Below are 110,915 nucleotides of genomic sequence, written 5' to 3'. Positions count from 1 at the left end.
TGGTCCCGCGGCGTGAAAGCCCGCAGCGCGTGCTGCACGCGATTGCCGAGCTGGCCCAGCACCTTGTCGGGCACGTCGAGCGGGTTCTGGGTGACGAAATAGACGCCGACGCCCTTGGAGCGGATCAGCCGCACCACCTGTTCGACCTTCTCCAGCAGCGCCGGCGGCGCCTCGCTGAATAGCAGGTGGGCCTCGTCGAAGAAGAACACCAGCTTGGGCTTCTCCAGGTCGCCGGCCTCGGGCAGCTGCTCGAACAGCTCGGCCAGCAGCCACAGCAGGAAGGTCGAGTAGAGCTTGGGCGAATTCATCAGCTTCTCGGCGGCGAGGACGTTGATGACGCCCTTGTCCTGGTCCGCCTGCATCAGGTCGGCGATGTCGAGCATGGGCTCGCCGAAGAAAGCCCCGCCGCCCTGGCTGTCGAGCGTCAGCAATCCCCGCTGAATCGCGCCGATCGAGGCGGCCGAGACGTTGCCGTACTCGGTGGTGAATTCCTTCGCGTTCTCGCCGACGTTCTGCACCATGGCGCGCAGGTCCTTGAGGTCGAGCAGCAGCAGGCCGCGGTCGTCGGCGATCTTGAACACCAGTTGCAGCACGCCTTCCTGCGTGTCGTTGAACCCGAGCAGGCGCGAGAGCAGCAGCGGCCCCATGTCGGAGACGGTGGCGCGCACCGGGTGCCCGCTTTCGCCGAAGACGTCCCAGAACACCACGGGGTTCGCCGCCGGCGCCCAATCCTTGACGCCGAGCTTGTCGAGACGCGCGGCCAGCTTGTCCGACTTGACGCCGGCCGCGCCGAGGCCGGACAGGTCGCCCTTGACGTCGGCGAGGAACACCGGCACGCCGATGGCGGAGAACTGCTCGGCCAAGCGCTGCAACGTCACCGTCTTGCCAGTGCCGGTGGCGCCGGTGATCAAGCCGTGGCGGTTGGCCAGCGCCGGCAACAGGGACAATTCGGTTTCGCCGGTCTTGGCGATGGGTAGCGGTCGGCTCATGGCGGTCGGGGCAGGTAGGTGGTGGGTGCTAAAATTGCGCGCTTTCATTCTAGCAACGCAAGGATTCCATTATGGCCGGTCATTCCAAGTGGGCCAACATCCAGCATCGCAAGGGCCGCCAGGACGAGAAGCGCGGCGCCGCCTTCTCCAAGATCGCCAAGGAAATCACCGTCGCCGCCAAGATGGGCGGCGGCGACCCGGGCTTCAATCCGCGCCTGCGGATGGCCGTGGACAAGGGCAAGGCGGTCAACATGCCCAAGGACAAGATCGACAACGCGATCAAGAAGGGCACCGGCGAGCTCGAAGGCGTCGATTACGTCGAGATCCGTTATGAAGGCTACGGCATCAGCGGCGCGGCCGTGATGGTCGATTGCCTCACCGACAACAAGGTGCGCACCGTGGCCGAGGTGCGCCATGCGTTCAACAAGTACGGCGGCAACATGGGTACCGACGGCTCGGTGGCCTTCATGTTCAAGCATTGCGGGCAGATCCTGTTCGCTCCCGGCACCTCCGAGGACGCGGTGATGGAGGCGGCCATCGAGGCCGGCGCCGAGGACGTGACGAGCGACGACGACGGTTCGATCGAGGTGATCACCGCGCCCAACGACTTCCTCGCCGTCAAGGATGCGCTTGAGAAGGCGGGTCTCAAGCCCGAGTTCGCCGAGGTGACGATGAAGCCGCAGAGCGAGACCGAGTTCGCCGGCGAGGACGCCGCGAAGATGCAGAAGCTGCTCGACGTGCTCGAAAGCCTCGACGACGTGCAGGACGTCTACACCACGGCGGTGATGGACGAGTAGCGCCGTCCCGCCAGCGCCGGGTTTTTGATGCTGGCCCGCTTCGCCCCCTGGCTGTTCGTGCTGCTCTGGAGCACGGGCTTCATCGGCGCCCGGCTCGGCCTGCCGCACGCCGAGCCGCTTTCCTTCCTGTCGGTCCGCTACGCGCTGGTGCTGTCGCTGCTGCTGCCGCTGGCACTGGCCATGCGTGCACCGTGGCCGCGCGACGCGCGGCAATGGCTGCACATCGGCACCGCCGGCCTGCTGCTGCATGGCATCTATCTCGGCGGCGTCTTCGTCGCCATCCGCCACGGCCTGCCGGCGGGCATCACCGCACTGGTGGTCGGCATGCAGCCGCTGCTGACGGCTTTCAGCGCCGCTCTCCTGCTTGGCGAAGCCGTGACGCGGCGCCAGTGGCTGGGACTCGTGCTGGGGCTGGCCGGCATCGCGCTGGTGGTGTCGGGCAAGGTCGGCGGCGGCTCGCCGCTGCAGGCACTGTGGCCGGCCGTGGTCGCCCTGCTCGGCATCACCGCCGGCACGCTCTACCAGAAACGCTTCTGTCCCCGCTTCGACCTGCGCAGCGGCGCCGTGGTGCAATTCCTGCCCACGGCGGTGGCCACCGCCCTCGTCGCTTCCGCCGTCGAGGACTTTCACATCGAGTGGACCGGCGAGTTCGTCTTCGCCCTGGCCTGGCTGGTTCTGGCCCTGTCGGTCGGCGCCATCGCCCTGCTCAACTTCCTGATTCGCGCCGGCTCGGCCGTCAACGTGGCGAGCCTGTTCTACCTGACGCCGCCGACCACCGCCCTGCTGGCCTGGCTCATCTTCGGCGAGACCCTGACGGCGCCGATGGTCGCCGGCATGGCGCTGGCCGTCGGCGGCGTGTATCTTTCACGGCGATGAGCGATCGCGTTCGCATACTGGGAATTGATCCCGGCCTCAGGATCACCGGTTTTGGGGTCATCGACAAGGTCGGGCAAAAGCTGGTCTACGTCGCCAGCGGCTGCGTCAAGAGCAGCGACAAGGACAGCCTGCCGGAACGCATCAAGACGCTGCTCGAGGGCGTCGCCGAGGTCATCGCCACGCACCAGCCCGACGAGGCCGCGGTCGAGAAAGTCTTCGTCAACGTCAATCCGCAATCGACGCTGCTGCTCGGCCAGGCGCGCGGCGCGGCGATCGCCGCGCTGGTCGGCGCCGGTCTGCCGGTCGCCGAGTACACCGCACTGCAAGTCAAGCAGGCCGTGGTCGGTCACGGCAAGGCGGCCAAGGAGCAGGTCAGCCACATGGTCTGCCGGCTGCTGCAACTACCGGGCGAGCCGTCGGCCGACGCCGCCGACGCACTGGCCTGCGCCATCGCCCACGCCCACGGCGGACAGGGCCTGGGTGCGATCTCCACCCGCGGGCTGCGCGTCAAGAACGGACGGCTGGTGTGAGCCTGTCGGTCTTTTACGGCTGGGAATTCGGCGAAAACCTCGGCCACATCGGCTGCTTCCTGCCACTCGCCCGCGTTCTGCGCGAAACGGGTCACACGGTCCACTGGACCGTCGCCTCGAGCACTTCGGCGGCGCGCCTGCTCGACAGGGAAGGCTTCGCCTGGCTGCCGGCGCCCCAATGTCCCGAAAAACCGCGGCAAGGGCCGCCGCTGACCTATGCCGATATCCTGTTGCGCTTCGGCTACGCCGATGCCTCGGACCTGCTCGGCTTGACCGTCGCCTGGCGCGAGCTGATGAAGCTCACGGGAGCACAAGTCGTTCTGGCCGACCACGCACCGACCGCCCAGCTGGCCGCGCGCACGCTGGATGTGCCCACGGTGATTTTCGGCAGCGGCTTCTACGTGCCGCCGCGGCAGATCCCCACGCCCAACATGCGGCCGTGGATTCCGCTGCCGCCGGAACAGCTCGCGGCCATCGAGCGCCCTGCATTGGCGAGCGTCAATGCGGTGATGGAACGATTCGGCAAGCCCCCGCTCGACGGCATCGCCCAACTCTTCGACGTCGCCGAGGACACGCTGCTCGGCTTTCCCGAACTCGATCATTATGCCGAGCGCGGCCCGGCACGTTACTGGGGCAATCTGCCGGACGCCGGTGTCGGCGAGCCGGCGCCGTGGCCGGCCGTACCGGGCAAGCGCCTGTTTGCCTATCTGCGCGCCGGGTGCCGTCATCACGAAGCCGCACTGGCCGCCCTGCACGCGCTGGGGCAGCCGACGGTCGTATTCTTTCCCGGCGCGCCGGAAGCACTGCTCGCGCGCTTCGCCGCGCCGCACATGGCTTTCGTGCGCAATCCGCTCGATCTCGCCCGCACCGGCAAGGAGGCCGATGCCGCGATCACCTATGGCAGCCTGTCGACGACCAGCCGCTTCCTCCTCGCCGGCAAGCCTTTGCTGCTGCTGCCCGGCCACCTCGAGCAATTCCTCATGGCCCGCCGGGTCGAGCAGATGGGCGCAGGTCTGCTCGTGGATCCCGAAATGCCCGCGAGCGACCTGCCGCAGAAACTGCAACAGGTGGTTTTCGACCCCTTCTTCGCCGGCAACGCCCAGGCCTTTGCGCGAAAATACGCGGCATTCCCGCAAGAGGTCGTGATCGGCAACCTCGTGCGCCGCATCGAGGAGATCTGTTCATGATTGGCCGCATCACCGGCACCCTGCTCGAAAAGAATCCGCCGCAGATCACCGTCGATGCCGGCGGCATCGGCTACGAGATCGACGTGCCGATGAGCACCTTCTACAACCTGCCGGCGGCCGGCGAGCGCGTGAGCCTGCATACCCATCTCGTCGTGCGCGAGGACGCCCACCTGCTGTTCGGCTTCCTCACCGAGGACGAGCGCGCGATGTTCCGCCAGTTGCTGAAAATCTCCGGCGTCGGCGCACGCACCGCGCTGGCGATCCTCTCCGGCCTCTCGGTCGGAGAGATCAGTCAGGCGGTGGTGATGCAGGACGCGGGCAGGCTGGTGAAGATTCCCGGCATCGGCAAGAAGACCGCCGAGCGCCTGCTGCTCGAACTCAAGGACAGGCTGCCCAAGGTCCAGCTCTCGGGTGCCGCAAAAGTCGGCGCTGGCGTCACGGCGCCCGACGCGACCAGCGACATCCTCAACGCCCTGCTCGCGCTGGGCTACAACGAACGCGAAGCCCTGGGCGCGATGAAGCAGCTGCCGCCGGACGCCGGCGTCTCGGACGGCATCCGCCAGGCGTTGAAGCTGCTGTCCAAGGCATGAAGTATTGCCCGCCCCTCCCAGCCTCCCCTCGCGGGGAGGAGCCCGCTTGCGCGCTACGCACGATTGTCATGGGCAACGCCAAGCACACGTCGGCGCGGATGCTGCCTCCGGCAGCGTGCCGTCTTGCCCCGGGGCGGCCCGGCGGCAAGACTGCGGTGTCGGCATGAAGTAGACTGCCGCGATGGCCATCGAAACCGACAAGTTCGTCGAACGCATCATTACCGCGGAAAGCGAGTCGCCGCGCGAAGACGCACTCGAACGTGCGCTGCGGCCCCGCAAGCTGGCGGAATATGTCGGCCAGCAAAAAATCCGCGGCCAGCTCGAAATCTTCATCGAGGCGGCCAAGCGGCGCAAGGAAGCACTCGACCATGTGCTGCTGTTCGGGCCGCCCGGGCTGGGCAAGACCACGCTGGCCCACATCGTCGCCCACGAGATGGGCGTCAACCTGCGCTCGACGTCGGGGCCGGTGCTGGAACGCGCCGGCGATCTCGCCGCCATCCTCACCAATCTCGAACCGCACGACGTGCTGTTCATCGACGAAATCCATCGCCTGAGCCCCGTGGTCGAGGAGATCCTCTACCCGGCGCTGGAAGACTTCCAGATCGACATCATGATCGGCGAGGGGCCGGCGGCCCGCTCGGTCAAGCTCGACCTGCCACCCTTCACGCTGGTCGGCGCCACCACCCGCGCCGGCATGCTCACCAACCCGCTGCGCGACCGCTTCGGCATCGTCGCCCGCCTCGAGTTCTACACACCGGACGAACTCGCCCACATCATCCGCCGCTCGGCGCAGTTGCTCAATTGCGAGATCGCCGACGAGGGCGCCACGGAAATCGCCAGGCGCTCGCGTGGCACGCCGCGCATCGCCAACCGCCTGTTGCGCCGCGTGCGCGACTTCGCCGAGGTCAAGCACGATGGCGCCGTCACCCGCGAAATCGCCGACGCCGCGCTGATCATGCTCGACGTCGACCACCTCGGCCTCGACGTCATGGACCGCAAGCTGCTTTCCGCCATGCTCGAGAAGTTCGGCGGCGGCCCGGTCGGCGTCGACAACCTCGCCGCCGCGATCGGCGAGGCGCGCGACACCATCGAGGACGTGCTCGAGCCCTACCTGATCCAGCAGGGCTATCTGCAGCGCACGCCGCGCGGCCGCGTGGCGACGCCGAGCATCTGGCGCCACTTCGGACTGGCATCGCCCGCCGACCCGAATCGCGAGCTGTGGCAAGAGCCGTGACCGGGCCCCGCCGCTTCGCCGTCCGCGTCTATTACGAGGACACCGATTCCGGCGGGGTGGTTTACTATGCGAACTACCTGCGCTTCCTCGAACGTGCGCGCACCGAGCTGCTGCGCAGCCTCGGTGTCGAGCAGGCGCAGCTGGCACGCGATGCGGGCATCGCGTTCGCCGTCCGCTCGCTGCAGGTCGAATACGTCAAGCCGGCGCGCCTCGACGATCTGATCGAAGTCGCGACCACCATCGGGGAACTCGGACGCGCGCAGGTGGTCTTCCTGCAACGCATCGAGCGGGAAGGGGAGTTGCTGGTCGATGCCACGGTGCGCGTGGCCTGCCTCGACCTGGCCAAGGGCCGGGCCGCGGCGATGCCGAAGAACATTCACGAAAAACTCAAAGAACTCACATGAACGTCACTCAGGATCTCTCGATCATCCAGCTGGTGCTCGAGGCCAGCCTCGTCGTCAAGCTCGTGATGGGACTGCTCACCGTCGTCTCGCTGATGTCGTGGTACTGGATCTTCCGCAAATGGTTCGCGATCCGCGAAGCGCGCGCCCGCACCGAGCGTTTCGAGCGCGACTTCTGGAGCGGCGGCGATCTCAACACGCTCTATCAATCGGCGGTAAACGACCGCCACCACACCGGCGCGCTGGAACGCATCTTCGAAGCCGGCTACCGCGAATTCACCAAGCTGCGCGGACAGAAGACGCTCGATCCCGGCACGGTGATCGACGGCGTGCGCCGCGCCATGCGCGCGACCTACCAGCGCGAGACCGACGACCTCGAGGCCCACCTCGCCTTCCTCGCCTCGGTCGGCTCGGTCTCGCCCTACGTCGGCCTCTTCGGCACGGTGTGGGGCATCATGCATTCCTTCCGCGGACTGGCCAGCATGAGCACGGCCACGCTCGCCGCCGTCGCCCCCGGCATCGCCGAGGCGCTGGTGGCGACCGCCATCGGCCTCTTCGCCGCGATCCCGGCGGTAGTCGCCTACAACCGCTTCGCCCACGACGTCGACCGCGTCGCCGTGCGCTTCGAGAGCTTCATGGAGGAGTTCTCGAACATCCTGCAAAGGCAGCTCCGGTGAGACTCCGGCATCACGTTTCGCCGCGCAGCGGCGCTGGACAGTCACCCCCGCCCGGGCGGGGGGCGGGGGGTGGGGGCGTTCAATTGGCGAGAGCCTGCGTTGTCTCATGGAGGTACCCATGAGACAACGCAGGCTCATGAATGAAATTAACGTCGTGCCCTACATCGACGTGATGCTGGTATTGCTCGTCATCTTCATGGTCACGGCGCCGATGATCCAGACCGGCAGCGTCGACCTGCCCAGCGTCGGCAAGAGCCAGCAGCCGCCGGCCGCGCCGCTGGAGATCATGATCAAGGCCGACCAGAGCCTGGTGCTGCGCGACCGCGCCAAGGGCGCGCAGGAAGTTGCGGTGACCCGTGCCGAGCTGCCGGCGCGCCTGAAGGAGGCGCAGGCGAAGAATCCGCAGCAGCCGGTGCTGATCGCCGGCGACAAGAGTGTCAAGTACGAGGCCGTGCTCTCGGTGATGGACGAGCTGCAGCGCGCCCAGGTGACGAAGATCGGCCTGCTGGTGCAGCCCGGCAAGTAGGCGATGGCGGCGGCGCACATCCTCAATCCCCCGCCCGAACCGCCCGGCAAGACCGCCTCGGTGCTGCTCGCGATCGCGATGCACGTGCTGCTCGCGGTCTTCCTGATCTACGGCATCCGCTGGCAGACGCAGCACCCCGAGGCGGTCTCGGTCGAGCTGGTCAGCGCGCCGCCTGCCCCGGCGCCCGTGGCCGAAGCCCAGCCCGCACCGGAGCCGGTGCAGAAGGTCGAGCCGAAGCCCGAACCCAAGCCCGAACCCAAGCCCGTACCCAAGCCCGCCCCGCCGCCGCCCAAGCCGGACATCGCGGTCAAGGAGAAGGAAAAACCCAAACCCGTAGCCAAGGAAGCGCCTCCGCCCAGGGCCGACCCCTTAGCCGAGCAGCTAAAGCGCGACGCCGAGCAGCTAAAGCGCGATGCCGAGCAGGTGCAGAAGAAGCGTGCCAGCGATGAGCTCGACAAGCTCAAGGCCGATCAGGCCAGCGCCGCCAGAAGCCGCGACATCGCCGACTACCTCGGGCGTATCCGCGGCAAGATCCGCGGCAACATCGTGCTGCCGTCGGACGTCAGGGGCAACCCCGAGGCGGTGTTCGACGTGACGCAGCTGCCCTCGGGCGAAATTCTCGGGGTCAAGCTGAAGAAATCCTCCGGCCACGCGGCCCTCGATGCCAACATCGAGCGCGCCATCCTGAAGTCGAGCCCCCTGCCGAAGCCTGAAAAACCCGAGCTTTTCAACCGTTCGCTCGAGCTCAAGTTCCGGCCCCTCGAAGACTGAGCCGTTATAATCGCCGCTCATGAAAGTCAGACACTCCTTCGCCGCCCTGCTCGCCTGCGCCGCCCTGCCGGCCTTCGGCCAGCTCTCGATCGAAATCACCGGCGCCGGAGCCAATCGCATCCCCATCTCGATCGCCGACTTCGCCGGCGAGCGCATCGTATCGCAGGCGCTGACCTCGGTGGTGCGCGGCGACCTCGAGCGCAGCGGCTGGTTCCGCCTGGTCGAGCCGGGAGGGCTGGCCACCATGGAGCCGAACGCCGGCAACATCGCCGACCTCAAGTCGCGCGGCGCCGATGCCTACGTCGCCGGTGCCGTGTCCCCGGTTGGCCAGGGCGGTGACGGCGGGCGCTTCGAGTCCCGCTTCCGCCTCTTCGACGTGCCCAAGCAGGCCTCGCTCGGCGGCCAGACCTACGCCCACGGTTCGAACCAGCTGCGCACCACCGCGCACCGCATCTCGGACTTCGTCTACGAGAAACTGACCGGCGAGCCCGGCGTGTTTTCGACGCGCATCGCCTACGTGGTCAAGAGCACCGGCCGCTTCGAGCTGCAGGTCGCCGACGCCGACGGCATGAACGCGCAGGCGGCGCTGGCCTCGCGCGAGCCGATCATCTCGCCGAGCTGGTCGCCCGACGGCACCAAGCTCGCCTATGTCTCCTTCGAGGCGAAGAAGCCGGTGGTCTACGTCCATGACCTCGCCTCGGGCCGCCGCCACGTCGCCGCCAATTTCAAGGGCTCCAACTCGGCCCCAGCCTGGTCGCCGGACGGCAAGCGCCTGGCCGTGGTGCTGACCAAGGACGGCAGCTCCCAGCTCTACACCCTCAACGTCGATGGCAGCGGCGTCACCCGCCTGGCCAGTTCCAGCGGCATCGACACCGAGCCGCAATTCTCGCCCGACGGGCAGTGGATCTACTTCACCTCCGACCGCGGCGGCAGCCCGCAGATCTACCGCGTCAGCGCCGCTGGCGGCAATGCCGAACGCGTCACCTTCGAAGGCAGCTACAACGTCACGCCGCGACTATCGCCCGACGGCAGGAACATGGCCTACGTCTCGCGCTACAACGGCCGCTTCCAGCTCACGCTGATGGACATCGCCACCAAGCAGTCGCAGATCCTCACCGACACGGCCAAGGACGAGTCGCCGAGCTTCGCCCCCAACGGCCGCACCATCCTCTACGCCTCGGAGGTCAACGGCCGCGGCGTGCTCGGCACGGTATCGATCGATGGCCGCATCAAGCAGAAACTTTCGGTGCAGGCCGCCGATGTACGGGAACCCGCGTGGGGCCCGCAACTCAAATGAATTTTCGCCAGGAGCCACTCGCCATGCGCACGCTGATCGCCACCCTCGCCCTCGCCGTTCCCCTGCTGCTCGCCGGTTGCAGCTCACAGCCGCCCGCGCCCGAGCAGCCCGGTGCCGGCGTCGAGGACCGCAAGCCGACCACCGTCACCACGCCCGCGGTGACCCCCGCCGTCACCACCGGCGCCATCGATCCCTACAGCATCGCCGCACTGAAGGACCCAAAGAGCATCCTGTCAAAGCGCAGCGTCTATTTCGACTTCGACCAGTTCGTCGTCAAGGACGAGTTCAAGTCGCTGCTCGAGGCCCACGCCAAGTTCCTGGTCAACAACCCGAAGATGAAAATGCTCATCCAGGGCAACGCCGACGAGCGCGGCAGCCGCGAATACAACCTCGCGCTCGGCCAGAAGCGCGCCGAAGCCATCAAGAAGGGACTGCTGCTGCTCGGCGCGAAGGAAGAACAGGTCGAGTCCGTCAGCCTCGGCGAGGAGAAGCCGGCCTGCACCGAGGCGACCGAGGACTGCTGGGCGAAGAACCGCCGCGGCGACATGCTCTACTCCGGCGAGTTTTAAGTGATGCGGTACGCCCGACTGCTGGTCGCGGCGTGTGCCGCGGCCTTTTCCGTTCAGGTGCAGGCGGGTCTGTTCGATGACGAGGAGGCGCGTGCCCGCGTCGAGAAGCTGCGTGCCGAGATCACCGAGCTGACAAAGCGCGTCGACACGGCCAGCAAGAACCAGTTCGACTTCGCCAACCAGTTCGAAACCCTCAAGGGTGACATCTCGCGCCTGCGCGGCCAGATCGAGGTCCTGACCTACGAGCTCGATGCGGCGCAGAAGCGCCAGAAGGATTTCTACGTCGATCTCGACAACCGCCTGCGCAAGCTGGAGCCGGGCACCGAAGCCAAGCCGGCGCCCGACGCAAAAACCACCACCGCTGCCGCCGACCCGGCCGCAGAGACGCGCGACTACGAGGCGGCGCTGGGCGCCTTCCGCAGCGCCAAGTACAAGGACGCCCTGGCGCTGCTGTCCGCCTTCATCAAGAACTACCCGAAGAGCGCCTTCCAGCCCTCGGCGCATTACTGGGCCGCTTCGAGCCATTACCAGCTCAAGGACTACGCCCGCGCCGCCGAGCTGTTCGGCACCGTCGCCAGCACCTGGCCGGACGACACCAAGGCGCCGGATGCGCTGCTCAACCAGGCCAACGCCTTCGCCGCCGCCGGCGATGCCAAGAGCTCACGCAAGTCGCTCGAGTTGCTGGTCGAGAAGTATCCCTCGAGCCAGCCGGCACAGGGCGCCAAGCTGCGTCTAAAGAAAAAGTAGTGGGCGCCGCCGACGCGAAGCTGCGCGTCTCCGAGATATTCCATTCGATCCAGGGCGAGAGCACGCGCGTCGGCCTGCCTACCGTCTTCGTCCGCCTCACCGGCTGCCCGCTGCGCTGCAGCTGGTGCGACACCGAATACGCCTTCGCCGGCGGCGAGGCGATGACCATTCCCCAGGCGCTCGAACGCGTCGCCAGCCACGGCTGCCCGACGGTCTGCGTCACCGGCGGCGAGCCGCTGGCGCAGAAGGCCTGCCCCGAACTGCTCGCCGCGCTATGCGACGCCGGCTACTCGGTCTCGCTCGAAACCAGCGGTGCCCTCGACGTCTGCGGCCTCGATGCGCGCGTCTCGCGCATCGTCGATCTCAAGGCACCGGATTCGGGCGAGTGCGAGAAGAACCGCTGGGAGAACCTCGCCTGCCTCAATCGGCACGATGAACTGAAGCTGGTCCTCGCCTCGACGGCAGACTACGAATGGGCAAAGTCTCTGCTTACGGCACGGCGGCTCGACGCCATCTGTCCCGTGCTGTTCTCGCCGGTGGCCGACCGCCTCGACCCGACGCAGCTGGCCGAATGGATCGTGCGCGACCGGCTGCCGGTGCGCTTCCAGCTGCAGCTGCACAAGCTGCTCTGGTGCGATACGCGCGGACGGTAGTCTAGATTCCCAGGTAGCGGTGCCAGACCGAATGGTCGGCATCGAGCTCGGCCGACGTCCCGTTCCACACCACGCGCCCCTTCTCGATGATGGTGTGACGGTCGCACAGCGCGATCAATCGCTCGACGTACTTGTCGATCACCAGCGTGGTCTGCCCGGCGGCGCGCAGGGCGGCGAGGCATTGCCAGATCTCCTCGCGTACCAGCGGCGCCAGGCCTTCTGTCGCCTCGTCGAGAATCAGCAGGCGCGGGTTGGTCATCAGCGCCCGGCCGATGGCCAACATCTGCTGCTCGCCGCCGGAGAGCCGGCCGCCGAAGTTGCCGGCGCGCTCGGCCAAGCGCGGGAAGAAGGCATAGACCCTGTCGAGCGTCCACGGCTCGCGCGCCTCGCAGCGGTTGGCGGCGAAGGCGACGAGATTCTCCTTCACGCTCAGGTTGGGGAAGATCTGCCGGCCCTCAGGCACGAGTGCCAGCCCCATGCGCGCGACGCGATCGGGCGGCAGGCCATCGATGCGCTCGCCGAGGAAGCGCACCGTGCCGGCGAATGGCGGGCTCAGGCCCATGATGGCGCGTACCGTCGTGGTCTTGCCCATGCCATTCCGGCCGAGCAGGCTCGCCGTCTCGCCGGCGCCGACTTTCAGGTCGAGGTCGAACAGCACCTGGCTCTGGCCATAACCGGCCTCGAGGCCGGCAACTTCGAGCAGCGCATTCACGTCAGGTGTCCCCGAGGTAAGCACGGCGCACTTCGGCATCGGCGCGCACGTCGTCGGGCAGGCCGCTGGCGATGACTTTCCCCGCCACCAGCACGGATACCCGGTCGGCGAGGCGGAACACCGCGTCCATGTCGTGCTCGACCAGCAGCAGCGTCATGTCGCGGCCGAGGTGGTCGAGCAGCTCGATCATGCGCTCGGACTCCTCCGGCCCCATGCCGGCCAGCGGCTCGTCGAGCAGCAGCAGGCGCGGGGCGGTCGCCAGCGCCAGCCCGACCTCGAGCTGGCGCTGCTCGCCATGCGACAGCGCCCCCGCGGCGACACCGGTGGCGCCAGCAAGGCCGATGCGCTCGATCACCGCCTGCGTCTCGTCGCCGCCGCCATGGCGTGCCTCCACCGCCAGCGCGATGTTGTCGAACACGGTCAGGCGCGCGAAGACATTGGTGATCTGGTAGGAGCGCGCCAGGCCGTGCGCGACGCGCGTGTGCATGGCCATGCGGGTGATGTCGGCGCCGTCGAAGCGGACGCTGCCGGCATCGGGATGCATGGCGCCGGAGATATGGTGGATCAGCGTGGTCTTGCCGGCACCGTTGGGACCGATCAGGGCGTGGATTTCGCCGCGCTCGACGGACAGGTCGACGCCGTTCAGCGCGTAGACGCCGCCGAAATGGCGTACCAGCCCGGCAAGCTGCAACAGGGGTGCCTGAGCGTGCTCAGCCATGGCGCTTGCGTGCCACAACGGTGGCCAGTCCGGCCAGGCCGTGGGGCGCGAGGAAAACCACGGTCAGCAGCACCGCGCCGACGCCGAGCTGCCAGTGGATGGTGTAGCCCGAGAGCACTTCCTCGAGGATCAGCAGTGCCGCGGCGCCGAGCGCGCCGCCGTAGAGGCTGCCGACGCCGCCGAGCACCACCATCACCAGCAGCATGCCGGACTGCGTCCAGAACATCTGGTTGGGCGAGGCGAGGCCGGTCTGGTTGACCAGCAGCGCGCCGGCCAGTCCGGCCAGCGCACCGCCGATGGTGAAGCAGGCGAGCTTGTAGCCGAACACCGGGTAGCCGATCGCCTCCATGCGCGCCTCGTTCTCGCGGATGCCCTGGATGACGCGGCCGAAGCGCGAGCGGATCAAGCGGCCGACCAGCAGCAGCGTCGCGACGAGGCAGGCGAGGACGGCGTAGTAGAAATTCGCGTCATCTTTCAGGTCGATGCCCGCGCCCAGGATATTCCGGGCCGCCAGCGGCAGGCCATCGTCGCCGCCCCAGGTCTTGAGCGAGACGATCAGGTAGTAGAGCATCTGGGCGAACGCCAGGGTGATCATGATGAAATAGACGCCGCGGGTGCGCAGGCTCACCGCCCCGACGAACAGCGCCGCGAGCGCGCTGACCGCCACCGCCGCCGGCCAGGCGACCCAGGCCGAAACGGCACCCGCGCTCGTCAGCAAGGCGACCGTGTAGGCACCCAAGCCGACGAAGGCGGCATGGCCGAAGGACACCATGCCGCCGAAGCCGAGCACGAGATTGAGGCTGGTCGCGGCCAGCGCGTAGATCAGCACGCGGCTCATCAGGCTGACATAGAAGCCCTGGTCCAGCGCCTGCGCCAGCAGCGGGAAAGCGGCCAGCCCGGCCAGCACGACCGACGCGGCGTAGCGCCGGCGCCGACTTTCGACGTAGAAACTCATGCCCGCGCCGGGAAAAGGCCCTCGGGCCGCCAGAAGAGGATGGTCGCCATCAGCAGGTAGATGAGGATGGATGCCAGCGCCGGGCCGAGGCTGGCGGCGATCTCGAGCGGCACGATCTCGCGCAGCAGCGTCGGCAGCAGCGCACGGCCGAGGGTGTCGCTGACACCGACGATGAGGCTGCCGACCAGGGCGCCGCGGACCGAGCCGATGCCGCCGATGACGATGACGACGAAGGCGAGGATGAGGATGCTCTCGCCCATGCCGACCTGCACCGCCAGCAGCGGCCCCAGCAGTGCGCCGGCCAGCGCGCACAGCGCCGCGCCGATGGCGAAGACGATGGTGAACAGGCGCCGCACGTCGACGCCCATGGCCTGCGCCATCTCGCGGTTGGAGGCGCCGGCGCGCACCCACATGCCGAGCCGCGTCTTCGCCACCAGCAGATAGAGCGACGCGGCGGCGACCACCCCGACGACGACGATAAGCAGGCGATAGGCCGGGTACATGAAGCCGCCGATCTCGACCGGGCCGGACAGCGCCTCGGGCATGGCCAGCATCACCGGCTGGTCGCCCCAGATCATGCGCACCGCCTCGTTGCTGACGAGTATCAGAGCGAAGGTGGCGAGCACCTGCGAAAGGTGGTCGCGGCGGTAGAGCCGGCGCAGCACGGCCAGCTCGAGCAGCGCGCCGATGATGGCCGTGGCGCCGACGGCGACGATCACGGCCAGCACGAAGGAGCCGCTCTGCTCGGCCACGCTGGCGGCGATGTAGGCACCGACCATGTAGAGCGAGCCATGGGCGAGATTGATCATGTCCATGATGCCGAACACGAGCGTCAGTCCCGCCGCCAGCAGGAACAGCATCAGCCCGAACTGCAGGCCGTTGAGGGCCTGCTCGAGAACCAGCTGGGTCATTTCACGAACCGGAGCCGCCGCAGGCGGCGAACCTCCGTCACCCCCTTCCCACGAAAGGGGGTCGGGGGGAAGGGGCTCATTTCATCTTGCAGGCGGAAGCATAAGCATCCGCATGATTGGTGAACACCGTGCCCACGGTCTTGTTGGTGATGCGCCCCTGGGCATCCTTGCCGATCACGCGCAGATAGTAGTTCTGGATCGGGTAATGGTTGTGGTTGAACTTGAAGGCGCCGCGCACCGACTGGAACTTGGCGGCCTCGAGCGCCTTCTTCACCGCGTCCTTGTCGTCGAGCTTGCCCTTGCTGTCGCGCACGGCGGCGTCCATCAGCAGCGCGGCGTCGTAGCCCTGCGAGGCATAGAGCGAGGGCAGGCGGCCGTAGTCCTTCTGGAAGTCGGCGACGAATTTCCTGTTCTGCGGGTTGTCGATGTCGTGGGCCCACTGCGAGGAATTGAACAGGCCCATCATCGGCGCGCCGACGGCCTTGATGATGTCCTCGTCGGCCGAGAAGCCCGGCGCGAACAGCTGGATGTCGCGCGAGAGGCCGGCCGCGACGAACTGCTTGATGAAGTTGATGCCCATGCCGCCCGGCAGGAAGATGTAGAGGGCGTCGGGCTTGGAGGCGCGCAGCTGCGCCAGTTCCGCCGCATAGTCCAGCTGGCCGAGCTTGGTCAGGATCTCCTCAGCGACCTTGCCCTTGTACTGCCGCTTGAAACCGGCGAAGGCGTCGGTGCCACCCGGGTAGTTGGGCGCCAGCAACGCGACCTTCCTGAAGCCGCGCTCGGCCACGTACTTGCCGACGGCCTCGTGCAGGTTGTCGTTCTGCCAGGCGACGTTGAAGAAATAGGGGTTGCACTGCTCGCCGGCGAGCTGCGAGGGGCCGGCGTTGGCCGAGACGAAGAAGGTCTTGTTCTCGAACACCGAGGGGCCGACGGCCAGCATGATGTTGGAGAAGACGATGCCGGTCATGAAGTCGACCTTGTCCTTCTTCAGCAGCTTCTCGCTCGCCTGCTTGGCGACGTCCGGGTTCTGCTGGTCGTCGGCGACGATCACCTCGGCCGGCAGGCCGCCGAGCTTGCCGTTCAGATGCTTGAGGCCGAGATTGAAGCCGTCGCGGATATCGACGCCGAGGCCGGCACCGGGGCCGGACAGCGTGGACAGCATGCCGACCTTGACCCGTTCGTTCTGCGGGGCCGCCTGGGCCATCGCGGCCATTCCCATCATGGCGAGCAGCGCCGCCAGTTTCAGCTTGTGCATGGAGTTCCTCCCGTTCGGTGATCCGTGGATTTTAGCCGATGGGCCATCTGCTAACATCGCCCCATGCCTGCCCGCCCTGCCGTCGTCCTGCTTTCCGGCGGTCTCGATTCCGCCACCACCCTCGCCATCGCCCGCAGGGATGGCTACGCCTGTCATTGCCTCTCGGTCGACTATGGCCAGCGCCATCGCGCCGAGCTCGCAGCGGCCGATCGCGTCGCCGCCGCGCTGGGTGCCGCCGCGCATCGCACGATTCACCTCGACATGGCTCAGTTCGGCGGCTCGGCGCTGACCGACGACGCCATCGCCGTACCGACCGGCGGCGTGCAGCCCGGCATCCCGGTCACCTACGTGCCGGCACGCAACACTGTCATGCTCGCCCTGGCGCTGGCCTGGGCCGAGGTACTCGGCGCGCAGGACATCTTCGTCGGCGTAAATGCCGTGGACTACTCAGGCTATCCCGATTGCCGGCCCGAATACATCGCGGCCTTCGAGCGCATGGCCAACCTCGCGACCAAGGCCGGGGTCGAAGGCCGCGCCCTGCATGTCCACGCCCCGCTGATCGACCTGTCCAAGGCCGAGATCATTCGCCGCGGCCTGGCGCTCGGCATCGATTACGGCCTCACCGTCTCCTGCTACCAGGCCGATGCGACGGGGCAGGCCTGCGGTTCCTGCGATTCCTGCCGGCTGCGGCGCGAGGGCTTCGCCGCCGCCGGAGTGGCCGATCCGACCCGCTACGCCGCCTAGGGAATAGATTGCCCCGCCGCTGCGTCTAAACCTGTTCTACCATTCAGGCTTTTGCGGCCCGGCAGAGGCCACTTACCGAAATTTTCGCGGAGACATCAATGGAATTCACCATCCACCACCAGGTTCTGCTCACCGTGTTCGGCCTCGCCGTGATCATGGGCGGCACCGCCAACAAGACCAACTTCTGCACCATGGGCGCGGTGTCCGACTGGGTCAACATGGGCGACACCGGCCGCATGCGTTCCTGGATGCTGGCCATGGCCGTGGCGCTGCTGGGGGTGGTGATCCTCGAGGCGACCGGCAAGGCGTCGATCGGCACCGCCACCTTCCCGCCCTACCGCACGGCCAACCTCGCCTGGCTGCGCTACATCCTCGGCGGGCTGATGTTCGGCGTCGGCATGACGCTGGCCTCGGGCTGCGGCAACAAGACCCTGGTGCGCATCGGCGGCGGCAACCTCAAGTCGCTGGTGGTGCTGCTGATCGCTGCTGCCTGTGCCTACGCCATGCTGTGGACGGACTTCTACGACAGCGTCTTCGGCGGCATCGTTTCGGCCACCACCATCAACCTCGGTGCCCGCGGCATCAACAGCCAGTCCATCGGCGATCTCACCGGCATCGGCAACACCATCGCCGGCGCCGTGGTGGCGCTGGCCCTGATCGGCTACGCCTTCGCCTCGAGCGATTTCCGTTCGAACCGCGACAACCTCCTCGCGGCCATCGTCATCGGCCTCGTCATCGTCGCCGGCTGGTACGTCACCGGCGGCGAGATGGGCGCCAAGTGGAAGGAGTTCGCCGAATTCGCCGACACCAAGCCGCTGCGGGTCGAAACCCAGTCCTACACTTTCATCAGCGCCATGGGCGACACCGCCCGCTACGCGATGCACCCCATGGACTTTTCGCTGGTGAACTTCGGCATCGTCGCACTGGCCGGCGTCGTCGTCGGCTCGCTGCTGTGGGCGCTGATCAGCGGCAACTTCCGCTTCGAATGGTTCGCTTCCGGCGGCGATTTCGCCAACCACGCCATCGGCGCGGTGCTGATGGGCATCGGCGGCGTACTGTCGATGGGCTGCACCATCGGCCAGGCGATCACCGGCGTCTCGACGCTGGCGCTGGGCTCGATCCTCACCTTCGTCGCCATCGTCGCAGGCGCCGCAGCGACCATGAAGTTCCAGTACTGGCAGATGATGAAGGACGCCTGAGAAATTCGCCGGTCCGTTTGACAGGGTTGCGCCGCACCGCTAAAATGCGCGCCTTCCCGTGGGTCGTTAGCTCAGTTGGTAGAGCAGCGGACTTTTAATCCGTTGGTCGCAGGTTCGAATCCCGCACGGCCTACCACGAAAACCGAAGGGCCAGGACGCAAGTCCTGGCCCTTCCTCATTTACGGGGGGGCGGCAGACCATGGCGATTGCGCGACGGCGTCTCTGGCTGGGGCTGCGAGTGGTACTGTACGCGCTGCTCTTCTTCGGAGCGCTCGCCCTGTTCCAGGATCGCCTGCTCTACTTCCCCGACACGCCACCACTGGCGACCGTGCTCGCCGAGGCCAGGCGCGACGGCCTCGCGCCGTGGCCTGCCACTGGCGATTACCGCGGCCTGTTGCGCGAACCGGCCGGCCCGGCACGCGCCACCCTCGTGCTGTTCCATGGCAACGCCGGCCATGCCGGCCACCGCGCCTGGTACGCAGAAACGCTGGCACGCCTCGGCCTGCGCGTGATCCTCGCCGAATATCCCGGCTATGGTCCGCGCCCTGGCCGGCTCGGCGAGACCGCTCTGGTCGCCGACGCTGCCCAGACCGTTGCCCTGGCGCGACAGCATTATCCCGGCCCGCTGCTGGTCGGCGGCGAGTCGCTCGGCGCCGGCGTCGCGGCGGCGGCAGTGGCGCAGATCCCCACCGGCACCGCCGGCCTGTTGCTGGTCACGCCCTGGGATCGCCTCGAGAACGTCGCGCGCTTCCACTACCCTTGGGCGCCCGTGGGCTGGCTGTTGCGCGACCGCTACGACAGCATCGCGAACCTCGCGCGCTACGACGGCCGCGTGCTGGTGGCGGTGGCGGAACGCGACAGCATCGTGCCGGCGCGCTTCGGCACGGCGCTCCATGCGGCGCTGAAGGAACCGAAACGGCTGGTCGCGATCCCCGGCGCCGACCACAACGACTGGCCCGACCGCGTCGATGCCGCGTGGTGGCGCGACGCCATCGACTTCCTGCTGTCCCCGCCGCAGACCGGGGCGACCGCAGCCCCTCAGTAGAGCAGTTCGTGCCAGCGCCGGTCGGACACCAGCGCCTGGCGCACCTCGGCCCAGCGCGCGGCGGAACCGGCCAGCGTCGTCATCGCCTTGTCGATGCCGGCGAGCATGTCGTGAGTGCCGGCGATGAAGACGTGGGTTACCGGACTTTGCACCATGTCCCAGACCTCGGCCGCGTTCTCCACCAGCGCACGATCCAGCGCCACCGGCGCGCCAAGGGCCGGACGCGGGCTCACCGCCTGGAAGGCCTTGAAGGTCGGCTGGTCGTAGTAGTTGGCGAGGTCGTCGTTCTCGTCATTCATGTAGAGCATTTCGAGGCCGCTGCGCGCGCCGAAGTAGAGCCGCACCTTGCCCTTCCAGCCGCCGATCTTTTCGTAGATCAGCCGGATCAGGCCGCGGAACGGCGCGATGCCGGTGCCCATGCCGATCATCAGCAGGTTGGCGTTCTTGTCTTCCGGAATCGCGAAGGGATAAGGCACCGGTCCGGAGAACTCGATGGACGCGCCCGGCCGCAGGTCGCACAGGTGGTTGGAGGCGACACCCGGATATTCCTCGCCGCTGAAATCGTCGACGTAGGAACAGCGCCGCACGCAGATCGAAAACTCGGCGCCGGCGCCACGCCCCGGACTGACGTCGATGATGGAGTAGAGGCGGCCGTGGTACTTGTTGCCGAACTGCCCCGGCGCCAGCACGCGGATGCAGTTGCCGGCGCGGGAATCGAGGGCCAGCTCGTTGCTGCGAAACACCATGTGGCGAACCTCCTCGCGCGAGGCCGGCGGAGTGATGCGCTGCGAGCTGATCAGTTCGGCTGAATAGATCTTGGCGTCGGTGGCTGGGGTTTGCATGGTGTTGGCTCCGTGAGTTTGAATCAGCGCGGCGGGGCATCGCAGCTGCCGCCGTGGCAGGAACAGCTGCCGCAGCCCTGCTTGCGGAATGGGCCGAGCTTGGGATGCTTCATGGCGAAAAGACGGTAAAGGCGATCGACGACGATGCCGGCGAGCATGACGGTGAAGATGATGGCGATGGTGGTCAGGTAAATTCCCATCACCCGCCCAATCCGGCGAAGCCCATGAAGGAGAGCGAAAGGATGCCGGCGAGCATCAGCGACAGCGCGGTGCCCTGCGCCACCTCCGGCACGTTGGAGAGCTGCAGCCGCTCGCGCACCGAGGCCATCAGCACCAGCGCCAGCGTGAAGCCGGCGCCGCCGCCCAGGCTGAACACCATGGACTGCAGGAAGTTGTACTCGCGCGCCGTCTGGAACAGCGCGACGCCGAGTACGGCGCAGTTGGTGGTGATCAGCGGCAGGTAGATGCCGAGCGCGCGGAACAGCGCCGGACTGTACTTCTTCAGCACCATCTCGACCAGTTGCACCGCCGAGGCGATGATCACGATGTAGGAGATCAGCCGCAGGAACTCGAGGTGGAAGGCCGACAGCAGGAGATTGAGGCCGTAGGCGCAGAGCGAGGCCACCAGCATGACGAAGGTGGTGGCGACGCCCATGGGGAAGGCCGTGTCGAGCTTGCCCGAGACGCCGAGGAAGGGGCACAGCCCGAGGAACATCGCCAGCACGAAGTTGTTGGCGAGCAGGGCGTTGACGAAGATCTGGAAGGCGGTCTCAGACATTTTCGGCGGTCTCCGCCAATTTGCGCTGCTTGCGACGCTCGAGCCAGGCGAAGAACAGCAGCCACGAGCCGAGCACGAAGAACCCGCCGGGCGGCAGCACCATGATGACCCAGGGCTGGAAGCTCGCACCGAACAGAGAAACGCCGAACAGGGTGCCGGCGCCGAGGATCTCGCGCACCACGCCGAGCGACAGCAGGCCGATGGTGAAGCCGGCGCCCATGCCGGCGGCGTTGACCATGGCAGGGATGGGCGGGTTCTTCGCGGCATGCGCCTCGGCACGACCGAGGATGATGCAGTTCACCACGATGAGCTGTATGAAGGCACCGAGCGCATCGTAGAGCGCGAGGCTGATCGCCTGGATCGCGTAATCGACGGCCGTGACGAAGGTGGCGATGATCACGATATAGACGGCGATGCGCACCTCCTTGGGCGTCACGTTGCGCATCATCGAGACCAGGCCGCAGGAGGCGATCAGGACCAGCGCAGTCGATATGCCCATCGACAGCGCATTGACCGCCGAGACCGTCACCGCCAGCGTCGGGCACATGCCGAGGATCATGACGAAGGTCGGGTTCTGTTTCCAGATCCCTTCCATGAATTCGTCCCAGCCGCGGGTGGTCGTCACATTCATGATTTTGCCTTCAGTTGTTCGAGCGCCGGCACTATCTTGGGCAGCAGCACCTGGGCGGAGTCATTGATGGCCTTGCCCACGGCGCGCGAGGTGATGGTGGCGCCGGAAATGGCATCGATCTGCCACGGGTTGGTCTTGCTGCCGTGCTTGACGGTCTTGACCTCGTTGGCGAGCGCCTTGAGCTCGGCGTTGAGCTTGGCGTCAAGTTCGGTGAAGTTGGCGAGGAAGTCCTTGTCGGTGAGGATCTTGTCGCCGATGCCCGGCGTCTCGCGCATCGAAACCACGCCGATGCCGACCACGCACTGGCACTCGGGCTGGTAGCCGAACATGATGCGCACGGTATCGGCATAGCCCTTGGCGCCGCCCTCGGCCGCGATGCCGGCCAGCTTGCCGTCGCCGTCGTAGGCAGCGAAGAACTTGACGGCGCCCGCCGGTGTCTCGCCGGTACCGATCTTTTCCATGCCGCCCGCCGGCAGCGCGACGAACTCGGCGATCGACTTGGCGGCCGGCAGCACCTTGAACACCGCTCGCTCGGTCGCGATGCGCTTGTTGTCCGCCACCGCATCGAAGGTCAGCTGGTAGGCGCCGACGATGATCAGGCCGCAGATGGCCGAGACCAGGCCGAGGGTCTTGATCATCGCCGCCGTCGGCGTGCTCTGCGCGGCAAGTTGATGAAGGTCGGCGTTCATGGTTTCTTCACCGGCTTGTCGGCCGCCTTGTGCGGTTTGTTGGGCAGGAAGCGCTTCTTCGGCGTGACCGCACTGGCGTCCTCGCGCGATATGTAGCCCGGGTTGAGCGGATAGGTGGCGCCCTTGCGCCGCCTGCCCATGCCTGCCATGGCGCTCTTGCCGAAGGGTGTGGGCTGGGTGATCCGCTCGATCAGCGGCGAGGCGGCATTTGCGATGAGGATGGCGTACATCACGCCCTCGGGCAGGCCGCTGTAATAGCGGATCACCACGGTGAGCAGGCCGATCAGCGCGCCATAGACCCACATGCCCTTGGGCGTGACCGGCGAGGTCGCCATGTCGGTGGCCATGTACACCGCGCCGAGGATCAGGCCGCCCGAGAACAGCATGAAGAAGGGGTTCGGGTAGCGCACCGGGTCGAGGCCGAAGAGGATCCACGCCGTCAGGCCGGCACTGCCGAGGATGGCCGCCGGGATGCGCCAGTCCATGTAGCGGCGGGCCGCCAGGTAGATGCCGCAGAGCAGGATCAGCAGCGGCGATGGCCCGACCGCCATGTTGCCGGAGAGCGAGGTCAGCAGTTCGCCGGCGCCGGCCATGACGCCGTCGAACTTCCACTTCGCCAGCGGCGTCGCGCCGGCCAGCGCGTCGAGGTGCTTGGACTGCAGCCAGGTCGCGGTGTCGGGCGGCAGCATGAAGGGCCAGGCCAGCGAGCTCGGAATGAACTCGCTGAAACGGCCGGCGACGAACGAGGGCGTATAGGTGGCGATGGCGGTCGGGAAAGCGGCCTGGACGAAAGCGCGCCCCACCAGCGCGGGGTTGAAGACGTTGAAGCCGATGCCGCCGAACAGGGCCTTGCCCAGCGCAATGGCGACGAAACCGGCGACGGCCCCCATCCACAGCGGAAAGCCCGGCGGCAGCGTCAGCGCCAGCAGCAGGCCGGTGATGACCGCCGAGTAATCGTTCAGGCTGCCCGCCTGCGTGCCGGTGCGGACGAAGACGCGCTCGGTCAGCAGGCAGGCGCCGGTGATGACGGCGATCGAGGCCAGCGCCGAGATGCCGTACTGGGCGACGAAGAAGGCGCAGATCGGCAGCAGCGACCACACGACGTGGCGCATGATCTTCTCGACCGTGCGCGGGCTGGCGACGTGCGGTGCGGAGCGAATCTCTATGGAGGCTGACATGCTCTAGGCGGCCTTCTCGCGCAGGATCTGCTTGGCCACGCGGAACTGCTGGACCAGCGGAATGTTGGAGGGGCAGACGTAAGTGCAGCAGCCGCACTCGAAGCAGTCGCCGAGGTGGAAGTCGCTGCCCATCAGGTCGTACTCGCGCTTGGCGGCGAGCATGCCCAGCGTCGACGGGTTGAGTCCCATCGGGCAGGACTCGACGCACTCGCCGCACTTGATGCAGGGGTAGGTGTGGCGCCCTTCGCGCTCGGCCATGTCCTCGTGGCGGAACACCAGCACGCCGGAGACGCCCTTGGTGATCGGCACGTCGAGCGAGGCGATGGCCTGGCCCATCATCGGCCCGCCGAGGATCACCTGGCGCGCCGTCATCGAGTCGACCGCCGGCGCGCCGGCGTAGTCGAGCACGAACTTGAGCGGCGTGCCCAGCGCGACGCGATAGTCGCCGGGCCGCGCCACGCCGGGCCCGGTGACAGTGACGACGCGCTCGGTCAGCCCCTGTCCGGCCGGCAGCAGGCGGCCCAGCGCGGCCAGGGTGCCGACGTTGTTCACCACCATGCCCATCGACAGCGGCAGCGCGCCCGACGGCACCTCGGCGCCGAACAACGCCATGATCAGCATCTTCTCCGAGCCCTGCGGATACTTGGTCGGCACCAGCTCGGCGTGGATGTCCCCTTCGGGGATCGGGCCGGCGCGGGAGATCGCGGCCTCCAGCGCGGTACGCGCGTCGGGCTTGTTGTCCTCGATGCCGATGATGGTGCGCACGGCACCGGTGACGCGCATCGCATAACGAATGCCGCGCACCAGATAGTCGGATTCCTCGACCATGACGCGATGGTCGCAGGTCAGGTAGGGCTCGCACTCGCAGCCATTCACCACCAGGGTGTGCACCTTGGCCTGCTTCGGCACCGAGAGCTTGGCGTGGGTCGGGAAGGCCGCGCCGCCGAGACCGACCATGCCGGCGTCCCACACCGCCTGCAGGATGTCGTCGCCGCTGGCGGCCGCCATGTCGCGCGGCTGGCCCCACAGGTCTTCCTGCGAAGCGCCCGAGTGGGCGCGGATCACGATCGATTGCGTCCATGGCCCGCGCGCCGACGGCCGCAGCTCGATGGCCTCGACCACGCCCGTCACGGGCGCATGGTGGGGTACCGACAGCCAGTCCTGGGTGCGCGCGATCGGCTGGCCACGCACGACCTCCTGCCCCACCTGCACGACGGCGCGCGGCGGCTTGCCGATGTGCTGCGACAGCGGCACCGTCACCCTCGGCGGAAACGGCAGGCGGCGGATCGCGTTGCCGGCGGTCAGCTTGCACGACGGCGGATGCACGCCGCGCTGGAAGGCTTCGCCGCGGAAGTAGCTGAGGAGCTTCATGTCAGTGGCTCCAGTGCGACTCGCCATGGGCGATGGCCAGTTGCCGCCGCTCATGTCCCCCGGACCGGGCTGCACCCGGTCCTCCTCCTTTACTTCGCCACGACAACTGGCCATCGCCCATGGTGGTACCTGGTAGCCGCTCGGCGTGCCACCACCGCGCTCGGTAGCGAGCCGGTGGGGTGCTCTGCATAGCGAAGTAAAGGAGGAGGAGGCGGTCGAAGACCGCCGACGGGGGACATGAGCGGCGCAGAGCACCCCACCGGCCCGCGCGCTCAACCGTCATGGCAGTGGCAAGTTTCATCAGTTGTATTTCGCCGCCCGGGCGATGAGCTTCTCGATGCCCGGCTCGCCCAGGTTCCACGGCGTGCCCGGGTGGAGGCAGCCGGCCGTGCATTTCTCGGCGGCCTTGACGAGGTCGGCGTACTTCGTGCCCTTTGGGTTGGTCACCGTGGCCTGCTTCTGCTCGTTGTAGGCGAAGGTCTTGGGCGCGATGGTGGTGCATTCGTCGCAGGCCGTGCATTCGGGCGACTCGACCCACACCGGCTCGTAGCCTTCGGCTGCGCCGTTGCCGCCATGGCCCGCACTCGCCGTGTCGCCAGCGCCGACTTTTTGCACGGCGTCGCTCGACACCATGCCGAGGCTGGCCGTGATCTTCGCCATCAGCTCGGCGCGCACGCGCTCAGCCACCGCCGTGGAATCCTCCGCGCCCCTGCCGGTCGCGGCGATGTCGCGCAGTTGCCGCCAGAAGTTCAGGCGCTCTTCGGCAGCACGCGCCAGGTCCTCGGTCACCAGCAGCCGCATCAGCCGGTTCTTGCCGTCGACGGCCCAGATGTAGGGGAACTTGCCTTCGCGCTCGTCCTTGTCGAGCTGGAGGAAATCGGCCAGCAGCATCATGTCGTCGTTCCAGGTCTCGGGCGGCGCCTTGCGGAACTGCTTGGAGAAGCGCGCCTCGGTGGCGGCGAAGTCGGCGAATGTCATCGGCAGCGTCATCGTCGCGGGCGCGCCCAGGTCATCGATGTAGTTGAGGATGTAGGTCGGCCAGTCCTCGTCCGGCGCCGGATTGCCTTCGAGGCTGACGCACTCGCTGAAGGTAATGCCGGCATCGGGATCGAAGCGGAACAGCGGATAGGCGCGGCCCTCGACGGCGAGCTTGCTCTGATCGACGCTGCGATCGTCGCCGACGCCGTGCTCGGGCGGGCAGACGGCGTAGATGTTGAACAGCGCCGGGCGGCGGCTGTTGAGGCCGTCGATGTAGCTCTCGAGCAGGTGCGTCGGGTGGGCGATGGTGCCCGACATGACGTAGGAAGTGCGGTGCGCCATGCCGATCAGCGAGATTTCCTTGCGCGTCTCCTGCTTGCCGCGCTGGGCGACGCCGAAGGGCGCCATGTCGGAAACCTGGCTGATGAAGCCCGAGGTGCAGGCCTGGCCGCCGGTGTTGGAATACACCTGCGTATCCACCACCAGCACCTTGATCGGCATGCCCGACATCAGGGCGCGCGAGAGATTCTGGAAGCCGATGTCGTACATCGCGCCGTCGCCGCCTATGGACACCACAGGCGGGCACAGCTCCCACTCGTCGGCCGAGAACTTGTGCCAGTCGAAGCGGCGGAAGAAGTCGTCGTCGCGATCCGGCAGGTAATCGCCGGCCAGTTCCTTCTCGGCCCGGCGCACGGCCTTGAAGCCGTCGGCCATCTTGGCCATGTGGCCCTCGAAGATGCCCATCGCCACCGAGGGCGAATCCTGGAACAGGTGCGAGGTCCAGGGGAAGGGATAGGGATGGAAGGGATAGGTCGAGCCCCACACCGAGGTGCAGCCGGTCGAGTTGACCACGCCCATGTCGGCGCGGCCGCGCTTGCTCGGGCCCTCGACGTAGCGCCACTTCAGATCCTTCAGCTTCTCCAGCAGTTGCGCTGTGTTCTTGACCCAGACGGGGTCGAGCGGCTGCGACGGCTTGTCCTCGCCGAGCTTGGCGGCGAGGTTGGACAGGGTCAGGTCATGGTAGCCGGTGGCTTCCACCGCCTTGACCACGGCGCCGGCATCCGACAGGTCGACGGCGGCCGCCAGCTTGATGCGCATGTGCTGCTCGAGGCGCACGATCAGGTCGTCGATCCTCTCGACGAAGGCCCTGACGCGCGGCTGCATCAGCGCCGACACGGTCGAGGTGAACAGGTGGATCGCCGTCTTCTCGCCGCAGCCGAGACAGGCGCCGTCGCCGCAGTTCATCGAGTTGTAGTTCTGCTTGTCGAGCAGCAGCGTCTCGAGCGCGCCGATCTTCTCGTCGAGGTTGTCGATGCGGCTGTATTCCTTGCCGGTGGTCGGCAGGTCGAGCCAGAAGTTCCAGTCCTGGCGCAGCCTGTCCACCGATGCGTCGGTCTGCGTCACCATCTTCAGCGCATCGTCCTCGCACACCGTCACGCACAGCGCGCAGGCCTTGCAGGTGTAGGGATTGACGGTGATGGAGAAGAGGCCGCCGCTGCCCTTGGCCTTCTTCTCCTTCTGCGTCCAGTAGGGCTTGGTGGTGCCGAACTGGAAGTCGCCGAGCGTCGCGGTGAACAGCTTGAACTCGTCGGCCATCCTGGCGCGGTCGTCCTCGGCCGCCTCGGCCACGGTGGCCGCGATGGCCTCGTCGATCAACGGCCGCACGGCCACGCCGTCACCGGTGATCAGGCCGCGCAGCTTCTTCTCGACGGTGCGCGCGGCGCGGCGCAGGTAGCGCGTCGGCGTGCCGCCGGTCTCGATGCGGTTGATGGCGCTGTTGAAGACGTCGGAGACAGTATTGACCAGGCCGGGAATGGCCGAGTCCGGGCATTCCGTGTAGCAGTTGCCGCAGGCGGTGCAGTTGGCGGCGTTCCACACCGGGTGCTCGAAGCGGATGCCGGTCATGTCGCGGAACACGCCGGTGGCGGCAGGCACCAGCGAAGCGCCGATGAAGGGATCGACGAGGTTGTCGTTGCCCTTGCCGGTGGCGTAGAAGTGGCCGGTCTGTTCCCAGAAGCGGTGGATGTCGGCGACCTTGCCGTCGGTCTCGGGCAGCTGGCGCAGCATGATGGGCAGGCCGGCGTCCTTGCGGGCCAGCTGCCGCTGCGTCGCGCCGACTTCCTTGGCGGTGATCTCGGTGAGTTCGGTGAAGCCGCGGCGCACCACGCGCAGGTTGCTGTCGACCACGCGCTTGCCCTTGCCGCCGAACTTGGCCTGGAGCTGGTTCTCGATGGCCGTGAACAACGCGTCCTCGGTGAGGTTGGCGTTCTGCATCACCGGGCTGGCGGCGAAGAAGGCGCCCTGGAAGACATTGCCCTGCATGCGCAACTGCAGTTCGGGCGAACCGGCCTCCTCGCGGGCGATCTGGAAGGCGTCGAGGTAGAAGACATGGATGTCGTTGTCGACGATGAACTTCTGCGCCCACAACGGGAAGCTGGCCCAGGTGGCCTCGCCGAGGTTGGACTGGATGATGAAGGTGCCGCCCTTTTTCAGGCCGGACAGCGGATTGGAGTGGCCGAAGACGTTGGGGTCGGGCGAAAGCACGACATCGACATAGACGTATTCGCAGTTGATGCGGATCGGCTCGGGCGCGGCCGAGAGGTAATAGGTGGTCGGCTGGCCCTTCTTCTCCGAGCCGTATTTGGGGTTGGCCTTGATGTCGTAGCCGAGCAGTTCGAACAGCGTCACCGCCAGGTTCTTGCCGGTGGTAATGGCGCCCCAGCCGCCGACCGAGTGCATGCGCACGGTGATGGCGCCCTTGGGCAGCAGGTTCGGGTTCTCCGAGCCGCGCACCGCCAGTTCGCCGATGTGCGGATACTTCTCGGCGAGGTCCTGCTGGTGGATCTCGTCCTTCGGGTTGAGCGGATCGCGGACGAAGTCGATCGAGAGGTAGAAGAACTTGCGCTTCGCGCCCTCGGGCAGCATGTTCTCGATGGCACCGATCAGCGCCTCGGGCTGCATGTCGCGCGAACCGAGGCCGTAACAGCCGGAGTAGAGGCGCGGCATTTCGTTCGGCGCGTATGAAGCATAGTCGGGGTAGGGCTTTTCGGCCTCGCTTCCCATGCCGTTTTCGAGACACTTGGTGACGGTGGCGCGCACTTCGCGCATCAGCGGCAGGTCCTCGGCCAGCGGCTGGTCGGTGCGCTCGAGCACCACCACGCCCTTCTTGCCGCGCAGCGCATGGCCGAGCAGGTCGCCGGGGAAGGGGCGGAACATGGTGAGGTTCACCACGCCGACCTTGAGCTTGCGCGTCTCGCGCAGGTAGTCGGCGACGCCCTCGGCCTGGACGATCATGCTGCCCTGGCCGACGATGAGCCAGTCGGCATCCTCGATCTTGAAAGTGGCGACGCGACCGTAGCGGCGACCGGTGAGGCTGGCGTACTCTTCCATGCAGGCGTCGGTGATCTGCTCGATGTGGTCGAAGAAGTAGGGGCGCTGGCCCGCGGTGGCCTGCATGTAGGCGTCCTGGTTCTGCACCGAGCCGGACAGCAGCGGGTTGTCGACATCCCAGATGGCCGGCACGCGGCGGCGCTTCGGGCCGTAGAGCATGGTCTGGGCGGGCGTCGGGGTGTCGATGATGTCGTCCGGCTTGCCGCAGAATTCGGCCACCAGTTCGCGCTCGGGCAGCAGTGCCGATTCGATCAGGTGGGTGGTGAGGAAGCCGTCCTGGCCGATGATGGCCGGGGTTAGCGAAAGCTCGGCGACCTTGCGGCCGATCAGGTTCAGGTCGGCGGCCTCGGTGGCGTTCTTGGCCATCACCTGGATGAAGCCGGTGTCGTCGATGCAGTGGTAGTCGTCGTGGCCGGCATGGACGTTGAGCGAGGCCTTGGTGATGGCGCGGCAGCCCATGTTGAGCACATAGGGCAGGCGCTTGCCGACGGCGGCGTAGAGCGATTCGTGCATGAAGGCCACGCCCTGGCCGGACGAGAAATTGACGGCGCGCAGGCCGGTCATCGACATGCCGGCGGTGACGCCGGCGGCGGCGTGCTCGGATTCGGGCTCGATGAAGACCAGCGGCTTGTCGGAGATGTTGAGGTGGCCGGCCGCGACTTCCTCGGCCCAGTACTCGCCCATCTGCGTCGACGGCGTGATCGGGTAGGCACCGGCGGCATCCGAAGCCTCGCGCTCGACGTGGATGACGGCGGTATTGCCGTCGACGGCGTCGCGCACGCCGGGATATTTCACCGTTGTGGCTTCCGGGCTGCCGGAATCGGCGAGGGAAAGGAATTTCTTGAGCATGGACATGGCGGGCTTCCTCAAACTGAATTCAGTGCAGCACGGGCAACGGCTCGTTGCGCAAGATCTTCTTGGCGGCGGCGCCCTTGACGGGCGTGTCGGGCTTGTCGAACCAGACGATGGCGCCGGTCGGGCAGCGCTCGATGGGCTCGCGGCTGGCCTGGTCGTTCCAGTCGTAGTTGATGGTGGCGAGGTTGCCGACGAGTTGCATCAGCTTCGGGTGCGCGTCGGCCACGCACTTGCCGCAGGCGGTGCAGGCCACCTCGCAGGCGGCCTCGGCGGTGTCGCCGTCGGCCTGGCTCTTGCATGCCACCCACAGCTTGCGCGAGAGCGGTTCGAGGCTGAACAGACCCTTGGGGCAGACCTCGACGCAGTCGTTGCAGGCCGTGCATTTTTCCGGGTCCACCAGCGGCAGGCCGTGGCGGTCCATGACGATCGCGTCGAAGGTGCAGACCGTGGCGCAGTCGGCCAGGCCGAGGCAACCCCAGGCGCATTCCTTGCCGCCGCCCGACACGACCGCCGCCGCACGGCAGGTCTTGAGGCCTTCGTAGCGCGCGCGCAGGAAGGCCACGTGGCGGCCTCCGCCGCAGGCCAGCCGCGCCACCTTCTTCTCCACGGCGCCGGCCGCGACGCCGAGCAGGTCGGCGATGCCCTGGCGCTGCTGCGGCGAACTCACCGTGCATTGGGCGGGGATGATGTCGCCGCAGACCACCTTCTCGGCGAAGTCGCGGCAGCCGGCCTGGCCGCAGGCGCCGCAGTTGGATTTCGGCAGCAGTTCCTCGACCTCGCCGATGCGCGGGTCTTCCCAGACGTAGAGCTTCTTGTTGGCGAAGGCGAGCAGCATCGCCAGGGCGACGCCGAGCGCGGCCATGAATGCCCCTGCGACCATCAGATTCGACAACGACTCCATCCGCCCCAGTCCTTTCCGCTGCCAGGCAACCATGAGGTGTTGCTGCAACCGCACAATGCGCCAAGCCACGGGCGAGCGCTTTGACCTGAAACAAAGGATCACCGCAGTGCAACAACGCCACTTCGAACACGGCCGCCCGCAACCTCGGGGGCGCGAACGGCCGGTTCCATCACGGCGTAGCCGGGAGTTGCTCCCGGCCTACTGGCAGGTTGGGCGCCTTAACGCCCCACCCTTGGACGCGCTGGACTGGGTGGCGTCCCTCGCGTTTGTGACGGGTCCACTATAAGACACTTGTCGCAGCGCACAAATGGAATATTTTATGGACGGCAGTAGGGTTATTTATTGCCGAAGGCGGAAAGTCGGCGCCGATAAAGCCCCTGCGCTACGAGGCGGTCGCGCGGAAAACGCGCTCCTCGCCGTAGCGGATGGCGGGACGGCGGTGGAATGAGTCGCGTATGCTCTTGACCGCCAACCGAACATCGCAGCGATGGTGGCCATAATGTCCAAGGAAAGGATTGCCCCGTGAGCCCTGCCAAAATCAACGAACTCTTCGATACCCTTCGCGCGGCGTGCGCCCGCCAATTCGGATTCAATCCGCGGCGAGTCACGGCGGGAATGCGCTATGTCGGCAAGGAGGGGCATGGCAACGACCAGGTTCACGTCTTCAAGGATGCAAGCACCCATTCGCAGATCGCCCTGAAGAACACCTTCGCCACCTTGCGCGAAACCCATGGCGAAAAGCCGCATTGGACCGACGCCGAAAAGGCCCATTACAAAAATACCAATGCCGAAATCGACGCGGAAATCGCGGCAAAGCAGGCCGAACTCGACTACACTCGAAACTGCCCGCTCTATCGGGACCACCGCGAGCAACTGCTGGCGCACTACAAGGGTTGGCCTGGCTACCAGGCCGGAGGGCAAAGCCCGCGTGAAGCGGCTAGAGCACTGATCGGCACCCTCGCCGATGCGAACGATCCGCGACTGACTGCATTCGCAGAGCACATGCGTTCGAATGATCCTGAATATCTGACTCATCAACTGTTGGCGCCTTGTCACCTTGAGGTCGATGAAGAGATCAAGGTCATTTGACCTCCCGAGCGGCTGCGATGCCTCACCACGACGCATTCACCTCGCCCCTTACTGCCGGACGAACTCGACGAAGAAGTTCTCGCGCAGCAGCGCATGCGACTTGTGCCGGCGGAAGCCCGCAGCCTCGATCTCGGCGATCACCGTCTCCCGTCCCGCCCGGACGTGGCCCATGACCCAGGTGCCGGACCGACCGGGGATCTTCTCGTAGTCGATCACCGCCAGCCGCCCGCCGGGTTTGAGCGCGGCATGGAGCGACGCCAGCATGGCCTGCGGATACTCGAAGTGGTGGTAGGTGTCGCAGACGAAAACCAGATCGACGCTGGCGGGCGGCAGCCGGGCGTCCTTCTCGCCGCCGAGCACGGTTCGGACATTGGGCAGCTTTTCGCGGCTGGCGCGGGACGCGATGCCGCGGACGAACTCGTCCGCGACGTCCTGGGCCAGGACCACGCCGGCGTCGCCAACTATCCGGGCGAACAGGACGCTGAACACGCCCGTACCGGCGCCGACGTCGGCCACGGTCATGCCGGGCCGGATGTCGAGCGCAGCGACGATCTGCTGCCGCTTGTCGAAGACCTCGCGCCCCTCGGACTCGAACATCGCCTGCCAGCGGTAGAAATCGGGGCTTTGGTAATAGCGGTTTCCGCCGGGGCTGTCGCTGCTCCCCTGCGCCGCGAGAGGCGCCGCCAGTACGCAAAGCGCCGCGACCAGGACAATTCCCGCTCGAACCATAAGGTCTTCTCCGCAAAAGCGGAATTCTAGGCATTTGATCGCGAACAAGCCTAGCCGGGGCCCAAGTCTGGCAAAATTCGCGCCTCATGCTGACTGCGACCGGCCTATCCTGCATCCGCGGCGAGCGCCGCCTGTTTTCCGGGATCGGCCTGGCGGTCGCGCCCGGGGAATGGCTGCACCTGCAGGGCGAGAACGGGGCCGGCAAGACCAGCCTCCTTCGCATACTGGTCGGTCTGACGCCGGCGGCCGAAGGCGAGGTCCGCTGGAAAGGCGAAAGCATCGGCGCGCTGGGCGAGGAATTCCGCCGCGAGATGGTCTATCTCGGCCACCATGCGGCGGTGAAGGAAGACCTGACGGCGCTGGAGAACCTGCAGATCTCCGCCGCGCTCGATGGCAGCGATCTTGCCGAGCGTGGTGCGCTGGCCGCCCTGTTTCGCATGGGATTGAAGGGCCGCGAGGAACTTCCGGTGCGCGTGCTGTCTCAGGGGCAGAAGCGTCGCGTGCTGCTGGCGCGGCTTTTGGCGCGGAAGGCGGCCTTGTGGGTGCTGGACGAGCCGTTCACGGCGCTGGACGTGAAGGCGGTGCAGATGTTGTCGGGCCTGATCGGCGAGCACGTGGCGGCGGGCGGGATGGCGGTGTTGACCAGCCATCAGTCGATGCCGATCGCCGGCGGCAGGGTGTTGCAGCTGTGAACGGCATGCTGGCGATCATCCGCCGCGATCTGCTGATCGCGGCGCGCAGGAAGAGCGAGGTGCTCACCGCCCTGTTCTTCTTCGTGATCGTGACGAGCCTGTTCCCGCTCGGCATCGGGCCGGAGCCGACGCTGTTGAAGAAGATCGCGCCGGGGGTGTTGTGGGTGGCGGCGCTGCTGGCGACGATGCTGGGGCTGACGCGGATGTTCGCGCCCGACCACGCCGACGGCACGCTGGAACAGATGGCGCTGGCGCCTACGCCCTTCGGCCTGCTGGTGGCGGGCAAGGTGGTGGCGCACTGGCTGGTGTCGGGACTGCCGCTGGTGCTGCTGGCGCCGGTACTGGGGATACAGTTCGACCTCGACGCTGGCGCGCTGGGGATTCTGGTGGTCGCCCTGTTGCTGGGGACGCCGCTGCTGTCGTTGGTCGGCGCCATCGGCGCGGCGCTGACGCTCGGCGTGCGCGGTGGCGGCGTGCTGTTGAGTCTGCTGGTGCTGCCGCTTTACGTGCCGGCGCTGATCTTCGGTGCCGGAGCGGTCGAGGCCCACATCTCGGGCCTGGGCGCCGGCGGGCACCTGTCGCTGCTGGCGGCGCTTTTGGCGCTGGCCGTGTTTTTCGCGCCATGGGCGACCACGGCAGCTTTGAGGATTGCGTTGGAATAGATGAACAACAAGATTATCAACTGGTTCAAGTTCGCCAGCCCGCAGAGCTTCTACCCGCTCGCGGGCAGGATGATCCCGTGGTTCTGGGCGCTGACGGCGATTTTCACCGTCGCCGGCCTGTGGATCAGCTTCTTCGTCGCGCCCACCGACGCCCAGCAGGGCGAGGGCTACCGCATCATCTTCATCCATGTGCCGGCCTCGTGGATGTCGATGTTCATCTACCTCGTCTTGGCCTTCTGGGCCGGTCTCGGCCTCGCGCTCAACACGCGGCTCTCCGGCATGATGGCGCAGGCGCTGGCACCGACCGGTGCGCTGATGGCCTTTCTCTCGCTGTGGACCGGCGCCTTCTGGGGCAAGCCGATGTGGGGCACCTGGTGGGTGTGGGACGCGCGCCTGACCTCGGAGCTGATCCTGTTCTTCCTCTACATCGGCTTCATCGCCTTGCAGGCGGCCATCGACGACCCGCGCCGCGCCGACAAGGCCGGGGCGATCCTGGCGCTGGTCGGCGCGGTGAACATCCCCATCATCTACTTCTCCGTCAAGTGGTGGAACACGCTGCACCAGGGCTCGAGCGTCAACCTCGCCAAGTCCTCGATGGCCCAGACCATGCTCTGGGGCATGCTGCTCATGGCGCTGGCCTTCTGGATGTACGCGATCGCCGTGGCGCTGACGCGGGCGCGCGCCATCATCCTCGAGCGTGAGCGACATACGGAATGGATCAAGGAGGTCGTGCGGTGATGCAGTGGAACAGCGTCGGCGAGTTTTTCGCCATGGGTGGCTACGGCCTCTACGTCTGGGGCAGCTTCGGCGTCTGCGCCGCGGCCATGGTGATCGAGCCCCTCCTTGTCAGCAAGCGCAACCGCGACATCCTCAGCTCGCTCCGCCGCGAACGCCTCGCCGATGAAATAGAGAGCCAGCAATCATGAAACCACGTCACAAACGCATCGCCATCATCGCCGGCGGCCTCGCCGCCATCGGCATCGCCGCGGCCCTGGTGCTCAACGCCCTCGACTCCAACATCGCCCTCTATGTCACGCCGAGCGAAGTCGCCGCCGGCAAGGCACCGAAGGACAAGGCCTTCCGCATCGGCGGCATGGTCAGGGAGGGCAGCATCAAGCGCGACGGCGTCACGGTGAACTTCGTCGTCACCGACACCGTGAAGGAAATTCCCGTGTCCTACACCGGCATCCTCCCCGACCTATTCAAGGAAGGCAAGGGGGCCGTAGTGCAGGGCAAGCTGGGCACCGACGGCAGATTCACCGCCAGCGAGGTGCTGGCCAAGCACGACGAGAACTACATGCCGCCAGCGGCCAAGGACGCAGTTGACCAGGCGCAGAAAGCGCAGAAGACCCTCAAATGATCCCCGAACTCGGCCACTTCGCTCTCATCGTCGCCCTGCCGGTCGCACTGATCCTCGGCATTCTTCCCCTCATCGGCGCACAACGCGGCAACGCCGCCTGGATCGCGCTGGCGCGCCCTGCGGCGCAGGTGCAGTTCCTGCTCGTCGCCTTCAGCTTCGGCTGCCTGACCTGGGCCTTCTACGCCAACGACTTCTCGGTGGTCTACGTCGCCCAGCATTCGAATTCACTGCTGCCGACGATGTATCGCATCGCCGGCGTCTGGGGCGGCCACGAGGGCTCATTGCTGCTATGGGTGATGATGCTGGTCGGCTGGACCGTCGCCGTCGCGCAAGCGTCGCGCTCGCTGCCCGACACCATGGTGGCGCGCGTGCTCGCCGTGCTCGGTCTCATCGCTGTCGGCTTCCTCGCTTTCATCCTCTTCACCTCGAATCCCTTCGAGCGCCTGCTGCCGGGGGCCGAGGACGGTCGCGACCTCAACCCGCTGCTGCAGGACCCGGGGCTGGTCTTCCACCCGCCGATGCTCTACATGGGTTATGTCGGCTTCTCGGTCGCCTTCGCCTTCGCGCTCGCCGCGCTGATCTCGGGACGCCTCGACGCCGCCTGGGCGCGCTGGTCGCGGCCATGGACCACGGCGGCATGGATCTTCCTGACGCTGGGCATCGCGCTCGGCTCGTGGTGGGCCTACTACGAACTGGGCTGGGGCGGCTGGTGGTTCTGGGACCCGGTCGAGAACGCCTCCTTCATGCCCTGGCTGGTCGGCACCGCGCTGATCCACTCGCTGGCGGTGACCGAGAAGCGCGGCAGCTTCAAGAACTGGACCGTGCTGCTGGCGATCGCCGCTTTCTCGCTGTCGCTGCTCGGCACCTTCCTCGTGCGCTCCGGCGTGCTGACCTCGGTCCATGCCTTTGCCACCGACCCCAAGCGCGGCGTGTTCATCCTGGTCTTCCTTGCCGCGGTGGTCGGCAGTTCGCTGACGCTGTTCGCCTGGCGCGCACCCAAGGTAAGCCTCGGCGGCGCCTTCGCCCTGATATCGCGCGAAACGCTGCTGCTGCTCAACAACGTGCTGCTGGTGGTCGCCTGCGGCAGCGTGCTGCTCGGCACGCTCTACCCGCTGCTGCTCGATGCCCTCAACATGGGCAAGATCTCGGTCGGTCCGCCCTACTTCAACGCGGTGTTCGTGCCCATCATGGTGCCGCTGCTGTTCCTGATGGCGGTGGGGCCGATCGCACGCTGGAAACATGCGGACGTCAAGGACATGGCCAAGCAGCTCGCGCTGGCCTTCGTCGTTGCCGCAGTCGGCGGCGCGCTGCTGCCGCTCGCCATGGGCCCCTGGTCGCCACTGGTTGCGATGGGCCTGATGCTGGCATTGTGGATCGTCGTCGGTGCCGTCGTGCAGATCCGCGAGCGCCTGCGGACGGGAACACCGCCGCGCGCCTACTGGGGCATGCAGCTCGCCCATCTTGGCATCGCCGTGTTCGTCGTCGGCGTCACCCTCGTCGGCGGCTACCAGGTCGAGAAGGACGTGCGCATGGAGCCGGGCGACACCGTGAGCGTCGACCGCTACACCTTCCGCTTCCTCGGCGTGAAGGAGGTGCCCGGGCCGAACTACAAGGCCATGCGCGGCGACGTCGAGCTGATCGTCGGCGGCAAGGTAGACAAGGTGCTCCACCCCGAGAAGCGCAACTACTTCACCTCGCAGATGCCGATGACCGAGGCCGCGATCGACGCCGGGCTCACCCGCGACGTCTATGTCTCGCTCGGCGAGCCGCTCGAAGGCCAGGCCTGGGCGGTGCGCGTCTATTACAAACCCTTCGTCGACTGGATCTGGGGTGGCTGCCTGCTGATGGCGCTGGGCGGCCTGATCGCCGCCTCCGACCGCCGTTACCGCCTCAGGGTCAGGGTCAGGGCCGAAAAACTCGCCGCCGGGAGTGTTCCAGCATGATGAAGTTCCTGCTTCCCCTTGCCGCCTTCCTCGTGCTGGTGGCGTTTCTGGCCGTCGGCCTCAACCGCGACCCGCGCGAGGTGCCGAGCCCGCTGGTCGGCAAGCCGGCGCCGGCCTTCGACGTGCCGCAGCTCGCGGCACCGGACAAGCGCTTCGCCGCGAAGGACATGCAGGGCAAGGTCTGGCTGCTCAACGTCTGGGCCTCGTGGTGCGTCTCCTGCCGCCAGGAGCACCCGTTGCTGGTCGAGCTCGGCAAGACGGGCATCGTTCCCATCGTCGGCCTCGACTACAAGGACCAGCGCGCCGACGGGCTCGGCTGGCTGAGGCAGCACGGCGATCCCTACGTGCTCTCCGCCTTCGACGGCGACGGCCGCGTCGGCATCGACTACGGCGTCTATGGCGTGCCCGAGACCTATGTCATCGACAAGGCCGGCACCATCCGCTACAAGCAGATCGGTCCGGTGACGCCCGAGGCGCTGGAGCAGAAGATCCTGCCGCTGGTGAAGGAACTGAACAAATGATGCGCACTTTCCTGATCGCCCTGGCCCTGCTTTTCGGCAGCGCCGCATTCGCCAAGGATGCCGCTCCGCTGGCCGAGGACGAGGCCGTCGAACAGCGCCTCAACGTCATCGCCGAGGAATTGCGCTGCCTCGTCTGCCAGAACGAATCCCTGGCCGGCTCGCGCGCCGACCTGGCCCAGGACCTGCGCCGGGAAGTGCGCAAGCTGATCAAGGAAGGCAAGACCGACGCCGAGGTGAAAGACTTCATGGTCAGCCGCTACGGCGACTTCGTGCTGTATCGCCCGCCGATGAAGCCGACGACCTGGCTTTTGTGGGTCGGGCCCTTCGTGCTGCTGATCATCGGCGTCATCGCGCTGATCGTCTATCTGCGTCGCCGCGGCAGGGTCGTGGCTCAAACCGGCACCGACCACCTTTCCGCCGAACAACAGCAGCGCGCCGCCGCGCTGCTGTCCGAAGAAGACAAAAAATGACTATTGCATTCCTCGCCGCAGCCGCCACGCTGCTGCTGCTGACGCTGGCGCTGCTGCTGCGCCCCTACCTCCTGCGCCGCAAGCGTGACGCGACTGCCTCACAACGCCGCATCAACATCGCCATCTACCGGGACCAGCTCGACGAACTCGAGCGCGACCGTGCCGGCGACGCACTGGCCGAAGCCGATTACGCGGTCGCCCGCGAGGAGATCCAGCGCCGTCTGCTCGAGGACGGGGCCGCTGACGATGTCGCCCCGGTCGCAAGCGGCGGCCGCACCACGCTCATCGCCATCGCGCTGGCCGTGCCCCTGCTCGCCGGCGGCCTCTACGGCGTGCTCGGCAACCCGGCGGGGCTGAACCCGCCCCAGCCGCAGCACAAGATCTCGGCCGCCGAGGTCGACGCCATGGTGACCAAGCTCGCCGCGCGGCTGGAGAAGGAGGACAACCCGCAGGGCTGGGTGATGCTGGCGCGCTCCTACAAGATGCTCGGCCGCTTTGATGAGGCGGGCAAGGCCTACGCCCGCGCCGGCGCCTTCATCGACAACGAACCCGCGCTGCTCGCCGACTACGCCGACATCCTCGTCGCCGGCGCCGGCACCTTCGCCGGCAAGCCCCGCGAGTTGATTGCCAAGGCGCTGAAGCTCGATCCCGACAACGCCCATGCGCTGTGGCTCTCCGGCACGGCCGCATTCGAGGCCGGGCAGTACAAGCAGGCCGTGGCCGACTGGGAGCGCCTGCTCAAGCAGCTGGAGCCGGGCTCCGAGGATGCGCAGTCGGTCGCGGGCAGCCTGGCCGAGGCGCGCGCCAAGGGTGGCGTCGCCAAGCCCGCGGCCAAAGCGGAAGACAAGAAAGTCGGTGCCGGCGGCACGGTCAGTGGCCGCGTCGAACTGGCTCCCGCACTGAAGGACAAGGCCGCACCCGGCGACACGGTGATGGTCATCGCCCGTCCCGCCGACGGCTCGCGCATGCCGCTGGCCGTCCTGCGCGTCAAGGCGAGCGAGCTGCCGCTGCAATTCACCCTCGACGACAAGCTGGCGATGAACCCCGACAACGCGATCTCCAGTCACAAGGAGGTCAGCATCGAGGCCCGCATCTCGAAAACCGGCATGGCCAATCCGCAGCCCGGCGACCTGCTGTCGGCGCCGCAGACGGTCAAGGTGGGCGCGCGCGGGATCAAGCTCCTGGTCGAGCAGATACGCCCATAGATTGAAGGGTAATTAAGCCAGATCAAGGCGCCACGGTCGGGCGTTGCGCTATGGTTCGCGTCATCTAAGAGATTTTGGGGGGAAAGTCATGGGTCTGTGGAACACGCTCAAGCGGCCGAGCGCGAAATATTCGCTGCTCGGTCTGCTCGTCGTCGGCTTCTTCGGCGGCATCATCTTCTGGGGCGGCTTCAACACCGCGATGGAAGCGACCAATACGCTCGACTTCTGCATCTCCTGCCACGAGATGCGCGACACGGTCTATCAGGAGTACAAGAAGACCATCCACTACTCCAACCGCACCGGCGTACGCGCCGTCTGCTCCGACTGCCACGTACCCAAGGACTGGGTGCACAAGATGGCCCGCAAGATCCAGGCCTCGGGAGAGGTCTACGGCAAGATCATGGGCACCATCGACACCCCCGAGAAGTTCGAGGCCAAGCGCCTCACCCTTGCCCGCAGTGAGTGGGCGCGGATGAAGGGTTCCGACTCGCGCGAATGCCGCAACTGCCACAGCTTCGACGGCATGAACGCCGAGGTGCAGAAGCAGCGTGCGCGCAAGCAGCACGAGCTGGCGCAGAAGGACAAGAGCACCTGCATCGACTGCCACAAGGGCATCGCCCACCAGAAGCCCAAGGGCATGACCGAGGCCGACGGCGGCGACTAAGCCCGGGTCGCGTGCGCTAAGCTTGGGGCGGACCGCGGTCCGCCCTTTTCATTTGCCTCTTTCGCCATGACGTCACGCCGACAGTTCCTGCGCGGACGCTTCTCCCCGCGCCATCGACCGCTGCGACCGCCCTGGGCGCTGGCCGAGGAAGCATTCCTCGCCGCCTGCACCCGCTGCGGCGACTGCGTACGCGCCTGTCCGCAGGGCATCCTCGTCGACGACGGCGGCTATCCGCGCGTGGAGTTCGGCAAGGGCGAATGCACCTTCTGCGGCGACTGCGTGACCACCTGCAAGACCGGGGCGCTGCAGCGGATCGGGAACCAGGTGCCGTGGCAACTGTTGCCGGTCATCGGCGAGGGATGCATCGCCAGGCACGGCGTGGTCTGCCGCACTTGCGGCGACGTTTGCGCGGCGACGGCGATCCGCTTCCGTCCCCAACTCGGCGGCAGCGCCCTGCCCGAGGTGGAGCCATCGCGCTGCACCGGCTGCGGCGGCTGCGTAGCCCCCTGCCCGGCGCGGGCGATTGCGATGAGTCGAATCTAGCAAATGGCAAGGGCTCCGCCGCCGCTGATGCGACGATGGAGCCCGAGGGGAGCCGACCCGGCCAGTCGGCGCTGGTACCGTATTACCAGCGCCGACCTTTCCAACCTTAAGGCTTGGCGGTGATATTGCCCTTGAAGGTGTTATCCACCAGCGGCTTGGCATCAACCTGCGGCACGTGGCAGCTGTTGCACTGCCAGCGTGTCATGTTCACGACCTTGTTCATGCCGCCGCCGGGAACGTCGACCATGCTCATGTGGCTGTCACCGAGTTTGGGCGCGTTCTTCTCTTTGTATTTCTCCGGGCCGTGGCAACTCATGCACTGGTTTTCCTCGAGGGTGATCTCGTCGAAGTTGTTCAGGGTGTGCGGGATCAGCGGCGGTTGCTCCTTGAAGGTGCGATCGATGGGCTTCTGCCGACCCGGCTTCTGGCCCTGGTACTGCAGATCCTGCGGCGCCTTGTCGACAGTGTCGGGCTGGACGCCGCGCAGCGAATGGACCTGCGCCGCGGCGATGTCGGAAATCGAGGCGAACAGGGCGGCGGCCAGCACGGCCACGGTGGTCTTGACGGTACGGTTCATGATGCGCTCCCCACTTGAGTTGATCATTTCGGTGCCGCCTGCGCGACACCGGCCATGCTTGCTGCGTTGTTGTAGCGGCTGCCGAAACTGAAAACGTCCTTGGAACACACGTCGATGCAGCGTCCGCAATTGCTGCACTCGGACGCCAGAATGACCGGGCCGACGCCTTTCGCGGCATCCTTGAGCGGCGCCCTGATCACCAGCGGCTCGGGGCAGACGGCGAAGCAGTCCATACAGTCGTTGCAGGCTTCGCGCTTCACCGCCGTCACGCGCAGCGGGCTGACCTTCCCGATCAGTCCATAAGCGGCGCCGACCGGGCAGAGATGGCCGCACCAGCCGCGGTTCATGACGAAGAGGTCGAAGACGAACACCGCCAGCACCAGCATCCAGGCAGTACCGAGGCCGAAGATCAGGCCGCGATGCAGCATCGATACCGGATTGACCAGTTCCCATGCCAGCGTGCCGGTGATGCCGGCGAGCAACAGCGTCAGGGCGAGGATCCAGTAGCGGGCGTGGCGCGAGACGTGCGCGCCGCCCTTGATGCCGAGGCGCTCGCGCAGCCAGCCGGCGGCGTCGGTCACCAGGTTGACGGGGCAGACCCACGCGCAATAGACGCGGCCGCCGACCAGCAGGTAGAAGCCGACGACGATGGCTACGCCGATCAGCGCCAGTTTCTCCGGCACGTGGCCGGTCACCAGCGACTGCAGCAGGATGAAGGGATCGGCCAGCGGCAGCGTATTGAGCGTGAGGCTGTAGTTGAGGTTGCCCTTGACGATCCAGAGGCCGAACCACGGCCCGGCGAGGAAGGCGGCGAGGATGCCGAGTTGCGAGGCGCGGCGCAGCACCAGCCACTTGTGTGCCAGCCACCAGCCCTTGGCCTCGACGGCTTCCTGCCCGATGCGCATGTTTTCGTTCATGGCATCACCTCGGCGCGTCGTCCGTCATGCGGCTGCTCAAACCGCCGCCCGGAATGTTCTGCGGCATGTTGCCGGCCGGCGCGGCGTTCCTGCCCGGGTTGGGCACGACGCCCTGCAGGCTGTCCACGCCCGCGCCCGGCGTCGGCGCGGGCCCTGACGACAAGCCCTTGCCGGACTCGTAGTGCATACCCTCGGGCAGGTTGTACTTGTGCTCGGCATCCGGCGCCACCAGGCTGCCGCCGGCCTTCTGCTTCTCCTCCCAGCCGATGCGGTAATGCTGGCCCAGCTCGCCCTTGGCCAGCTTGACCGGGTAGACCTTGATTGCCGCCACCTCGAGCACGCAGGCCTTCTCGCACTTGCCGCAGCCCGTGCATTGGTCCGAATGCACCACCGGCTCGAATACCGTGTGCCTGCCGGTACGCTCGTTGTGGCGCAGGTCCAGCGTGATGGCCTTGTCGATCAGCGGGCAGACGCGGTAGCAGACGTCGCAGCGCAGACCGAGGAAGTTGAGGCAGGTTTCCTTGTCGATCAGCACCGCCAGGCCCATTTTCGACTTGGCGATGTCCTTGAGCTTGTGGTCGAGCGCACCCGTCGGACAGGCCTTGACGCAGGGGATGTCCTCGCACATTTCGCAGGGGCCGCTGCGGGCGACGAAATAGGGCGTACCCGTGGCGATGGGCTGCTCGGGCTTGGCGAGGAAAAGGATGTTGTAGGGACAGTCGCGCACGCACATGCCGCAGCGGATGCAGGCGCCGAGAAAGTCCTGCTCGGTTCCCGCGCCTGGCGGACGAATGGCGGCCGGCGGCAACGCCTTGGCCTGCTTGGCGTAGAGGCCGACGCCGAGGCCGAGCATGCCGACACCCCCCGCCATGCGGGCGGCATCGAGGAGGAACTGGCGACGTGCCGCCAGAACCGACTTTTTCGCACTCTCCATGATTCATTCCGATACCCGGGGCGGATGGCCTCCCACCATCCGCCGCGTTATCCCCTGATCTCTATGGTTGCGAACTCAGACCTTGGTCACTTTGCACGCGCACTTCTTGAAGTCGGTCTCTTTCGAGATCGGACAGGTCGCGTCGAGCGTGAGCTTGTTGACCAGGCGGTGCTCGTCGAAGAAGGGCACGAACACCAGGCCCAGCGGCGGCTTGTTGCGGCCGCGCGTCTCGACCTTGGTGGTGATCTCGCCACGTCTCGAGGCCACTTTCACCGTGTCGCCGCGCTGCAGGCCGCGCTTCTTCGCGTCTTCCGGATGCATGTAGATCCAGGCGTCCGGCATGGCACGGTAGAGCTCGGGCACGCGCCGCGTCATGGTGCCGGTGTGCCAGTGCTCGAGCACGCGGCCGGTGCACAGCCACAGGTCGAACTCGTTGTCCGGTTGCTCGGCCGCCGGCTGGTAGGGCAGGGCGAAGACGATGGCCTTGCCGTCGGGATAACCGTAGAAGCGCACGCCCTCGCCCTTCTTGACGTAGGGATCGTAACCTTCGCGGAAGCGCCACAGCGTTTCCTTGCCGTCGACCACCGGCCAGCGCAGGCCGCGCGCCTTGTGGTAGGTGTCGAAGTCGGCGAGGTCGTGGGCATGGCCGCGGCCGAACTGCGCGTACTCCTCGAACAGTCCCTTCTGCAGGTAGAAGCCGAGCTGCTTGGATTCCTCGTTCTCGAAGCCCGCGTACATTTCCTTGGCCGGATACTTGTTCACCACGCCGTTGCCGTAGAGCACGTCGTAGAGCGTCTTGCCCTTGAGCTCGGGCTTCTTGGCGATCAGCTCCGCCGGCCATACATCCTCGACCTTGAATCGCTTCGAGAACTCGATGTATTGCCACAGATCGGACTTGGCCTCGCCCGAGGCCTTGACCTGCTGCCGCCAGAACTGGGTGCGGCGCTCGGCGTTGCCGAAGGCGCCTTCCTTCTCCATCCACATCGCCGAGGGCAGGATCAGGTCCGCGGCCAGCGCGGTAACCGTCGGGTAGGCGTCGGAGACGACGATGAAGTTCTTCGGGTTGCGGAAGCCCGGCCAGGTCTCGCCGTTGATGTTCGGCCCGGCCTGCATGTTGTTGGTGGTGGTGGTCCAGTAGAAGTTGAGGATGCCGTCCTTCAACTGGCGGCTCTGCGCCACGGCGTGGGCGCCGATCCAGTCGGGAATCGTGCCCTCGGGCAGTTGCCAGATCTTCTCGGCGGCCTCGCGGTGCTTGGGATTCATCACCACCATGTCGGCCGGCAGGCGGTGGGCGAAGGTGCCGACCTCGCGCGCCGTGCCGCAGGCCGAGGGCTGGCCGGTCAGCGAGAACGGCCCGTTGCCCGGCTCGGAGATCTTGCCCACCAGCAGGTGCACGTTGTAGATCATGTTGTTGACCCAGGTGCCGCGCGTGTGCTGGTTGAAGCCCATGGTCCAGTACGAGGTGACCTTGGTCTTCGGATCGGCGTAGGCCTTGGCCAGCGCCTCGAGCTTGTCCTTGGGCACGCCGGAGATCTCGTGGGTCTTGTCGAGGGTGTATTCGGCGACGAAGGCCTTGAACTCGTCGAAGGTAATCGGCGAGGAGTTGTTCGGATTGCCCTTGGGCTTGCCGTCGGCGCCGGGGTAGCCGTTGTTGTTGGCGACCTGCTCCAGCGGATGATTCGGGCGCAGGCCGTAGCCGATGTCGGTGACGCCCTTGGCGAACTTGACGTGCTTGGCGACGAAGTCCTGGTTCACCGCGTTGTTCTGGATGATGTAGTTGCAGATGTAGTTGAGGATCGCCAGGTCGGACTGCGGCTTGAAGATCAGCTCGTTGTCGGCCAGTTCGCAGGAACGGTGAGTGAAGGTCGACAGCACGTGCAGCTTGACGTGCTTGGCCGTGAGGCGACGGTCGGTGATGCGCGACCACAGGATCGGGTGCATCTCGGCCATGTTCGAGCCCCACAGCACGAAGGCGTCGGCGTGCTCGGCGTCGTCGTAGCAGCCCATCGGCTCGTCGATGCCGAACGTGCGCATGAAACCGGCGACGGCCGAGGCCATGCAATGGCGCGCATTGGGGTCGAGGTTGTTGGAGCGGAAGCCCGCCTTCATGAGCTTGGCGCCGGCATAGCCCTCGAAAATGGTCCACTGGCCCGAGCCGAACATGCCGATGTGGCGCGGCCCCTGGGCGACGCCCTTCTCCTTGTAGATGGCCTTGACCTTCTCTTCCATGATGTCGAAGGCCTGCTTCCACGTGATGGGCTTGAACTCGCCTTCCTTGTCGTACTTGCCGCCCTTCATGCGCAGCAGCGGCGTGGTCAGGCGGTCCTTGCCGTACATGATCTTGGAGAGGAAGTAGCCCTTGATGCAGTTGAGGCCCTTGTTCACGGGCGCGTCGGGGTCACCCTGGGTCGCCACCACGCGACCGTCCCGGGTGCCGACCAGCACGCCGCAGCCGGTGCCGCAGTACCGGCAGACACCCTTGTCCCAGCGGATTCCGTCGGCCGTGCTCTGCGCCAGCGCCTGGGCCCCGGGAACGGACATGCCGGCGACGCCCGCTGCCGCCGCAACCGCATTGGACTTGATGAATTCACGACGCGTCAGTTTCATTTGGAATCTCCTAATGTAGTTGCGGCATGCACGCTGTTGGTGAGGCAAGCCTCAGGCCAGCTGGATTTCGGCTTCGGGTTCGGCTTCGGTCTGGTGATAGACCATGGAGGTCGACATGACGTGGTCCATCTGGCTGATGGCCTCGAAGATGTCGGCGGTTTCCCGGTCGCCCGGGCTTTCGATGGTGATGATCAGCTTGCCCTCGGCGGAGACCGCATGGATCTCGACGCCGGCGATGGCGGCTAGCGCACTCTGCACCTCCGCGGCATGGCCGGGACGGGCATGGACAATCGCGCTGGAAATGTTCACGGCAGGATGCTCCTTCTCCCTGTTGCAGTCAGGGATTCGGCCATCCTAGTGAATCAGGCGGCGTAACTTATTGACACGAGTCAACTAATTGAAATGTCGAGCAGTCTGCTCAACTAAAGGCATGGCCCGGTTCCCCGGGGCGGGGAAGCCACCGGGGGATTCAGTCAATTCGCGTCGTAATAGTAGGGCTTCTGCGGCACCTGCGCCTCGGCGGCGCGGCGCTGCGCGTCGGGCGACTGCGCCGGCTTGTCCCACCAGAGGGCGCGGCCCGCCTTCTGCTCCACCAACTCCTGCGGGTGCTGCGCCAGCCACTCGCGCATCCATTTCGTGTGGTCGGATTCGTAGCTTCGATCGAGTGCCATGCATTTCTCTCCTTTTCAATCCTTGGGCTTTTCCTTGCAGCGCATGATACGCACGACTTCGGGCACGCGCCGCAGATTGCGCAGGATGCGCGCCAGATGCTGGCGGTCGCTCACCTGCAGGGTGAAAGTCAGCGTCGTCGTGTCGCCGCTTTCCTGATCCATGGAGACATTGACGATGTTGGACTGCTCCTCGGCGATCGCCGCGGCCAGCTTGGCCAGCACGCCGCGCTGGTTGGCGACGAAAACGCGGATCACCACCTCGAAGGGGCGGGAGATGCCCGGCTCCCAGTCGACATCCACCCAGTCGCCGCGCTGCTTAATGATCACCGGGCAGTCGTGGGTATGCACGACGAGGCCCTGCCCCTTGCGGATGACCCCGACGATGGGGTCGCCCGGGATCGGCCGGCAACAGGCGGCGAGCTGGACGGCGACGCCCTCGGTGCCGCGGATGAGAATGGCGCCGCGCCTGCTCTCTTCGCTGGCGCCGGCGCCAGCCGCGCTCCCCTCGAGCAGGTGGCGCGCGATGATCGCGGGCAGCCGCTTGCCCAGGCCGATGTCGGTGAGCACTTCGGATTTGGATTTGCCGCCGCAGCTGCGCAGGAAGCGTTCCCAGTCGAGCGCGGCGATCATCGCCGGATCGACGCCGAGTCCGCGCAGCGCCTGCCCCAGAAGACGCTCGCCCAGGGTCGCCGACTCCTCGTTGTGCTGGGTCTTGAGGAAGCGGCGGATCTCGGCGCGCGCCCGGCCGGTGCGGACATAGCCGAGCCAGGCCGGATTCGGCCGCGCGTGCGGCGCGGTGACGATCTCGACGCGATCGCCGTTCCTGAGCTCGGTACGCAAGGGCATCGATTCGAAATTGATCTGGCAGGCGACGCAGCGGTTGCCGACGTCACTGTGCACCGCGTAGGCGAAGTCGACCGGCGTGGCTCCCCGCGGCAGCGCGAGGATCTTGCCGCGCGGGGTGAAGACATAGACGTCGCTGGGAAACAGGTCGAACTTCACGTGCTCGAGGAATTCGGCGGTGTCGTTCGACGCCGACTGCAGGTCGAGCAGCGACTGCAGCCACTTGTGCGTCTTGCGCTGCAACTCGGGCAGCGACTGCGTGTCCTTGTAGAGCCAGTGCGAGGCGACGCCGGCCTGGGCGACGTGGTGCATCTCCGTGGTACGAATCTGCACCTCAACCGGCGTGCCGTAGGGGCCGATCAGGGCCGTGTGCAGGGACTGGTAGTCGTTGGCCTTGGGAATGGCGATGTAGTCCTTGAACTTGCCGGGTATCGGCTGGTAGAGGCCGTGCAGCGCGCCCAGCGCCAGGTAGCAGCTCGGCACGTCCTTGACGATGATGCGGAAGCCGTAGATGTCGAGCACCTGCGAGAACGAGAGATGCTTGTCGCGCATCTTGCGGTAGATGCTGTAGAGGTGCTTCTCGCGGCCCTGCACCTGCGCTTCGACGCCACACTCCGGCAGGCGCCTCTCGATGGCGTGGAGAATCTTGCTCACCACCTCGCGGCGGTTGCCGCGCGCGGCCTTGACCGCCTTGGCCAGCACCTGGTAGCGCAGCGGATGCATGTGGCGGAAGGACAGCTCCTGCAGCTCGCGGCAGAGCGGGTTGAGGCCGAGACGGTTGGCGATCGGCGCATATATTTCCAGCGTTTCGCGCGCGATGCGGCGGCGCTTGTCCGGTCGCACCGCGTCGAGGGTGTGCATGTTGTGCAGGCGGTCGGCCAGCTTGATGAGGATGACGCGCACGTCGCGCGCCATCGCCAGCAGCATCTTGCGGTAGTTCTCGGCCTGCGCTTCCTCGTAGGACTGGTGCTCGAGCCGGTCGAGCTTGGAGACGCCGTCGACGAGTTCCGCCGTGGTCTTGCCGAAGCGCTCGGCGATCTCCGCCTTGCTGATCGCGGTGTCCTCGACCACGTCGTGCAGCAGCGCGGCGCAGAGCGCCTGGGTGTCGAGGTGCCAGCCGGCCAGGGTCTCGGCCACGGCCAGCGGATGCGAGACATAGGGGTGGCCGCTGCTGCGGAACTGGCCGCGGTGGGCGTCGGCCGAAAACTGGTAAGCCGCGCAAACGCGCTCGAGATCGTCTTCCTTGAGGTAGGTGGCGAGCTGGTCGCGGAAGCGCGCGAGATCCTCGGTCAGGTCGACCGGAGGATGCATGTCGTCGGGGATGATCGGCGGCTCGTCGACAGGCAGAGCGGAGGATGGGAGCGTGGCCGCCATGGTCCCATCCCTAGTTCATGGCTTAGGCCTGGCCGCGGTTCAGGATCTCGAGGCCGACCTTGCCGGCGGCGAGTTCGCGCAGGGCAACGACCGTCGGCTTGTCGCGGCCGGCATCGACCATCGGCGTGCTGCCCATGGCGATCTGGCGGGCGCGACGTGCCGCGACCAGCGTCAGGTCGAAGCGGTTGGGAATACGTTTCAGACAGTCATCAACGGTTATGCGGGCCATGGTTCATCCAGTCAGGAAATCAATCGAGAAAACGGAACATCTCGGGGTGGCGGGCCTTCTGCCGGGCGAAACGCAGGCGCGAAGCCAGCACGGCTGCGCGCAATTCGCTGTGGGCAATCTGCAAGTCGTTGTTGATTATAACAAAATCGAACTCGCCGACGTGGCGCAATTCGCCCAGGGCGGCGGCAACCCGGCGCTGGATCACTTCCTCGCTGTCGAGCCCGCGTTTTTTCAGCCGGTTTTCCAGCTCGGCCATGGACGGCGGCATCACGAAAATGCCGATGGCGTCGTGGAAGCGCTCGCGCACCTGCTGCGCCCCCTGCCAGTCGATCTCGAGCAGCATGTCGTGGCCCGAGCGCATCTGCTCTTCCAGCCAGACGCGCGAGGTGCCGTAGAAATTGCCATGCACCTCGGCCCACTCGAGGAACTCGCCGCGGTCGCGCATGGCGACGAAGGTCCGGACGTCGATGAAATGGTAGGCGACGCCGTCGATCTCGCCGGAGCGCGGCGCCCGCGTCGTATAGGACACGGACTGGCGCACATTGCTGTCGTGGTCGAGCAGCAGTTTGACCAGGGTGGTCTTGCCCGCGCCGGACGGCGCGGTGACGATGAAAAGGCTTCCGGGTGTCATTGTGGCTTCTCTGCAACATCAATAAGTTGGCACACGGAGTTCATGTTGACGTATGCACTCCCGCGTCCTAGACTCGTCGCATAGTATCAATAACTCTCACGGGAGAATCACCATGAAAACCAAAATCGCCGCGGCCGTCGCGCTGGCCTGCCTCAGCTCCGTCGCCCTCGCCCAGTCCAAGCAGGGTACGGATGCGGGCTGGTATGTCGGTGCGCATCTCGGTCAGTCCAGGACCAACTTCAATTCGAGCGACTATAGCCTTACGTTCGCCGGTGTCAGCACCACCAAGGACGATAACGATACGGCCTGGAAGCTTCTGCTCGGCTACAACTTTGACCAAAACTGGGCACTCGAGGGCTTCTACACCGATTTGGGCTCGCCGAAAATGAAATACGCCAGCGCTGGATTGAACGGCGAAGCCACGGTTAAGAACGATTCCTGGGGGCTGGCACTCAAGGGCACGATCCCGGTTCACGCGCAGTGGGACATCTACGGTCGCCTCGGCTGGACCTACAATCGCTCCTCCATGAACACATCCTTTGACCGCGCTCTTCCGTTCTTCGGAGGCACGGATACGCGTAGTGGTTGGAGTGCCGACGAGAGCCGTTCGGACGTGCTTCTCGGCGCAGGCGTCGAATGGAAGCCGCAGAAGAACTGGGGCATCCGCCTCGAGTACGAGAACTATGGCCAGTTCGGCAACACGCTCGACAGCTACAGCAAGACGGGGCGCACGGATGTCGACATGTGGTCGCTCGGCGTGGTCGTCCGCTTCTGATCGGCGGCACACAGAAGCAAAAAGGCGGGCTGCGGCCCGCCTTTTTATTTTCTATTCGAGGTTCTGCACCTGCTCGCGCATCTGCTCGATCAACAGCTTGAGTTCGAGCGCGATCGCAGTGACCTCGGTCGACACCGATTTCGACGCCAGGGTGTTGGCCTCGCGGTTGAGTTCCTGCATCAGGAAATCGAGGCGCTTGCCCACCGCACCGCCCTTCCTGATGACGCGCTCGACCTCGGTCAGGTGAGTCGACAGCCGCGCCAGTTCCTCGGCGACGTCGATGCGCGCCGCGAACAGGCCCATCTCCTGGCGAATCCTTTCCTCTTCCTGCCCGGCCAGCACCTCGCGCAGCTTCGCCGCCAGCCGCGCCTCGTAGTCGGCAATTGCGCGCGGCAGGACGGGACCGACCTCGGCGACATGCGCGCGCATGCGATTCATCCGCTCGAGCAGGACTTCGGCCAGCTTGCCGCCCTCGCGCGCACGACTGGCGAGGAAATCCGCGATCACCACGTCGGCCAGCGCCAGACACTCACCCTGCAGACGCTCCTGGTCGACAGCCTCGTCGGCCAGCACGCCGGGCCAGCGCAGCACCTCGGCCACGGAGAGCGACGCCGCGCCCGGCAGCGCTTCGCGCACCAGGCGCTCCATCGCGGCCAATTGCCCGATCGCAACCCGGTTCGGCGTGCGCTCGCGCGGCGCCGTGGCCTGCGCCAGCAGATTGACGCGGCACTCGAGCTTGCCGCGCGAGACCGCGGCGGCGATCTTCTCGCGCAGCGGCATCTCGAGGAAGCGCACTTCCTCGCCGCAGCGGAAGCCGATATCGAGGAAGCGCGAATTGACGCTCTTCAGTTCGAGGTGGAGCACTGCGTCGCCGAGGTCGCGATGCGCCGCGGCATATCCGGTCATGCTGTAGATCATGTCGTTGGAATTCCGTTTGATGCCATTTGAACGCGCCGCCTTTACAGGCCGGTGCCGAATCAGGACAATCGCGGCAGTATAGTCATCCCCCCGCCATGTCGCCACCGCAGGCCAACCAGCCGCTGCCCCCCGGTCACCAACTGGAAAACTACCGCATCGAGCGCCAGCTCTCGATGGGGGGGTTTTCCATCGTCTATCTCGCCTACGACGAGGAAGACACGCCGGTGGCGATCAAGGAATACCTGCCGAACTCGCTGGCGCTGCGCAGCGCCGGCGACGTGCTGCCGACGATTTCCGAGGAGCACCGCGCCACCTTCCGCCACGGCATGAAGTGCTTCTTCGAGGAGGGCCGCGCTCTGGCCCATCTCAGCCATCCCAACGTCGTGCGCGTGCTCAACTTCTTCCGCGCCAACGAGACCGTCTACATGGTGATGCAGTACGAGCGCGGCCGCACGCTGCAGGAGCACATCCAGAAGCACCGGGGCGAGATCAAGGAGACCTTCATCCGCAACGTCTTCGTGCGGCTGCTCAACGGCCTGCGCGAGGTGCATACCCACAAGCTGCTGCACCTCGACATCAAGCCAGCCAACATCTACCTGCGCATCGACGGCAACCCGGTGCTGCTCGATTTCGGCGCGGCGCGCCAGGCGCTCGGTGGCGAAGGACCCAATCTCAAGCCGATGTACACGCCGGGCTACGCCGCCCCCGAGCAATACAAGGCGCCGGATCAGCTCGGGCCGTGGACCGATATCTACGCCGTCGGCGCCAGCATGTACGCCTGCCTCGGCGGGACCGTGCCGCAACCTGCCATCGACCGTCTGGAGAAGGATCGCTTCGAACCCGCCGCGAAGAAGTGGGTGGGCAAGTACTCGCCACAACTGCTCGAAACCATCGACTGGTGCCTCGACCTCGACCACCACGAACGCCCCCTCTCGGTCTTTGCGCTGCAGAAGGCGCTTACCGAAAGACAGCCGGCCGTGAATGAATCAACCTGGATCGACACCCTCGGCCAACGCCTGCGGGGACTAATCAAAAAATGAAATTCACCATCTACCAGGAAAGCCGCGTCGGCAAGCGCCGCAACAACCAGGACCGTCTGGCCCATTGCTATTCGCGCGATGCGCTGCTGATGGTCGTCGCCGACGGCATGGGCGGCCACCTGCACGGCGAGGTGGCGGCGCAGATCGCCGTGCAGTACCTGACCGAGGCGTTCCAGCGCGAGGCCAAGCCGCGCCTGACCGATCCCTTCATGTTCCTCGCCGGCAGCCTGCAGAACGCCCACCGCGCGGTGCAGGATTACGCGCTGGCCAAGCGCCTGCCCGAGGCGGAATCGCCGCGCACCACCTGCGTCGCCTGCATCGTTCAGGACAGCGTCGCCTACTGGGCGCACGCCGGCGACTCGCGGCTCTATACGCTGCGCGAGGGCCGCGTACTGGCGAAGACCCGCGATCACTCGACCGTGCAGTCGATGATCGACGAAGGACACATGACAGCGGCCGAAGCGGTGAATCATCCGCTGCGCAACCGCATCTATTCCTGCCTCGGCGGCGTGCAGAACCCGCAACTCGACTTCTCGCGCAAGACCACGCTGCAGGCCGGCGATGTCATCGCCCTGATGAGCGACGGCGTATGGGGCCCGCTGGCGGACCAGCAGATCGTTGCGGCGTTGCACGGCCGCGACGTCAGGCAGGCCGTGCCCAGGCTGCTCGACGAAGCCGAACGCATGGGCGGCACCAACTGCGACAACCTCTCGCTGGTGGCGATGGCCTGGGGCGAGAACTACGGCGAAGAGGTGACGACGTCGGTCGAGACGCAATCGCTGCCCTTCGACGGCCACAGCACGCAAATGCCCGAGTTCGACCACCGCTCGACGCCGCTGCCGGAGCTCAGCGACGACGACATCGAGCGCGCCATCGACGAGATCCGCAACGCCATCAAGAAGCATTCCAAATAGCCAGGAGAACCCATGAGTCGTCCCAGCGGGCGCAAGTCCGAAGAAGCCAGAACGGTCAGCATCACGCGCGACTACACCATGCACGCCGAAGGCAGCGTGCTGATCGAGATCGGCAACACCAAGGTGCTATGCACCGCCAGCGTCGAAGACACCGTGCCGGGCTTCCTCAGGGGCAAGGGGCAGGGTTGGATCACGGCGGAGTACGGCATGCTGCCGCGCTCGACCCACACCCGCACCGCGCGCGAGGCGGCCAAGGGCAAGCAGTCGGGGCGCACGCAGGAGATCCAGCGCCTGATCGGCCGTTCCCTGCGCGCGATCACCGACCTCAAGGCGCTGGGCGAGCGTCAGGTCACCCTCGATTGCGACGTGCTGCAGGCCGACGGCGGCACCCGTTGCGCCTCGATCACCGGCGCCTGCGTCGCGCTGCACGACGCCATGAACAAGCTCGTCGCCGCCGGCAAGCTGCCCGCCAGCCCGCTCAAGGACTTCGTCGCCGCCGTCTCGGTCGGCATCGTCGAAGGCGTGCCGGTGCTCGACCTCGACTACGCCGAGGACTCGAGCTGCGACACCGACATGAACGTGGTGATGACCGGCAGCGGCGGCATCGTCGAGGTGCAGGGCACAGCCGAGGGCGAGCCCTTCTCTCGCGGCGAACTCGATGCGCTGCTGGCGCTGGCCCAGGCCGGCATCGCCGACCTCGTCACCAAACAGAAGGCGGCGCTCAAATGAAGAAGATCGTCCTCGCCTCCGGCAACCCCGGCAAGCTGCGTGAATTCGCCGAAATGCTCGCCACCGTGGACTTCGAGGTCATCCCGCAGTCCCAGTTCAACGTGCCCGAAGCCGACGAGCCGCACTTCACCTTCGTCGAGAACGCGCTGGCCAAGGCGCGCCACGCCGCGCGGCTCACCGGCATGCCCGCACTGGCCGACGATTCGGGCATCTGCGTCGAGGCGCTCGGCGGCGAACCCGGCGTGCATTCGGCGCGCTACGCCGGCGAACCGAAGTCGGACGAGCGCAACAACCAGAAGGTGATCGCCGACCTGCAGGGCAAGACGGATCGCCGCGCCCACTACGTCGCCGTGCTGGTGTTCGTGCGCCATGCCGACGACCCGCAACCGCTGATCGTCGAGGGCGAATGGCACGGCGAGATCGTCGACGTCCCGCGCGGCGCCAACGGCTTCGGCTACGACCCCTACTTCCTCGTGCCCGACCTCGGCCGCACCGCGGCGGAAATCACTTCCGAGGAAAAGCACGCGCGCTCGCACCGCGGCAAGGCGCTGCGCGAGCTGGTGGAGAAACTGAAGTCACGGCGCTGATGGCCTTGCCGCGGTCGCTGTATGTGCACTTCCCGTGGTGCGTCAGGAAGTGTCCCTACTGCGACTTCAATTCTCATGAAGCCCGCGGCGGCATCCCCGAGGACGACTATCTCGCCGCGCTGATCGCCGATCTCGACGCGACGCTGCCACTGCTCGACGAGCGCAGCTTCGTCAGCGTGTTCTTCGGCGGCGGCACGCCGAGCCTGATGGCGCCGGAGACCGTCGCGACACTGCTGGCGGCGTGCGGTCAGCGCGGACTCCTGCCGGACGATGCCGAGATCACGCTCGAGGCCAATCCCGGCACGGTGGAGGCGGCGAAATTCGCCGGCTTTCGCGCCGCCGGCGTCAATCGCTTGTCATTGGGCATCCAGAGCTTCGACGACACCAGGCTCAAAGCGCTCGGCCGCATCCATTCCGCCGCCGAGGCGCGCCGGGCCGCCGAATTGGCGCTTTCGCATTTCGCCAACGTCAATCTCGACCTGATGTACGCGCTGCCGCAGCAGACGCTCGAGGATGCAAAGCGCGACATCGAGGCTGCGATCGCGCTCGGCCCCTCGCACATCAGCGCCTACCACCTCACGCTCGAGCCCAACACGCCCTTCCACCACGCGCCGCCGCCGCTGCCCGACGACGACCTCGCCGCCGACATGCAGGAGTTGGTGGAAGAGCGCCTCGCCGCCGCCGGCTACGAACATTACGAGACTTCGGCATTCGCCCGCCCCGGCATGCGCTGCCGCCACAACCTCAACTACTGGGAATTCGGCGACTACCTCGGCATCGGCGCTGGCGCGCATTCGAAGCTCAGTGGCGCGGGCGCCATCCGGCGCGATGCGCGGCCGCGCGGGCCGAAGGACTATCTCGCCGATCCGCTTTCCCGCCGCTGGCAGGAGGTGTCCGCCGCCGACCTGCCGGGCGAATTCATGATGAACGCCCTGCGCCTCGCCAACGGCTTCGCACCGGCGCTGTTCGGGCAGCGTACCGGCCTGCCGTTCGCCGCCATCGAAAACTCGGTGCTGGCGGCACGGCGCGACGGTCTGCTCGAGGTGACCGAAGGCCGCATCCGGCCCACCGCGCGGGGCCGGCGTTACCTCAACCGCCTGCTGGGGACTTTTCTGGCCGACGCCTGAAGACGACGTCCCAGACCCCGTGACCGAGGCGCAGGCCGCGCGCCTCGAACTTGGTCTGCGGCCGGTAGTCGGGACGCGGCGCGAAATCCGCCGCGGTATTCGCCAGCAGCGGCTCGCCGGACAGCACCTCGAGCATCTGCCGGGCGTATTCCTCCCAGTCTGTGGCGCAGTGCAGGTAGCCGCCGGGCGCGAGACGCGAGGCGAGCAGACTGACCACGGGCGGCTGGAGCAGCCGGCGCTTGTGGTGGCGCTTCTTCGGCCACGGGTCGGGAAAGAAGACATGGATGCCCGCGAGCGTGTCCGGCGCGATCATGTCGCGCACGACTTCGACGGCGTCATGCTGCACCACGCGCAGGTTGGTGAGCCCGCGCGTGGCGATTTCCTTGAGCAGGCTGCCCACGCCGGGCGTATGCACTTCGATGCCGAGGTAGTCGTTCTCGGGATGGGCGGCGGCGATGGTCGCGGTCGTCTCGCCCATGCCGCAGCCGATTTCGAGGATTCGCGGTGCCGCCCGGCCGAAGACACCGGCAAGATCGAGCGGCGCAGCCGAATACGGCACGCCCCACTTCGGCATGCCTTCGTCGTGATGGCGTGACTGGGCGGCTGACACCCGCCCCTGGCGCAGCACGAAGCTGCGGATGTGGTCGCGACGGGGCGGGGACTGATCGGTCATGGGGTCGCTCAGGGTGACAATTCGGTCGGAAGAAAGGCCTTGCGCAATGCGGCCTGCGGCCGCTTCAGGCTTTCGGAGAAGGCCTCGCAGGCGGCCGCGTCGCCGCGCAGCAGCGGGTCGCGCTGCAGCAAATCCTGCCAGGCGGCGAGCGAGTCGGCCGGCGCATCGAACGGCCACTCCCCCTGCAGGGCCGCCTCGGCCTGCTTCTGCCGCGGCGCGTTGATCTCCCGCCACACGTCGTAACGCCTGTCGAGCACGAGACGGGAGGCATCATCGAGGTGCTCGCGACACCAGCGCCAGCGCAGCTCGGTCTCGGCGCCTGCCGTGGCCTCTGCGAGCGACGCCTGCAGACGCAGCTGTGCGGCGAAGTCGTAGCGCGGCCGTTGCAGCGCCAGCGGCAGGGTCTCGCAGGCGGCAGCGAGGTCGGCCGCGCCGGGCGCGGGCTCGAGCTGGTTCTTCAGGTTCAGCGCGCGCACCAGATCGGGCCAGCGAGCCTCGCCGGCACGGGATCCGAAGTAGTGGCGGGCGAGCTCCTTCTGTGCCGCCGCTATCGCGCTCTCCTGGCGCTCGCGCCAGGGGATGTAGGCGGCGAGCGCGGCGTCGAGGTACTCGGGCCTGTCCATGCAGGCCGAAACCAGCAGCGAAATGCCGTGGGCGCGGCCGAGGAAGCGCTGCAGGGCGACGACGCGCGACTGCTCGAAGGCATAGCCGGCCTGCTGCGGCTGCAGCGGTGCCTGGCCATCCAGCGCGAAAACCGGCGATGCCGCGACGGCCAGCGCCAGCGAGGCCAGGAGCCGCCCCATCACTTGGGCGAAATGAGTCCCGTCGTCGGCGAGCTCGGGCTCGCGCTGTAGAGCTTCTTCGGCATGCGCCCGGCGAGGAAGGCCTCGCGCCCGGCCTCGACCGCCTTCTTCATGGCGCCGGCCATCAGCACCGGATTCTTCGCGCCGGCGATCGCGGTGTTCATGAGCACGCCGTCGCAGCCGAGCTCCATGGCGATCGCCGCGTCCGAAGCCGTGCCGACGCCGGCATCGACCAGCACCGGTACCTGCGCCTTCTCGATGATCAGCGACAGGTTCCACGGATTGAGGATGCCCATGCCCGAGCCGATCAGCGAGGCCAGCGGCATCACGGCGACGCAGCCCATCTCCTCGAGCTGCCTGGTCTGGATCGGATCGTCGGAGCAATAGACCATGACCTTGAAGCCGTCCTTGACCAGCGTCTGCGCGGCCTTGAGCGTCTCGGGCATGTTGGGGAACAGCGTCTGCGGGTCGCCGAGCACCTCGAGCTTCACGAGGTCATGGCCGTCGAGCAGCTCGCGCGCCAGGCGCAGGGTGCGGATCGCGTCGTCGGCCGTGTAGCATCCCGCCGTGTTCGGCAGGTAGGTGAATTTCGACGGCGGCAGCGTGTCGAGCAGCGAGGGCTGGCCCGGTTCCTGGCCGATGTTGGTGCGGCGGATGGCCACGGTGACGATCTCGGCGCCCGAGGCCTCGACCGCGCGGCGGGTCTCGTCGAAATCCTTGTACTTGCCGGTGCCCACGAGCAGTCGCGAACGGTAGCCCTTGCCGGCGATGGTAAGCAGATCTTCCATGATTTCTTCTTTCCTTCAGCCGCCGCCGACGGCGACGACGATTTCGAGGCGGTCGCCCGCCTCCAGTTGGGTGCTAACGTGCCGGCTCTTCGGCACGATCTCGCCGTTTCTCTCGACCGCGACACGCTTGCCGGCCAGCCCTTGCCGTTCCAGCAGGGCAGCGACGGAAAGCGGCTCGTCGAGGGCGAGCGCCTGGCCGTTGAGGGTGATCTCCATGCGGCCGATTTTACCGGGGAAGTTGTCACCCACCGCCGCCGCCCCTACAATTCGGCCCAGCGCGGGTGTCGTATAACGGCATTACCTCAGCTTCCCAAGCTGATGAAGAGGGTTCGACTCCCTTCACCCGCTCCACCCATCGCATCGACACGCGGGCCGCCATGCGCCCTCCACGGAGCTACCCATGCGCCTCGGCACCATAGGCACGCCGCTTTCCCCTTCCGCCACCCGCGTCATGCTGCTCGGCAGCGGCGAACTCGGCAAGGAAGTCATTGTCGCGTTGCAGCGGCTGGGCTGCGAAGTGATCGCCGTCGATCGTTACCCGAACGCCCCCGGCATGCAGGTGGCGCACCGCAGCCATGTCATCGCCATGACCGACAGCGCGGCGCTGCGGGCGCTGATCGAGCTAGAGCGGCCGCATCTCGTCGTGCCCGAGATCGAGGCCATCGCCACCGACATGCTGGTCGAGATCGAGAAGCAGGGGCTGGCCGAGGTGATCCCCACGGCACGCGCGGCACGACTGACCATGAACCGCGAGGGCATCCGCCGCCTCGCCGCCGAGGAACTGGGTTTGCCGACCTCGCCCTACAAGTTCGCCGACTCGCTGGCCGAGCTGCAGGCGGCGATCGATGGCAGCATCGGCTATCCCTGCATCGTCAAGCCGGTGATGTCGTCCTCGGGCAAGGGGCAGTCGCTGGTGAAGACGGCAGCCGACGTCGACAAGGCATGGAACTACGCGCAGAGCGGCGGCCGCGTCGGCCACGGGCGGGTCATCGTCGAAGGCTTCGTCGCTTTCGACTACGAGATCACCCAGCTAACGGTGCGCGCCGTGGGCACCAGCGGCGATGTCGAGACCTTCTTCTGTGAACCGATCGGCCACGTCCAGGTCAATGGCGACTACGTCGAGTCGTGGCAGCCGATGCAAATGTCGGCGCTGGCGCTACGGCGCTCGCGCGAAATCGCGGCCAAGATCACCGGCAACCTCGGCGGGCGCGGCATCTTCGGCGTGGAGCTGTTCATCGAGGGCGATGAGGTGTGGTTCTCGGAAGTCAGTCCGCGCCCCCACGACACGGGGCTGGTCACGCTGGCGACGCAGCGCCTGTCCGAATTCGAGCTGCACGCCCGCGCCATCCTCGGCCTGCCGGTCGACACGGGCCTGCGACGTCCCGGCGCCTCGGCGGTCATTTACGGCGGCGTGGAGGACAAGGGCATCGCCTTCGAGGGCGTCGCCGATGCGCTGGCCGTGCCCGAATCCGACCTGCGGCTGTTCGGCAAGCCCGAGAGTTTCGTCAAACGCCGCATGGGCGTGGCGGTCGCGAACGCCGACACCACCGACGAAGCGCGGGCAAGGGCGAAACTGGCTGCTTCGCGCGTCAAGCCCGTCAGGGGATGAGCGGGTTTGCGGATCGGCTGATCCGCTGGCAGAAGCGCCATGGCCGCCACGACCTGCCGTGGCAGCGCACGCAGGACCCGTATCCGGTCTGGCTGTCGGAGATCATGCTGCAGCAGACGCAGGTCGCGACGGTCGTTCCCTACTACGAGCGCTTCCTCGGTCGCTTCCCGACCGTGGCCGCGCTGGCCGCCGCTCCGGTCGAGCAGGTCATGGAGCTGTGGAGCGGGCTCGGTTACTACGCCCGCGCGCGGAACCTTCACGCTTGCGCCCGCGAGGTGATGGCGACGCACGGCGGCGAATTTCCGCGCGCGCCCGCGGCGCTGGCCGAACTGCCCGGCATCGGCCGCTCCACCGCCAACGCGATCGCCGCCTTCTGTTTCGGTGCACGGATGCCGATCCTCGACGGCAACGTCAAGCGCGTGCTCTGCCGCTGCCTCGGCATCGAGGGCTCCCCCGGCACCGCGGCGCTGGAAAGTCGGCTTTGGCGCCACGCCGAGGAGCTGCTACCGTCATGCGACCTGCCGGCCTACATCCAGGGCCAGATGGATCTGGGAGCCACCGTCTGCACCCGCGCCAGGCCGCGCTGCGAGATCTGCCCGCTGGCGGGAACCTGTATCGCCCACCGCGAAAATCGCGTCGCCGAATTGCCGACGCCGCGACCGCGCAAGACCCTGCCCGAACGCGAGGCAACACTGCTGGTGCTCCGCCACGGCGATCGCGTGCTGTTCGAGCGACGGCCGCCGGCAGGAATCTGGGGCGGCTTGCTGTCCCTGCCCGAACTGCCGCAGGGCATGGAACCTGTCGCTCATGGCGCCGCGCATCTCGGCGTGTGCATCGCCACCGTGTCGCCGGCGCCGACTTTTTCGCATGTCTTCACCCACTTCCGCTTGCACATCCGGCCGCTGGTCTGCGCCGCGGAGCCGCTGGCGCAGGCCGGGGAACCGCGCTGGCAGTGGCTGGACGAGGAGCAATGGGCGCGGGCCGCGCTACCCGCCCCGATCCGCCGCATTCTCGGCCTCGAGGCGTTTCGCTGATCGACGCAAGACTTGCAATCCCCGGAGGATTCCAGTAGTTTCGGGTCCCCGCTTTGCGGCTGCCGCGCGGCCGCCCCCTGGAATCCAACCCCATGAATGCAAAAGATAAATTTATTGCCGCCGAAGCCCATGTCGACGCCGCGGCGATCGCCCCACTACCCAACTCGAGAAAAGTCTACGTCACCGGATCCCGCTCGGACATCCGCGTGCCCATGCGCGAAATCAGCCAGACGCCGACCGGCGCCGAACCCAACCCGTCGATCTGTGTCTACGACTGTTCCGGCCCCTACACCGAGCCAGCGGCGAAGATCGACATCAGGAGCGGATTGTCGCAACTGCGCGCCGGCTGGATCGCCGAGCGCAACGACACCGAGGAACTGCCTGGCCTGAGCTCGGACTACGGCCGCGCCCGCGAGGCCGATGGCGATCTTTCCGGCCTGCGCTTCGACCTCAAGCGCAAGCCGCGCCATGCCAAGGCAGGCATGAACGTCAGCCAGATGCATTACGCCCGCAAGGGCATCGTCACGCCCGAGATGGAATTCGTCGCCATCCGCGAAAACCAGAAGCTCGAAGGCCTCTCCGAACTGCTGCGTACCCAGCACCCGGGCCAGGACTTCGGTGCCGCCATCCCCCGCGTCATCACCCCCGAGTTCGTCCGCGATGAAGTCGCCCGCGGCCGCGCCATCATTCCCAACAACATCAACCACCCGGAATCCGAGCCGATGATCATCGGCCGCAATTTCCTGGTGAAGATCAACTGCAACATCGGCAACAGCCCCATCGTCTCCTCGATCCAGGAGGAGGTCGACAAGATGACCTGGGCGATCCGCTGGGGAGGCGACACGGTGATGGATCTTTCCACCGGCAAGAACATCCACGAGACGCGCGAGTGGATCGTGCGCAACTCGCCCGTGCCCATCGGCACGGTGCCGATCTACCAGGCGCTGGAAAAGGTCGATGGCAAGGCCGAGGACCTGACTTGGGAAATCTTTCGCGACACCCTGATCGAGCAGGCCGAGCAGGGGGTGGACTACTTCACCATCCACGCCGGCGTGCTGCTGCGCTACATTCCCATGACGGCCAAGCGCATGACGGGCATCGTCTCGCGCGGCGGCTCGATCCTGGCCAAGTGGTGCCTCTCGCACCACAAGGAGAATTTCCTCTACACCCACTTCGAGGACATCTGCGAAATCATGAAGGCCTACGACGTGGCTTTCAGCCTCGGCGACGGCCTGCGCCCCGGCTCGATCTACGATGCCAACGACGCCGCCCAGATGGGCGAGCTGGCGACGCTGGGCGAACTGACCCAGATCGCCTGGAAGCACGACGTGCAGGTCATGATCGAAGGCCCCGGCCACGTGCCCATGCACATGATCAAGCACAACATGGACGAGCAGCTGCGGCTGTGCGGCGAGGCGCCCTTCTACACCCTGGGCCCGCTGACCACCGACATCGCGCCCGGCTACGACCACATCACCAGCGCCATCGGCGCCGCCATGATCGGCTGGTACGGCACCGCCATGCTCTGCTACGTCACGCCGAAGGAGCACCTCGGCCTGCCCGACAAGGACGACGTCAAGGACGGCATCATGGCCTACAAGATCGCTGCCCACGCCGCCGACCTGGCCAAGGGCCACCCCGGTGCGCAGGTGCGCGACAACGCGCTGTCGAAGGCGCGCTTCGAATTCCGCTGGGAGGACCAGTTCAACCTCGGCCTCGACCCGGACAAGGCGCGCGAATTCCACGACGAGACGCTGCCGCAGCAGGGCGCCAAGCTCGCCCACTTCTGCTCGATGTGCGGACCGAACTTCTGCTCCATGAAAATCACCCAGGACGTGCGCGATTTCGCCGCCAAGCAGGGCGTTTCAGAGCAGGAGGCGTTGGAAAAGGGTATGGAGGCCAAGGCCGTCGAGTTCGTCAGGAGCGGCGGCGAGGTCTATCGCCAGTCCTGAGCGCTGTCAGCCCGGGCGGGGTCGCGGGCGTTGAGTACCTGAGACCTGCCGAAAGGAGCCGCACCATGTCCCGCCATCCGTCCTCCCTGCTTGCCGCCCTGCTGCTGTCGCTGACCGCATGCGCCGGACCCCAGGCCACCAAGGTTGAAAGTTCCGCCAACACGGCGGACGAGGCCATGGCCCGCATCGCCGGCAAGGTGATGACGGAGGAAAACATCGGCCTCCTGTTCGGCCTGATGCGTCAGTCGCTTTCCGCGGCGGCCGAAGGCAGGCAGGCGCCCGAACTTTCGGCCGAAGACAAGGCCCGCCTCGAGGCGACCGGCAAGGAAATGCAGCGCCAAGGACTGGAGGCGGCGATGCGCATGCTCGACGAAGTCGAAAAGGAAATGCGCGAAGCGGTGCGCGCCGAGACCAAGCGCTGACGGATCCTTGCCCCCCTTGCCGGCAATGCCGGGAAGGTTCCCCAGCTAGATCAAAGCCCGCACTCGGTCTGCTCGCGCCGGCCGATGCCCTGGGAGCCGGAGCGGTTATCGCTGATCGACTGGGGCATGGTGACCTGAATGCCGTCCTGCGGCGGGACGAGGGTCGGCAAGGTGTTGAAGTTGGCGACGAAGCCGAACTGGCCGACATTGACTATCTGCTGACCGGCTTGATTGCGCAGGATGATCGCGCCGTCGGCGACATCGACGTGGAGGCCGTTGGCTGGAGGATTTCCGGTGGCCGTCGGAACCTGGCTGCAGTCGTCCTGGCAGAGCAGGGCGCCGAAGTGGGTGCCACGAATACCAATGGTGGCGGTGACCGTTTGGACGTTCACCTTGTCGCGATTGCGCTTGCCGACCAGCCCGGTAACGGCGCGCAAGCCCCCCTTGAGCATCCGCAACACGACATTGTCGCTTTCGGGCTTGTCATTCTGGAATGCGTAGGCTTCGAACTGCAGTTGAGAGTTCGGCCGAAGCACGATCTCGCTCCCGTCCGTAAGCTTCACTCGCGCATAGGTTTCTGCCTCCGTCGCGATCAAGTCGCCTTGCTCAACCGTGGACTTGATCGAGAGCAACTTGGAAGAGCCATCGGCCTTCCTCGCCGAGAGCGTACCCGAAAGGTGCGTCACCTCGCCGGCCGGCGCCGCCCAGGCCAGACCGCTGCAGGCCAGGGCAAGAGCGAGGGAAACTACCAACTGGGCGCCGATGATAGCCTTCATGCGGGAACCTTTCGCCTAACAGAAGCAATGTCAGCGTTTGTACACCTGAGCACTCGACATCAGCTGATTGCTCAGGGAGGACATTCCCGAAGCGTAGGTGGAGATGCCGAGCCCCAAGGCCTGGGCGTTGCTGCCCATGAACTGCGGCCGCACGTAGCTATTCGCCGAGCCCTCGCAGTTGGAGCAGGTCGTGTGCGTGGCTCCCGGCGTCAGCTCGCTGTAGGTGGTGACCGTGACGGAGCTCGTCCCCGACGTGTAGGTCGAGGTGCTCGGCGTCGTCGAACCCGAGAAAGTCAGGAGATACGCCGATCCCGTGTTCGGCATGGACCAGGCGATCGGCGTCACCGTCTGCATGTTGATATGCCCGGCGTCGAACTTGACGTTGATCGAGCCGCCGCTCGTCAGCGTGCCCACCGTCAGCGTCTGGTCGGTCGGCGACGTGCCGCCGACCCAGTTGTAGAGATAGTTGCCCGACGTCGGCAAGGCCGTGACCGCGTCGCCGAAGACGAAGTGATCCCATTCCTTGCCCGTTTCGCTCCAGGTGGAATAGACGTCGGAAAATTCGATCAACGTGCGCCCCCAAGTGAGGTTCGCCGCACTGTCCGTGCCGACTTCGACCGCCGCCCCCTTGGTCACGGTGCTGTTTACAGTCCCATAATAGGAATCGTTCCAAGTGTATGAAACCGTGTAGGGTTTCAGGAACAAATCCTTGAGGCTGGTACCGAGTGCGGCGGCGGCGGCCATGGCACCATCCGGTTCGAACTCACTCAGCGATCCGTTCAGGACGATCTGGTAACCGTCCGTCCCAGCGCTGTCCTGCGTCATCGCGCCGTTGGTCCAGTAACCCGCATAGGACCCGACAAACGCGAAGCTTATGCCACCCGTCAGCGACGACGCGACGCCCTGCTGTTCCGCCGGGACGAAATCCGTGCCCGTCGGGTTGGTGGTGAATACCGTCGACGAGCCGGAGACTCCTGGTTGGGTCGAGGTGCCTGTCCCGCCTCCGGTTCCCCCGGACTCCGAACCGGGACCCGCTGCCGCCTTGTCCTTGCCGCGGTTTCTCGCCTGACCCGCAAGACGATCGCGCAAAAAGCCCGGTGGCGAAATCAGGCCCTCGGGCAGGAAGTTCTTTCCTGCGACAAAGAAGAACTCGTTCTTGCCGAACTCGCTTGCGCCGGCATCGTTGCTCACCGAAATGCGACCGTCGGTGACGCCACCGAAAGTGCCGTTCTGGCCGGTCGAGCCATCGGGATTGCGGCAGTCGTTGTTGCAATGGACGAGGGTGAAGTGGGTGCCGCGGATGCCGATGGTCGCGGTCTCGGCCTTCACGGCGTAGTTGTTGCGGCTGTTGCGGCCGATGATGCCGGTGATGGTGCGCAGGCCGCCCTTGAGCAGGCTGAAGATCGACTTGTCGCTCTCGGTCTTGTTGGCGAAGGCATAGTCGTCGATGCGTACCGTACTGTTGGGTCGCAGCGCCATGATGGCTTCGTCGGTGAAACGCACCTGCAGGTTGCTGGCATCGCCCACGCGCAGGGTGTCGCCCGTCTCGATCGGGCTGCCGGCGGCAAGCTTGATTTCCTTGCCGGCTCGCAGCGCCGCGTTGTCGCCCACGGACACCAGAACACGGCCGGCCACCTCGGCCTGCGCCGCCGTGCCCCAGGCCAGCAGAAGGGCCAGGGAAACTTTCGTCATCGTCGAATTAAGGAGTTTCATGTCCATCCCCTTACTTGAAGTCGTAGCGCGCCTTGACGCCGACGACATAGCGATCGTAGTCGTAGAGGCCGATGTTCGAATCCTGCTTGGTGGCCAGCAGTTCGCCGCGCAGCGTGAGTTCCTTGGAGTAGAAATAGGAAACGCTGCCATCGACGGTCAGGTTCATGTCGCGGCGGGGATCGGCGCCCGGCAGTAAGCCGAACTTGTCCATGTAGTCGTTCTGCTGGTAGTTCGCGCCGATCGTCGCACCCCATTTCGGGGCCGGCGTCAGGCTGACGCCGGCACGCAGGCCGTAGATGTTGCGCGACAGGTCCGGGCGGTTGTCGACGTTGTTTTCCTCGCCGTAGTTGCCCGTCACGGTCAGCACCGGCAGGTATTCGGTATTGAAGCTGCGGACCCAGCTGCCGACGACGCCGGCGAAGGTGGAATCACGGAAGCGCGAGTTGAGGCTGCGAACCTTGCCGCCGACCTTGTCCAGGCGAAGGTAGACGTCCATGTCGCTGAAGCTGAGGGCCGCGACCTGGGCACCAAGGATGAAGCGGTTGAACTGGTCGTACTGGTGATGCCATTCGCCGTTGAGGCTGACGGTGTTGACATAGGCCTGCTGATCTACGTAGTTCTGGGCGTAGCCGACGCCGACCTTGTAGAGATTGAGGTCCGCGATATGGCTGACTCCGCCCGAGGCGCCGACGTTGAGCTGGTCGAACTGGTTGTAGTTTTCCTTGAAGTACATGCGGGCGTCGAGACCGACCGCCCCATAGAGTGCGGTGCCCGGCGCGACCGGGTAGGCGCCTTGGGCGCCGGCCGCGAAAGCCGTGAAGCCATCCTCGGCCTTGGCCGTCACCGAGGTCGGGGCCAGCGGCGGCAAGGGGCCGAAGCCGGGAATTGACGGCGAGGAGCCGGCGGCAATACCGAAGTTGAGGTTGGTGTCATAACCGAAGCCGAGCTCGACGAAGGCGCTGCCGGTCGGCGAATAGCGGCCCTCGCGCGCCTTGATCGCATCAAGGAAGCGCTCGGTAGCGGTCCTCTCGTCGCCGCTGGCATCCGCCAGCAAGGTCTGGAATTCGTCGCGGGCGCGCTGGTCCTCGCCGAGTACATAATAGCCGCGCGCCAACTGGAAGCGGGCCGAGCGGTTCTCGGGGAAGCTCAGAAGGTAACGCTCGAGGGCCAGGACACCTTCGCCGGCGTGGCCAGCATCGATGGCCGCGATGCCGTAAAAGAAGTCGAAGGTGGGGTTGCCCATCTCGCCGGGATTGGCCCGGCCCAGGCTGTATGCCTCGACTGCGCTCTTCTGCTCCAGCAGCGCCTTGACCTCATCAGCCGGCGCGGCCTGAGCGGCTCCGGCGGAAACGATGGCGCCCAGAACGGTCGCCAATACAGATTTCTTCACGTTTCGCCCCCAATGGCAAATTCCGCTTCTGCGGTTTTACGTGATCTTATACCTACCACCGACACATGGCCATATCGAAATGCGGCGGGTATTGCCGGGCCCCCAAGACCCCCGGGCCGCCCGGAAAGGGATGCGGGGCGGCTCTCCTTCACCCCAGGCCCCCGTCCGCGCCGCGCACGCTGCCGGTGCCGCGTCGCCCGCATGCTAAACTCGGTGCCCTCCCCTCGACTTCCCTCCGGCGCCCGCCCATGGACGCGACCCTGCTGCTGCACGCCCTGATTCTCGGCATCGTCGAGGGCCTGACCGAATTCCTGCCCGTCTCCTCCACCGGCCACCTCATCCTGGCGGGCGACCTGCTCGACTTCAACGACGAGCGCGGCAAGCTGTTCGAGATCGTGATCCAGTCGGGCGCCATCCTCGCCGTCTGCTGGGAATATCGGGCAAAGATCGCCAGCGTGGTCGGCGGCCTGCCGCGCGAACGCGCCGCGCAGCGCTTCACCCTCAACCTCTTCATCGCCTTCCTGCCGCTGGCGTTTCTCGGCCTGCTCTTCGGCAAGGCCATCAAGGCCACGCTGTTCAATCCGGTCGCGGTGGCGACGGCCTTCATCGTCGGCGCCTTCGTCATCCTCTGGGCCGAAAAGCGCAAGCACGTGATCCGCATCGAGAACGTCGATGATCTCTCGCCCCTGGATGCCCTCAAGCTCGGCCTGGCCCAGGCCTGTGCGCTGATTCCGGGCACCTCGCGCTCCGGCGCCACCATCATCGGCGGCCTGCTGTTCGGCCTCTCGCGCAAGGCGGCGACCGAGTTCTCCTTTTTCCTCGCCATCCCGACGCTGTTGGCCGCCACCGCTTACCAGCTCTACAAGGAGCGCCACCTGCTGTCGCTCGACGACCTCGGCATGTGGCTCGTCGGCTTCGTCGCCTCCTTCGTCTCGGCCTTCCTCTGCGTGCGCTGGCTGCTGCGCTACATCAGCAGCCACGATTTCACGGCCTTCGCCTGGTACCGCATCGTCTTCGGCATCGTCGTCCTCGCCACCTGGCAATTCGGGCTGGTGAACTGGACGAATCCGTGATCCTCTATTTGCACGGCTTCACCAGCGGGCCGCAGTCGCAGAAGGCGCGGCTGCTCGGCGCGCGCGCCGCCGAACGCGGCATCGAGTTCGTCTGCCCGCAGCTGCGGCACTCGCCCGCGGCCGCCATCGATGCCGCCGAAGCGATCATTTCCAAAATACTCGGCGCTGGCGGGACGGTGGCGCTGGTCGGTTCCTCACTCGGCGGCTACTACGCCACATATCTCGCTGAAAAGCACGGCCTGCGGGCGGTGCTGGTTAACCCGGCCGTGGTCGCCCACATCTCGCTGGAAAAATTCGTCGGCCCGCAGCAGAACCTCTACAGCGGCGAGCGCTTCGACTTCACCCGCGAACACATCGCCGAGCTGCGTGCGCTCGAAGTGGCGCGACTCTCCCGCCCAGAAAACTTATGGCTGCTGGTCGAGGCCGGCGACGAGGTACTCGATTACCGCCAGGCGGTGACCCGCTATGCCGGCGCCCGCCAGACCGTGCTCGCGGGCGGTGACCACAGTTTCACGCGCTGGGCCGAGGTTCTCGATCAAGTGATTGATTTCGCCAATGAACATCCTGTTTGAAGAAGACGGCGCCTTCAAGGCTGGCGTCGTGCTCGCCGACAACGCCGCCTCGCTGCAAGTCGAGCTGCCCTCGGGCAAGCGCGCCAAGGTCAAGGCCGCCAACGTGCTGCTGCGCTTCGAGGCGCCGCCACCGGCAGAGCTGATAGAACGCGCGGAACGACAGGCCGAGGAGATCGACACCGACTTCCTCTGGGAAGTCTGCGGCGATGCCGAATTCGCCTTCGACGCGCTCGCGACCGAATACGTCGGCGCCAGGCCGGGGCCGGTCGAGGCCGCCGCGGTGCTGCTGCGCCTGCACTCGGCGCCGATGTATTTCCACCGCAAGGGCAAGGGCCGCTTCCGCAAGGCACCCCCCGAAATCCTTCAGGCCGCACTCGCCGGCCTCGAGAAGAAGCGGCAGCAGGCGTTGGCGATCGAGCGCATGGTCGACGAGCTCAAGGCCGCCAAACTCCCCGCCGAGTTCCCGTCGCTGCTGCGCGAGCTGCTCTACAAGCCCGACCGCAACAAGCCCGAAACGAAGGCACTCGAGGCCGCCTGCGCCGAGACCGGCCTGGCGGTGCCCCGCCTGCTCGAGAAATGCGGTGCGATTCAAGACACTCACGAGTACCACCTCGGCCGCTTCCTCTTCGAGTATTTCAGGAACGGCACCGGCTTCGGCGAATTCGCGCCGCCGGCCGAACCGCAGGAACTGCCCGAGGCTGCCGTGCGCGCCTTCTCCATCGACGACGCCCATACGACGGAAATAGACGACGCGTTCTCGCTCGAGCCGCTGCCCGAAGGCGGTATGCGCGTCGGCATCCATATCGCCGCCCCCGGGCTTGGCATCGCACCGGACAGCGACCTCGGCCGCGTCGCCCGCGACCGCCTCTCGACCGTCTACATGCCCGGGCGCAAGATCACCATGCTGCCCGAGGACGTCGTCGAGCGCTTCACCCTGGCGGAGGGCCAAACCGTGCCGGCCGTCTCGCTCTACCTCGACGTCGCCGCCGACCTGCGCATCCTGGCCAGGGAAACCCGGCTCGAACGCGTGCCGATCGTGGCCAACCTCCGCCACCACGACATCGAGCCGCTGTTCAACGACGAAACCCTGGCCGCCGGCCTGCCCGACTTTCCCTTCCGCGACGAACTCAAGCGGCTGTGGGAACTGGCGACGGTGCTCGAAGCCGGCCGCGGTGCGGCCGGCCAGAAGAACCGCAAGGACTACAACTTCGTCGTCGACTGGTCGGCCGCCACCCCGCAAGGCAGCGGCCGCATCGCCATCGACGAGCGGCCGCGCGGCAGTCCGCTCGATACCCTGGTGGCCGAACTGATGATCGTCGCCAACTCGACCTGGGGCGGCCTGCTGCGCGACGCCAGGGTCGCCGCGCTCTACCGCGCCCAGACCGCCTTCAAGACGCGCATGACCACCGTGGCCGCGCCGCACGAGGGCCTCGGCGTCGATTGCTACGCCTGGTCGTCTTCGCCGCTGCGCCGCCATGTCGACCTCATAAACCAGTGGCAGCTGATCGCCCACTTGCGGGGCGAGACACCGCCCTACACCGCCAAGTCGGCCGACTTCCTCGCCGCGCTGCGCGACTTCGAACTGACCTACGCCGCCTACGCCGACTTCCAGCGCGACATGGAGCGCTACTGGTGCCTGCGCTGGCTGCTGCAGGAAGACGTGCGCGAGGTCGGGGCGGCTTTCCTCAAGGAGGGCCTGGCCCGGCTCGAGCGCATCCCGCTGGTGGTCAGGACCCTGTCCCTGCCCGAACTGCCGCGCGGCACCCGGGTGCGTCTGGCCATCGACGCCATCGATTTATTGGGGGCGGAGATCACCGTGCGCTTCCTCGAATCGCTCGAATTGCCGGGGGAGGCCGCGCCTGATGCGCAGATTGACGAGGCCGGGGAGGCGGAAGGCGAGGGGTAAAATTCGCGGATGTCGACTCTGGCCACCACCGCCCCGAGCCCCGGATACCTGCCCGCAATGCCGCTGCCGACGTCCCCGTCCATGGATCCCCAGAGCCGCAGCCTCGCCTGGGCCATAGGCATTTCGCTGGCATTTCACGCCCTGCTGCTGTCGATCCACTTCACCTTCCCCGACGCGCTGCCGCGGGCGACGGAGCGCGCCCTCGACGTCATCCTCGTCAACAGCCGCAGTGCGACGCGGCCCACCGACGTCCAGGCCAAGTCCCAGGCCAACCTCGACGGCGGCGGCAACACGGACGAGAATCGCCGCGCCGCCACGCCGCTGCCGGTGTCGAAGCACACGAAGGAGGGCGACAGCCTGGTCGAGGCGCAGCGCCGCGTCGCCCAGCTCGAGACGCAACAGCGCGAGATGATGACCCGGCTCAACAGCCAGAAGGCGGTGCCCACACCCAAGCACGCCGAACCGACGCTGCCCGCGCCACTGGCGCCGCCCAACGTATCCGGCCTCGACCTCGCCAGCAGCGCCATGGCCGTCGCACGCCTCGAGGGCCAGATCGCGAAGAACATCGAGGAGTACAACAAGCGCCCGCGCAAGAAGTTCATCGGCGCCCGCACCGAGGAGTACCGCTTCGCCCAGTACGTCGAGGACTGGCGGCAGAAGGTCGAGCGCATCGGCAACCTCAACTACCCCGAAGCCGCACGCGGCAAGATGTACGGCAGCCTGGTGCTGACGGTGGTGATCAAGGCCGACGGCACGCTCGATCGCGTCGACGTCAGCCGCCCCTCGGGTCAGAGAATCCTCGACGACGCGGCGCGGCGCATCGTGCAGATGGCCTCGCCCTACTCCCCCTTCCCCGCCGACATCGCGCGCGACACCGACATCCTCGAGATCACGCGCACCTGGACCTTCACCAGCGCCGACAAGCTGCGCTCGGACTGAAATGACAGACCGGTATTGCGTGTTCGGCAATCCGATCGCGCACTCCAAGTCCCCGCGCATCCACGCCCTGTTCGCCAGACAGACGGGGCAGGACCTGAGCTACGAGGCCATCCTCGCCCCGCTCGACGGTTTCGCGGACAGCGTGCGCGATTTCGCCGCGGCAGGTGGCCGTGGCGCCAACGTCACGGTGCCGTTCAAGGAAGAGGCTTTCCGCCTGGCGGACTCGCTGACGCCGCGGGCGCAGGCGGCCGGCGCCGTAAATACGCTGACATTCATAAATGGCCGCATCCTCGGCGACAACACCGACGGGGCGGGGCTGGTGCGCGACATCGCGCACAACCTCGGCGCCGCCATTGCTGGCCGGCGCAGCCTGATCCTCGGCGCCGGCGGCGCGGCACGCGGCGTGATCCTGCCCCTGCTCGACGAACGCCCGGCGACCATTTTCGTCGCCAACCGCACCGCCGGGAAGGCTGTCGGGCTTGCCGCGGCATTCAACATCGAAGGCGGTGGCTTCGAGTCGCTGGCCGAGCGGCAGTTCGAGCTGGTCATCAATGCCACCTCGGCAGGCCTGAGCGACGCGGCGCTGCCCCTGCCCGCGGGCGTCTTTGCCGCCGGCTGCCTTGCCTACGAGATGCTCTACGGCCGCGAGACGCCGTTCATGGCGCAGGCGCGCGCCGCAGGCGCCGCTGTCGCCGACGGCCTCGGCATGCTGGTCGAACAGGCGGCCGAGGCCTTTTCAGTGTGGCGCGGCGTGCGCCCCGACACCGCGCCGGTGCTGGCGGAATTGCGCCGGGGATGAGGCCCGCGCCCCTCTGGCTGAAGCGCGCGCTGTTCGCGCTGCTGGCCCTGATCGTGCTCTGGCAGGGCTGGTACCTCGGCTGGGTCGTCTGGTACCGGTGGATGGACCCGGGCATGACCAGCTTCATGAGCCGCCGACTGGACGAATTGCGCGAGAAGAATCCCAGGGCCGAGCTCAAGCACCAGTGGGTGCCCTACGCGAAGATATCGAACAACCTCAAGCGCGCCGCAATCGCCGCCGAGGACGACAAGTTCGTCGACCACGAGGGCTTCGACTGGGAGGGCATCCAGAAGGCGATCGAAAAGAACCAGAAGACGGGCAAAGTGGTCGCCGGCGGCTCGACCATCACCCAGCAGCTGGCCAAGAATCTTTTCCTCTCGGCCTCGAAGACGCCATGGCGCAAGGCGCAGGAGGCGGTGATCACCGTCTGGATCGAATTGCTCTGGGACAAGCGCCGCATCCTCGAGGTCTATCTCAACGTCGTGGAATGGGGCGAGGGACTGTTCGGTGCGGAAGCCGCGGCAAAGCGTTATTACGGCACCACGGCGGCCGGCCTCGGCGCGGAGCAGGCGGCGCGCCTCGCCGTGATGCTGCCGGCGCCACGGCGCTTCGAGAAGAACCCCTACTCGGCCTACGTCAACGGCCGCACGCAACTGATACTCGGGCGCATGCCCGGTGCCGAAGTGCCTTGATGGTCGTCCCCGCGGGGGAGTATTTCGCCTTGGGACGACCCGGCGGCTTAAAGCCCAGGCGCAGGGGGGTAGAATTCGCGCTTTCGAGCCGCTGTCATGACCGATATTCTCGACGTCCGCCCCCGCGCTGAAGACCCCCTGGAGCAGCACCTCAGCGAGGTGCAGCTGCTGCTGTCGCGCCATCGCCGGGTCGAAGAGGTCGTCCATCGCCAGGAGATGCCGCGCCATGAACTGGTCGAGGACATCGTGCACAAGCAGCACCTCGTCGAGTTGCAGAGGCTGCTTGACCGGCTCGACACCTCCTATATCGCCCGCATCCTCGAGACCCTGCCGGAGGAAGACCGGCTGGTGACCTGGCAGCAGGTCGACGAGGCCCGCTGCGACGACATCCTGGAGATCGTTTCCGACGACGTGCGCGAGGAACTGGTCGGCGCGCGGCCCTACGCCAGCGTACGCAACATGCTCAATGCCTTCGAGTTGCGCAATGGGCGGCTTTCCCAGGTGCAGGTCGACAGCCGTGCCGACCTCGCCAACGTCAAGCCGATCTGGGTCGACCTCGTCGCCCCCTCGCCCTTCGTCCGCGCTTGGGTCGGCAAGTATTTCGGCCTCGAACTGCCGAACCCGGAGGAACTGACGGACCTCGAGGCCAGCGCCCGCTTCTACGTCGACGACAACGGTGAGCTCCACCTGCATTCCGACTTCCTGCTCGATACCGATACGGAGTCGCGCAACGTCGCGGTCGCCTTCATCCTCCACAACGACATCCTGTTCTCGGTGCGCCAGGAAGAACTGCCGGTATTCCGCCTGCAGCGCTTGCGCGCGCGTACCGAGGTCGGCTACGTCACCGAGGGCAAGGATGTGCTGCTCGACCTCTACGCCGCCGACGCCGAATACTCGGCCGATGCGCTCGAGGACGTCTATGCCGATTTCGAGGCGGTCAGCAAGAAGGTTTTGCATCCGAACGTGACCGACGAGGAGGCGGCCCACATCCTCTCGGAAATCGCCCGCGGCGAGGACCTCAACGGCCGCATCCGCCGCAATGTGCTGGATACCCGCCGCGCGCTGTCCTTCCTGATGCGCGGCAAGCTCCTGACGACCGACCAGCAGGACGAGGCCCGGCAGATCCTGCGCGACATCGAATCGCTCGACGGCCACACCACCTTCCTCTTCGGCAAGATCAATTTCCTGATGGACGCCACCGTCGGCTTCATCAACATCAACCAGAACAAGCGCGTGTCCAAGCTGACCACCATCAGCGTCGTCTTCATGCCGATCAACATCCTGGCGGGGATCGGCGGCATGTCCGAATACTCGATGATGACCAAGGACATTCCCTGGCCCATCGCCTACGCCGCGTTCACCGTCGGCATGGCGTTCGTCGGCTGGACGACGTATGTCGCCCTGCGATGGCTCGAGCGAAGGAAGGGCGGCAAGCCGCGCGAGGGCGGACGGCAGTCGTAGTCGCGCCGGGAAACCGCCGTATCGCCAGCGCGCCCCGCAGGAAGTACCCTTGGGGTGCCGACTTTTCGGCCGGCGCCTAGAAGCAGGCCTCGGCCGCGGCGACGGTCGCCGCGATGTCGGCATCCGAATGCGCCGCGGAAACGAAGCCGGCCTCGAAGGCCGAAGGTGCGAGATAAACGCCCTTTTCCAGCATGGCGTGGAAGAAGCGGTTGAAGGCTTCCTTGTCGCAGGCCATCACCTCGTCGTAAGAGGTCGGCACCACGTCCGAGAAATAGACGCCGAACATGCCGCCGACGGACTGCGCGCAGAACTTCACGCCCTTCCTTTTCGCCGCCGCTGCCAGGCCATCGACGAGGGATAGCGTCTTCGCCGTCAGCGCCTCGTAGAAGCCGGGCTGCATGACCTTCTGCAACGTGGCCAGTCCTGCCGCCACCGACAGCGGGTTACCCGAGAGCGTGCCGGCCTGATATACGGGGCCGAGCGGCGCGATCTTCTCCATGACGTCACGACGACCGCCGAAGGCGCCCAGCGGCAGGCCGCCGCCGACCACCTTGCCGAAGGTGGAGAGATCCGGCGTGATGCCGAACAGACCCTGGGCGCTGCCCGCCCCGACGCGGAAACCCGTCATCACCTCGTCGAAGATCAAGAGCGCGCCGTGCTGGTCGCAGAGGTGGCGCATGGCCTTGAGGAACTCCGGCGTGGGCCGGATCAGGTTCATGTTGCCGGCGACCGGCTCGACGATGACGCAGGCGATGTCGCGACCGTGCTGGTGGAAGACGTGGGCCAGTTCGGCGGCATCGTTGTAGTCGAGCACCAGCGTATGCTTGGCCAGGTCCGGCGGCACGCCGGCCGACGAGGGGTTGCCGAAGGTCAGCGCGCCTGAGCCGGCCTTGACCAGCAGGCTGTCGGCATGGCCGTGGTAGCAGCCCTCGAACTTGATGATCATGTCGCGGTCGGTGTAGCCGCGCGCCAGGCGGATCGCGCTCATGGTCGCCTCGGTGCCCGAGGAGACGAGCCGCACCAGTTCCATGCTCGGCACCAGCTTGACCAGCAATTCGGCCAGTTCGATCTCGGCCTCGGTCGGCGCGCCGAAAGTGAGGCCCTGCGCCGCCGCCTGCTGCACTGCGCGCACCACGTCGGGATCGGCATGGCCGAGGATCAGCGGCCCCCAGGAACCGACGTAGTCGATGTAGCGTTTGCCGTCCGCGTCCCAGACATAAGCCCCTTCGCCACGGGTGAAGAAGCGCGGGGTGCCGCCGACGGAGCGGAAGGCGCGGACGGGCGAATTGACGCCGCCGGGGATGGTTTTCTGGGCACGGCTGAAAAGGTCTTCGTTGCGGGTCATTGCATTCACTTGGTGTCGAACAGTTTCTGGAAGGCCGCGGCGCGGCCCTTGATGTCCATGGCGTCGAAGAGATCGCTAACCACCGCCACCATGTCGGCGCCGGCGGCGAGCACGGCGGGCGCGTTCTCGAGCTTGATGCCGCCGATGGCGGCGACCGGAACCTTGACCCGGCGCTTGATCTCGGTGATCAGTTCGAGCGGCGCGCGGGTGGCATTGGGCTTGGTCGCCGAAGGAAACATGCTGCCGATGGCCACGTAGTCGGCACCGGCGGCTTCGGCCGCGACCGCGCGCTCGACGTCGTCGTAGCAGGACACGCCGAGCAGCCGCTTGGGGCCGAGCGCCTGCCGCGCCATCACCGGATCGGCATCGTCGCGGCCGAGGTGTACGCCGTCGGCACCGATCTCGATGGCGAGCCAGACGTCGTCATTGACGATGAGCCTGGCGTCATGGGCGTGGCAGATGCGCAGCAATTCCGCCGCCTGCGAGCGCTTGAGCGGCATCGGCGCCTCCTTGTTGCGGTATTGCACCAGCCTCGCTCCCCCCTCGAGCGCGAGACCTACCAGCGCAGACAGCCGCGGCAGCAGGTTGTCTGCCGGCGTCACCGCATAAAGACCGCGCAATCCCCTATTGGTCCTGCTCATCTTCATCCTCCCGCGCCCAGAAGAAGCGATCCGGAATGTACTGCCCCATGCCGGGGCGGAAGCCCGCGGCCAGCGTCTGCCAAGTGTATTCCTGCGCATCGCGCACCGCCTCGGCGATGTCGAGCCCCAGGGCGAGATTGGCGGCGATGGCCGAGGCCAGCGTACAGCCCGAGCCATGGTAGCTGCCGGGAAGGCGCTCCCAGCTGTCGCTGCGCACGGCGCCATGCGAGCCGTAGAGCGTGTTGACCACCTGCGGCGTTCCCTCGTGGGTGCCGGTGACCAGAACGTAGCCGCAGCCGGCGTTGATCAGCCGGCGTGCGCATTCGGGTAGGTCGGGCGCGTCGGCCTCGTTGTCCTCGTCCAGCGCGAGGCGGCGCGCCTCGAGGCTGTTCGGCGTGAGGATGGTCGTCTGCGGCAGCAGCAGCTCGATCATGGCGTCGATCATTTCCTCGTCGGCCAGTGCATCGCCGCGCCCGGAGGTCAGCACCGGGTCGAGCACCCGGGGAATGTCGGGATAGTCGGAAAGGACCTCGGCGATGGCGGCGATGGCCTCGACGCTGCCGAGCATGCCGAGCTTGAAGGCCGCCACCGGCATGTCCTCGAGCAGGGCGCGGGCCTGGTCGGCCACCCATCCGCCGTCTATGGCCATGACGGCCTCGACGCCGGTCGTATCCTGCACCGTCAGGGCCGTAACGACCGAGAGCGGATGGCAGCCCATGCTGGCCAGCGTCAGCAGATCCGCCTGAATGCCGGCGCCGCCGGTAGGATCCGCGGCGGCGAAGGTCAGCACCATCGGCGGCAACAAATCCGGGGCAGTAGGGGTCATCGGCATGCGCGCAAGCGACGGGGTGCGGTAAGATGCGCCGATTCTAACCTGAGTGCGGCCATCGCCATTGCTGCTGCGACGGCCCGGAGCCGGAGCCCAGCTGGGAGGATTTTCCGTCCGGTCCGTGTTGTCCGGCGAGCCTCGTCGGCCATGAAGGCTTTGCGATGTTTCAGGTCTGATTGATGTATATTCGCGGCAAAACCGGCACATCGACGTTGGATGTGCAGAGAAGGGCAGAAAGGGGAGACGGGTCCGTTGTCCGACGTGGCTGACTTGAAGGGCGTCAAGGTGATGGTGATCGATGATTCGAACACCATCCGCAAGAGCGCCGAGATCTTTCTCGTCCAGGCCGGCTGCCAGGTACTGGTCGCCGAAGACGGCTTCGATGCCCTGGCCAAGATCGCGGACAACCAGCCGACGGTCATCTTCTGTGACATCCTGATGCCGCGCCTCGACGGTTACCAGACCTGCGCCCTCATCAAGAAGAATCCCCGCTTCGCCAGCACGCCGGTCATCATGCTTTCCTCGAAGGACGGCCTGTTCGACCGTGCACGCGGACGCATGGTCGGCTCCGACGAATACCTGACCAAGCCCTTCACCAAGGAAAGTCTTATCAAAACGGTGGCCACCCATGCCGGCCGCGCCACCTGACAGCCCAGGAGAACAGACAAATGCCCATCAAGAAAATCCTCGTGGTCGACGATTCGCCGACCGAACGTCACGTGCTGACCGATCTGCTGACGAAAAACGGTTTCCACATCATCACCGCCGAGAGCGGTGAGCAAGCGATCACCGTCGCCAAGGAACAGCTGCCCGACCTCATCCTCATGGACGTGGTGATGCCTGGCATGAACGGCTTCCAGGCCACGCGCACCATCTCGCGCGAGCCGGCGACGCAGCACATCCCGGTCATCATGTGCACCACCAAGGATCAGGAAACGGACAAGATCTGGGGCATGCGCCAAGGTGCCCACGACTACATGGTCAAGCCCGTCGACCAGGCCGCGCTGCTGGCCAAGATCGCCGCGCTGGGCTAAGGAACGGGACCGTTACAGGTCATGGCAAGACGTCGTCTCAGCCTGCGGGAGTTCCAGGCCGGCCTGTCCGAACGGCTGACCTCGGCGCGCCGGGGTGAAACGGCACGTGCCTTGCTGGGCATCATCTCCGGCAAGGACCACTGCCTGCTCGAACTGTCCGATTCCGGCGAAGTGCTGCCGCTGCCCCCCCCTGACCAACGTACCGCTGACCAAGCCGTGGTTCGCCGGCGTCGCCAACGTCCGCGGTGCGCTCTACAGCGTCGTCGATTTTTCCGCCTTCCGTGGCGGCGAGGCGACCCCGCGCAACAGCGAAGCCCGTCTTCTGCTGGTTGGCTCGCGTCACGGCATCAACAGCGCACTGCTGGTCAATCGCACCCTCGGACTCAAGGGCCTCGCCGACATGACGGAAGAGGCTCCGGCGGACAATGCACCGGCGTGGTCCGGTGCCCGTTATGTCGACCCCAGCGGCCAGGCCTGGACCCGGTTACAGATCAAGTCGCTGCTCGACGACCCCGAATTTCTCAACGTGTCGAACTGATCGCCGCGTGACGCACACCCACCATGAACCACCAGGACCACCAGGGGACTAAACATGGCATTTAAGCTGCCCTTCAAGCTGCCGACATTCGACCGCCGCAAGCGGCCCGCACCGCAGACGACCGTGATGGGCGAGGCGCCCGCCGCAGGGGCCGGCGGATCGCCCGCGGTAGACCGTCGGCGCCAGCTCAAGCTGCCGCTGATAGGCACCAAGCCGGCCAACCTGCAGTTGCAGATTCTCGGCGCAGCCGCCTTCTTCTTCCTGGTGACGCTCGTGTTCGTGCTGTGGCAGCAGATCCGTACCACGGAAATCCGCGATACCCACCGCGCGATCATCGCCGAGATGCGGGTGTTCTCGCAGATCATCGGCAAGGGCGCCGTGCGCGTGACGACCCAGGGTTCCGCCATCGACTTCGCCGCCTTGTCGTCTGGCCGCGCGCGCTTCGGCACCCTGCTCAATCTGCTGACCAACGGCGGCAGTGAGGCGGGCTTCGATGCGGTAGCGGTCGACGAAGCGCTGCGGCCGGGGGTCGACAAGATTGCCGGCGCCTGGAAGGGCCTGGATGCAGGCCTGGGCGTCGTGCTCGCCAAGGAAAAATCGCTGAAAGGCCTCGCCGAAGCCTCGGACAAGCTCGCCAAGGCCTCGGCCGACATCGGCAAACTCGCCGAGACCGATCCCCGCCTCGAGGACATCGCCAAGATGTCCATCGACATCTCCCGCCGCGCCCGCGTGGTGCTCCTGCTGCCGGCGCCAATGCACCTGCAGACAGTGGATATCCTCAAGACCAACCTCACCGAAATCTTCCAGAAGGCGGATGCCGCGGCCAAGGCCGTCGACAGCACGGTGCGCGACACGCTCGAGAAATCGCTCGGCGAGATCGGTATCGCCGGCGCCGGGATCGCGGCCGCCATTCCCGACCTTGACGCCGCCAAGGCCGGCGGCGTCAAGCTGCAGCCCATGGCCGAACAGCTGGCCGGCGCGACCGACACCCTGTTCCAGGAGATCGGCAAGCAGTCGGAAAGCACCGTGCCGACCATCGTCGTCATCGTCTCCGGTTCGCTGGTGTTGCTGCTTCTGGTGCTGATGCTCAAGGTCTACAACGATGACACCCACAACCGCCAGGGAGAAGTCGAGCGGCAGCGGCGCGAGGCCGAGGCGGCGAAGGACGCGACACAGGAGGCGATTCTGCGGTTGATGAACGAGATGGGCGACCTGGCCGACGGCGACCTGACGGTGCGGGCAACGGTGTCGGAGGACGTGACCGGCGCCATTGCCGACTCGGTGAACTACACCATTGAAGAACTGTCGGTGCTGGTGCGGCGAATCAACGAGGCCGCAGGCCAGGTGGCCGCGGCGTCGGAGACCGCGCAGCAGACCTCGACCCAGTTGCTCCAGGCCGCCGAGCGCCAGTCGCACGAAATCCAGCAGGCCAGCGAGTCGGTGCTCGAGATGGCACAATCGATGAGCGCGGTATCCGGCAACGCGCTGGAGTCGGCCCGCGTGGCGCGCCAGTCGCTCGAGGCCGCGCAGAAGGGCGCCGAGGCGGTGGAAAACTCGATCAAGGGCATGAACGAAATCCGCGGCCAGATCCAGGAGACATCGAAACGGATCAAGCGCCTGGGCGAATCCTCGCAGGAGATCGGCGAAATCGTGGAACTGATTTCCGACATTACCGAGCAGACCAACGTGCTGGCGCTCAACGCCGCCATTCAGGCGGCATCGGCCGGCGAGGCGGGCCGCGGCTTCACGGTGGTTGCGGAAGAAGTGCAACGTCTGGCCGAACGTTCCGGCGAGGCGACAAAGCAGATCGCGGCGATCGTCAAGACCATTCAGGCGGACACCCACGACGCCGTCTCGGCGATGGAATACTCGACGCAGGGCGTGGTCGAGGGCGCCAAGCTCTCCGACGCCGCCGGCCAGGCCCTGGAGGAAATCTCCAACGTGTCGAAGTCCCTGGCCGAACTGATCGCGAAGATCTCGACCGACACCCAGCATCAGGCGGGCGTCGCCACCGGTGTGGCGACCGCGATGGAAGGCATCCGCCAGGTGACGGACCAGACCACCGACGGCACCAAACGCACCGCGGTATCGATCGGCCAGCTGGCCAACCTCGCTGTCGAACTCAAGGGCTCGGTTTCCGGCTTCAAGGTCTGAGGTCGGACTGGCGCGGGCATTAACGCATGAACATGGCGACAGAACTGGACATCGGCCCCCTGACCTGGGTCAAGGGCGAGATCGATCTCGCGCTCGAACGCGCCGGCGAAGCGCTCGGCCAGTTCGCCGCCAGCCATGAGGCGGCGCAGATCGGACAGGCGCGCAATCATCTGCGCCAGGCGCGCGGCGCGCTGACCATCGTCGGTCTCGAGGGCGTTACCCAGTTCGCCGAAGCGCTCGAGGCGCTGCTCGCCGGTTTCGAGGACGGCTCGATTGCGGCGACGCCGCAGGCGGCCGAGGCCGGGCGCAAGGGCTTTGCCGCCATCCGTCTTTATCTCGATGACCTCGTCGATGGCCGCCCCGATCAGGCGCTCAAGCTGTTCCCCGCCTACCGCGACATCGCCGTGGCCCGCGGCCAGCCCGTGCCCGGGGCGACCGAGCTGTTCTTCCCCGACCTGACGTTGCGACCGCCGCGACGCGAGAAGGAACCGGCACCCCTCGCCACCGAGGCGCTCCAGGCGCGCATCAAGGCGGCCCGGCTCGGCTTCCAGCGCGGCCTGCTCAAGTGGCTCAAGCAGGATCCCAAGGGCGCCGCCGACATGCGCATGGCCGTCGCCATGGTCGAAATGACGCAGTCACAACCGGCCAGCCGCGCCTTCTGGTGGGTCGCCATGGCCTTTTTCGACGCGCTGGCCGGCGGCGGCATCGAGGCCGATGCCGCCGTCAAGAAGCTGTGCGGCCGCATCGAGGGGCAGCTGCGCAAGCTGCTCGAGGGCTCCGGCACCGTCGCCGACCGCCTGATGCGCGACGTCCTCTATTACGTCGCCCGCGCCCCGCACGGCAGCGATCATCTCGAGTGCGTGCGCGCCGCCTACCGGCTCGACAACCTCATTCCCGCGATAGGCGACGCCCAGGACATCACGCCGCTCAAGCCGGTGCTGCGCGCCAGCCGCGAGCTGCTGGCGACGACCAAGGATCACTGGAACCGCTACTGCGCTGGCACCACAACGGCCCTGGCGCAGTTCCGCGACGGCGTTGTGCAGCTCGTCGCTCGTCTCGATGAACTCGGCCAGCCCGAGATCGCGCGCCTGGCCTCGGCGATCCAGAAGACCGCTGAGGCCATCGCCACCCAACCGGCCCGCCACGGTGATGCCGACGGGCTGGAAATTGCGACCGCGCTGCTGCTCCTCGAAAGTACCCTCGAGCACTTCCCCGAGGTCGGCATCCAGTTCGCCCATCAGGTCGATACCGTCGCGGGACGGCTGGCCGCGCTGCTGCGCGGCGAGGCATTAGGCGCGCTGGAGATTCCCCAGCTCGACGAGATCTCGCGGCGCGCCCAGGAACGGCTGCTCATGCACCAGGTGGCCAAGGAAATCCTGGCGAACCTGGCGGTGGTCGAGCAGACTCTCGACGGTTTCTTCCGCAATCCGGCGCAGCGCGCCGAGCTCGGTCAGCTCGCCAAGCCGCTGACCCAGGTCACCGGAGCGCTCATGGTGCTCGGCCAGGATCGCGCCGTCGAAGTGCTGCACGAATGCGAAACCCGCATCGCGACCTTCCGCGACGAGTTCTACATGCCGCAGCAGGCGGACTTCGAGGATGTCGCCGCCAAGCTCTCCGGCCTCGGTTTCTTCGTCGAGAAGCTGCAGTTCGGCCCGGCCGATCTCGACGCCATCCTCAATCCGGCGCCGGTCGTGGTGGAAGCCGCGGCGCCGACCGTCGAGCAGGAAATCAACAAGGCGCTGACACAATCGCAGATTCTCGCTGCCCAGCTCAAGGCCGCACCACAGGAAGCACAGGGCGAGCTGCGCGAGGAACTCAAGCACAACCTGGAAGCGCTGCGCGAGGACGCCAACCTCGTTGCCGACCAGGGACTTGCCGCGCAGGCCAGCGCCGCCATCGCGGCGATCGACACCGAGCAGACGCCGACGGTCATCGAGGCCGCTTTCGAGGCCGCCGTCGAAAAAGCCGCCCCGGCCGAAGCGCCCGCACCGTCGGCCGAAACTGCGCGGCTCGCCGAGGCCAGCAGCGCAGAGGTCGATGCCGAACTTCTCTCGATCTTCCTCGAGGAAGCCCACGAAGTTCTCGCGGCGATCGCCGCCAACGTCCCGCAGCTCGCCAGCCAGCCGCATGACCGCGAAACGCTGACCACCGTACGGCGCAGCTTCCACACCCTGAAGGGCAGCGGACGCATGGTCGGCCTCACCGACCTGGGCGAAGCCGCATGGGCGGTCGAGCAGACTCTCAACAAGTGGCTGCAGCAGGAACAGCTGGTCTCGCCGCCGCTGCTGGCCGTGCTCGAGTCGGCCCATGCGCTTTTCCACGACTGGGTCGCCCAACTTGAGGCCGGCGGCGGTACCTGGCGCGACGCCGGTACCCTCGTCGCACAGTGCGAGCGCCTGCTCAGCGAGGAAGAAACGGCGGCGGCCGAGCAACCGCAGCCGGCAGCGGCGGAGCCCGAAGCCCTTGCGGAGGTCGCCGGGATCGCTCCGCTCGAAGCGCCGGCGCTCGCCGCCGAGTTAGCCGCCACCGAGGCTTTCGAACTGCCCATGGAATTGCCGGCGGAAGCGGTTGCCGAAGTCCCTGCCGAGCCACCGGCGGTCGAAACGGTCATGGTCGGCGAGTGCGAGATCGCGCGGGCGCTCTACGATCTCTACGTCGCCGAGGCTCGCGGCCACGTCGCTGCCCTGCAGACCGGCTTGGAAGGCGCCCGCGGGATCGACCGGGACCTGCTGCGCGTCGCTCACACGCTCGGCGGCATATCCGCGACCACCGGCCTGCCGGCGGTGCAAGGCGTGGCCCACGCGCTGGAACTTGCCTTCGAACGCCTGCTCGATGCCGATTTGCCTCCCGACGAGCCCCAGCGCATGCTGCTGGCGCGCGCCGTCGGCGCGCTCGAGGGCATGGTCGGCGCCATCGCCGAATTGCGGCTGCCGGCGCCGGAAACGGGCCTCGCCGCGGAACTCGACCGCCTGATGCCTCACGTACCGGAAGCAGAGCCGGTGGCACCGGCAGGGGAAGAGGTTCCGGTATTCGAACTGCCGTCGCTCGAACTGCCGTCGCTCGAACTGCCGTCGTTCGAACTGCCAGTTATCGAGCCGACGGCCATCGCCGAAGCTACCGCGCCAAGCGCCGCAGTGCCGGCGGAGGCCCTGCTCATGCCAGCGGGCGAGGCTATCCCTGCCGCGCTGGCAGCCGAACATGCGATCACCGAGGAAGAAGCCCTGGAACGCCGCCAGTCGCGGCTGCATGACGACCTCGACCCGCAGCTGCTGCCCTTCTTCCTCGAGGAATCGCAGGATCTGATGCGCGAGATCGGCACCGAGCTGCGCAACTGGCGCGAGCAGCCGACCGACATCGAGATTTCCAACCAGTTGCGCCGCCTGCTGCATACCCTGAAGGGCAGCGCACGCATGGCGGGCGCGATGAGCATCGGCGAAATCGTGCATGGCCTCGAGACGCGCATCGAGGCCTCTTCCGACATCACCCCCGCCTTCCTCGACGAGGTCGAAGCCACCTACGACCGCAGCGCGATGCTGATCGACAAGCTGCGCCGCTTCGGCGACGTCGATGCGGTCACCCCGGAGGAAGCCGCCGCCGAAGCCGCGGCCCGGGCGGCGGCGCCGGTACCGGCCGCTGCAGCCGCCGCGACGCGGGCAGAAATCGCGGCGGCGGCCGAAGAAGCCGCGGCCAAGCGCAGCCTGCGGGTGCGCGCCGATCTCGTCGACAAGCTGGTCAACGAGGCGGGCGAAATGGCCATCGCGCGGGCCCGCATCGAGGGCGAGATGCGCACGCTCAAGGCTGCGCTGCTCGACCTGACCGAGAACGTGATCCGCCTGCGCAACCAACTGCGCGAAATCGAGATCCAGGCCGAGTCGCAGATGCAGTCGCAGCTCGCCGAGGCCCAGGCCCACGACGCCAATTTCGACCCACTCGAATTCGACCGCTTCACCCGCTTCCAGGAACTGACGCGGATGATGGCCGAGAGCGTCAACGACGTATCCACGGTGCAGCACAACCTGCTGCGCAACCTCGACCACGCCGATGCCGCGCTGGTGGCGCAGTCGCGCCTCAACCGCGAGCTGTCGCAGGCACTGATGAGCGTGCGCATGGTGCCGTTCAGTTCGGTGGCCGATCGCCTCTACCGCGTCGTCCGCCAGACCGCCAAGGAACTCGACAAGCGCGCCAACCTCGACATCCGCGGCGGCCAGACCGAACTCGACCGCTCGGTGCTGGAAGCGATGATCGGCCCGATCGAGCATCTGCTGCGCAATGCCGTGTCCCATGGACTCGAGAACCGCGAACGACGAGCCACCGCGGGCAAGCCCGAGATCGGCGAGATCCAGCTGACGCTGGCCCAGGCCGGCAACGAAGTGCTGATCGAGATGAGTGACGACGGTGCCGGCCTCGACCTCGTCCGCATCCGCGCCAAGGCGATCGAGCGCGGCCTGCTCGGCGCCGACGAGGAGGTCGACGACGCCCGCATTATGGGCATGATCTTCCAGCCCGGCTTCTCCACTGCCGCCGAGGTGACCGAGGTCTCCGGCCGCGGCGTCGGCATGGACGTGGTCAAGAACGAGACCGCCAATCTCGGCGGCCGCATCGAAATCGCCTCCGAAGCCGGCAAGGGCGCGCGCTTCCGCATCTACCTGCCGCTGACCCTGGCCGTGGCCCAGGCCGTGCTGATCCGCGCCGGCGGCCATCTCTTCGCGATCCCGTCGGCCATGGTCGAGCAGGTCAGCGAGATGAAGCCCGAGGCGATCGCCACCATCCGCGAGCGGCGAGGCACCGACTGGCTCGGTAACCACTACCCCTGGCATTACGTCGGGCGTCTGCTCGGCGATCCCGGCGCCCACCCGCAGCCGGCGCGCCGCCACTGGCTGATGCTGCTCAAGGGCGGCTCGCAACGCATCGCGCTCGAGGTCGACGGCCTCCTCGGCAACGAGGAAGTGGTCGTCAAGAACATCGGGCCGCAGCTGGCGCGGGTGGTCGGCATCGCCGGCGCCACCGTGCTCGCCGACGGCGAGGTGGCGCTGATCATCAACCCGATCGCGCTGGCCAGCCGCGAAGCCGCGCCGATGGCGCTGACGGAGACCACCGTCCAGCGCATCAGCGAGGAGGCCGCGGTCGCGGCGACGCCGACGGTCATGGTGGTCGACGATTCGCTCACCGTGCGCAAGATCACCGGCCGCCTGCTGGCGCGCGAGGGCTACCACGTCGTCACCGCCAAGGACGGCGTCGATGCCCTCGAACAGCTGGGCGAGGTCATTCCGGATGTCATGCTGGTCGACATCGAGATGCCGCGCATGGACGGCTTCGACCTCACCCGCAACGTCCGCGCCGATGCCCGTACGCGTGGCATCCCGATCATAATGATCACGTCGCGCATCGCCGACAAGCATCGCAACTACGCGATGGAAATCGGCGTCAATCACTACCTCGGCAAGCCCTACGACGAGGAAGAGCTGCTCAAGCTGATCGGCAGCTACGTCAAGAAGCCTGACTGAGCCGGCCGTAGCGCTCCAGCGTCCGCGTCCGCGCTGCCGCGTGATCGACGATCGGCGCCGGGTAGTCGCGGCCGATCAGCGCCCCGCATTCCTGCTGCTGCGCGGCTGTCATGCGCCAGGGAGCGTGGATGAACCTGTCCGGCACCTGCTCCAGTTCCGGCACGTAGCGGCGGATGAACTTCCCCGCCGGATCGAATTTCTCCGACTGCGTCACCGGATTGAAGATGCGGAAATACGGCTGGGCATCGCATCCGGTCGAGGCGGCCCACTGCCAGCCGCCGTTGTTGGCGGCGAGGTCGAAGTCGAGCAGCTTCTCGGCGAAGTAGCGCTCGCCGTGCCGCCAGTCGATGCCGAGGTCCTTGGTCAGGAATGATGCGGCCACCATGCGCAGGCGGTTGTGCATGTAGCCGGTGCGGTTGAGCTGGCGCATCGCGGCATCGACCAGCGGGTAGCCGGTACGCCCCTCGCACCAGGCGTCGAAAAGTGCCGGTGCATCGTCCCAGCCGATGACGTCGTACTCGGGTTTGAAGGCGTGATCGACGACCTGCGGCCGGTGCCAGAGGATCATCTGATAGAACTCGCGCCAGATCAGTTCCGACAACCAGGTTTCGGCGCCGCGGCCACCCTGGGCATGAGCGTAGCCGGCGAGCTGGCGAACCGAGATCGTACCGAAACGAAGGTGTGCCGACAGGTAGGACGGCCCCTTGAGCGCGGGGAAGTCGCGCCTGTCGGCGTAGTCGTCGATGCGCTCGACGAAGTCGCGAAAAAGCTGTTGCGCGCCGCGCATGCCGACGGGCAGCGGCAGCGTGGCAAGGTCGGTGGTCTCGAAACCGAGTTCGGCCAGCGTCGGCAGGCGACACTCGCATGGCGGCACTGTGAAACGGGCAGCCAGCGGCTCGACCGGCCACGACGCCAGGTGTGCAGCTTCAAGCTTCCTCAGCCAGGCGTTCTTGTACGGCGTGAACACGGAGAATGGGGTGCCGCCCTGAGTCAGCACCTCGTCGCGCTCGAAGACTACCTGGTCCTTGAAATCCAGAAAGTCGGCAGTGGCGGTACGGCGCCGCACCGCGGCATCGCGTGCGATGGCCGCCGGCTCGTAATCGCGATTGGCGTAGAGCGCGGTCACGCCGAGCTCGGCAGCCAGGCGGGGTATCTCGTCCTCGGCAAAGCCGTGGCGGACGATCAGCGCACCACCGTGTTCTCGCAGTGCGCCATCGAGTTCGCCGAGCGCGCGCAGGATGAACTCGACCCGGCGATCGACGCGCGGCAGCGGGTCGAGAATCGCCCGATCGAAAACGAAGGCGCAGAAGACTCGGGAGTGGTTGCGCAAGGCGTGATGGAGGGCGGCGTGATCGTCGAAACGGAGATCGCGACGGAACCAGACCAGGGCGGCCGAATCGGCGGGAGCGGGGGCGGGCATGGTCGAATTGTGGCAGATGGGAAACGGGATAAAATGGATTCGTGAGTTCGCCCGTCGAAACCAGCGTCAATCTGACCCACCACTTCCTGATCGCCATGCCGGCCATGGTCGATCCGAATTTTGCGCGGACGCTGACCTACGTCTGCGAACACAATGCCGAGGGCGCCCTTGGCATCGTCGTCAATCGCCCAACCGACATGGACCTTGGGACACTTTTCGAACGCGTCGATATCCGCCTGGAGCCCGGTGGTCGCGGCTTCGCGGCGCTGCCGGTCTACTATGGTGGACCGGTGCAGACCGATCGCGGCTTCGTGCTGCACCGCCCGAGCGGCAGCTGGCAATCAACGATCAGCGTCGCTGAAGACATCGCGCTGACCAGTTCGCGCGACATCCTGCAGTCGATGAGCGAATCAGGCGAACCCGGCGAAGTGCTGGTCACACTGGGCTACGCCGGCTGGTCGGCCGGCCAGATCGAGTGGGAACTGTCGCAGAACGCCTGGCTCACCGTCGCCGCCGACCCGCGCATTCTGTTCGACGTGCCGCCGGAAGAGCGCCTGCCCGCGGCAATGCAACTGCTCGGTATCGATTTCGCCTCGCTCTCCGAAGTCGCGGGCCATGCCTGAGGGCACGGTGCTGGCATTCGACTTCGGCACCGAGCGCATCGGCGTCGCCATCGGCGAAGGCTTGCTGGGCCAGGCCCGCGCGCTGACGACCATCGAATCCCCCGCCAACGACGCGCGCTTCGCCGCCATCGGCAAACTCATCGGCGAATGGCAGCCGGCGCGCCTCGTCGTCGGCCTGCCGCTGGCGCTTGACGGCACGGAACACGAAATGACGGCGCGCAGCCGCCGTTTCGCTCATCAGCTCGAAGGCCGCTACCGCCTGCCGGTGGAACTGGTCGACGAGCGCCTGACCTCGGTCGAGGCCGAGCGCGCGATCAAGCCCGGTCGCGACAAATCCGCCAAGGCCAGGGTCGACGCCGAGGCCGCCCGCCTCATTCTGCAGGACTGGTTCGACCATGCCCACACTGCCTGACGCCACCGCGCTCTGCGCGCAACTGGCCGCCGCCATGCGCCCGTCCATCACGCCGCAAACGGCGCTGGTCGGCATCCACACCGGCGGCGCCTGGATCGCCGAACGGCTGCACCGCGAGCTGGCCATCCAGCAGCCACTGGGCAGCATCGACGTCGCCTTCTACCGCGACGACTACAACCAGCGCGGCCTGCACAAGGGCGCCAAGGCCTCGAACATTCCCTTCGATGTCGAGGGCGCGCACATCGTCATCGTCGACGACGTGCTCTACACCGGCCGCACCATCCGCGCCGCGTTGAACGAGCTGTTCGACTACGGCCGCCCGGCGCGGGTCGATCTCGCCGTGCTGGTCGACCGCGGCGGCCGCGAGCTGCCCGTCGCCGCCACCTGGTGCCCCCAAACGCTGGCGCTGCCCGCCAGCCAGACGCTGGTGCTGGAGCGCGACGGCGAGACGCTTTCCTTCCGGATCACGGAGAAATGATGAACCGCAATCCGCAGCTGAACGCCCACGGCGAACTGCAGCACCTCATCACCCTCGAGGGCCTGTCGCGCGAGATACTCCAGGGCATCCTCGATACCGCCGAGCCCTTCGCCGAGGTGGCCGAGCGCGAGGTGAAGAAGGTGCCGCTGCTGCGCGGCAAGAGCGTGTTCAACCTGTTCTTCGAGAACTCGACGCGCACCCGCACCACCTTCGAGATCGCCGCCAAGCGCCTCTCGGCCGACGTCATCAACCTCAACATCAACACATCGAGCGCCTCCAAGGGCGAGTCGCTGCTCGACACCGTCGACAACCTCGCCGCCATGCAGGCCGACATGTTCGTGGTGCGCCACGCCTCGAGCGGCGCACCCTACCTGATCGCCCAGCATCTCGCCGCCACCGGGCGCGAACACATCCATGTCGTCAATGCCGGCGATGGCCGCCATGCCCATCCGACGCAGGGCCTGCTCGACATGTACACCATCCGCCATTACAAGAAGGACTTCACCCGGCTCACCGTGGCGGTGGTCGGCGACGTCCTCCACTCGCGCGTGGCGCGCTCGCAGATCCATGCCCTGCGCACATTGGGCGTGCCCGAGATCCGCGTCATCGCCCCGCGCACCCTGCTGCCAAGCGGCGTCGCCGACATGGGCGTGCGCGTGTTCCAGGACATGAAGGAAGGCCTGAAAGGCGTCGACGTGGTGATGATGCTACGGCTGCAGAACGAGCGCATGCAGGGCGCACTGCTGCCCAGCCCGCAGGAATACTTCAAGTACTACGGCCTGACGCCGGACAAGTTGCGGCTGGCCAAGCCCGACGCCATCGTCATGCATCCGGGGCCGATGAACCGCGGCATCGAAATCGACTCGGCCGTGGCCGACGGTTCGCATTCGGTGATCCTGCCGCAGGTCACCTTCGGCATCGCCGTGAGAATGGCCGTCATGTCGATGCTGGCGGGGAGCTGACCATGAAAATCCACATCAGGAACGGCCATGTCATCGACCCCGCCAACGGCATCGACCGCGCCGCCGACGTCTTCATCGCCAAGGGCAAAATAGTCGGCGTGACCGGAGGAAATCCCCGCGGGGACGGCGCCGCGCCTCCCGGCTTCGAAGCCAATGCCACCATCGACGCCACGGGCTGCATCGTCTGCCCCGGCCTGGTCGATCTCTCGGCGCGGCTGCGCGAGCCCGGCTTCGAATATCGCGCCACCCTCGAATCGGAAATGGCGGCAGCGGCGGCAGGCGGCGTCACCAGCCTCGCCTGCCCGCCCGACACCGACCCGACGCTAGACGAGCCGGGGCTGGTCGAAATGCTCAAGCACCGCGCACGGCTGCCGGAGTTCGCCCACGTCTATCCGGTCGGTGCGCTGACCATCAATCTCGAAGGCAAGCGCCTGACCGAGATGGCCGAGCTGGCGGAGGCCGGCTGCATCGCGTTCGGCCAAGCCAACACCCCCGTGCTCGACACCCAGGTGCTGATGCGCGCCATGCAATACGCCGCCACCTTCGGCTTCTCGGTGTGGCTGCAGGCGCAGGACCCCTACCTGGCGAAGAACGGCGTCGCCCACGACGGCGAAATCTCGGCGCGCCTCGGCCTGGCCGGCATTCCGGTGGTGGCCGAAACCATCGCGCTCGCCACCATCCTGCACCTCGCGCGCGAAACCGGCGTACGCCTGCACCTGACCCGCATCTCCTCGGCCGACGGCATCGAGATGGTCGCCGCCGCGCGCGCCACGGGCATCGATGTCACCTGCGACGTCGCCGTCCATCACCTGCACCTGTGCGACCAGGACATCGGCTTCTTCAACCCGCATGCCCGCCTCGACCCGCCGCTGCGCGCAGCGGCCGACCGCGATGCGCTGCGTGCCGGGCTGGCCTCGGGCGCGATCAACGCGCTCTGTTCCGACCACACCCCCGTCGACGACGACGCCAAACAGACGCCGTTCGACGAAGCCGAGCCCGGCGCCACCGGGCTGGAACTGCTGCTGCCGCTAACGCTGAAATGGGCGGCCGAAATGCAGCTGCCGCTGGCCACCGCGCTGGCTCGGGTGACCATTGATCCGGCGCGCATCCTCGGCATCGGCGGCGGCACGCTTTCGGCAGGCGCGGCCGCCGACGTCTGCGTCTTCGACCCGCAGGCGCCGGCCCGCATCAGCCGCGAAACGCTGAAGAGCCAGGGCAAGAACACGCCCTTCCTCGGGCAGGAGCTCAAGGGCCGGGTGCGCTGCACCCTGATCGAGGGCCACCTCGCCTACGACGGCGCCTTTGCCTGAAGCAGCGCCCGCAGTTCGGCGGCGGAAACGCCACCGATCCTGACGCGCTTGGTGCGCGAGGTCTGGCCACCGATGACCTCGACCGCCGTCCTGCCAGCGCCGACTTTTTTCGCCAGAAATTCGATGAGCGCCGCATTGGCCTTGCCGTCGACCGGCGGCGCGGCAAGACGGATTTTCAGCGCATCGCCGTGGGGGCCGACGATCTCGGTCTTCTTCGCACCGGGCTGGATGTGCAGCGTGAGGACGACGCCATCCCGGGTAACGGCGAGCCAGCTCACATCGGAATGCCGAAGGCCATTCCGCGCAGGCTGTCGAGCACCATCAGCAGCACCTGCAGCGCCAGCAGCAGGACCAGCGGCGAGAGATCGATGCCGCCGAGCGGCGGGATCACGCGCTGGAACGGCGCCAGCAGTGGCCGTGCCAGCTGGTTGAAGAAGGGTGCCAGGGGCGCGTAGGGATTGATCCACGACAGCAGCGCGGTGACCAGCACCACCAGCATTGCCAGGTGGATGGCCAGGCGCGCGACCTCGACCAGGGCGCCGGCCATCAGCAGCACGAAGCTCGCGCCACCTCCGGCATGGCCCAGCGTAGACATCGAATACGCCAGCGCGAGGAAACCCAGCTGGGTCAGCCAGGCCAGCAGCAGGCTGGCGAGGTCGAGGCCGAAGAGGCCGGGCACGAGCTTGCGCGCCGGCAGCACGGCCCAGTCGGTGACGGCGATGACGAACTGGCCGACGGGGTTGCGGAAGGACACCCGCGCCCACTGCAGGATGAAGCGCGCCAGGAAAAGGGCGGCGAGGAAGTCGCAGGCGACCTGGGCGAGGAAGAGAACGATCCGCGTCAGCATCAGTCGATGCCCCGTCGGGCCGCCCCAAGGAGCATGCTGCCCCCCGTGGGGGGCAGCGTCCACAAGGAATACCGTCCCCGACTGCGCCGGGGACATAAGCTGAATTTGCGAGCGTGGGGGGCCATTAGTCTTTCCCCATGAGGTCGCCAAGCTCGCGGCCGCGGTTGTCGGCGGCCTTGACGCCACGTCCGATGGCGGCGGCGATGGCATCAGACGCGAAGGAATTGAGCGCGGCCTCGGTCGTGCCGCCTTTCGAGGTCACCCGCTGGCGCAGCACGGAGACGGGTTCGCTGCTGCTCTCGGCCAGGCGCGATGCGCCGACGAAGGTTTCGACCGCCAACTTACGCGCCGCAACATCGTCGAAACCGAGTTTGCGCGCGGCGGTCTCGAGCGCCTCGATGAAATAGAAGACGTAGGCCGGGCCGCTACCGGAGACGGCGGTGACCGCATCCATCTTCGCCTCGTCGGCTACCCACAGCACGGTGCCGACCGCGCCGAGAATCTTCTCGGCCATGTCGCGGCCCTCGCGGTCGACGCTGGGATCGGCATAGAGGCCGGTGATGCCGGCGCCGATCAGCGCCGGCGTATTCGGCATGGTGCGCACCAGGCGCTTGTAGCCGCCAAGCCAGCGGCCGATGTCGGCCATGCGCAAACCGGCGGCGATGCTGATCACCAGCTGAGTGGAAAGATGGGCGGCAACCGGCGCCAGCGCCTCCCTCATCACTTGCGGCTTCACCGAAAGCACGAGCGCCTCGCATTCCAGCGTCGCGGCGTCGGCCATGGCCGCGCAGCGCACGCCGAAAGCGGCAGTCAGGCGCTCGCGTGCCTCCGCCGCCGGCTCGACCACCTGGATGCCCGCGACCGCGAAGCCCTGCTTCTTGAGGCCGCCGATGAGGGCGGAGGCCATGTTGCCGCCGCCAAGGAACGTGATTTTCACTGGTAAGTCCTTTCACCGAATATTGCCGTGCCGACACGCACCATGGTCGCGCCCTCCAGGACCGCCGCCTCGAGGTCGTCGCTCATGCCCATCGACAGGGTGTCGAGCGACAGGCCGTCCGCCGCCAGTCGCTCCCAAAGTACGCGCAGGGTGGCGAAACGTCGTCGCTGCGTCGCGATGTCGTCGCCCGGCTCGGGAATCGCCATGAGGCCGCGTAGCCGCAGATTCGGCAGTTGCGCCACCGCGGAGGCTAGCGCGGCGACTTCACCCGGCGCGCAGCCGCTCTTGCTCGCCTCGCCGGAAACATTCACCTGCAGGCAGACATTCAGCGGCCCCAGTTCGGGCGGACGCTGCTGCGACAGGCGCTCCGCGATCTTCAGGCGCTCGACCGAATGGACCCAGGCGAAGGTCTCGGCCACTGGCCGGGTCTTGTTGCTCTGCAAGGGGCCGATGAAATGCCACTCGAGATCGAGCTCGCGCAGCGCCGCGACCTTCGGCACCGCTTCCTGCACGTAGCTTTCGCCGAATCTGCGTTGTCCGGCCGCCGCGGCATCGCGCACCGCCGCGGCCGGCCAGGTCTTCGACACCGCCAGCAGGCTCACCGTCGCGGCCGGTCGTCCCGCCGCGACACAGGCGGCGGCAATGCGTTCCCTGACGGCTTGCAAGTTGGCGGCGATTGTTGTCATATAGCGGCTTCAAGTATAACAACCGCACCGATCCGGGACGCTCCCAGGGAAGCTCGCATGGACATCACCGAACTGCTCGCCTTCGTAGTCAAAAACAAGGCCTCGGACCTGCACCTCTCGGCCGGTCTGCCGCCGATGATCCGGGTTCATGGCGACGTGCGCCGCATCAACCTGCCGGCCATGGAGCACAAGGATGTGCACTCCATGATCTACGACATCATGAACGACGGCCAGCGCAAGCACTACGAGGAAAACCTCGAGCTGGACTTCTCCTTCGCGATACCGGGTCTGGCGCGCTTCCGCGTCAATGCCTTCGTCCAGAACCGCGGCGCCTCCGCCGTGCTGAGGACCATTCCCTCGAAGATCCTCTCGCTCGACGACCTCAAGTGCCCGAAGATCTTCGCCGAGCTGGCCGACCAGCCGCGCGGCGTGGTGCTGGTGACGGGTCCGACCGGCTCGGGCAAATCGACCACCCTGGCGGCGATGGTGAACCACAAGAACGAGAACGAGTACGGCCACATCCTCACCGTCGAGGACCCGATCGAATTCGTGCACGAATCGAAGAAGTGCCTGATCAACCAGCGCGAAGTCGGCCCGCACACGCTGTCGTTCAGCAACGCGCTGAAGTCGGCACTGCGCGAGGACCCGGACGTGATCCTGGTCGGCGAGCTGCGCGACCTCGAGACCATCCGCCTCGCCCTGACCGCGGCCGAAACAGGCCACTTGGTGTTCGGCACATTGCATACCTCGTCGGCGGCCAAGACTATCGACCGCATCATCGACGTCTTCCCCGCAGCCGAGAAGGAGATGGTGCGCGCCATGCTTTCGGAATCGCTGCGGGCGGTGATCTCGCAGACACTGCTCAAGACCAAGGATGGTCAGGGCCGCGTCGCCGCGCACGAGATCATGATCGGAACGCCGGCCATCCGCAACCTGATCCGCGAGGCCAAGGTGGCGCAGATGTACTCGGCGATCCAGACCGGCCAGCAGTTCGGCATGCAGACGCTCGACCAGAACCTGCAGGACCTGGTCAAGCGCAACATCGTCTCGCCCTCCGAGGCCCGCAGCAAGGCGGCGAACAAGGACATCTTCGCGGGCTGATGCCCGCAAGGATGTACTGGCGAAAACTAGACACCCGCCCCTCCCATCCCCCCTCGCGGGGAGGCGACTGAAGTGAGCCGCTGAAGCGGCCAATCAGCCGGGGCACGCATGGAGAATGACAGATGGAACGAGACGAAGGCCTGAAATTCATGCACCAGCTTCTGGCCATGATGGTGCAGAAAAAGGGTTCCGACCTGTTCATCACCGCCGGATTTCCGCCGGCGATGAAGGTCGACGGCAAGATGACGCCGGTCACGACGAACCCGCTGACGCCACAGCACACCATCGAGCTGGCCCGGGCGGTCATGAACGACAAGCAGGCGGCCGAGTTCGAGGCGCGAAAGGAGTGCAACTTCGCCATCAGCCCGGCCGGCATCGGCCGTTTCCGCGTCAACGCCTTCATGCAACAGGGGCGCAGTGGCATGGTACTGCGGACCATCAACACCACCATCCCGAAGTTCGAGGACCTCAACCTGCCACCGGTGCTCAAGGACGTGGCGATGACCAAACGCGGCCTTGTACTGTTCGTCGGCGGCACTGGCTCGGGCAAGTCGACTTCGCTAGCCGCGATGGTCGGCTACCGCAACCAGAATTCCTACGGCCACATCATCACCATCGAGGACCCGGTCGAGTACGTGCATGAGCACAAGAACTGCATCATCACCCAGCGCGAGGTCGGCGTCGACACCGACTCGTGGGAAATGGCGCTGAAGAACACCCTGCGCCAGGCGCCCGACGTGATCCTCATCGGTGAGATCCGCGAAGCCGAGACCATGGAGCACGCCATCGCCTTCGCCGAAACCGGGCACCTCTGCCTGGGCACGCTGCATGCCAACTCGACCAACCAGGCGCTCGACCGCATCATCAACTTCTTCTCCGAGGAGCGGCGCCAACAGCTGCTGATGGACCTCTCACTCAATCTGCGCGGCATCTGCTCGCAACGGCTGATCCCGCTCAAGGAAGGCAAGGGCCGTGCCGCCGCCATCGAGATCCTGCTCAACTCGCCGCTGATTTCCGACCTCATCTTCAAGGGCGATGTACATGAGATCAAGGAGATCATGAAGAAGTCGCGCGAGCTCGGCATGCAGACCTTCGACCAGGCCCTGTTCGACCTTTACGAGGGCGGCAAGATTTCCTACGAGGATGCACTGCGCAACGCCGACTCGGTCAACGACCTGCGCCTGCAGATCAAGCTCCACGGCCAGGAGTCGAAAGACAAGGATCTCAGCGCCGGGATCCAGCACCTGGATATTGTCTGAGCTGCTGCGCAGCTCAGACAATATCGGGCCTGTTGGCCCGCCCTCCCCCAGCTCCTCCCTCTCGGGAGGGGAGACTCTCAGTCTCGCTGCGCTCGATTGTTACGGGCGGCTTCGTAGTTCTGGCCTGGATCAGATTGCGCCTTCGGCGCGTGCCGCGTTTCCTCGGGGCAGCCCTTCGGAAACGCTCCATGGCCTGTGCCTCCCGCAAGCACCACGGCCGCAACGAAGCCGCCACCCTGGGGGTGCAGGCATTGGCGAAGGGCCGCCCCGAGCCAATGCACAAACCCCAGCACGCGAAGCGTGCGACCCCGCCCTTGGAAACTACGCGCTCCCCTTAATAGACGAGCGTAGCGAGCCGAATAGTCTCCCCCTCCGCGAAGAGGGGGCTGGGGGGAGTCGGGCCTAACGATGCTGGCCAGACACGATATCAAAGCCGTAGAGCCGGCATTCCAGCGGGCCATTGAACAACGGGATCTTGCGCTTGGGCTTGAGGCCGATCAGCTTGGGCAGGCGGGTGTCGGCCGAGAGCAGCCAGCACTCCCAGTCGGCGAAGTTCCTCTTCAGGGCATCGCCCAACCGCGGATAGAAAGCCGCGAGTTCGTCGGCTTCGCCGAGGCGCTCGCCGTAGGGCGGGTTGGCGATCAGAACGCCGCTTGCCGCCGGTGCCGCACGCAGCAACAGGTCGGCACGCTCAATCGTCACCAGGTCATCGATGCCGGCGTAGGCCAGGTTCTGCGAAGCGCGCGCCACCGCATCGTCGGACAGGTCGCTGCCGAAAATCGGCAGTGGCGCCATGGCGGCCGACCGCCGCCCCGCCGCCTCGCTACGCAGTCGCTTCCACAGCACGGCATCGTAGTTCCTGAGGCGGGCAAAACCGAAGTCTCTCTCGTCGCGCGACAGGCCGGGCGCGTCACCCAGCGCCATGCCGGCCGCCTCGAGCAGGAAGGTGCCGCTGCCGCACATCGGGTCGAGCAGGGGCACGCCGGGCTGCCAGCCGGACAGCCGCAGGATGCCGGCCGCGAGGTTTTCCTTCAACGGCGCCGCGACCTTGGCCAGTTTGTGGCCGCGCTGCCACAGCGCATCGCCGGAGGTGTCCGCATAGAGCGTGGCCTGCTCGGCGGTCAGGAACAGGTGGATGCGGATGTCCGGCTCGGCGCTGACGTTCGGTCGCTGGCCGATCGCATCGCGGAAGCAGTCGCACACGGCGTCCTTGACCCGCAGCGTGACGAACTCGAGGCTCTTCAGCGGCGAGCGAATCGCGGTGACATGGACGCGGATGCTGTGGCGAACATCGAACAGCCGCGGCCAGTCGATCTGGCGCGCCAGACGGTAGACATCATCCTCGGAGCGATAGCCGGCGCCGGCAACGCGCCACAGCACGCGCGTTGCGATGCGCGACCCGAGATTGACGCGGTAGCACGTTTCCCAGGAACCGCCGAACTCCGCCCCACCCGGCACCTGCCGCACCTCGCGGCCACCGGCGGCGGCGATGTCCTCCGCCAGCAGGGGCTCGAGTCCGCGCGGACAGGGGGCGAAGAAGGCCTCGAAGCCGGCGCGGGGAAGCGCGGCGGCCGGCGCCCCTTCCGCACGGGGCACCTTGCGTACGACGCGTGGCCGCGTTGCTGCGGGCGCGCTCAAAACGGCTTCACCACGACGAGGATGCAGACCGCGACCAGCGCCAGCACCGGCACCTCGTTGAAGAAGCGGAACCAGACATGATCGCGGGCGTTCTGCCCGGCAGCGAATTCCCGCAGCAGCCGGCCGCACCAGAAGTGGTAGGCGATCAGGCCGACCACCAGCGCGGTCTTGGCATAGAGCCAGCCGCCGGCGAAGCCGAAGCCGAACCACAGCCACAGCCCGAAGATCACCGCCAGTGCGCCGATGGGCGTGACGAACTTGTAGAGCTTTCTCGCCATCAACAGCAGGCGCTCGCGTTCGGCTGCGCTTTCCGCCGGCACCATGGCGAGATTGACGAAAATCCGCGGCAGGTAGAAGAGGCCGGCGAACCAGCTCACGACGAAAACGATGTGAAAGGCCTTCACCCAGAGCATGTCAGTCCCCTTCGCTGGGCCGCCCCGAGAAGGGGACAGCCACAATACCGTGAGCGTAGCGATCACCCGTCACCCTTGCCCGCGGGGCGGGGGCCGGGGGGTGGGGGGCCTTATCCTCCAGGGCGGCGGCGATGCCGCTGTCGACGGTCGGGTAGCGCAGGCGCAGGCGCAACTCGCGCTTGAGCCGCGTGTTGTCGAGTCGCCGCGACTCGCGCATGAACGAAAGCTGCACCGGCGGCAGCACGCGCTCGGCTTCGGCCCGGCTTACGCGCGGCGGGTGCGGCAGGGCGAAGGCATCGGCCAGTTTGCCGAACCAGTCGCCCATGGTGATGTCGGAATCGTCCACGGCATTGTAGGCGCGTCCGCCGGCAAAGGCGCCGCACTCGAGGGCGGCGACGCAGGCGCGGCCGAGGTCCTCGGCGTGGATGTGGTTGGTGTAGATGTCCTCTTCAGGCAGCAGCAGCGGCAGGCCGCGGCGCAGGCGCTCGAGCGGCAGGCGATCGGCGGCATAGATGCCGGGCGCGCGCAGGATGGACACGGCGCAGCCCGACTCGCGACCGAAGCGCCGCAGCTGCGCCTCCGCGGCGACGCGGCGACGCGCGCGCGCGGTGCGCGGGGCGAGGCGCCGCGTCTCGAAAACCCTGTCGCCAGCGCAGTCTCCATAGACCCCGCTGGTGCTGATGTAGACGAGGCGGCGTGGTAGACTCGCCTGTCGCAACACGGCGATCAGCCGTCGCGTGCGGGCATCGTCCGACGTGTCCTCTCCCGGCGGCGCGCTATGCAAGACGGCCTGCGCCAGACCCACCAGCCGTGTCAGGCTGGCGCCGCGATCGAGATCGCCGACGATCTGGACGACGCCCAGTGCCCGCAGCGCCGGATCCCACTCGCGCACCAGCGCATAGATGCGCCAGCGGCGAACCAGTTGTGGCAAAACGCGGCGGACGACATCGCCGCAGCCGATGATCAGCAATCTACGCATAAGAAAATTATCGCATGGCCTTCAAGATTACCCTCCAACCCAGCGGCCACGGCTTCGATGCGCCAGCAGATGAGCCCATCCTGCAAGCGGCGCTCGACGCCGGCTTCAACCTGCCCTACGGCTGCCGCAACGGCGCCTGCGGCACCTGCAAGGGCAAGGTGCTCGAAGGCCACGTCGATTTCGGCATCGCCCAGGAACACGCACTGCCGCTGGCCGAACGCGCCGGCGGCATGGCCCTGTTCTGCTGCGCCAAGCCGCTGTCGGACCTCGTGCTCGAGGTGAAGGAAATCGGCGCGATCAAGGACATCCCGGTCAAGATCATGCCCTGCCGCGTACAGCATCTGGAGAAGCTCGCCGACGACGTCATGCTGATGACGCTGAAGCTGCCGACCAACGAGCGCCTGCAGTTCCTCGCCGGCCAGTACATCGAATTCCTGCTCAAGGACGGCAAGCGCCGCGCTTTCTCGCTCGCCAACGCACCGCACGACGACGAACTGCTGCAGCTGCACGTGCGCTTCATTCCCGGCGGTACATTCACCGATCACGTCTTTCACGCCATGCACGAGAAGGAGATCCTGCGCTTCGAGGGGCCACACGGCAGCTTCTTCCTGCGCGAGGATTCGGACAAGCCCATCATCCTGCTCGCCGGCGGCACCGGCTTCGCCCCGATCAAGGGCATCGTCGAGCACGCCATCCACAACAAGATCACGCGGCCGATGACGCTCTACTGGGGCGCGCGCAACCACGCCGGCATCTACCTGCCCGAGCTGCCGCAGCAGTGGGCGGCGGCCCATCCGCACATCGAGTACGTGCCGGTGCTGTCCGATCCCGACGCCGCCGATGGCTGGAACGGCCGCACCGGCCTGGTGCACGAAGCGGTGCTGGCCGATTTCGCCGATCTCTCCGGCTACCAGGTCTACGCCTGCGGCGCCCCGGCGATGATCGAGGCCGCCAAGCGCGACTTTGTTGTCCGCGGGCTGCCCGAAGGCGAGTTCTACGCCGACATCTTCTCCTTCGCGGCGCCCGCACCCGTCGCCAAGGCCTGAGCACCGGACAGCAGCAATTCCTGCGACGCCACGAGCCGGCCATCGGTCCGCCATCACCGCTGAAACCGCAGGGCAAGCGAGAACGAGTCGACACCTTGAACTTCCGCCCCGCCCACTGGCTCGCTCCGCTCCTGTATAGCGGCAGGGCGCGCATCATCGCCGGCGTGATGCTGCTCTTCGCGCTGATGATGGCAGCCGTCGTCGCCGACATGCTGCGCCGGCAGCAGGAATTCATGGAGCAGCAGCTGGCGCAGCAGGGTGCAGGCCTGGCCAGGACCCTGGCGGTCAGCGCTCCGTCATGGCTGCTCAGCAACGACGTCAACGGCCTCACCGACCTCGTCGGCAGCCTCGCCGCGACGCCCAACCTGCATCTGGCCATGATCCTCGACACCGACGGCCGGGTCCGCGCCAGCAGCGACGAGACCCTGTTCAATCTGGTGCTCGACGACGAGCAGAGCCGGCGCTTGCTGGCCGCGCCGCCGGGGAGTCGCCAGATCTGGCACGACGCGATGGTGGACAGCATGGCCGAGATCGCCGCCGGCGGGCGCACCATCGGCCATACCCGCGTCATTCTCTCGGCCCTGCCGGTGGAGGCCGAGCTGCAGCAGATCACCCGCAGTGGCGGTCGCTACATCCTTATCGCCATCGTTCTCGGCGGCATCGTCTCCTGGTTCGTCGTGCGCACGTTGACCCGGCGCCTGGCCCGCCTTTCCGATGCCGCCGACCGCATAGCGGCCGGACAGCTCGAGGTCGAAGTTCCCGACGATCCCGGTCGCGACGAGGTCGCCCGGTTGACACGCGACTTCGCGCAGATGGCGCTGCGCGTCGCCACCGCGCAGCGCGACCTGCGCCAGCAAATCGACGCCGCCACGGCCGAGCTGCGCCGGCGCAAGGAGGAGGCCGAGGCCGCCAACGCCGCGAAGTCGCGCTTTCTCGCCGCCGCCAGTCACGACCTGCGCCAGCCGATGCATGCGCTCGGACTGTTCACCTCGCGCCTGTCGCGCATGCCGCTTGATCACGAGGCGCGCGGCGTCGCCCGCTATATCGAGACCTCGGTCTCCGCGCTGCAGGACCTGCTCGACACCCTGCTCGACATCTCGCGCATCGATGCCGGCCTGGTGGTGGCCAAGCCGGCGACCTTCCTCCTGAACGATCTGCTCGCGCGCCTGCAGTTCGATCTGGCGGAGACGGCGCAACGCAAGGGCCTGCGCTTGCGCCTGCGCACGGGAGGCAATCTGAGCGTGCACAGCGACGCCGTGCTGCTCGAACGCATTCTGCTCAACCTGCTCGGCAATGCCCTGCGCTACACCCAGCGTGGCGGCGTCCTGCTCGCCTGCCGCCGCCGCGGCAACCGGGTCCGGGTCGAAGTCTGGGACACCGGCATCGGCATCCCGGCCGCCTCGCAGCGGGCAATCTTCGACGAGTACGTCCAGCTCGACAATCCGGAGCGCGATCGCAGCAAGGGCCTCGGCCTCGGCCTGTCGATCTGCCGGCGCCTGGCCCACCTGCTAGACACCTCCCTGCAACTGCGCTCGAACCCGGGACGCGGCAGCGTCTTCTGTCTGGATCTGCCGCTGGCGGAAATGACGGAGCCGGCGGGCGAAGCGCTGCTTGCCATGGACTTGGGACGCGACAGCGGCGGCAGACTGCATGGCGCCGTGCTCATCATCGACGACGATCCGCTGGTGCTGGCCAGCACCAGCGGGCTCGTTGCGTCCTGGGGCTGCCAGACCTTCGCCGGCCCCTCGGTGGCCGACGCGATTTCCGAATGCGATCGCGCCGGCGTGCGGCCCGACATGGCGATCTGCGACTACCGCCTGCGCGGGCTGGAGAACGGAATCAGCTCTGCCCTGACGCTGCGCCACCGCTTCGGCAACAACATTCCGGTACTGCTGATCAGCGGCGACCTCAGCGAAGACCTGCAGCGCGAGGCGGCGCGCAACCGGCTGGTGCTGCTGAGCAAACCGTTGAAGCCGGCGCGCCTGCGCTCGCTGCTGCAGTCGCTGCTGGCAGCCGAGGAGTAAACCGGCCCCGCCGGGCTCACTCGCCGAGGTAGGCGTGGCGGACGCGCGGGTCGGCGGCCAGATTGGCGGCGCTGTCGGCGAGGATGACGCGGCCGCTTTCCATGACGTAGCCGCGGCTACAGACTTCGAGCGCGAGGCGGGCGTTCTGCTCGACCAGCAATATGGTCACGCCCTGCGCCGCGACGGTGCGGATGACCTCGAACACTTTTTCCACCATCAGCGGCGCCAGGCCCATCGACGGCTCGTCGAGCAGCAGCAGCCGGGGCCGCCCCATCAGGGCGCGGCCGATCGCCAGCATCTGCTGCTCGCCGCCCGAGAGCGTGCCGGCGAGCTGCCGCGCGCGCTCCTTGAGCCGCGGCAGCAAGGCATGGACATACTCGATGTCGGCCGCGACCTCGTCATGGTCGCGGCGATGGTAGGCGCCCATCGCAAGGTTCTCGGCCACGGAAAGCCGCGCGAACACGCCGCGGCCCTCGGGCACCAGCGCCAGCCCGCGGCCGATCAGCGCATGCGCCGGCAGTGCGTCGATGCGTTCGGCGCCATAGCGGATCTCGCCGCGCGACGGCAGCATGCGCGCCAGCGCCTTGAGCGTCGATGTCTTGCCGGCGCCGTTGGCGCCGATGAGGCAGACCATCTCGCCTTCCTCGACAGCGAAGGAGATGCCCTTCACCGCCATGATGCCGCCGTAACGGACCTCGAGGTTGAGGACGTCGAGCAGCGCCCTAGCCATGGCCCGCCCCCAGATAGGCGTCGACCACCTGCGGGTCGCGCTTGACGACATCGGGCACGTCCTCGGCAATCTTGATGCCGTAATCGAGCACGGCGACACGATCACACAACCCCATCACCAACTTCACGTCGTGCTCGATCAGCAGCACGGTGACGCCGTCGGCGCGGATGCCCTCGATCAGGGTCCGCAGTTCCGCGGTCTCGGTCGCGTTCATGCCGGCCGCCGGCTCGTCGAGCGCCAGCAGCTTGGGCTCGGTCGCCAGGGCGCGGGCGATCTCGAGCCGACGCTGGTCGCCATAGGCCAGGTTCTTCGCCAGCTTCTGCGCGTGATGCTCGACGCCGACATAGCGCAACAGCTCGTGGGCGCGGCGGCGGATCGCCGCCTCCTCCTCGCGCGCTTTCGAAAAGCGCATCACCGCGCCGCCGACGCCGACTTTCGTCCGCAGATGGCGCCCGACCATCACGTTCTCCAGCGCCGTCATGTTGGCGAAGAGGCGGATGTTCTGGAAGGTGCGGGCGATGCCGGCCCGGGCCACCTCGTGCGGGCTGCCGAGCTTGAGCGGCACGCCGGCAAAGACGACCTCGCCTTCGTCCTTCGCATAGAGCCCCGTGAGCACATTGAAGAAGGTGGTCTTGCCGGCGCCGTTGGGACCGATCAGGCCGTAGATCTCGCCGGCGCGTATGGTCAGCGAAACGTCCTTCAGCGCCTGGACGCCGCCGAAGCGTTTGCCGATTCCACGGGCATCGAGCAAGCTGTTCATCACTTCTTCTCGGCGAACTCGCGGCGATGCCTGGCCTCGGGCCACAGGCCGGCCGGACGATAGAGCATGACGAGAATCAGCGCGATGCCGAAGAGCAGCATGCGCAGCGATTCCGGATCGAGCAGCACGCGGCCGAAAGCGGCCTGCTGCAGCGGTCCGGCGCCGTAACGAAAGGCCTCGGGCAGCAGCGTCAGCAACAGGCCGCCGAGGATCACGCCGGGGATGTGGCCCATGCCGCCGAGCACCACCATGCACAGCACCATGATCGACTCGAGCAGGCCGAAGCTTTCGGGCGAGACGAATTCCTGGAAGCCGGCGAAGAGCCCGCCGGCGACGCCGCCGAAGCTCGCCCCCATGGCGAAGGCCAGCAGCTTGACGTTGCGGGTGTTGATGCCGCAGGCCTTGGCCGCGATCTCGTCCTCGCGGATCGCCACCCAGGCGCGGCCGATGCGCGAGTCCTGCAGGCGGATGCCGACGAAGACGATGGCGATGGCGAGCAGCACGAACAGATAGTAGTAGAGCGTCACGCCCGGGAACGTGACGCCGAACGCCTCGAGCGGCTTGGCCAGCGGATGGCCGGCGACGCCGATGGCGTCGATGCGGGCGATGCCCTTGGGGCCGTTGGTGATGTTGACCGGCTGGTTGAGGTTGTTGAGGAAGATGCGGATGATCTCGCCGAAACCCAGCGTGACGATGGCCAGGTAATCGCCGCGCAGCCTGAGCGTCGGCGCACCGAGCAGCACGCCGAAGAAGCCGGCGACCAGCGCGCCCAGCGGCAGGATGGCCCAGGCCGGCCAGTGCAGGCCGAAGTGCGGCGAGGCCAGCAGCGCGTAGAGGTAGGCGCCGACGGCGTAGAAGGCGATGTAGCCGAGGTCGAGCAGGCCGGCGAAGCCGACGACGATGTTCAGCCCCAGCGCCAGGATGATGTAGAGCAGCGCGTAGTCGAGCACGCGCACCCAGGTGTTGCCCAGCGTGTTGCCGACCACGAGCGGCAGGACCGCCAGCGCAATGGCGATCAGCGCGGTGCCGGCGAAGGCGCGGTGCCGGGGACTCATGCGCGCTCCGCCACTTTCTCGCCCATCAGGCCCGATGGCCGGAAGATCAGCACTACGATCAGCACGAAGAAGGCGAACACGTCCTGGTAGTTGGAGCCGAGCACGCCGCCGGTGAGATCGCCGATGTAGCCGGCGCCCAGCGCTTCGATGATGCCCAGCAGCAGCCCGCCGACCATGGCGCCGGCGAGGTTGCCGATGCCGCCGAGCACGGCGGCGGTGAAGGCCTTGAGGCCGAGCAGGAAGCCCATGTGGTAGTGGGCGATGCCGTAATTGGCGCTGACCATCACGCCGGCAAGCGCGCCCAGCCCCGAGCCGATGACGAAGGTGAGCATGATGATGCGGTTGGCGTCGACGCCCATCAGCGCCGCGATGGCGGGGCTTTCGGAAGTGGCGCGCATGGCGCGGCCGAGCCGGGTGCGGTTCACCAGCTGCATCAGGCCGAGCATGGTCGAGGCGGCTACGGCCATGATGATCAGCTGCACCTCGGTAATTTGAGCCCCGAGAATCTCGTACGAGCCTGCCGGCAGCAGCTGCGGCACCGAATGGTAGTTGCGCCCCCACACCAGCATCGCCACCTGCTGCAGCACGATGGAGACGCCGATGGCGGTGATCAGCGGCGCCAGACGCGGCGCGTTGCGTAACGGCCGGTAGGCGACGCGCTCGATGGCCGCGCCCAGCGCCATGCAGACCAGGGTCGCGACCAGCAGCGCGAGCAGCAGGACCAGCGGCGGCGGAACGCCCGCGGCGAGCAAGGCCTTGGCGGTGGCCAGCGCGGTGAGCGCGCCGATCATCACCACTTCGCCATGGGCGAAGTTGATCAGCCCCATGATGCCGTAGACCATCGTGTAGCCGAGCGCGACCAGCGCGTAGATGCTGCCTAGCGTGAGGCCATTGAAGATCTGCTGCAGGAAGATATCCACGGCGGGGATTATAGGTTGGCAGTCCCCCAAGGGGACTTCCTGCGGGGCGTCGCCGGCACCGATTTTTCAGCTCCGCTGGCGCTGGCAGCAAGCCGCCGTTTGCGCTAGTCTCTCGGCGTCTTGAAAACGCAGGTACGCAAATGAATGAGCTCGATTTCTCCGGGTTGACACAGGCGCCCGCCAAGCCGGCCGTACCGCCCTCCGCGCCGGCGAAGGCCGACCCGCAGGCTGCCTACAACCCCAGGCTTGCTCTGCAGTTCTTTCAGATCGCCGGCGAGACCGAGGAATTCGCGGCGGGTACGACGATATTCCCCGAACAGGACAAGCCAGGCGGATTCTTCTCGAAAGGCGCCCGCGTCTACCTTCTCCTCGAAGGCGAATTGGTGCTGACCCGCAAGGGAAAGCCGGTGAGCCTGGTGCTGCCGGGCGAGCTGTTCGGCGAGCTGTCCCTCATCACCGAGGCACCGCGCAGCGCTACAGCAACGGCGCGAAAGAATTGTCGCGTCCTGTCGCTGAACGAAAGGAACTTCGTCGCTTCGCTGCAGCGACTGCCCGAATTCTCCCTGATGCTGATCAGCAACATGGCCCAGCGCCTCGCTCACAGCGTCGATCGCCTGCTGGCCTCGGGGACGGGGCCAATGCCTCCGCGCGAAGGAGGCAAGGGGCTGGACAAGAAGATGCTCGCCGAATTGCGCCGTGCGATGGGCGATCCGACACCGACCCCGATGAAGGCAGCGGACGCCATCGTCACCAGGGGGGCGGTGGGCGTTTCGATGTTCGTAGTGACGGAAGGCAAGGTCGCGATTTCGATCAACGGCCGCACCGTCGAGACCATCGGACCCGGCGAGACCTTTGGCGAAACGGCGCTGCTCGGGCCGAACATTCGTGCGGCGACCGCTACTGCTGCGAGCGACGGCGCCTGGCTGGCCATTTCGCGCGAGGCCTTCCTCAAAGTGGTCGGATCCCACCCCGCCGTCGGCATTGTCCTTCTGCGATCGATGAGCGAGCGCGTCCAGCACATGAGCGTGCTGATGGGAGGCTGAGGCGCCAAAGAAAACGGCGCCCCGCAGGGCGCCGCGTTCCTCGGACAGAAACTGCCTTACTTCTTGGCGGGTACCGCGGGGACCGCAGCGGCAGCCGGCTTGGCCGGAGCAGCCGGCGCCATGCCGGACATGCCTTGCATGCTGCCCATGCCGCTCATGCCGCCCATGCCCTTCGGACCGGTCATGCCCGACATGCCGCCCATGCCGCTCATGCCGCTCATGCCGGCCAGGGGTTCGGCCGGGGCCGGTCCGGGCGGCGGGCCACCGATGGTGTCCATCGCCTCCCACTTGCCGCCCTTGGCGACGTAGAGGCTGATGGCGCCATCCTTGATGTCGCCCTTGTCGTCGAAGGTGATGGTGGTGGTCACGCCCTTGTAGTCGGTCTTGGGCAGTTCGGCGAGGATCCTGGCGGAGTCGGCCGACTGGGCGCGCTTGACCGCATCGACCACGACCATCACCGCGTCGTAGGCGTAAGGAGCGTAGAGCTGGATATCGCCGTACTTGGCCTTGAAGCGCTCGATGAACTTCGGACCGCCCGGCATCTTCTCGTAGGGGATGCCGGGCAGCGAGCAGTAGTGACCCTCGGCGGCATCGGCGGCGTTCTTGATGAACTCGGAGGTGCAGCCGCCGTCGCCCATCAGCAGCCTGGCCTTGATGCCGAGCTTCTTCATCTGCATCGCCATCGGTGCCGCCTGCGGGTCCATGCCGCCGTAGAAGACGAGGTCGGGCTTCTTGCCCTTGACCTTGGTGAGGATGGCGGCGAAGTCGACGGCCTTGTCGTCGGTGTGCTCCTCGGCGACGACCTTGACCCCGGCTGCGGTGGCGGCCTTCTTGAACTCGGAGGCGAGGCCCTCGCCGTAGGCGGTCTTGTCGTCGATGATGGCGACGGTCTTGGCCTTGAGGTTGTTGACGGCGTATTCGCCGAGGACCTTGCCCTGCTGCACGTCGTTGGCCATCACGCGGAAAGCGGTCTTGAAGCCCTGGGCGGTGTAGGCCGGGTTGGTCGCCGAGGGGCTGACCTGCGGAATGCCGGCATCCGAATAGACCTTGGACGCGGGAATGGTGGTGCCCGAGTTGAGGTGGCCGATGACGGCATTGACCTTGGCATCGACGAATTTCTGCGCCACGAGGTTGCCCTGCTTCGGATCGGCCTGGTCGTCTTCGCCCATCAGTTCGAACTTCACGTCGCGGCCACCGAACTTGATCTTGGCGGCATTGGCGTCCTCGACGGCGAGGCGCGCGCCGTTCTCGTTGTCCTTGCCGATGTGCGCCTGCGGACCGGTCAGCGGCGCCGCGTGGCCGAGCTTGATCACCAGCGGCGGCGGAGGCGGTGGGGCGGCGGCCGGGGTCGGCGGGGGCGGCGCTTCCTTGCCGCAGCCCATCATGGCGAAAGCGGCGATCATCGACAGCGATACGGCTTTGACCGGAAATTTCATGCTGGTGTCTCCGAGGGTGGCGGGGCTTGGGGGGAGCGGGGATTCTGCGCAGGCCGTGGCGGCTTGTCAATCAGCCCGTCCGTCAACGAAAAAACCGGCCGAAGCCGGTTTTTCCTGGACTGCGGTGCCGATTACTTGGCGCCGGCGAGGATCCACTTGACCAAGGTCTCGATGTCCGCGTCCTTGACGTTGGCGTTCGGCGGCATCGGGATCTCGCCCCAGTTGCCCTTGCCGCCGGCCTTGACCTTGGCGGTGAGGGTCTTGACGGCGTCGGCCTTGCCGGCGTACTTGGCGGCGACGTCCTTGTAGGCCGGGCCGACCAGCTTCTTGTCGACGGTGTGGCAGGACATGCAGTTGCTCTTCTTGGCCAGGTCCAGGTTGGCCATGGCGGGGGCCGAGACGAGAGCAGCGGCGGAAATCAGGGCGGCAGCGATCAGTTTCATGTTCTTCCTCAAATGGTTGCGGTCATGGGTAAAAATTCCGAGCCGGCAGTCTAGCGGAAATCAGGTCGGCTGCAAATGACCCAGAAGCTGTTCGAAATCCGCCACCGGAGGCAAGCAAGTAACGCCGCGGCAGACCCAGGCGTTGACATGAGTGCTTTCCGGCCTGGCCAGGGCGGCGGCGAGACCGCTCATGCCGTTGCTCAAACCCAACACAATGGCTTCTCGCCGCCCCGCCAAACGCCTCTGCCATTCCCCGACCTCGGCGGCAGGACCGCGCAGAATGGCGATCGCCGGCGGAGTAAGCGCTTCTTCCAGTGCCGTCAGCAGGGTCGAGAAGCCGCCGGCTTGGCGTTGCATCTGCGGCCAGAAGCAGTCGAGCGTGCGGCGCGCCGCCTCGAGATAGCGCACCTCCCCGAGCAGATGGCCGAGGCGCTGCAGGCCGACCGCGGCGACGCCGTTGCCGGAGGGCATGGCTGAGTCGAAACCGGTCTTGGGGCGCTGGATCAGGGACTCGTGGTCGTGGGAGGTGAAGAAGAAGCCGCCGGATTCCGTATCTTCGAAGTGCTCGAGCAGGGCGTCGGCGATCCGGATGGCGAATTCCATATCCTCCTGCCGGTATTCGGCCTGCAGCAGTTCGAGCAGTGCCGACAGCAGATAGGCATAGTCGTCGAGGTAGGCGTTGAGATGCGCCTTGCCGTCCTTCGCCGTCGCCAGCAAGCGGGCGTCCTTCCAGAGCGTTCCGCGGATGGAATCGAGCGCCCGCTGCGCCGCCGCCAGCCAGTCGGGCCGGTCGAAGACTCGCGCGGCGTGGGCGAGGCCCTCGATCATCAGCGCGTTCCACGAGGTGAGGATCTTGTCGTCGCGGCCGGGGCAGATGCGCCGTTCCCGGGCGGCGAAGAGCTTGGCCCGGGCGCTTTCGAACAGGACCGTCTCGTCCGGGGCCAGCGGCGCGGACCGGCCGCGCATGGGCACGACGACGCGCAGGTGCCAGTGGGCGTTCTCGAAATTGGGCGGGCCGTCGAGGCCCCAGCGCCGTGCCGCCAGCGCCGACTCTTCGGGGGTGAGCAGCCGTGCGACCTCGGCGCGGTCCCAGACGTAGTACCTGCCTTCCTCGCCTTCGGAATCGGCGTCGAGCGAGGAATAGAACGCGCCGTCGGGCGAGGTCATCTCGCGCAGCAGCCAGCCGACGGTCTGCTCGGCGACGCGCCGGTACAACTCGTCGGCGGTCAGCGCCCAGGCGTCGGCGTAGAGCCCGAGCAGCGGGCCGTTGTCGTAGAGCATCTTCTCGAAGTGCGGGATCTCCCAGCGCTCGTCGGTGCTGTAGCGGCAGAAGCCGCCGCCGAGCTGATCGTGGATGCCGCCCTCGGCCATGCGCGTTAGCGTGATCAGCGCGGCCTCGCGCGCCAGCGGATCATCGCCGCGACGCAAGAGGAAGGCGAGATCGGTCGGATGCGGGAATTTCGGCGCGCCGCCGAAGCCGCCGAAATCGCGGTCGAAGCTGCCGAGCAGCATGTTGCCGGTGGCGGCGATCGGCGCGGTATCCAGATCGGCGGGGCCGCCTGTCCGCGCCGAATGTCCCGCAAGCGTGGCGAGCAGGTCGCGGTTCTGCGCCTCGACGTCGCCGCGGCGCGTATGCCAGACGTCGGCGATCTGTTCGCACAGATCGATGAAGCCCGGCAGGCCGAAGCGCGGCGCCTTCGGGAAATAGGTGCCGCCGTAGAACGGCGTGCCGTCGGGCGTGAGGAACATGGTCAGCGGCCAGCCGCCGTGGCGGCCGGCCAGCATCTGGTGCGCGGTCTGGTAGATCTGGTCGAGGTCCGGGCGCTCCTCGCGGTCGACCTTGACGTTGACGAACAGCCGGTTCATCACCGCCGCCACGTCGGCATCCTCGAATGATTCGTGGGCCATGACGTGGCACCAGTGGCAGGCCGAATAGCCGATGGAGAGCAGGATCGGCCTGTCCTGCGAACGCGCCAGGGTGAGCGCGTCCTCACCCCAG

The 110,915-nt window shown here is 66.8% G+C and carries 112 protein-coding genes and 2 tRNA genes (2 of these 114 running past the window's edge); 63 read left to right on the top strand and 51 right to left on the bottom strand.

Annotated features, from left to right (window positions below):
- Positions 1–989, bottom strand: partial view of a helicase HerA-like domain-containing protein gene (locus EJE94_RS05135; RefSeq protein WP_121240378.1) — the 5' portion only. 532 nt of this gene lie to the left of the window's left edge; only the first 989 of its 1,521 coding nucleotides appear in the window; the start codon lies at positions 987–989; its stop codon lies off the left edge, out of view.
- 71 nt (positions 990–1,060) lie between these two features.
- Between EJE94_RS05135 and EJE94_RS05130 the strand changes: the two genes are divergently transcribed.
- The 14 genes from EJE94_RS05130 (at position 1,061) to queE (ending at position 11,844) form a co-directional block, all read left to right on the top strand.
- Positions 1,061–1,786 carry a YebC/PmpR family DNA-binding transcriptional regulator gene (locus tag EJE94_RS05130; RefSeq protein WP_121240377.1) on the top strand — a complete coding sequence of 242 codons (726 nt, stop codon included), beginning with the start codon at positions 1,061–1,063 and terminating at the stop codon, positions 1,784–1,786.
- A 27-nt stretch (positions 1,787–1,813) separates the two neighbouring features.
- Positions 1,814–2,662, top strand: a complete 849-nt coding sequence (locus EJE94_RS05125; protein WP_121240376.1) for a DMT family transporter — start codon at positions 1,814–1,816, stop codon at positions 2,660–2,662.
- The gene (ruvC, locus tag EJE94_RS05120; RefSeq protein ID WP_121240375.1) at positions 2,659–3,192 is read left to right on the top strand and encodes a crossover junction endodeoxyribonuclease RuvC; all 534 of its coding nucleotides are present in this window, start codon (positions 2,659–2,661) and stop codon (positions 3,190–3,192) included. The genes EJE94_RS05125 and ruvC overlap by 4 nt, the downstream gene beginning before the upstream one ends.
- Entirely contained in the window at positions 3,189–4,379 is a 1,191-nt protein-coding gene (locus EJE94_RS05115) for a glycosyltransferase (protein WP_121240374.1), read from the top strand. The genes ruvC and EJE94_RS05115 overlap by 4 nt, the downstream gene beginning before the upstream one ends.
- Positions 4,376–4,969, top strand: coding sequence for a Holliday junction branch migration protein RuvA (gene ruvA, locus EJE94_RS05110; protein ID WP_121240373.1), 594 nt, complete (start codon positions 4,376–4,378; stop codon positions 4,967–4,969). The genes EJE94_RS05115 and ruvA overlap by 4 nt, the downstream gene beginning before the upstream one ends.
- 181 nt (positions 4,970–5,150) lie before the next feature.
- On the top strand, positions 5,151–6,203 hold the full coding sequence (ruvB, locus tag EJE94_RS05105) for a Holliday junction branch migration DNA helicase RuvB (RefSeq protein ID WP_121240372.1): 1,053 nt from the start codon (positions 5,151–5,153) through the stop codon (positions 6,201–6,203).
- Positions 6,200–6,607 (top strand): tol-pal system-associated acyl-CoA thioesterase, encoded by a 408-nt coding sequence (gene ybgC, locus EJE94_RS05100; protein WP_243642529.1) that lies wholly within the window; start codon positions 6,200–6,202, stop codon positions 6,605–6,607. Before ruvB ends, ybgC begins: the two co-directional genes overlap by 4 nt.
- Complete coding sequence (gene tolQ / locus EJE94_RS05095; RefSeq protein ID WP_121240370.1) at positions 6,604–7,281, top strand: protein TolQ; 678 nt, start codon at positions 6,604–6,606, stop codon at positions 7,279–7,281. The genes ybgC and tolQ overlap by 4 nt, the downstream gene beginning before the upstream one ends.
- Positions 7,282–7,417: 136 nt before the next feature.
- Positions 7,418–7,807, top strand: a complete 390-nt coding sequence (tolR, locus tag EJE94_RS05090) for a protein TolR (RefSeq protein ID WP_243642528.1) — start codon at positions 7,418–7,420, stop codon at positions 7,805–7,807.
- A gap of 3 nt (positions 7,808–7,810) precedes the next feature.
- Positions 7,811–8,578 carry a TonB C-terminal domain-containing protein gene (locus EJE94_RS05085; RefSeq protein WP_121240368.1) on the top strand — a complete coding sequence of 256 codons (768 nt, stop codon included), beginning with the start codon at positions 7,811–7,813 and terminating at the stop codon, positions 8,576–8,578.
- Positions 8,579–8,597: 19 nt separating this feature from the next.
- Positions 8,598–9,875 (top strand): Tol-Pal system beta propeller repeat protein TolB, encoded by a 1,278-nt coding sequence (gene tolB, locus EJE94_RS05080; RefSeq protein WP_121240367.1) that lies wholly within the window; start codon positions 8,598–8,600, stop codon positions 9,873–9,875.
- A 23-nt stretch (positions 9,876–9,898) separates the two neighbouring features.
- Complete coding sequence (gene pal / locus EJE94_RS05075; RefSeq protein WP_121240654.1) at positions 9,899–10,444, top strand: peptidoglycan-associated lipoprotein Pal; 546 nt, start codon at positions 9,899–9,901, stop codon at positions 10,442–10,444.
- Between the two features lie 3 nt (positions 10,445–10,447).
- Positions 10,448–11,191, top strand: a complete 744-nt coding sequence (gene ybgF, locus EJE94_RS05070) for a tol-pal system protein YbgF (RefSeq protein ID WP_121240366.1) — start codon at positions 10,448–10,450, stop codon at positions 11,189–11,191.
- Positions 11,191–11,844 carry a 7-carboxy-7-deazaguanine synthase QueE gene (queE, locus tag EJE94_RS05065; RefSeq protein WP_121240365.1) on the top strand — a complete coding sequence of 218 codons (654 nt, stop codon included), beginning with the start codon at positions 11,191–11,193 and terminating at the stop codon, positions 11,842–11,844. The genes ybgF and queE overlap by 1 nt, the downstream gene beginning before the upstream one ends.
- 1 nt (position 11,845) lies before the next feature.
- On the opposite strand, the gene EJE94_RS05060 is transcribed toward queE, so the two are convergent.
- From EJE94_RS05060 to EJE94_RS05040, 5 genes are all read right to left on the bottom strand, one after another.
- Positions 11,846–12,595: an ABC transporter ATP-binding protein gene (locus EJE94_RS05060; protein WP_243642527.1), complete on the bottom strand. Its 750-nt coding sequence runs from the start codon at positions 12,593–12,595 to the stop codon at positions 11,846–11,848.
- Positions 12,558–13,274, bottom strand: coding sequence for an ABC transporter ATP-binding protein (locus EJE94_RS05055; protein ID WP_121240363.1), 717 nt, complete (start codon positions 13,272–13,274; stop codon positions 12,558–12,560). The genes EJE94_RS05060 and EJE94_RS05055 overlap by 38 nt, the downstream gene beginning before the upstream one ends.
- Positions 13,267–14,229, bottom strand: a complete 963-nt coding sequence (locus EJE94_RS05050; RefSeq protein WP_121240362.1) for a branched-chain amino acid ABC transporter permease — start codon at positions 14,227–14,229, stop codon at positions 13,267–13,269. Before EJE94_RS05050 ends, EJE94_RS05055 begins: the two co-directional genes overlap by 8 nt.
- Positions 14,226–15,140: a branched-chain amino acid ABC transporter permease gene (locus tag EJE94_RS05045; RefSeq protein ID WP_121240361.1), complete on the bottom strand. Its 915-nt coding sequence runs from the start codon at positions 15,138–15,140 to the stop codon at positions 14,226–14,228. The genes EJE94_RS05050 and EJE94_RS05045 overlap by 4 nt, the downstream gene beginning before the upstream one ends.
- Positions 15,141–15,216: 76 nt before the next feature.
- Positions 15,217–16,395, bottom strand: coding sequence for an ABC transporter substrate-binding protein (locus EJE94_RS05040; RefSeq protein WP_121240360.1), 1,179 nt, complete (start codon positions 16,393–16,395; stop codon positions 15,217–15,219).
- Positions 16,396–16,458: 63 nt separating this feature from the next.
- Between EJE94_RS05040 and queC the strand changes: the two genes are divergently transcribed.
- The 4 genes from queC to EJE94_RS05020 all read left to right on the top strand — a co-directional run bounded on the left by queC (position 16,459) and on the right by EJE94_RS05020 (position 19,383).
- A complete protein-coding gene (queC, locus tag EJE94_RS05035) occupies positions 16,459–17,139 on the top strand; it encodes a 7-cyano-7-deazaguanine synthase QueC (protein WP_121240359.1) in 681 nt (226 codons plus the stop codon).
- 98 nt (positions 17,140–17,237) lie between these two features.
- A complete protein-coding gene (locus EJE94_RS05030; RefSeq protein ID WP_121240358.1) occupies positions 17,238–18,338 on the top strand; it encodes a YeeE/YedE family protein in 1,101 nt (366 codons plus the stop codon).
- 60 nt (positions 18,339–18,398) lie between these two features.
- Positions 18,399–18,474, top strand: a tRNA-Lys gene (locus tag EJE94_RS05025).
- Positions 18,475–18,537: 63 nt separating this feature from the next.
- On the top strand, positions 18,538–19,383 hold the full coding sequence (locus EJE94_RS05020) for an alpha/beta hydrolase (protein WP_121240357.1): 846 nt from the start codon (positions 18,538–18,540) through the stop codon (positions 19,381–19,383).
- Here the strand turns inward: EJE94_RS05020 and EJE94_RS05015 are convergent.
- From EJE94_RS05015 to EJE94_RS04980, 9 genes are all read right to left on the bottom strand, one after another.
- Entirely contained in the window at positions 19,377–20,225 is an 849-nt protein-coding gene (locus EJE94_RS05015) for a ferredoxin reductase domain-containing protein (RefSeq protein ID WP_121240356.1), read from the bottom strand. The two genes, EJE94_RS05020 and EJE94_RS05015, sit on opposite strands and share 7 nt — an antisense overlap.
- 23 nt (positions 20,226–20,248) lie before the next feature.
- On the bottom strand, positions 20,249–20,425 hold the full coding sequence (locus EJE94_RS14570) for a hypothetical protein (RefSeq protein ID WP_165904762.1): 177 nt from the start codon (positions 20,423–20,425) through the stop codon (positions 20,249–20,251).
- Complete coding sequence (locus EJE94_RS05010) at positions 20,425–21,003, bottom strand: electron transport complex protein RnfA (protein ID WP_121240355.1); 579 nt, start codon at positions 21,001–21,003, stop codon at positions 20,425–20,427. Before EJE94_RS05010 ends, EJE94_RS14570 begins: the two co-directional genes overlap by 1 nt.
- The gene (rsxE, locus tag EJE94_RS05005; protein WP_121240354.1) at positions 20,996–21,634 is read right to left on the bottom strand and encodes an electron transport complex subunit RsxE; all 639 of its coding nucleotides are present in this window, start codon (positions 21,632–21,634) and stop codon (positions 20,996–20,998) included. The genes EJE94_RS05010 and rsxE overlap by 8 nt, the downstream gene beginning before the upstream one ends.
- Positions 21,631–22,323: an RnfABCDGE type electron transport complex subunit G gene (locus EJE94_RS05000; RefSeq protein ID WP_207855737.1), complete on the bottom strand. Its 693-nt coding sequence runs from the start codon at positions 22,321–22,323 to the stop codon at positions 21,631–21,633. The genes rsxE and EJE94_RS05000 overlap by 4 nt, the downstream gene beginning before the upstream one ends.
- Entirely contained in the window at positions 22,320–23,501 is a 1,182-nt protein-coding gene (locus EJE94_RS04995) for an RnfABCDGE type electron transport complex subunit D (RefSeq protein ID WP_121240352.1), read from the bottom strand. The genes EJE94_RS05000 and EJE94_RS04995 overlap by 4 nt, the downstream gene beginning before the upstream one ends.
- A gap of 3 nt (positions 23,502–23,504) precedes the next feature.
- Positions 23,505–24,872, bottom strand: coding sequence for an electron transport complex subunit RsxC (gene rsxC, locus EJE94_RS04990; RefSeq protein ID WP_121240351.1), 1,368 nt, complete (start codon positions 24,870–24,872; stop codon positions 23,505–23,507).
- A 300-nt stretch (positions 24,873–25,172) separates the two neighbouring features.
- Positions 25,173–30,095, bottom strand: coding sequence for a 2-oxoacid:acceptor oxidoreductase family protein (locus EJE94_RS04985; RefSeq protein ID WP_207855735.1), 4,923 nt, complete (start codon positions 30,093–30,095; stop codon positions 25,173–25,175).
- A gap of 22 nt (positions 30,096–30,117) precedes the next feature.
- Positions 30,118–30,996 (bottom strand): RnfABCDGE type electron transport complex subunit B, encoded by an 879-nt coding sequence (locus EJE94_RS04980; protein ID WP_121240350.1) that lies wholly within the window; start codon positions 30,994–30,996, stop codon positions 30,118–30,120.
- Between the two features lie 522 nt (positions 30,997–31,518).
- On the opposite strand from EJE94_RS04980, the gene EJE94_RS04975 reads away from it, so the two are divergent.
- Positions 31,519–32,085, top strand: a complete 567-nt coding sequence (locus EJE94_RS04975) for a hypothetical protein (protein ID WP_124962397.1) — start codon at positions 31,519–31,521, stop codon at positions 32,083–32,085.
- A gap of 48 nt (positions 32,086–32,133) precedes the next feature.
- Here the strand turns inward: EJE94_RS04975 and EJE94_RS04970 are convergent, their stop codons facing one another.
- On the bottom strand, positions 32,134–32,814 hold the full coding sequence (locus EJE94_RS04970; protein WP_121240348.1) for a class I SAM-dependent methyltransferase: 681 nt from the start codon (positions 32,812–32,814) through the stop codon (positions 32,134–32,136).
- A gap of 86 nt (positions 32,815–32,900) precedes the next feature.
- On the opposite strand from EJE94_RS04970, the gene ccmA reads away from it, so the two are divergent.
- The 11 genes from ccmA to napF all read left to right on the top strand — a co-directional run bounded on the left by ccmA (position 32,901) and on the right by napF (position 40,874).
- A complete protein-coding gene (ccmA, locus tag EJE94_RS04965; protein ID WP_121240347.1) occupies positions 32,901–33,506 on the top strand; it encodes a cytochrome c biogenesis heme-transporting ATPase CcmA in 606 nt (201 codons plus the stop codon).
- Positions 33,507–33,511: 5 nt separating this feature from the next.
- Positions 33,512–34,168: a heme exporter protein CcmB gene (gene ccmB / locus EJE94_RS04960; RefSeq protein ID WP_121240650.1), complete on the top strand. Its 657-nt coding sequence runs from the start codon at positions 33,512–33,514 to the stop codon at positions 34,166–34,168.
- Positions 34,169–34,906, top strand: a complete 738-nt coding sequence (ccmC, locus tag EJE94_RS04955; protein WP_121240346.1) for a heme ABC transporter permease CcmC — start codon at positions 34,169–34,171, stop codon at positions 34,904–34,906.
- The gene (gene ccmD, locus EJE94_RS04950; RefSeq protein ID WP_121240345.1) at positions 34,906–35,094 is read left to right on the top strand and encodes a heme exporter protein CcmD; all 189 of its coding nucleotides are present in this window, start codon (positions 34,906–34,908) and stop codon (positions 35,092–35,094) included. The genes ccmC and ccmD overlap by 1 nt, the downstream gene beginning before the upstream one ends.
- Positions 35,091–35,528 carry a cytochrome c maturation protein CcmE gene (ccmE, locus tag EJE94_RS04945; RefSeq protein WP_121240344.1) on the top strand — a complete coding sequence of 146 codons (438 nt, stop codon included), beginning with the start codon at positions 35,091–35,093 and terminating at the stop codon, positions 35,526–35,528. The genes ccmD and ccmE overlap by 4 nt, the downstream gene beginning before the upstream one ends.
- Positions 35,525–37,471: a heme lyase CcmF/NrfE family subunit gene (locus EJE94_RS04940; RefSeq protein WP_121240343.1), complete on the top strand. Its 1,947-nt coding sequence runs from the start codon at positions 35,525–35,527 to the stop codon at positions 37,469–37,471. The genes ccmE and EJE94_RS04940 overlap by 4 nt, the downstream gene beginning before the upstream one ends.
- Positions 37,468–37,992 (top strand): DsbE family thiol:disulfide interchange protein, encoded by a 525-nt coding sequence (locus EJE94_RS04935; RefSeq protein ID WP_121240342.1) that lies wholly within the window; start codon positions 37,468–37,470, stop codon positions 37,990–37,992. Before EJE94_RS04940 ends, EJE94_RS04935 begins: the two co-directional genes overlap by 4 nt.
- Positions 37,989–38,462, top strand: a complete 474-nt coding sequence (locus EJE94_RS04930; protein WP_121240341.1) for a cytochrome c-type biogenesis protein — start codon at positions 37,989–37,991, stop codon at positions 38,460–38,462. The genes EJE94_RS04935 and EJE94_RS04930 overlap by 4 nt, the downstream gene beginning before the upstream one ends.
- A complete protein-coding gene (ccmI, locus tag EJE94_RS04925) occupies positions 38,459–39,667 on the top strand; it encodes a c-type cytochrome biogenesis protein CcmI (protein WP_121240340.1) in 1,209 nt (402 codons plus the stop codon). Before EJE94_RS04930 ends, ccmI begins: the two co-directional genes overlap by 4 nt.
- Positions 39,668–39,755: 88 nt before the next feature.
- Positions 39,756–40,331: a NapC/NirT family cytochrome c gene (locus tag EJE94_RS04920; protein ID WP_121240339.1), complete on the top strand. Its 576-nt coding sequence runs from the start codon at positions 39,756–39,758 to the stop codon at positions 40,329–40,331.
- Between the two features lie 66 nt (positions 40,332–40,397).
- The gene (gene napF / locus EJE94_RS04915) at positions 40,398–40,874 is read left to right on the top strand and encodes a ferredoxin-type protein NapF (protein WP_121240338.1); all 477 of its coding nucleotides are present in this window, start codon (positions 40,398–40,400) and stop codon (positions 40,872–40,874) included.
- Positions 40,875–40,980: 106 nt separating this feature from the next.
- Here the strand turns inward: napF and EJE94_RS04910 are convergent, their stop codons facing one another.
- From EJE94_RS04910 to gmk, 9 genes are all read right to left on the bottom strand, one after another.
- Positions 40,981–41,451 carry a nitrate reductase cytochrome c-type subunit gene (locus EJE94_RS04910; RefSeq protein WP_121240337.1) on the bottom strand — a complete coding sequence of 157 codons (471 nt, stop codon included), beginning with the start codon at positions 41,449–41,451 and terminating at the stop codon, positions 40,981–40,983.
- A 23-nt stretch (positions 41,452–41,474) separates the two neighbouring features.
- Positions 41,475–42,368 carry a quinol dehydrogenase ferredoxin subunit NapH gene (napH, locus tag EJE94_RS04905; protein WP_121240336.1) on the bottom strand — a complete coding sequence of 298 codons (894 nt, stop codon included), beginning with the start codon at positions 42,366–42,368 and terminating at the stop codon, positions 41,475–41,477.
- 4 nt (positions 42,369–42,372) lie between these two features.
- Positions 42,373–43,302 carry a ferredoxin-type protein NapG gene (gene napG / locus EJE94_RS04900; protein ID WP_121240335.1) on the bottom strand — a complete coding sequence of 310 codons (930 nt, stop codon included), beginning with the start codon at positions 43,300–43,302 and terminating at the stop codon, positions 42,373–42,375.
- 75 nt (positions 43,303–43,377) lie between these two features.
- Entirely contained in the window at positions 43,378–45,909 is a 2,532-nt protein-coding gene (gene napA, locus EJE94_RS04895) for a nitrate reductase catalytic subunit NapA (protein WP_121240334.1), read from the bottom strand.
- Between the two features lie 51 nt (positions 45,910–45,960).
- Positions 45,961–46,218, bottom strand: a complete 258-nt coding sequence (locus EJE94_RS04890; RefSeq protein WP_121240333.1) for a chaperone NapD — start codon at positions 46,216–46,218, stop codon at positions 45,961–45,963.
- Between the two features lie 164 nt (positions 46,219–46,382).
- Entirely contained in the window at positions 46,383–46,580 is a 198-nt protein-coding gene (locus EJE94_RS04885) for a DUF3460 family protein (protein WP_121240332.1), read from the bottom strand.
- 15 nt (positions 46,581–46,595) lie between these two features.
- Positions 46,596–48,734, bottom strand: coding sequence for a RelA/SpoT family protein (locus tag EJE94_RS04880; RefSeq protein ID WP_121240648.1), 2,139 nt, complete (start codon positions 48,732–48,734; stop codon positions 46,596–46,598).
- Between the two features lie 85 nt (positions 48,735–48,819).
- The gene (gene rpoZ, locus EJE94_RS04875; protein ID WP_121240331.1) at positions 48,820–49,026 is read right to left on the bottom strand and encodes a DNA-directed RNA polymerase subunit omega; all 207 of its coding nucleotides are present in this window, start codon (positions 49,024–49,026) and stop codon (positions 48,820–48,822) included.
- Between the two features lie 19 nt (positions 49,027–49,045).
- On the bottom strand, positions 49,046–49,657 hold the full coding sequence (gene gmk / locus EJE94_RS04870) for a guanylate kinase (protein ID WP_121240330.1): 612 nt from the start codon (positions 49,655–49,657) through the stop codon (positions 49,046–49,048).
- 112 nt (positions 49,658–49,769) lie between these two features.
- On the opposite strand from gmk, the gene EJE94_RS04865 reads away from it, so the two are divergent.
- Entirely contained in the window at positions 49,770–50,432 is a 663-nt protein-coding gene (locus tag EJE94_RS04865; RefSeq protein ID WP_165904761.1) for an outer membrane beta-barrel protein, read from the top strand.
- A gap of 51 nt (positions 50,433–50,483) precedes the next feature.
- Here the strand turns inward: EJE94_RS04865 and EJE94_RS04860 are convergent, their stop codons facing one another.
- A complete protein-coding gene (locus tag EJE94_RS04860) occupies positions 50,484–51,350 on the bottom strand; it encodes a YicC/YloC family endoribonuclease (RefSeq protein ID WP_121240328.1) in 867 nt (288 codons plus the stop codon).
- 95 nt (positions 51,351–51,445) lie between these two features.
- Here EJE94_RS04860 and EJE94_RS04855 point away from each other — a divergent pair, with 95 nt between their 5' ends.
- The 5 genes from EJE94_RS04855 to hemW are packed head-to-tail and all read left to right on the top strand — an operon-like array spanning position 51,446 to position 55,747.
- Positions 51,446–52,390: a serine/threonine protein kinase gene (locus EJE94_RS04855; protein ID WP_121240327.1), complete on the top strand. Its 945-nt coding sequence runs from the start codon at positions 51,446–51,448 to the stop codon at positions 52,388–52,390.
- Positions 52,387–53,304, top strand: a complete 918-nt coding sequence (locus tag EJE94_RS04850; RefSeq protein WP_121240326.1) for a PP2C family protein-serine/threonine phosphatase — start codon at positions 52,387–52,389, stop codon at positions 53,302–53,304. The genes EJE94_RS04855 and EJE94_RS04850 overlap by 4 nt, the downstream gene beginning before the upstream one ends.
- A 12-nt stretch (positions 53,305–53,316) precedes the next feature.
- A complete protein-coding gene (gene rph, locus EJE94_RS04845) occupies positions 53,317–54,033 on the top strand; it encodes a ribonuclease PH (protein ID WP_121240325.1) in 717 nt (238 codons plus the stop codon).
- Positions 54,030–54,620 carry an RdgB/HAM1 family non-canonical purine NTP pyrophosphatase gene (gene rdgB / locus EJE94_RS04840; RefSeq protein ID WP_121240324.1) on the top strand — a complete coding sequence of 197 codons (591 nt, stop codon included), beginning with the start codon at positions 54,030–54,032 and terminating at the stop codon, positions 54,618–54,620. Before rph ends, rdgB begins: the two co-directional genes overlap by 4 nt.
- The gene (gene hemW / locus EJE94_RS04835; RefSeq protein ID WP_121240323.1) at positions 54,620–55,747 is read left to right on the top strand and encodes a radical SAM family heme chaperone HemW; all 1,128 of its coding nucleotides are present in this window, start codon (positions 54,620–54,622) and stop codon (positions 55,745–55,747) included. Before rdgB ends, hemW begins: the two co-directional genes overlap by 1 nt.
- Here hemW and trmB read toward each other — a convergent pair.
- From trmB to thiS, 4 genes are read right to left on the bottom strand one after another with little or no spacing between them, the layout of a single operon-like run.
- Positions 55,710–56,420, bottom strand: coding sequence for a tRNA (guanosine(46)-N7)-methyltransferase TrmB (trmB, locus tag EJE94_RS04830; protein WP_121240322.1), 711 nt, complete (start codon positions 56,418–56,420; stop codon positions 55,710–55,712). The two genes, hemW and trmB, sit on opposite strands and share 38 nt — an antisense overlap.
- An 8-nt stretch (positions 56,421–56,428) precedes the next feature.
- Positions 56,429–57,223 (bottom strand): hypothetical protein, encoded by a 795-nt coding sequence (locus tag EJE94_RS04825; protein WP_121240321.1) that lies wholly within the window; start codon positions 57,221–57,223, stop codon positions 56,429–56,431.
- A complete protein-coding gene (locus tag EJE94_RS04820) occupies positions 57,223–58,011 on the bottom strand; it encodes a thiazole synthase (protein ID WP_121240320.1) in 789 nt (262 codons plus the stop codon). The genes EJE94_RS04825 and EJE94_RS04820 overlap by 1 nt, the downstream gene beginning before the upstream one ends.
- A gap of 15 nt (positions 58,012–58,026) precedes the next feature.
- A complete protein-coding gene (thiS, locus tag EJE94_RS04815; protein ID WP_121240319.1) occupies positions 58,027–58,227 on the bottom strand; it encodes a sulfur carrier protein ThiS in 201 nt (66 codons plus the stop codon).
- 61 nt (positions 58,228–58,288) lie between these two features.
- On the opposite strand from thiS, the gene EJE94_RS04810 reads away from it, so the two are divergent.
- From EJE94_RS04810 to EJE94_RS04790, 5 genes are all read left to right on the top strand, one after another.
- Positions 58,289–58,362: transfer RNA gene (locus tag EJE94_RS04810), tRNA-Gly, on the top strand.
- 49 nt (positions 58,363–58,411) lie between these two features.
- Positions 58,412–59,620, top strand: a complete 1,209-nt coding sequence (purT, locus tag EJE94_RS04805) for a formate-dependent phosphoribosylglycinamide formyltransferase (RefSeq protein WP_121240318.1) — start codon at positions 58,412–58,414, stop codon at positions 59,618–59,620.
- On the top strand, positions 59,617–60,654 hold the full coding sequence (mutY, locus tag EJE94_RS04800) for an A/G-specific adenine glycosylase (RefSeq protein ID WP_121240317.1): 1,038 nt from the start codon (positions 59,617–59,619) through the stop codon (positions 60,652–60,654). Before purT ends, mutY begins: the two co-directional genes overlap by 4 nt.
- A gap of 92 nt (positions 60,655–60,746) precedes the next feature.
- Positions 60,747–62,606, top strand: a complete 1,860-nt coding sequence (gene thiC, locus EJE94_RS04795) for a phosphomethylpyrimidine synthase ThiC (RefSeq protein WP_121240646.1) — start codon at positions 60,747–60,749, stop codon at positions 62,604–62,606.
- A gap of 65 nt (positions 62,607–62,671) precedes the next feature.
- Positions 62,672–63,028 carry a hypothetical protein gene (locus EJE94_RS04790; protein WP_121240316.1) on the top strand — a complete coding sequence of 119 codons (357 nt, stop codon included), beginning with the start codon at positions 62,672–62,674 and terminating at the stop codon, positions 63,026–63,028.
- A 50-nt stretch (positions 63,029–63,078) separates the two neighbouring features.
- Here the strand turns inward: EJE94_RS04790 and EJE94_RS04785 are convergent, their stop codons facing one another.
- Genes EJE94_RS04785 through EJE94_RS14565 form a run of 3 tightly spaced genes read right to left on the bottom strand, consistent with a single transcriptional unit; the run spans position 63,079 to position 66,892 of the window.
- Positions 63,079–63,804, bottom strand: a complete 726-nt coding sequence (locus tag EJE94_RS04785) for a FecR family protein (RefSeq protein ID WP_121240315.1) — start codon at positions 63,802–63,804, stop codon at positions 63,079–63,081.
- Positions 63,805–63,834: 30 nt separating this feature from the next.
- Positions 63,835–65,496 carry a FecR family protein gene (locus EJE94_RS04780; protein WP_165904760.1) on the bottom strand — a complete coding sequence of 554 codons (1,662 nt, stop codon included), beginning with the start codon at positions 65,494–65,496 and terminating at the stop codon, positions 63,835–63,837.
- A 31-nt stretch (positions 65,497–65,527) separates the two neighbouring features.
- Positions 65,528–66,892, bottom strand: coding sequence for a hypothetical protein (locus EJE94_RS14565; protein WP_165904759.1), 1,365 nt, complete (start codon positions 66,890–66,892; stop codon positions 65,528–65,530).
- Positions 66,893–67,155: 263 nt separating this feature from the next.
- Between EJE94_RS14565 and EJE94_RS04775 the strand changes: the two genes are divergently transcribed.
- The 7 genes from EJE94_RS04775 to EJE94_RS04745 all read left to right on the top strand — a co-directional run bounded on the left by EJE94_RS04775 (position 67,156) and on the right by EJE94_RS04745 (position 74,349).
- Positions 67,156–67,980, top strand: coding sequence for an undecaprenyl-diphosphate phosphatase (locus tag EJE94_RS04775; protein WP_121240313.1), 825 nt, complete (start codon positions 67,156–67,158; stop codon positions 67,978–67,980).
- A complete protein-coding gene (locus EJE94_RS04770; protein WP_121240312.1) occupies positions 67,977–68,552 on the top strand; it encodes a YqiA/YcfP family alpha/beta fold hydrolase in 576 nt (191 codons plus the stop codon). The genes EJE94_RS04775 and EJE94_RS04770 overlap by 4 nt, the downstream gene beginning before the upstream one ends.
- Entirely contained in the window at positions 68,536–70,458 is a 1,923-nt protein-coding gene (locus EJE94_RS04765; protein WP_121240311.1) for a ribonuclease catalytic domain-containing protein, read from the top strand. The genes EJE94_RS04770 and EJE94_RS04765 overlap by 17 nt, the downstream gene beginning before the upstream one ends.
- Positions 70,459–70,539: 81 nt before the next feature.
- A complete protein-coding gene (locus EJE94_RS04760; protein WP_121240310.1) occupies positions 70,540–71,397 on the top strand; it encodes an energy transducer TonB in 858 nt (285 codons plus the stop codon).
- Position 71,398: 1 nt separating this feature from the next.
- Complete coding sequence (gene aroE, locus EJE94_RS04755; RefSeq protein ID WP_121240309.1) at positions 71,399–72,196, top strand: shikimate dehydrogenase; 798 nt, start codon at positions 71,399–71,401, stop codon at positions 72,194–72,196.
- Positions 72,193–72,888 (top strand): monofunctional biosynthetic peptidoglycan transglycosylase, encoded by a 696-nt coding sequence (mtgA, locus tag EJE94_RS04750; protein ID WP_121240308.1) that lies wholly within the window; start codon positions 72,193–72,195, stop codon positions 72,886–72,888. Before aroE ends, mtgA begins: the two co-directional genes overlap by 4 nt.
- A gap of 96 nt (positions 72,889–72,984) precedes the next feature.
- The gene (locus EJE94_RS04745; RefSeq protein WP_121240307.1) at positions 72,985–74,349 is read left to right on the top strand and encodes a magnesium and cobalt transport protein CorA; all 1,365 of its coding nucleotides are present in this window, start codon (positions 72,985–72,987) and stop codon (positions 74,347–74,349) included.
- 76 nt (positions 74,350–74,425) lie between these two features.
- Here the strand turns inward: EJE94_RS04745 and hemL are convergent, their stop codons facing one another.
- Genes hemL through thiD form a run of 3 tightly spaced genes read right to left on the bottom strand, consistent with a single transcriptional unit; the run spans position 74,426 to position 77,161 of the window.
- Entirely contained in the window at positions 74,426–75,694 is a 1,269-nt protein-coding gene (gene hemL / locus EJE94_RS04740; protein ID WP_121240306.1) for a glutamate-1-semialdehyde 2,1-aminomutase, read from the bottom strand.
- Between the two features lie 5 nt (positions 75,695–75,699).
- A complete protein-coding gene (gene thiE, locus EJE94_RS04735; protein ID WP_207855731.1) occupies positions 75,700–76,335 on the bottom strand; it encodes a thiamine phosphate synthase in 636 nt (211 codons plus the stop codon).
- On the bottom strand, positions 76,319–77,161 hold the full coding sequence (thiD, locus tag EJE94_RS04730) for a bifunctional hydroxymethylpyrimidine kinase/phosphomethylpyrimidine kinase (RefSeq protein ID WP_207855729.1): 843 nt from the start codon (positions 77,159–77,161) through the stop codon (positions 76,319–76,321). Before thiD ends, thiE begins: the two co-directional genes overlap by 17 nt.
- 219 nt (positions 77,162–77,380) lie before the next feature.
- Between thiD and EJE94_RS04725 the strand changes: the two genes are divergently transcribed.
- The 5 genes from EJE94_RS04725 (at position 77,381) to EJE94_RS04705 (ending at position 86,394) form a co-directional block, all read left to right on the top strand.
- A complete protein-coding gene (locus EJE94_RS04725) occupies positions 77,381–77,812 on the top strand; it encodes a response regulator (protein ID WP_121240303.1) in 432 nt (143 codons plus the stop codon).
- Positions 77,813–77,832: 20 nt separating this feature from the next.
- Positions 77,833–78,198: a response regulator gene (locus EJE94_RS04720; protein ID WP_121240302.1), complete on the top strand. Its 366-nt coding sequence runs from the start codon at positions 77,833–77,835 to the stop codon at positions 78,196–78,198.
- A gap of 94 nt (positions 78,199–78,292) precedes the next feature.
- The gene (locus EJE94_RS04715) at positions 78,293–78,736 is read left to right on the top strand and encodes a chemotaxis protein CheW (RefSeq protein ID WP_207855725.1); all 444 of its coding nucleotides are present in this window, start codon (positions 78,293–78,295) and stop codon (positions 78,734–78,736) included.
- A gap of 54 nt (positions 78,737–78,790) precedes the next feature.
- On the top strand, positions 78,791–80,890 hold the full coding sequence (locus EJE94_RS14920; protein ID WP_121240301.1) for a methyl-accepting chemotaxis protein: 2,100 nt from the start codon (positions 78,791–78,793) through the stop codon (positions 80,888–80,890).
- Positions 80,891–80,922: 32 nt separating this feature from the next.
- Entirely contained in the window at positions 80,923–86,394 is a 5,472-nt protein-coding gene (locus EJE94_RS04705; protein ID WP_243642526.1) for a hybrid sensor histidine kinase/response regulator, read from the top strand.
- On the opposite strand, the gene EJE94_RS04700 is transcribed toward EJE94_RS04705, so the two are convergent.
- A complete protein-coding gene (locus EJE94_RS04700; RefSeq protein WP_121240299.1) occupies positions 86,378–87,814 on the bottom strand; it encodes a cryptochrome/photolyase family protein in 1,437 nt (478 codons plus the stop codon). The genes EJE94_RS04705 and EJE94_RS04700 overlap by 17 nt on opposite strands.
- A 95-nt stretch (positions 87,815–87,909) precedes the next feature.
- On the opposite strand from EJE94_RS04700, the gene EJE94_RS04695 reads away from it, so the two are divergent.
- From EJE94_RS04695 to EJE94_RS04675, 5 genes are read left to right on the top strand one after another with little or no spacing between them, the layout of a single operon-like run.
- Positions 87,910–88,437 (top strand): YqgE/AlgH family protein, encoded by a 528-nt coding sequence (locus EJE94_RS04695; RefSeq protein ID WP_121240644.1) that lies wholly within the window; start codon positions 87,910–87,912, stop codon positions 88,435–88,437.
- Positions 88,430–88,849: a Holliday junction resolvase RuvX gene (ruvX, locus tag EJE94_RS04690; RefSeq protein WP_121240298.1), complete on the top strand. Its 420-nt coding sequence runs from the start codon at positions 88,430–88,432 to the stop codon at positions 88,847–88,849. The genes EJE94_RS04695 and ruvX overlap by 8 nt, the downstream gene beginning before the upstream one ends.
- Positions 88,833–89,327, top strand: a complete 495-nt coding sequence (gene pyrR, locus EJE94_RS04685) for a bifunctional pyr operon transcriptional regulator/uracil phosphoribosyltransferase PyrR (protein WP_121240297.1) — start codon at positions 88,833–88,835, stop codon at positions 89,325–89,327. The genes ruvX and pyrR overlap by 17 nt, the downstream gene beginning before the upstream one ends.
- Positions 89,327–90,289 carry an aspartate carbamoyltransferase catalytic subunit gene (locus EJE94_RS04680; RefSeq protein ID WP_121240642.1) on the top strand — a complete coding sequence of 321 codons (963 nt, stop codon included), beginning with the start codon at positions 89,327–89,329 and terminating at the stop codon, positions 90,287–90,289. Before pyrR ends, EJE94_RS04680 begins: the two co-directional genes overlap by 1 nt.
- Positions 90,290–90,291: 2 nt before the next feature.
- Positions 90,292–91,599 carry a dihydroorotase gene (locus tag EJE94_RS04675; RefSeq protein ID WP_121240296.1) on the top strand — a complete coding sequence of 436 codons (1,308 nt, stop codon included), beginning with the start codon at positions 90,292–90,294 and terminating at the stop codon, positions 91,597–91,599.
- Here EJE94_RS04675 and EJE94_RS04670 read toward each other — a convergent pair.
- The 4 genes from EJE94_RS04670 to EJE94_RS04655 form a co-directional block, all read right to left on the bottom strand.
- Positions 91,578–91,877, bottom strand: coding sequence for a DUF167 domain-containing protein (locus tag EJE94_RS04670; RefSeq protein ID WP_121240295.1), 300 nt, complete (start codon positions 91,875–91,877; stop codon positions 91,578–91,580). The genes EJE94_RS04675 and EJE94_RS04670 overlap by 22 nt on opposite strands.
- On the bottom strand, positions 91,874–92,446 hold the full coding sequence (locus EJE94_RS04665) for a YggT family protein (protein ID WP_121240294.1): 573 nt from the start codon (positions 92,444–92,446) through the stop codon (positions 91,874–91,876). The genes EJE94_RS04670 and EJE94_RS04665 overlap by 4 nt, the downstream gene beginning before the upstream one ends.
- A 124-nt stretch (positions 92,447–92,570) precedes the next feature.
- Positions 92,571–93,383: a pyrroline-5-carboxylate reductase gene (gene proC / locus EJE94_RS04660; RefSeq protein WP_121240293.1), complete on the bottom strand. Its 813-nt coding sequence runs from the start codon at positions 93,381–93,383 to the stop codon at positions 92,571–92,573.
- Positions 93,380–94,069, bottom strand: a complete 690-nt coding sequence (locus EJE94_RS04655; protein WP_121240292.1) for a YggS family pyridoxal phosphate-dependent enzyme — start codon at positions 94,067–94,069, stop codon at positions 93,380–93,382. The genes proC and EJE94_RS04655 overlap by 4 nt, the downstream gene beginning before the upstream one ends.
- Positions 94,070–94,126: 57 nt before the next feature.
- Between EJE94_RS04655 and EJE94_RS04650 the strand changes: the two genes are divergently transcribed.
- Together EJE94_RS04650 and EJE94_RS04645 are read left to right on the top strand one after the other, a co-directional pair.
- The gene (locus EJE94_RS04650) at positions 94,127–95,170 is read left to right on the top strand and encodes a type IV pilus twitching motility protein PilT (protein ID WP_121240291.1); all 1,044 of its coding nucleotides are present in this window, start codon (positions 94,127–94,129) and stop codon (positions 95,168–95,170) included.
- A 122-nt stretch (positions 95,171–95,292) separates the two neighbouring features.
- Complete coding sequence (locus EJE94_RS04645) at positions 95,293–96,429, top strand: PilT/PilU family type 4a pilus ATPase (RefSeq protein WP_121240290.1); 1,137 nt, start codon at positions 95,293–95,295, stop codon at positions 96,427–96,429.
- 402 nt (positions 96,430–96,831) lie between these two features.
- Here the strand turns inward: EJE94_RS04645 and EJE94_RS04640 are convergent, their stop codons facing one another.
- The 3 genes from EJE94_RS04640 to EJE94_RS04630 are packed head-to-tail and all read right to left on the bottom strand — an operon-like array spanning position 96,832 to position 99,459.
- Positions 96,832–98,067: a THUMP domain-containing class I SAM-dependent RNA methyltransferase gene (locus EJE94_RS04640; RefSeq protein ID WP_121240289.1), complete on the bottom strand. Its 1,236-nt coding sequence runs from the start codon at positions 98,065–98,067 to the stop codon at positions 96,832–96,834.
- Positions 98,064–98,480 carry a CopD family protein gene (locus EJE94_RS04635; protein ID WP_121240288.1) on the bottom strand — a complete coding sequence of 139 codons (417 nt, stop codon included), beginning with the start codon at positions 98,478–98,480 and terminating at the stop codon, positions 98,064–98,066. The genes EJE94_RS04640 and EJE94_RS04635 overlap by 4 nt, the downstream gene beginning before the upstream one ends.
- Position 98,481: 1 nt before the next feature.
- Positions 98,482–99,459 carry an NAD-dependent epimerase/dehydratase family protein gene (locus EJE94_RS04630; protein ID WP_121240287.1) on the bottom strand — a complete coding sequence of 326 codons (978 nt, stop codon included), beginning with the start codon at positions 99,457–99,459 and terminating at the stop codon, positions 98,482–98,484.
- A 14-nt stretch (positions 99,460–99,473) separates the two neighbouring features.
- Between EJE94_RS04630 and EJE94_RS04625 the strand changes: the two genes are divergently transcribed.
- Both EJE94_RS04625 and EJE94_RS04620 read left to right on the top strand, forming a co-directional pair.
- Entirely contained in the window at positions 99,474–100,505 is a 1,032-nt protein-coding gene (locus EJE94_RS04625; protein WP_121240286.1) for a CDP-6-deoxy-delta-3,4-glucoseen reductase, read from the top strand.
- 95 nt (positions 100,506–100,600) lie between these two features.
- Positions 100,601–102,529, top strand: coding sequence for an ATP-binding protein (locus EJE94_RS04620; RefSeq protein ID WP_121240285.1), 1,929 nt, complete (start codon positions 100,601–100,603; stop codon positions 102,527–102,529).
- A gap of 16 nt (positions 102,530–102,545) precedes the next feature.
- On the opposite strand, the gene EJE94_RS04615 is transcribed toward EJE94_RS04620, so the two are convergent.
- From EJE94_RS04615 to EJE94_RS04600, 4 genes are read right to left on the bottom strand one after another with little or no spacing between them, the layout of a single operon-like run.
- Positions 102,546–103,247 (bottom strand): ABC transporter ATP-binding protein, encoded by a 702-nt coding sequence (locus EJE94_RS04615; RefSeq protein WP_121240640.1) that lies wholly within the window; start codon positions 103,245–103,247, stop codon positions 102,546–102,548.
- 4 nt (positions 103,248–103,251) lie between these two features.
- A complete protein-coding gene (locus EJE94_RS04610) occupies positions 103,252–104,019 on the bottom strand; it encodes an ABC transporter ATP-binding protein (protein WP_121240284.1) in 768 nt (255 codons plus the stop codon).
- Complete coding sequence (locus tag EJE94_RS04605; protein ID WP_121240283.1) at positions 104,019–105,074, bottom strand: ABC transporter permease subunit; 1,056 nt, start codon at positions 105,072–105,074, stop codon at positions 104,019–104,021. Before EJE94_RS04605 ends, EJE94_RS04610 begins: the two co-directional genes overlap by 1 nt.
- A complete protein-coding gene (locus tag EJE94_RS04600; protein ID WP_121240282.1) occupies positions 105,071–105,994 on the bottom strand; it encodes a branched-chain amino acid ABC transporter permease in 924 nt (307 codons plus the stop codon). Before EJE94_RS04600 ends, EJE94_RS04605 begins: the two co-directional genes overlap by 4 nt.
- A gap of 140 nt (positions 105,995–106,134) precedes the next feature.
- Here EJE94_RS04600 and EJE94_RS04595 point away from each other — a divergent pair, with 140 nt between their 5' ends.
- Positions 106,135–107,037 carry a cyclic nucleotide-binding domain-containing protein gene (locus tag EJE94_RS04595; RefSeq protein ID WP_121240281.1) on the top strand — a complete coding sequence of 301 codons (903 nt, stop codon included), beginning with the start codon at positions 106,135–106,137 and terminating at the stop codon, positions 107,035–107,037.
- Positions 107,038–107,093: 56 nt separating this feature from the next.
- Here the strand turns inward: EJE94_RS04595 and EJE94_RS04590 are convergent, their stop codons facing one another.
- The 3 genes from EJE94_RS04590 to EJE94_RS04580 all read right to left on the bottom strand — a co-directional run.
- Entirely contained in the window at positions 107,094–108,473 is a 1,380-nt protein-coding gene (locus tag EJE94_RS04590) for a branched-chain amino acid ABC transporter substrate-binding protein (protein ID WP_207855723.1), read from the bottom strand.
- 131 nt (positions 108,474–108,604) lie between these two features.
- Entirely contained in the window at positions 108,605–108,916 is a 312-nt protein-coding gene (locus tag EJE94_RS04585; protein ID WP_121240280.1) for a c-type cytochrome, read from the bottom strand.
- A gap of 60 nt (positions 108,917–108,976) precedes the next feature.
- On the bottom strand, positions 108,977–110,915 hold the 3' portion of the coding sequence (locus EJE94_RS04580) for a thioredoxin domain-containing protein (protein WP_243642525.1). 71 nt of this gene lie beyond the right edge of the window; the window shows 1,939 of its 2,010 coding nt (coding positions 72–2,010); its start codon lies off the right edge, out of view — the gene reads right to left on this strand; the stop codon is at positions 108,977–108,979.

The organism is Sulfurisoma sediminicola (assembly GCF_003865015.1).
Classification (GTDB): domain Bacteria; phylum Pseudomonadota; class Gammaproteobacteria; order Burkholderiales; family Rhodocyclaceae; genus Sulfurisoma; species Sulfurisoma sediminicola.
The sequence above is the reverse complement of the archived record's forward strand: the minus strand, read 5'-3'. Positions and strand labels throughout refer to the sequence as shown.

Bases quoted from the DNA above. Each gene is read 5' to 3' on its own strand.
- EJE94_RS04940 (WP_121240343.1), top strand. From the start codon at position 35,525: ATGATCCCCGAACTCGGCCACTTCGCTCTCATCGTCGCCCTGCCGGTC.
- EJE94_RS04605 (WP_121240283.1), bottom strand. From the start codon at position 105,074: ATGAGTCCCCGGCACCGCGCCTTCGCCGGCACCGCGCTGATCGCCATT.
- rdgB (WP_121240324.1), top strand. From the start codon at position 54,030: ATGAAGAAGATCGTCCTCGCCTCCGGCAACCCCGGCAAGCTGCGTGAA.
- napF (WP_121240338.1), top strand. From the start codon at position 40,398: ATGACGTCACGCCGACAGTTCCTGCGCGGACGCTTCTCCCCGCGCCAT.
- EJE94_RS04865 (WP_165904761.1), top strand. From the start codon at position 49,770: ATGAAAACCAAAATCGCCGCGGCCGTCGCGCTGGCCTGCCTCAGCTCC.
- aroE (WP_121240309.1), top strand. From the start codon at position 71,399: ATGACAGACCGGTATTGCGTGTTCGGCAATCCGATCGCGCACTCCAAG.
- gmk (WP_121240330.1), bottom strand. From the start codon at position 49,657: ATGACACCCGGAAGCCTTTTCATCGTCACCGCGCCGTCCGGCGCGGGC.
- EJE94_RS04665 (WP_121240294.1), bottom strand. From the start codon at position 92,446: ATGCTGACGCGGATCGTTCTCTTCCTCGCCCAGGTCGCCTGCGACTTC.
- EJE94_RS04720 (WP_121240302.1), top strand. From the start codon at position 77,833: ATGCCCATCAAGAAAATCCTCGTGGTCGACGATTCGCCGACCGAACGT.
- EJE94_RS04790 (WP_121240316.1), top strand. From the start codon at position 62,672: ATGTCCCGCCATCCGTCCTCCCTGCTTGCCGCCCTGCTGCTGTCGCTG.
- EJE94_RS04860 (WP_121240328.1), bottom strand. From the start codon at position 51,350: ATGATCTACAGCATGACCGGATATGCCGCGGCGCATCGCGACCTCGGC.
- EJE94_RS14920 (WP_121240301.1), top strand. From the start codon at position 78,791: ATGGCATTTAAGCTGCCCTTCAAGCTGCCGACATTCGACCGCCGCAAG.
- ruvB (WP_121240372.1), top strand. From the start codon at position 5,151: ATGGCCATCGAAACCGACAAGTTCGTCGAACGCATCATTACCGCGGAA.
- napG (WP_121240335.1), bottom strand. From the start codon at position 43,302: ATGGAGAGTGCGAAAAAGTCGGTTCTGGCGGCACGTCGCCAGTTCCTC.
- EJE94_RS05060 (WP_243642527.1), bottom strand. From the start codon at position 12,595: ATGCCGAAGTGCGCCGTGCTTACCTCGGGGACACCTGACGTGAATGCG.
- napA (WP_121240334.1), bottom strand. From the start codon at position 45,909: ATGAAACTGACGCGTCGTGAATTCATCAAGTCCAATGCGGTTGCGGCG.
- EJE94_RS04855 (WP_121240327.1), top strand. From the start codon at position 51,446: ATGTCGCCACCGCAGGCCAACCAGCCGCTGCCCCCCGGTCACCAACTG.
- EJE94_RS05015 (WP_121240356.1), bottom strand. From the start codon at position 20,225: ATGCAAACCCCAGCCACCGACGCCAAGATCTATTCAGCCGAACTGATC.
- ybgF (WP_121240366.1), top strand. From the start codon at position 10,448: ATGCGGTACGCCCGACTGCTGGTCGCGGCGTGTGCCGCGGCCTTTTCC.
- EJE94_RS04765 (WP_121240311.1), top strand. From the start codon at position 68,536: ATGAACATCCTGTTTGAAGAAGACGGCGCCTTCAAGGCTGGCGTCGTG.
- napH (WP_121240336.1), bottom strand. From the start codon at position 42,368: ATGAACGAAAACATGCGCATCGGGCAGGAAGCCGTCGAGGCCAAGGGC.
- rsxC (WP_121240351.1), bottom strand. From the start codon at position 24,872: ATGAAGCTCCTCAGCTACTTCCGCGGCGAAGCCTTCCAGCGCGGCGTG.
- EJE94_RS04880 (WP_121240648.1), bottom strand. From the start codon at position 48,734: ATGCATCCTCCGGTCGACCTGACCGAGGATCTCGCGCGCTTCCGCGAC.
- EJE94_RS04985 (WP_207855735.1), bottom strand. From the start codon at position 30,095: ATGTCCATGCTCAAGAAATTCCTTTCCCTCGCCGATTCCGGCAGCCCG.
- thiE (WP_207855731.1), bottom strand. From the start codon at position 76,335: ATGAGCAGGACCAATAGGGGATTGCGCGGTCTTTATGCGGTGACGCCG.
- EJE94_RS04995 (WP_121240352.1), bottom strand. From the start codon at position 23,501: ATGTCAGCCTCCATAGAGATTCGCTCCGCACCGCACGTCGCCAGCCCG.
- EJE94_RS14570 (WP_165904762.1), bottom strand. From the start codon at position 20,425: ATGGGAATTTACCTGACCACCATCGCCATCATCTTCACCGTCATGCTC.
- tolR (WP_243642528.1), top strand. From the start codon at position 7,418: ATGAATGAAATTAACGTCGTGCCCTACATCGACGTGATGCTGGTATTG.
- EJE94_RS04825 (WP_121240321.1), bottom strand. From the start codon at position 57,223: ATGGGGCGGCTCCTGGCCTCGCTGGCGCTGGCCGTCGCGGCATCGCCG.
- EJE94_RS04850 (WP_121240326.1), top strand. From the start codon at position 52,387: ATGAAATTCACCATCTACCAGGAAAGCCGCGTCGGCAAGCGCCGCAAC.
- rpoZ (WP_121240331.1), bottom strand. From the start codon at position 49,026: ATGGCCCGCATAACCGTTGATGACTGTCTGAAACGTATTCCCAACCGC.
- EJE94_RS04930 (WP_121240341.1), top strand. From the start codon at position 37,989: ATGATGCGCACTTTCCTGATCGCCCTGGCCCTGCTTTTCGGCAGCGCC.
- EJE94_RS04675 (WP_121240296.1), top strand. From the start codon at position 90,292: ATGAAAATCCACATCAGGAACGGCCATGTCATCGACCCCGCCAACGGC.
- EJE94_RS04820 (WP_121240320.1), bottom strand. From the start codon at position 58,011: ATGGAAGATCTGCTTACCATCGCCGGCAAGGGCTACCGTTCGCGACTG.
- EJE94_RS04655 (WP_121240292.1), bottom strand. From the start codon at position 94,069: ATGACAACAATCGCCGCCAACTTGCAAGCCGTCAGGGAACGCATTGCC.
- EJE94_RS04625 (WP_121240286.1), top strand. From the start codon at position 99,474: ATGGCCTTCAAGATTACCCTCCAACCCAGCGGCCACGGCTTCGATGCG.
- mtgA (WP_121240308.1), top strand. From the start codon at position 72,193: ATGAGGCCCGCGCCCCTCTGGCTGAAGCGCGCGCTGTTCGCGCTGCTG.
- tolB (WP_121240367.1), top strand. From the start codon at position 8,598: ATGAAAGTCAGACACTCCTTCGCCGCCCTGCTCGCCTGCGCCGCCCTG.
- EJE94_RS05130 (WP_121240377.1), top strand. From the start codon at position 1,061: ATGGCCGGTCATTCCAAGTGGGCCAACATCCAGCATCGCAAGGGCCGC.
- rph (WP_121240325.1), top strand. From the start codon at position 53,317: ATGAGTCGTCCCAGCGGGCGCAAGTCCGAAGAAGCCAGAACGGTCAGC.
- thiS (WP_121240319.1), bottom strand. From the start codon at position 58,227: ATGGAGATCACCCTCAACGGCCAGGCGCTCGCCCTCGACGAGCCGCTT.
- EJE94_RS05055 (WP_121240363.1), bottom strand. From the start codon at position 13,274: ATGGCTGAGCACGCTCAGGCACCCCTGTTGCAGCTTGCCGGGCTGGTA.
- EJE94_RS05085 (WP_121240368.1), top strand. From the start codon at position 7,811: ATGGCGGCGGCGCACATCCTCAATCCCCCGCCCGAACCGCCCGGCAAG.
- ruvC (WP_121240375.1), top strand. From the start codon at position 2,659: ATGAGCGATCGCGTTCGCATACTGGGAATTGATCCCGGCCTCAGGATC.
- EJE94_RS05045 (WP_121240361.1), bottom strand. From the start codon at position 15,140: ATGACCCAGCTGGTTCTCGAGCAGGCCCTCAACGGCCTGCAGTTCGGG.
- EJE94_RS04595 (WP_121240281.1), top strand. From the start codon at position 106,135: ATGAATGAGCTCGATTTCTCCGGGTTGACACAGGCGCCCGCCAAGCCG.
- EJE94_RS04775 (WP_121240313.1), top strand. From the start codon at position 67,156: ATGGACGCGACCCTGCTGCTGCACGCCCTGATTCTCGGCATCGTCGAG.
- EJE94_RS04630 (WP_121240287.1), bottom strand. From the start codon at position 99,459: ATGCGTAGATTGCTGATCATCGGCTGCGGCGATGTCGTCCGCCGCGTT.
- EJE94_RS05050 (WP_121240362.1), bottom strand. From the start codon at position 14,229: ATGAGTTTCTACGTCGAAAGTCGGCGCCGGCGCTACGCCGCGTCGGTC.
- EJE94_RS04970 (WP_121240348.1), bottom strand. From the start codon at position 32,814: ATGGTTCGAGCGGGAATTGTCCTGGTCGCGGCGCTTTGCGTACTGGCG.
- EJE94_RS04780 (WP_165904760.1), bottom strand. From the start codon at position 65,496: ATGACGAAAGTTTCCCTGGCCCTTCTGCTGGCCTGGGGCACGGCGGCG.
- EJE94_RS04650 (WP_121240291.1), top strand. From the start codon at position 94,127: ATGGACATCACCGAACTGCTCGCCTTCGTAGTCAAAAACAAGGCCTCG.
- EJE94_RS05040 (WP_121240360.1), bottom strand. From the start codon at position 16,395: ATGCACAAGCTGAAACTGGCGGCGCTGCTCGCCATGATGGGAATGGCC.
- ruvA (WP_121240373.1), top strand. From the start codon at position 4,376: ATGATTGGCCGCATCACCGGCACCCTGCTCGAAAAGAATCCGCCGCAG.
- queC (WP_121240359.1), top strand. From the start codon at position 16,459: ATGCCTGCCCGCCCTGCCGTCGTCCTGCTTTCCGGCGGTCTCGATTCC.
- EJE94_RS05020 (WP_121240357.1), top strand. From the start codon at position 18,538: ATGGCGATTGCGCGACGGCGTCTCTGGCTGGGGCTGCGAGTGGTACTG.
- trmB (WP_121240322.1), bottom strand. From the start codon at position 56,420: ATGACCGATCAGTCCCCGCCCCGTCGCGACCACATCCGCAGCTTCGTG.
- ccmI (WP_121240340.1), top strand. From the start codon at position 38,459: ATGACTATTGCATTCCTCGCCGCAGCCGCCACGCTGCTGCTGCTGACG.
- ccmE (WP_121240344.1), top strand. From the start codon at position 35,091: ATGAAACCACGTCACAAACGCATCGCCATCATCGCCGGCGGCCTCGCC.
- ruvX (WP_121240298.1), top strand. From the start codon at position 88,430: ATGCCTGAGGGCACGGTGCTGGCATTCGACTTCGGCACCGAGCGCATC.
- EJE94_RS04635 (WP_121240288.1), bottom strand. From the start codon at position 98,480: ATGCTCTGGGTGAAGGCCTTTCACATCGTTTTCGTCGTGAGCTGGTTC.
- EJE94_RS04590 (WP_207855723.1), bottom strand. From the start codon at position 108,473: ATGAAATTTCCGGTCAAAGCCGTATCGCTGTCGATGATCGCCGCTTTC.
- EJE94_RS04700 (WP_121240299.1), bottom strand. From the start codon at position 87,814: ATGCCCGCCCCCGCTCCCGCCGATTCGGCCGCCCTGGTCTGGTTCCGT.
- EJE94_RS04935 (WP_121240342.1), top strand. From the start codon at position 37,468: ATGATGAAGTTCCTGCTTCCCCTTGCCGCCTTCCTCGTGCTGGTGGCG.
- ccmA (WP_121240347.1), top strand. From the start codon at position 32,901: ATGCTGACTGCGACCGGCCTATCCTGCATCCGCGGCGAGCGCCGCCTG.
- purT (WP_121240318.1), top strand. From the start codon at position 58,412: ATGCGCCTCGGCACCATAGGCACGCCGCTTTCCCCTTCCGCCACCCGC.
- rsxE (WP_121240354.1), bottom strand. From the start codon at position 21,634: ATGAATGTGACGACCACCCGCGGCTGGGACGAATTCATGGAAGGGATC.
- pyrR (WP_121240297.1), top strand. From the start codon at position 88,833: ATGCCCACACTGCCTGACGCCACCGCGCTCTGCGCGCAACTGGCCGCC.
- EJE94_RS04695 (WP_121240644.1), top strand. From the start codon at position 87,910: ATGCCGGCCATGGTCGATCCGAATTTTGCGCGGACGCTGACCTACGTC.
- tolQ (WP_121240370.1), top strand. From the start codon at position 6,604: ATGAACGTCACTCAGGATCTCTCGATCATCCAGCTGGTGCTCGAGGCC.
- EJE94_RS04785 (WP_121240315.1), bottom strand. From the start codon at position 63,804: ATGAAGGCTATCATCGGCGCCCAGTTGGTAGTTTCCCTCGCTCTTGCC.
- EJE94_RS04725 (WP_121240303.1), top strand. From the start codon at position 77,381: ATGTGCAGAGAAGGGCAGAAAGGGGAGACGGGTCCGTTGTCCGACGTG.
- EJE94_RS05125 (WP_121240376.1), top strand. From the start codon at position 1,814: ATGCTGGCCCGCTTCGCCCCCTGGCTGTTCGTGCTGCTCTGGAGCACG.
- EJE94_RS04885 (WP_121240332.1), bottom strand. From the start codon at position 46,580: ATGGCACTCGATCGAAGCTACGAATCCGACCACACGAAATGGATGCGC.
- EJE94_RS04760 (WP_121240310.1), top strand. From the start codon at position 70,540: ATGGATCCCCAGAGCCGCAGCCTCGCCTGGGCCATAGGCATTTCGCTG.
- thiD (WP_207855729.1), bottom strand. From the start codon at position 77,161: ATGACCCCTACTGCCCCGGATTTGTTGCCGCCGATGGTGCTGACCTTC.
- EJE94_RS04610 (WP_121240284.1), bottom strand. From the start codon at position 104,019: ATGAACAGCTTGCTCGATGCCCGTGGAATCGGCAAACGCTTCGGCGGC.
- hemL (WP_121240306.1), bottom strand. From the start codon at position 75,694: ATGACCCGCAACGAAGACCTTTTCAGCCGTGCCCAGAAAACCATCCCC.
- EJE94_RS05010 (WP_121240355.1), bottom strand. From the start codon at position 21,003: ATGTCTGAGACCGCCTTCCAGATCTTCGTCAACGCCCTGCTCGCCAAC.
- thiC (WP_121240646.1), top strand. From the start codon at position 60,747: ATGAATGCAAAAGATAAATTTATTGCCGCCGAAGCCCATGTCGACGCC.
- EJE94_RS04680 (WP_121240642.1), top strand. From the start codon at position 89,327: ATGAACCGCAATCCGCAGCTGAACGCCCACGGCGAACTGCAGCACCTC.
- EJE94_RS04645 (WP_121240290.1), top strand. From the start codon at position 95,293: ATGGAACGAGACGAAGGCCTGAAATTCATGCACCAGCTTCTGGCCATG.
- EJE94_RS04585 (WP_121240280.1), bottom strand. From the start codon at position 108,916: ATGAAACTGATCGCTGCCGCCCTGATTTCCGCCGCTGCTCTCGTCTCG.
- EJE94_RS04705 (WP_243642526.1), top strand. From the start codon at position 80,923: ATGGCGACAGAACTGGACATCGGCCCCCTGACCTGGGTCAAGGGCGAG.
- EJE94_RS04745 (WP_121240307.1), top strand. From the start codon at position 72,985: ATGACCGATATTCTCGACGTCCGCCCCCGCGCTGAAGACCCCCTGGAG.
- pal (WP_121240654.1), top strand. From the start codon at position 9,899: ATGCGCACGCTGATCGCCACCCTCGCCCTCGCCGTTCCCCTGCTGCTC.
- EJE94_RS04910 (WP_121240337.1), bottom strand. From the start codon at position 41,451: ATGAACCGTACCGTCAAGACCACCGTGGCCGTGCTGGCCGCCGCCCTG.
- hemW (WP_121240323.1), top strand. From the start codon at position 54,620: ATGGCCTTGCCGCGGTCGCTGTATGTGCACTTCCCGTGGTGCGTCAGG.
- EJE94_RS04980 (WP_121240350.1), bottom strand. From the start codon at position 30,996: ATGGAGTCGTTGTCGAATCTGATGGTCGCAGGGGCATTCATGGCCGCG.
- EJE94_RS04920 (WP_121240339.1), top strand. From the start codon at position 39,756: ATGGGTCTGTGGAACACGCTCAAGCGGCCGAGCGCGAAATATTCGCTG.
- ccmC (WP_121240346.1), top strand. From the start codon at position 34,169: ATGAACAACAAGATTATCAACTGGTTCAAGTTCGCCAGCCCGCAGAGC.
- EJE94_RS05030 (WP_121240358.1), top strand. From the start codon at position 17,238: ATGGAATTCACCATCCACCACCAGGTTCTGCTCACCGTGTTCGGCCTC.
- ccmD (WP_121240345.1), top strand. From the start codon at position 34,906: ATGCAGTGGAACAGCGTCGGCGAGTTTTTCGCCATGGGTGGCTACGGC.
- ccmB (WP_121240650.1), top strand. From the start codon at position 33,512: ATGCTGGCGATCATCCGCCGCGATCTGCTGATCGCGGCGCGCAGGAAG.
- EJE94_RS05000 (WP_207855737.1), bottom strand. From the start codon at position 22,323: ATGAACGCCGACCTTCATCAACTTGCCGCGCAGAGCACGCCGACGGCG.
- mutY (WP_121240317.1), top strand. From the start codon at position 59,617: ATGAGCGGGTTTGCGGATCGGCTGATCCGCTGGCAGAAGCGCCATGGC.